This window comes from Flavobacterium sp. FlaQc-57 (assembly GCF_044007395.1).
Lineage (GTDB): Bacteria > Bacteroidota > Bacteroidia > Flavobacteriales > Flavobacteriaceae > Flavobacterium.
On sequence record NZ_JBIPDA010000008.1, the window covers coordinates 1 to 108,255 of the forward strand.

The following is a 108,255-nucleotide window of genomic DNA, read 5'->3' on the forward strand; positions in this document are numbered from 1 at the left end:
TTGTATTCCATGAATAAGTATAAGTTCCGGTTCCTCCAGTTGGTAGAGCAGTTGCAGTACCTGTTGTTGAAGCATTACATAGCACATCTACTTGCGAAGTTGTAGCTGTTAAAGCTGTTGGCTGATTGATGGTTACCGTTCTGGTTATTTGACAAAGATTCGCATCTTTAATCGTTACCGTGTAAGTTCCGGCTCCCAAACCAGTAGCAGTAGCTCCGGTCTGAACAGGAATTGTATTCCATGAATAAGTATAAGTTCCGGTTCCTCCAGTTGGTAGAGCAGTTGCAGTACCTGTTGTTGAAGCATTACATAGCACATCTACTTGCGAAGTTGTAGCTGTTAAAGCTGTTGGCTGATTAATGGTTACCGTTCTGGTTATTTGACAAAGATTCGCATCTTTAATCGTTACCGTATAAGTGCCCGCTCCCAAACCAGTAGCCGTAGCTCCGGTCTGAACCGGAATTGTATTCCATGAATAAGTATAAGTTCCGGTTCCACCAGTTGGTAGAGCAGTTGCAGTTCCTGTTGTTGAAGCGTTACAAAGCACATCTACTTGCGAAGTTGTAGCTGTTAAAGCAGCAGTTGGTTCTGTAATGGTTATTTGTTTTGTACCGGTACAACCTTTTCCATCAGTAACTGTTACAGTATATGTTCCCGCAGCTAAATTAGAAGCAGTAGCGGAGGTTTGTATCGGACTTGTATTCCAAGAGTAAGTATAAGGCGTAGTTCCGCCAGATGCAGTTACAGTTGCAGAACCTGTTGCGGTAGTTTTACATTTTACATCAACATGTGAGGCAACAGTTTCAGTTATGACAATATTCGTTTGACTAACAACAACCGGCTTGATATCATAGCAGCCGGACTGAGCGTTTAAGCCTTTTATATAGTATGTGCCAACAGGCGCAACTGTTGGTGTTGTATATGCAATTGTGGCTGCAGCATCTTGCCAGTAAGTATAGGTTAATCCTGCAGTACTTCCAGCTGTAATTGCTGGCAAAGTAATATTAGCAGTTCCATTTAGACAAACAGGAGCCGGATTCGTAATCACTAATGTATTTGTAGCAAAACTTTTAGCTTTTAAAAATACACCAGAATCCCATTGTTGATCAGATGCATCGGCAATCGCCATTTTTATTTTGTAGTTTTGTCCAGGTGTAACGGCATAAGTAGCAGTAAGAACAACTGTCGATCCATCATATTCCATTGTAGTAGAGCCAATGGGATTATTGGTGTAAAATGCATCATTTTTAGCAACAAAAGGAACGCCATCTACGGTTGCTCCTGCTGAATGTATGTTGTTTACTGTTACTGCATCGCCATTTGTTAATCGGGCTAAATTAGTAGCGCTGTTAGTATATGTACCGCTTATACCAGAGCCGCTTAAAAAGAATCCAAAAGCATCGTTGAATGAACTATTAACATATTCAAGATATTCTTCCGATGCAAAAACAAATTTAAATTCTACTAAATTTCCATCAGGCACAAAATTAAATTCCAAAATTGAAGCATCGTGCATAGTTCTGCCTGAAATGGCAGCTAAATCTGGATCACTTGCCTCATCAACCATTAGATCAGATTTGTTGGTGTAAGTATTAGGTCCCATTGCAGAACTAATCTTTCCGGTAGATAGAAGAAGACCTTCATCTATTGGGAATGTCGAACTTCCTTGACTGTAATAACCCAATTGGCGATCACCCGCTGTATTAGACCATGCGTGATCAACCCAAGTCCAAGAATTATTATTTCGTCTGTAATATCCAAAACGAACATTGCTAATGGTTAAACAACCGGAAGTTAATATGTTGCGAACCAGTTGGTCGGCAGTATAATTGTTATAACCTGCAGCAGGATTGGCTACATCTATAGATCCGGCGACAGCTGCTAGAGCACTAATTCCCGCGCTTTTTGCTGCAGACTTCGAGCTTACTTTACTCGTAGACAATGTGTTTCCAATTCTAACAGGTACTTCTTGTGCAAGTGCAGTCGAAGAATAGAATACAAATCCTAAAATTAAAATTAAAAGAGATTTTAAACTAATTTTAGAAAAGGCTTCTTGTTGAATGTTTTTTTGATATGGGAAAATATACTTACAACATTCTATGAATTTCCCCACTTTTTTTAGAGTAGATTTAGTTCTCATATTTTAGGATTTTATTTTTGAAGTATTTATCTAATTTTAACAGAATCAAAGTTATATAGTCTGTATTATTTTGATTTTTTTTGTCTATAACTAACCTAAAAACTCGTTGAAGTGTCTTTTTTTTGTTATATAAAGGTTAAAAAAAGTTTTTTTTTGCCATTTTTAACAAACAAGAAAAGGTCTTATTTTTGTTTTTTTGACTAAAAAAGCATTTTTTGAAATACCTTAAATGATTAATTATCAGGTATTTAGTTAATTTTTTTGGAATTTGCATAATGTCGACCAAATGCATGGTTTACTAGATGAACTGCACTTTTTGTTTGAAGAGATTTTTTTTGTTTTTTTTAATTTTTAAAGTTTTTGAGTTCATTTATTCTTGTTAAAAATTTTATTTAATGTTAACAGAAATAAAAAAAGAAGAGGGTTTGAGATTTCTTTTGTAAATTAGAACTTCAATTAAAATAGTAGCCTCTATGTAAGAGGTATGTAAATCTTTTACTTATGAAAAATTTAATTTTAATACGTCATGCAAAATCAAGTTGGGAAGCTCCTTTGAAAGATTTCGATCGGCCTTTAATGAAAAAAGGAATTTTAGATGCTCATGAGGTATCAGCAAATATTTCAAAGTTTCTTCCAAAAACATATATAATGTGGAGTAGTACAGCGGCTCGTGCCTTAGAAACAGCGCTTATTTTTGCTCAAAATATTTCATATCCTATTGAAAGTATCGTTTATAAAGACGATCTTTATACCTTTGATGATAAACAGCTCGAAAAGGTTATTAAATCATGTGATAATAGTTTCGAAAGCGTTATTCTTTTTGGACATAACGAGGCTATTACAAATTTTGTTAATAAATTTGGAGATGTATTTATTGAAAATGTTCCAACCTCAGGTTTTGTATCCTTGCAATTCGACGCAGACAGTTGGGACAGTATTAATAAAGGTAAAACTCATAAAACAATTTTCCCCAAAGATTTAAAATAAATAAAGTGTACGAACAGAAATATATCGATAGAGAAAAAAGTTGGTTAGCGTTTAATGCAAGAGTACTTCAGGAAGCTGCAGACAATACGGTTCCGCTTTTAGACAGACTGCGTTTTGTTGGAATTTTTTCAAACAATTTAGATGAATTTTTTAGAGTTCGATATGCTGCAATTCGAAGATTAAGCCTATCCGGAATTTCAGGGGAAAAATATTTAGGTGGAGTTTCAGCCCACCAATTAATTAAAGATATTACCGAAATCGTAATTCAGCAACAATCTGAAAGTTTACGTATTTTGGGTAATATCGAAGCCGAATTAGAAGCTGAGAATATCTTTATTATAAACGAAGATCAAATTACAAAAGATCAGGAAATTTATTTAAAAGACTTTTTTACCCAAAAATTAAGTCCTGAATTGGTTACAATTATCCTGAACGATTTAGCTGAATTTCCGGTACTAAAAGATACTTTAGGATATTTAGCAGTTCGTTTAGAAATGAACACAAACAACGAAGTTCGTTACGCAGTTATCGAAATTCCAAAAACAATGAACAGGTTTGTGGTTTTACCATCAAACGATGATAAACATTACGTTATTTTAATAGATGATGTGATTCGTTATAATCTGAAAAACATATTTAATATTTTCGATTATAAAAGTGTTTCAGCTCATATGATTAAAATTACGCGCGATGCACAATTAGATATCGATAGTGATTTGAGTAAAAGTATGCTCGAAAAAATTGCTACTTCAGTAAAAGATAGAAGAATAGGAGAACCGGTTCGTTTCATTTATGATAACTTAATTGAAGAAGATACATTACGTTTCTTTCTTGATAAAATGAAAATTGTTGAAACAGATAGTATAATTCCCGGCGGAAGATATCACAATCGTCGTGATTATATGAGTTTTCCGAATCTGGGGAGATTCGATTTACTTTATAAGCCAAATGAGCCATTGCCAATTCCGGGTTTGAGTTTAGGCGGAAGTATTTTGGAGAAAATCAGTAAAAAGGATTATTTATTACATGCTCCATATCAGTCATTTTCATACTTAACAAAGTTTTTGCGTGAAGCAGCTTTAGATCCAAAAGTGACCAGTATAAAAATCACGTTGTATCGATTGGCAAAAAATTCACAAATCATTAGTTCATTGATTAATGCTGCTAAAAATGGAAAAAAAGTAACAGTACAAATCGAACTTCAGGCGCGTTTTGATGAAGCAACAAATATTTCATATGCTGAACAAATGCAAACAGAAGGAATTGATCTGATTTTTGGAATTAAAGGTCTTAAAGTACATAGTAAAATCTGTGTGATAGAAAGATTTGAAGAAGGAAAAGCACGTCGTTACGGGTTTATTTCAACAGGAAATTTCAACGAATCAACAGCTAAAATCTATACAGATGTTACGCTGCTTACTTGTCATCAGGGAATTTTAAAAGACATTTCTAAAATATTTGAATTCTTTGATATCAATTACAGAGTACACAGATATAAACATCTAATTGTATCGCCACATTATACGCGAACCAAGTTTATTAAACTCATTGACCGTGAAATTTTGCATGCTTTAGCGGGTAGAAAAACACATATAAAGTTAAAAATGAATAGTTTGTCAGATTTTAAAATGATCGATAAATTATATGAAGCCAGTAATGCAGGAGTAAAAATTCAGCTTCAGGTAAGAGGAATTTGTTCGTTGATACCAGGTATTCCCGGAATGAGCGAAAATATTGAAGCCATAAGCATCGTCGATAATTATTTAGAGCATTCAAGAGTTTATATTTTTGGAAATGCAGGTTTAACCGAAGTGTATATTTCATCAGCTGATTTTATGACCAGAAACCTTGATGGAAGAGTTGAAGTTACCTGTCCAATTTATGATCTTGCAATAAAGAAAGAGCTGATCGATAATTTCAATATAGCATGGAAAGGAAATGTTAAGGTGAGATATCATTCCTATAAATTAGATAATAAATACAAGCCTCGAAATCATCATGCCCCTTTTAGAGCACAGTTTGAAACCTATAAATATTATCAAAATAAAGTAGAGGTAATAGAGGAAGTTGTGCAGCGTACAAATTAATAAAAACTATAAAAATTAAAATCATAAGTGAGCATGATTAATATAAGGAAACTTGCAGCAATAGATATTGGTTCAAATGCCATGAGGCTACTAATATCCAATGTTGTAGAACAAGATGGTAAAGAACCACAATTTAATAAAAGTTCGCTTGTTCGTGTGCCAATTCGTTTGGGACAAGATGCCTTTACAGTAGGAGAAATTTCAGAAGAAAATATAGATCGAATGGTTGATGCTATGAAAGCATTCAATCTTTTGATGAAAGTACATAAAGTAGAACGTTATATGGCGTTTGCAACTTCGGCAATGCGTGAGGCATATAATGCAAAAGAAGTTGTAGCTTTGATTAAAAAGAAAGCCGATATTAAAATCGAAATTATTGATGGTAAAAAAGAAGCTGCTATTATCGCTTCTACAGATTTGCATCATTTATTAAAAACTGACGAAACTTATCTTTTTGTTGACGTTGGCGGTGGAAGTACTGAATTCACTTTATTCTCTGATGGGAAATTAATAAATTCGAGATCATTTAAAGCCGGAACCGTTCGTTTGCTTAATAATATGGTTCACGATGTAGTTTGGGATGAAATTGAAAAATGGATAAAAACCAATACTGCCGATTATGAAGAAGTTACATTAATTGGTTCTGGAGGAAATATCAATAAATTATTTAAGATGTCTGGAAAACAGCAGGAAAAGCCGCTTTCATACATTTACATCAATTCACAATATGCCTTTTTAAATTCATTGACATACGAACAAAGAATTGCCGAATTAGGACTGAATTCAGATCGTGCCGATGTAATTATTCATGCAACAAGAATTTATCTTAATGCTATGAAATGGAGTGGAGCACGCCAGATTTACGTTCCTAAAATTGGACTTTCTGACGGAATAGTAAAAGCAATGTATTACGGAAAAATTTAAATTTTTACTACAGATTAAATGATTTTTAATGATTTTAATCTGTGGCAAAAAAAACGCAACAACAATTAAACTAGATGAATAAAACTAGACTCGAAGCCTTTAGTGATGGTGTTTTGGCAATCATTATAACCATTATGATTTTAGAAATTAAAGTACCTGAAGGACATGAGTTTGCCGATTTGGAAGCTCTAATTCCAAAGTTTTTGAGCTATATCTTAAGTTTTATTTATGTTGGAATTTACTGGAACAATCACCATTATTTAATTCATAGTCTAACCAAAGTCAATGGAAAAATCCTTTGGGCCAATCTGCATTTATTGTTTTGGCTGTCTTTAATTCCTGTTGCTACCGGTTGGATGGGTGAACACAATTTTGCAAAAGCTTCTATGGCTCTGTATGGTATTGTGTTACTATTGTGCTCTATTGCCTACTTTATATTGCAAAGAATTATAATTATTGCTGAAGGAAAAAACTCAATAATTGCCAAAGCAATAGGTAAAGACGTTAAAGGAAATGCATCGTCAATTTTGTATATAATTGGAATCGTTTTTTCATTTTACAATGAATGGATCTCAGGAATTGCCTATTTTACCGTTGCTATGTTATGGCTTATTCCTGATAAAAGAATTGAAAGAGTTTTTGCATCAAAAGAATAATTCTGCTTTAAAATGAAATCTGTTTTTCAATCCATTCAAAATTTATCTCAGGAAGAATTAGATCAATTAGATCGTTTAATTACTTTTCGAACACTTAAAAAAGGCGAATTATTATTGCAAGAAAATCAAGTTTGCAATGAAATCTTCTTTATCAAAAAAGGAATTTTAAGATCTTATTTTTTCAACCATCAAGCTGATGAGATAACGAATTGTTTTGCTTTCGAAAATGATTTTATGGCTTCATTTTCGAGTTTTATAACACAAAATGCTGCCGAAGAAAATATTCAGGCTTTGGCAGATACAGAACTGCAGGTTTTAAGTAGAGAAAACTTAGAAAAACTTTATAGTCAGGGAATTCATTGGCAGGAAATCGGACGTAAATTAACTGAGACGGAATATGTAACACTCCAAAAACGAATGATTTCTTTTCAAAAATTATCCGGAACGCAACGTTATGAAGAGCTTTATCAGAATCATCAAAAATACCTGCAATTAATTCCACTTCAGTATTTAGCTTCTTATTTAGGTGTTACACCAAGACATTTAAGCAGGATTCGAAAAGCAGTTTTCTAGGACATTTGTCCAGTAATAATTTTCATTGGAGTACTATTTTTGTTAAAAAAGGAAACACATGAAAAAGATACTGATTATAAACGGACATCCAAATCCATCAAGCTTCAATTTTGCTATTGCTGAATCGTACTTAAAGGGCGTAATTACTTCTGGTGCGGAAGTAGATACAATTACAATAGCCGATTTAAAATTCAATCCCAATTTACAGTTTGGTTACCAAAAGCGTACCGAGTTTGAAACTGATCTGGTAGAATCCTGGAAGAAAATCCAAAAAGCAGACCATTTAGTATGGATTCATCCTGTTTGGTGGGGTGGACTTCCTGCTATTACAAAAGGATTTATAGATCGTTTGTTTTTGCCTGGAATGGCGTTTCAGTACCGTGAAAACTCAGTTTGGTGGGATAAACTCCTAAAAGGTAAAACAGCTCATATTATCACGACTTTAGATCAGCCTGGCTGGTATTATAGATTGTTTTTTGGAAGACCAAGTGTCAATCAATTAAAGAAATCTACTTTGGGATTTTGTGGAGTAAAACCAGTAAAAGTCAGTTATATCGGAGTTGTAAAAACTGCTGAACCTTTTCAAAGAGAAAAATGGTTAAAGAAAGTCTTTGATTTCGGAGTGAAAAATAAATAAAAAAGGCTCGTACAATTAGTGCAATTTGTCACAAAAGAATTTTAAGCTTGTAAATCCAATCCAAATGTAGTACGTAAAAGATCAATATTTGGGTTGATTTCCATCAAGCGATTGTATCGATCCTGATCGTTAAGGCTGCGTTTAATCTCGATAGTTTCATTAACATTGACCTCAATTGTAATGTCATGATTGTGTAAATGACCTTTTAAATGTCCTAAAAGTCCATGAATCTGCCCTTCAAAATCTAGTTTAGAACCTTCGTTAGGTAACTCAAAAGTAATAGTAGTCCCGTTTAAAGTAGGATCGTTAATTAATAATAACGATTGCATGATTTTGTGTCCTTTATCCCCCAAACGTTGCGCATATTTATTCCATTGCACCAACATTTCAGTCTCTGTAAATTCTTCTGTTGGCATTACAGAAGTTGGTTTTACGTAAGATTGATTGGCTGCTTCTAATTCTTTTTTCTTGCGAATACTTGATAATGAAAATGCCGAAACTCTTGGCTCGTTACTAACTTCAGGTTTTGGAGCTGCAGGAGTTTCTATGTTTGTTGAAGTTGGAACTTCCGTTGCATGATTTGTAGTTGCTGCTTTTGAAACAGGATTTTGTGTTTCAGCTTGAGCTTCGACTTGCTGCTTTGGATTTTGAACTTCAACTATAGAATAACTGCCGTTTTTATAATAAGTAGGCGGAATTATGAATTGCTCAACTTTTTTTTTTCTCCATCAAAGTTGATAGAGGCCAATTGCATCAAACATAATTCGACCAAAAGGCGTTGGTTTTGACTTAATTTATATTTTAAATCGCAGTCATTTGCAATATCAATTCCTTTTAGTAAAAAGTCCTGAGAACATTTTTGAGCCTGAACACAGTACATTTGTTGTGCTTGTTCCCCCACTTCAAGTAAAGCGATGGTTGCAGGAGTTTTGCTTACCAATAAATCTCTAAAGTGAGAAGCCAGACCAGCAATAAAATGATGCCCGTCAAAACCTTTTGCAAGAATATCATTGTAAGCCAATAAAAGATCCGGAATCTTATTTTCTAAAAGTAAATCGGTAATACTGATATAAGTTTCGTAATCTAAAACGTTTAAATTTTCAGTTACAGCCTGACGCGTTAAATTTGTTCCACAATAGGAAACAACACGGTCAAAAATAGATAAAGCATCACGCATTGCGCCATCTGCCTTTTGAGCGATAATGTGCAAAGCATCGTCTTCAAAATTGATTCCCTGACTTGTTGCAACTTCAGCTAAATGTTCTTTAGCGTCTTTTACGGTAATTCTTTTGAAATCAAATATCTGACAACGAGATAAAATCGTTGGAATAATTTTGTGTTTCTCTGTTGTTGCTAAAATAAAAATAGCATGTTTTGGCGGTTCCTCTAATGTTTTCAAAAAAGCATTAAAAGCTGCCGAAGACAACATATGAACCTCGTCAATAATATAAACTTTGTATTGTCCGGTTTGTGGCGGGATTCGAACCTGATCAATCAAGCTACGAATATCATCAACCGAATTGTTTGAAGCAGCATCTAACTCAAAAACGTTAAAAGCAAAATCTTCATTTGGATCATCGTATCCGGGCTGGTTTATTTTACGAGCCAAAATACGTGCACAAGTTGTTTTACCAACTCCACGTGGTCCGGTGAATAAAAGGGCAGAAGCAAGGTGATTGCTATCAATAGCATTCAACAAAGTGTTGGTAATGGCTTTTTGCCCTACAACATCCTTAAAGGTTTGTGGGCGATACTTACGAGCCGATACTACAAATTGTTCCATATTCTTTTTATTCGATAGCAAATATAGGCCGAAAATTACCAATTCACAAATCTGAAATTGATAAATCTTTGGAGGATTTTTGAGTGTTTTGAATGTGAGGAAGTAACGCGTTTTTTTTATAAAGTTTCCTTTATAATTTATGAATCTTGAATTTAATTTTAAAAGATTAGAAATCAGAATCTAAATTTTTTGTAATAAAAAAGAATTATTTTTAACATCAGAACCACAAATTTACTTATAGAAGAAGGTAAAATGATTGCTTCTTTTATAATTGGAAAGGATTGGAAGAATTCTTAAAAGAAAACAGAATACAATGAAAAGAATAATACTGATTTGTTTGTTATTGCTTAATAGTGTGATTTTTAGTCAAAATAATAATATTGATAAAAAATATCTAATACCTTTTGATATTGAGTTTAAAGGTTGTGTAAAAAAAATTACTTTAAAAACCTTAAGAATCGACAGGATGAGTACGAAAATTGATTCTGTAAAAACTAATTCAGAAGTTTCTTTTTCAAACAACGGAAAGGTTCAATATCTAAAGCTCTATGACTATAGAACTATGGATTCATGGAGAGATATAGAATTTGACGCATTGGAAAGAATAAAGAATATATCAAAAAATAATGGGATTTTGAAGGTCACTTATCTAAATCAATATTTTAGCGGTAATTCTGAATTTCCAGATTCAACAAAAAGTAATATTGATGAAAAATACAGAGAAAAATATATTAATAGATTTACTAATAATCTAGTAACGAAGCAAGAACGTTATGTAAATGACACTTTGCAAGATTACAGGCTTTATAAGTACAATAAACAGAATCAGTTGATTGAAGATTTATATCATAATCCGGAAAATGATAGTGATGAAACATTAATTACAAGTGATTCAAAAGATGGATATAAATTATCATTTTATCCGGAAAGGCAAACACTATATGAATATAAAAAAGATAAGGATACTACAATCGTCATAAAAATAAGTCCAAAGTACTCTCGCAGAGAAGTTATAAAAAGAGCAAAAAATAAAAATTTTGAATTGAAAATTGTAGAGAATTATAGTAAGGACTTTTTAGAAAGAAAAGAAATTAATTGGACTTCAAAAGATTCTTTGTCTACTCGTGTCTACGTATACATGGGCAATAAAGAAGTAAGGGATTACTATTTTAGTTTTCAAACCCCTAAAAAGATTGTGTACAAATCAAAAAGTAATTCTTATAATTATGAACAAGAAGAAGAAAAGATTACTGTTTACAATATTGACACAGTGTATGATAAATTTAAAAATTGGATTAAAAAGACACGTTCAAAAGATGGGGAAATTGAAAGTATTACAGAAAGGAAAATTGACTATTATTGTCACTAAGCTAAAGCTAAATTCATCTGTTTCTGGAAGTAATTTCTTAAACCAAAATAAATCGCATGCAACAATTCAATTTTAAAAATAACATCCTAAACCTAAAAGTCAAAAAATCACCATTGGCAATCAGAATTGTAATGTTTTTTTGGCTTTTGCATCTTTTATTTTACCTGTTTTTGGTACTATTTGGGGTTTGTCATTGGGTGGCGGATTAGATATTGGTTATTTAATTGGAGTGGGACTATTTTCAGTTATAGGATTTTATCTTCTTAGAATTGCATTATGGAATACTTATGGCGAAGAAACTATTGAGATTTTAGAAAATAAGATCACTTATGAAGCAAATTATAACTGTTTTAAGGATGGAAAGAAAGAAATGGCAATTACAGTTCCAAGCTATTCTTTTAAATCGGTTGGATATGGAGAAGATAATGAAGGAGTTTTAGTTATTAGTTCTGAAAATGTCCAAATGGAATCGGTTGTAAAAATGCCAATGGAGCAGATAGAATCATTGTTGTTTATATTGAAACCTGTTGCTAATTCTTAATTTTACTATATGAAAAAATATGTACTGTTAATTGTAATCGCATTTTATTCTTTTCAACTTCAGGCTCAAACTGCCCAGGATACGCTAGATATCAGGCGTGTTGCTTTGGCTTATATTGAAGCACAGCATAATCCGAATCCAAAATTGATGGAAAGTGCTTTACATCCTCGATTGGTAAAAAGGTCCGTTTTTAGAAACAAGGCCGCCCAAAAAGATTATGTGTCTGAATACTTTGCAGAGAACATGGTAATTCTGGCGGAAACGTATAATGCAAAAGGGGATAAGTTTCCTAAAAATCCGCGAAAAGACTTGAAACTACTGGATGTTTCGCCAAGAACAGCATCGGTAAAATTATTAGCTGATACCTGGATAGATTATATGCATATTGTAAAAACGAATGGCGAGTGGAAAATTATAAATGTGCTGTGGCAATATAACGATGTGACGCAACATGAGTAGTATTGATATAATGATTCTTTTGCAAAAGGAGCCTTACAGCTAAAAAGGAATCTGTTTTATTTAATAAATCATAGAAGTTCTGAATTATAAAATTCAGAGCTTTTTTTATGTATTGATTTTAAGAAATTAATAAGAATTAAAAATGTAGGATTCTTTTTTAATTAACTGTTAATTAATTTATTAACTTAGGTGATTAATTAATTTTAAAAACTATCACTATGAAAATTAAATCGATTTTATTGGGATTAAGCCTTGCTTTTTCTTTAGTAGCTTGTGGTCCTAAAGATGCAGACATTCAAAAAGAGATTGCTGCAAAATTGAGTGCTTTACCAGGTGTTGAAGTTACCGTAAAAGATGGAGTTGCTACTATTTCCGGAATTTGTAAAGATGCCACTTTTAAACAAAATGCAGAAACCATTATTAAAGGAATTAAAGGAGTGAAATCAGTTGTGAATAATTGTGAAATTGCTGCTCCGGAGCCAGTTATTGAAACTGCACCGGTTGAAATTAATTCGGATAGTGTTTTAAATACTTCGGTAACCGAGGTTGTAAAAACGTACAGTGGTGTAAGTGCTACAGTTAAGGATGGTGTGGTAACTCTTAACGGAAATATCAAAAGAGAACAGTTACCAAACTTAATAAAAAGTGTACAGGAATTGAAGCCTAAAAAAGTAGAAAATAAGCTAACTATTAAATAAAATAAGTCATGAGTTTACTAGATAAATACAAAGAGTTAACAGATTTAGCTACTAACTTAGGTATAGCAAATTTACAAGTGAGAGAGCAGGATAATGTATTGTATGTTGATGGTACAGCAAAATCTGCAGAGGACAAAGAAAAGCTTTGGAGTGCTTACGGAAAACTTGACCCTGATTTTAGATCGGCTGATGTGGTGATGAATATTGCGGTTGCTGAGACAACTACTACAGATTATACTGTTGTAAGTGGTGATTCGTTATCTAAAATTGGTAAAGCACACGGCGTTTCTTGGCAAGCAATTTTTGAAGCCAATAGAGATATTATTAAAAACCCTGACCTGATTCAAGCAGGTTGGAAATTAAAAATACCAACAGCATAAGTTATTTATGAGCTGTTTTAAGAAGTCCGTCATTTTATGATGGGCTTTTTTTGTTTTTAACCGCAATCTCGATAGTTATCAAGATAAAGAATCACTCTCATTTTTGTTATTCCGAGGAACAAGGGATTTTTGTAAGTAATTCGACAAAGTGATTGTCAGGCTGAGCGGAGTCCAAGCCCACGTGTCAATTCGAGCGTCCTTCGACTCCGCTCAGGGTGACATAACATGAAGATAAGAAAAGCAGACAGCAGGACAGGAATAGCTCCTAAGAAATCACCTTCCTTTTATACTCAAATCGCTTAAAAACTTTTCGGTTTCCTGATCTGAGTCGGCAGAAAAACCTGATACATAAACACCTTTTTTACCTGTTGTTGATTTAATTCCGTATACAACTGCCTCATCGCCCGGGTCTGAATTACCCTCGTATCGATACACATGAACAATTTCAAATTTTTCAGGATTCTTTTTTATCATGTCTGAGTTTAAATTAAAATCAAACGTAAATCCTTTTTCATTCAATTGATCTAAAGCTTTTGAAACAGTTGCGTAGTGATACATTCTTGTCATGATAATTGAATTTTAAAATTATGGATTTTAAAGATAACCAATTTAAAATTAAATTGTTACGAAAATAGCTTGAAAATCTAAAATTTAAAATCATTATTCTTAGTTGATAAATCGTTACTTTTGCCCCGCAGACCGCCTTATCGTCGCTCAATTCGTTGAGGGGAGGAAAGTCCGGACACCACAGAGAAGCATAGCGGGTAACACCCGTCGGCGTTAGAAATAGCGCAAGGACAAGTGCAACAGAAAGTATGTACAGGTAATGCTGTAGTGAAACCAGGTAAACTCTATGCGGTGAAATACCAAGTATATCAGCATTTAAGGGCTTCTCGTCCGTTGTTGAAGGGTAGGTAGCTTGAGCTTATGAGTAATTGTAAGTCTAGATAAATGATAAGGCTCTGATTTATCAGAGACAGAATCCGGCTTATAGGTCTGCATTTTTTTATGTTTGTGAAAGGCACTAATCTATTTTCATGAATAAATTCTACAAAACAATAACCCGCAAATGAAACCGATTCGCTACTGCGAATGCATAGGCTTAAAGTAATTTTTTATTATTTTTATCCAAATCTTTGTCATCGCTCGGTTTGTGGCAAAAACTTTTTAATTGATTCAATATGAAAACAAGAATCGGAATTCTGGGACTCGGTGGAGTAGGTGGTTATTTTGGTGGACTTTTAGCAAAAACATATTACAAGTCTGATGATATCGAAATTATCTTTATTGCTCGTGGCGCGACGCAAAATGCAATTATCGAAAATGGATTGAAAATCATTACCGATGACGCAGAAATAATTGTGCGTCCAGAATTGGTTTCTAATAATCTAGATGAAATTGGAGTTTTAGATTATTTAATCTGTGCAACTAAAACCTACGATATTGAAGAAAGTCTGGTTGCGCTAAAAAAATGTATTGCACCAGAAACAATAATTCTTCCGCTATATAATGGTGTTGATGCGCCTGAACGCATTCAGAAAATATTTCCTGAGAATGATGTTTTGCAAGGTTGCGTTTATATTATTTCGATGATTACTCTGCCCGGAACCATTAGGAAAATAGGTTTTTACGAAAAGTTGTTTTTTGGATCGAAAACGGCTCCAGTTTCAAAATTAAATAAGTTGCAAAGTATTTTTAAAAAGGCCAAAATTGAGAGCTATTTGGTTGAAGATATCGAAGAAACGGTTTGGGAAAAATTCATATTTATTTCCGCTTTAGCTTCGACAACTTCTTACTTAAATCAGAATATTGGCGAAGTTTTAAATAATTCAGAATCAAAAGAACTTTATGTACAATTACTGCATGAAATTGATGCTGTGGCTAAAGCAAAAGGTTTGAAATTACCCGAAAATGTTGTGCAACAAACCATAATTAAGTTGGAGAAATCGCCTAAAGAAGCCACTTCATCGATGCACAGAGATTTACTGGCGGGCAAAAATACAGAAGCAATTTCGTTGACAAAATTTGTAGTAAATGAAGGAATTAAATACGGGGTACAAACTCCTTTTTATGATAAAATTTCAGCTGTATTATTGCCATAAAATTTACGATTCATCTTTTGTAGTACGTACTAAACTGATTCCGGACATAAAAAAAACGATTCCTAGTATACCATAAATAATTAATGACTTAATATCTCGTGTTTCACCAGATGTTCCTGCAAATATAACTGCAGTGTAGATTAGTCCCACAATTCCAAGAATAGTAAGTAATCCTCCGAAAAATCTTTTTAAGTTCATGATTTTAGTTTTAAAGGTTCATTACAAATGTATTGTGTTCTGTTTTTTAAACTGTTATACAATTGATTTTAAAACTTATATCATTCACAGTACAAGATGAGAAGTAAGAATTTACTTTTGTTTAAGACACTTAAGATATTATTTTTAATGTAAGAAAATATTTTGATTTTTAGTTTGTTTGTATTGTTTTAATCTTATTTTTGATGCAACTAATTTAAAACCAAATATGAAAAAAAATTACCTGTTTTTGCTTTTATCAGTTCTTTTTGTTAATGCTATTCAAGCGCAAGATGAAGCTCCTAGAGCTGTTGCGAAAAATCAATTTAAGATTAATTTACTTTTGCCCGGCTTTGTTTACGAACATGGTTTTGATGCTAAAAACACGCTTTATTCAGAGGTAAGTTTAGGTTTTGGATTTTCGGCCAACTCAAATAGTTCGAATTTTGCTGTTTTTCCGAATATAAATGAGCAATTTCGTCATTATTACAATCTTGAAAAGAGAGCCGATAAAGGAAAGAGAACTGCCCGCAATTCAGGAAATTTTTTAGCCTTAAATGCTGTTTATAATTTTGAATCTATTTCTACAAATGTTGATTATCGAGAAGCTGTTCCTTCGTTTACTGTAGCTGCACTTTGGGGATTACAACGCACTTATAAAGGCAGATTCAATCTTGAGTTTAATGCAGGTCCGGGAGTTAATTTTGATGAATACGACACTGAATTTACACCGGTAGTCAACTTTACTTTAGGTTGGGTTATCGGAAAATAATGTAAAGAAAATATATAGACAAGCCTTGATAAATCAAGGCTTGTCTATTTTAAATTCTAAACCAATATTTCGAACACTTTCAATACTGATTTTTGGATCAGAATTGAAATATTTTCTTAATCTACTGATAAAAACATCCATACTTCGTCCTGAAAAATAATCATCTTTTTTCCAGACAGACATTAAAATTTGTTCTCTCTTTAATAATTGATTATGGTTGAGATATAAATACTCAACAAGAGAAGCTTCTTTTTCTGTGAGCTGCTGGACATGATTTTTATTATTGAGAGTTAAACGTTCGTTATCAAAAATATACGAACCAATTTCAATTGTATTAATTCCGTCTAGGCTTCTCTTTTGTTCGATTCTCTTCAGTATATTCTGCAAACGCAGAACAAGTTCGTCGACTTCAAACGGTTTTGCAATATAGTCGTCAGCACCTAGTTTCAGCCCAATGATTTTGTCTTCTTTTAACTTTCTTGCAGTTAGAAAAATAAATGGAATTTCGGGATTGATTGTAATTATTTTTTCAGCCAAAGAAAACCCGTCCAATTTGGGCATCATAACATCAAAAACACAAATATCAAAAGTTTGATTTTTAAAATAGTCTAAGGCTATTTCGCCATTTTCTGCCCATATTACTTCGAATTGATGCAGTTCTAAATATTGTTTTAAAATTGCAGCAAAATCAAAATCGTCTTCAGCTAAAAGTAATTTTTTCAAAATAAGGTAATATTAAACTTTTAATAAAATAGTAAACTGTGTTCCTTTTCCTAAATCACTAATAACGTTAACAGAGCCCTGATGCGCTTTTATAATTTGGTCAACATAATAAAGGCCTAAACCTAATCCTTTTGTATTGTGAAGATTGCCTTGCTCTACCCGATAAAATTTCTCGAAAAGCAATGATTGTTTGTTTTTTGATATTCCAATTCCGTCATCTTCAATGCTTATTGAGAACTGATTCTCAACAAGTTTGGTTTTTAGAATAATAGTGTTAGAACCATATTTTACAGCATTTTCCAGGACATTTAAAAGTGCAGTTGTCAAATGAAATTTATCTAATACAAGTTTTGTTTTCTTCGTCTGAAAATCAGTTATAATGCTGATTTTTGAGTAGGTAAGTTTAAAATCATTTACTATAGAATGAAGAAAATCTTCAGTTTCGATTTGTTCTTTCTGCAATTCGATTTGGTTTTCGGTCAAAGAATTTGCCATAACCTGATCAATCAAACTTTGTAAACGATTGTTCTGACGTGAAATTGTATTGACAATTGCATTAAAACTTTCGTCGTTATCACGAATGTTTTTTTTCTCCAAAATTTTAGTTGAGATGCTTAAAGTAGCCAAAGGTGTTTTAAGTTCATGCGTAATATTATTGATGAAATCTGTTTTAACATCGCTCACTTTTTTCTGTTTGATTAAAGCTTTGATCGCAATCACAAACAAGGTTATAAGAGTCAAAATAGAAAGAAGAGAAAGAATTAAAATAAAGGTCATTCGTCTTAAAATAATCATTTCCCAGTCAATTACAGAGATATACATAGAATCTTCGGTGAGTAACTTGTAATTCTGATTAGCGTAAGTTCCGTTTGTCGTTCCCACATAACTTCGAACCAGAAAAGCATGATTTAAAGAAGCCAGATTTCCATACAGTTTATTTTGGATAAATGGTTTTTCAGAGAAAATAGTATCGGCTTTTTTTCTGTTTTGATAATAAATAAACTTATTCAGAACAATTGCGAAATCAATTTTAAGATTAGGCAATTCTCGCTCAAATTTGCGCTGAATTTTTTGAGTCAGAATATCTTTAAACTCATTTTCTAAAATGCCTGTTTTAATATCAATTTTGGTCTTTTTTCCTTGAATATAATTCTCTGTTAATTGTTTGTAAAGAGCCTCTTTTTTAGAGACAATTACAGAGTCAATGTCACTGTAATTGTTTGATATATTGGCGATTTCATTTTTTATTTCAGTATGAAATTGGGCAACTTTATAATCATAAGTAGTTTTTACCAAATAGCATTGAACCGTCGATAAAACGATTAAAGCGACAACTGAAAACGCGATTAATAAATTGATTCTTTGCTTCATAAATTTAGAAATGATACTTCAAAAATAATGTTTTTATAATTGCGCAAAGACATTAACTCCGCATTAACCTTCAATTAACCTTCAGAACTCTTTTTTAGAAGCACTTTTGCAACGTTTCAATCTAAAATCAATCAAAAAATGAACATTTATCTGCCAGTAAAACTTTTTATAATTCTGTTATTATTTTTCTTTTCTTTAATTATGAATGCGCAAAATGAAAAGCCAAAAGACAGTATTTCAAACAAATTGAGCGAAGTGGTAATCATGCAAAACAAAAAAACATTTACCAATACAAATGGTAATATAAAAGTTGATGTTGCGAATTCTATTTATAGCGCTATTCCAAATCCTGTTGATTTACTGGCAAAATTGCCAACGGTACAAATTAGTTCTGACAGAGAAAGTATTACCGTTATCGGTAAAGGAGCCCCGTTGATTTATATTGACAATCAAAAAGTAGGAATGAATGATTTGAATGCTTTAGATGTTGCAGATATTAAAACAATCGAAATTATTCAAAATCCATCTTCAAAATATGAGGCTGAGGGGCGGTCCGTAATTTTAATAACAAGGAAATTTAATAAAAAAGATAGCTTTAAAACCGAAATTTCTGAGGTTGCTTCTTTCAAGAAAAATTACAATAATTACTTGGGATTTAATTCGAATTATAAAAAGAATAAACTGGAATTGAAAGCTAATTTTAATTACAATCGCCTAAATCCTTGGGAAAGTCATAGTATAGATTATCAAATTCCAACTGCTGAAATTGCTTCTAAATATGATGTGTCAGCAAGTACAAAAAGAAAGCAATATATTTTTGGCGGTGGTTTGTTTTATAAAATAAACGATGACGATTATTTTTCGATAAATATAAACGGCAAATTACAGTCAGATACTTTTCAGATCAATACAGTAACGGATAATAAAAATAAAGATCTAGTAAATAATGTTGTGACTTTCAGTGATAATAGGGGTAAAAAGGATTTTGTAAATTCATTTTTAAATTATCAGAAAAAAATAAAATCAATAGACACACAGGTTTTTACAGGGCTTCAGTTTTCTAATTTTGACCAGACCTCTTTGAGTGATATTCAGGATAAATTTAATGATGCTGAATTTGATTTAACGCAAAATCGAGATCAAAAAAATAAAGTAAATGTCTTTTCAGGAAGAATTGATTTGGAGAAAAAGTTTAAAAATGAAATGAAGTTAGAAGTTGGAGGATTATATTCGTCTGCGAATTCAAAATCCGATATTGATATTTTTTACTACAAAGAAAACGAAGATGAAATAAGTCATTACAATTTTAGAGAACAGAATTTGGCAGGATACAGTCAGCTTTCTGGAAAGATTAAAAAGGTCGATTTCTCCGTTGGATTTAGAGTTGAAAATACAAATGTTAATGGTAAATTTAAAACCGATTTACTGCCTCTAATTGATAAAAATTACACCAAATTTTTCCCTAAAGCACAATTTACATACCCAATTGATAGTGTAAAAAGTATTAGTATAGATTATGCAAAAAGTATTTCAAGACCAAATTATTCGTCTTTAAGTCAGGGTGCGACTTATATAAATCCGTATTTTTTATATGCCCGAAATATCTTTTTAGATCCAACAATAATCGATGAAATTGCAATGACTTTTCAATATCATGATAAGTCAGTTAAATTTAGTTTTTATAAATCTAAAGATCCTGTTTACAATAGTTTTTCTTTTGATGATCAAAACAATATAATGACTTTTAAGGATATAAACTTTGATAAAAGTGCTGGATATATGGTTGATTTTACATTGCCATTTACATACAAATTTTGGACAACAACTAATTCTTTGATTTTTATTTTAGAAAAAATTGAAGATCATACTGCTCAATTTATGGCATCAAAACCCTATTTTTATTATAGTTCAAATAACGAGTTTAAACTTCCAAAAGAATATTCTTTAGTTTTGAATTTTTGGGGTTTAACAAAACAATATACAGGTGTTTTTGAAACCAGTCCGAGATTTATAGTTGACTTGGCGGCCTCAAAAACGTTCTTCAAAAAATGGAAGTGTACATTAAGCTGCAACAATATTTTTAAAAACACCGATCAGTCAGAACAATTTACGATTAATAATATTAATTCTAAATCACGATATGTTGTAGATAATCATGAAATTTCGATTGCAATACGTTACTCTTTTGGAAAAATTAAAGACACAGAATTTAAAGGGAAAAGCATTGATGAGAATGAGGGTAGAGTTCGATAATTTTCTTGCGTGTATTCTTTACTTATTAAAAAAAATGACGTTTCTTTAGATGGTAATTAAAGAAATCCTGAGTTCTATAAAAACAAAAACTCCCTTGAAATTTTCAAGGGAGTTTTTTTATGATTTAAAACGAACAACTATCCTTCGTCTTCTTCTGTAACTTTTTTTGATGAATCATCTGGAAGTTCTTCATCGTCATCGGTTGAATTTAATTCGAAGAAACTAAAGAAAGATCCACCATAATTTTTCTGGAAAGAGAAATTACTAAGGTGTTCCATTTTAGTATACTTTGAATGCTCGATAATCATCATTCCGTCTTCGTGAAGTAAATCTCGTTCAAAAACGGTCAAAACGATTTTTTCAAATGCATTTTGATCTAATCCGTATGGAGGATCAGCAAAAATAATATCGTAAGATGTTTTGCAGCTATCTAAAAATTTGTAAACATCACTCTTAGTTGCAGCAATATTAAAATCATATTCTGATGCCACTTGTTTAACAAATTTCACACACCCAAAATCACCATCGACTGATGTTATTGGTTCACTTCCGCGTGAAGCGAATTCATAACTGATATTACCAGTTCCTGAAAACAGGTCTAAAACCTTTAAGCCTTCAAAACTAAAATGATTATTCAAAACATTAAATAATGCTTCTTTACTCATATCAGTTGTTGGTCTTACAGGAAGGTTTTTTGGTGGAAAAATGCGACGTCCTTTAAATTTTCCTGAAATGATTCTCATGATTGAAATAAGATATAATGTTTTTGATTTTGTGCAGTTGAAAAACTATTTTTTTGTTGTAAAGTACTTACATCAAAAAAAGAAATATGTCGGATATATTTATATGCAATGGCATAAAATGGATCGTTTTGGTCTATTGTACCCAACAATTCAAGTTGAAAACTTTCAGGGTTTAGACTCAATTGTTCGGCTGTAAAAAGTAGGTAATAAATAAAATCTTCAGGGGTTTGATACTCAAAAGAATTGAAAAGTAATAATTTTTGATTTTGAACTACAATCACTTCAAAATGACCGTAGTTAAAATTGACAACCATTTTCTTTTCGTCATTATTTCTTGAAGCATCCAGAATTTTTTCGACCAAAATACTATTAGCATGTTTGTAGTCAAAAGCGCCAAACTGGTCTATAAAAAAATTATTGATATTGACATACGGAATATAAACCGCATTCATTTGATAATTAGAAACCTGGTCGAAAGCAAAGAAATCTGTTTCAAAAACCTTTGTATTGTACTGTAAATAGCTTCCAAGATAATTTTCATCAAACAATGCTGTCGGAACAAAAGTCGAAAGATTATTATTATGAATGACTAAAACTTCGTCGTAATTCTCTTTTAATTCCGGATTGTTTTTGAAAGCATCTCCAAATAGCTCTTCAATTTTGGTAGCTTTATGAAAAGTTTCAAAATGAATTTCTTTTAAAGAAGTAATCGTATTATTTAAAGTATCAAAACAACAAAACGACAATCCGGTCAGGGAAACCTGAATAGAAAGCTTTTTGTAATTTTTTGAAGTGATGTTAGTATTTTGTAATGACATATTGATTTACAATTCGTTACCTGTTTTACAAGAAAGAATTTAAGGCGACCACAAACTTACAAATTAAAAAGGAACAATTATAATTGCAATTTCAAAAAACAATTTCGAAAACACTTTAAGACAGCGTTAAATTTTTTTTACCATAATAAGCAGTATAAGGTATTATTGCCTTTTTGAAAGGAAAACTTAAGCCCGGATTATCTTAAATCACTTAAATGATAGGAAATATTAAATTGACAATGCCATTAAAAAAGACGAACTTTGTATCTCAATTTTCTCCCTATGAATTCAGCACTGTTTTACGGCGTTTTACAAAAAAGATTTCCCTTTGCACCAACTTACAAACAAGATATATTTTTTCAAAAGATTGCTATTTTTTTAACTGAACCTGATAATGACACTATTTTTGTGCTGAAAGGATATGCCGGAACAGGAAAGACAACTGTTATTTCGACAATTGTAAATAATCTGGGAGATATTAATAAGAAGTTTGTTTTGCTGGCGCCAACAGGTCGTGCCGCAAAAGTAATTGCCAATTATTCGAATACGCCGGCTTTTACGATTCATAAAAAAATATATTTCCCAAAGAAATCTGCTGGGGGAGGCGTGGCTTTTACGAAGCAATTAAATAAGCATAAAAATACCATTTTTATAGTCGATGAAGCTTCGATGATTTCAGACAGCAATTCAGATTCGAAATTGTATGATAACGGATCACTTTTAGACGATTTGATTTCATATGTGTATTCAGGAACCAATTGCAAAATGATTCTTTTGGGAGATACAGCTCAGTTACCACCGGTAAATTTAGATATTAGCCCAGCTTTAGACACGCATACTTTAGGAATTCATTATGGTAAAGAAGTAGAACATATCGAACTTGATGAAGTAATGCGTCAGGAAGAGAGTTCAGGAATTTTATTCAACGCAACTGAACTGCGTGAGTTACTAAAAGAAAGTTTTATAACAGAGTTTCGATTCAATGTAAAAAAGTTCAAAGATATTGTTCGATTGACCGATGGTTATGATATTCAGGATGCTATAAATTCGGCATATAGTAATTATAGTATTGAAGATACGGCTTTTATTGTGCGTTCGAATAAAAGAGCAAATCAATACAATGAGCAAATCAGAACCCGAATTTTGTTTAAAGAAAGCGAACTTTCGGTTGGCGATTTTTTAATGGTTGTTAAGAATAATTATTTCTGGTTGAAAGAAACTGATGAGGCCGGATTTATTGCCAATGGAGATATTATTGAAGTTTTGGAAATGTTTGGAATCCAGGAATTGTACGGATTTAATTTTGCGAAAGTAAAAATAAGAATGGTCGATTATCCAGATCAGAAACCGTTTGAAACTGTTTTACTTTTAGATACCATTAAAAGTGAATCTCCATCATTAACGTACGAAGAATCAAATCGTTTGTATGAAGAAGTAATGAAGGATTATGAAAATGAAACCACAAAATACAAGAAGTTCCAGAAAGTAAAAGAGAACGAGTATTTTAATGGTTTACAAGTGAAATTCTCCTATGCTATAACATGTCACAAATCGCAAGGTGGACAATGGGATACAGTTTTTATAGAACAACCGTATTTACCAAACGGAATTGATCGTGATTACATTCGATGGCTCTACACGGCTATGACACGTGCAAAAAATAAATTATATTTGATAGGATTTAAAGACGAGAGTTTTGTGGAATGATTAGTTGCCACAGATTAAAATGATTCTCACAGATTTTAAATATTTATAAGTTCTTTTAAAGGAAAATCTTTTTAATCCTTTTATCTGTGGCTAAAAATAAAATATTTTTACAATGACAACACTAAACGACTTACATTCGATTTCGTCTACGTTTTCGAATACAGATAAAATGCCGGTTTTGTTTTTAGGACATGGCAGTCCGATGAATGCAATTGAAGAAAATCAGTTTGTCGCTGGTTTTCGTAATCTGGCAAAAACATTACCACAACCGAATGCTATTTTGTGTATTTCGGCACACTGGTTTACCAATGGAACCAAAGTGACAGCGATGCAGATGCCAAGAACGATTCATGATTTTGGAGGATTTCCGCAAGCACTTTTCGATGTACAATATCCTGCCAAAGGAAGTCCGGAATTAGCTGTAGAAACCAAGAAAATATTAGAACCCGTTCATGTAGATTTAGATGAACACTGGGGTTTAGATCACGGTGCCTGGAGCGTAATCAAACATTTATACCCGGAAGCAAATGTTCCGGTAATTCAGTTGAGTATTGATTATACAAAGTCGGGACAATATCATTTTGAGTTGGCTCAGAAGTTACAATCTTTGCGACATAAAGGGGTTTTAATTATCGGAAGCGGGAATATCGTTCACAATCTTCGTTTAGTCGATTTCAGAAATTTTGATAAAGACAATTACGGTTATGATTGGGCAATTGAAGCGCGCGAAACCATTAATAATTATTTATTAGACGGAAATTTTCAGCCTTTAATTGATTTCGAAAAAATGAATAAAGCGGCACAATTAGCGATTCCAACTCCGGATCATTATTTGCCTTTACTTTATGCTTTAGGTTTAAAAGAAGGATCGGAAGAACTGAGCTTGTTTAATGATAAATTATTGGCGGGTTCTCTGAGTATGACTTCGGTTAAAATCATGTAGAAATTTTATCGTAAAGTTTGCAAAGCTGGCTCAATATCAAGCTTTGCAATCCTCTGCGAATCTCTGTGAAAAGCTTCGTGTCTCTCTGTGGTAAAATTATAACACAAAGCTGTACAAAGATTTTCACAGAGATGCAAGAAGATTTCTATTTCTCTAAATTATAAGCATATAAATAACCATCAGCACTACCAAAATAGATAGTGTTATTATTGATAAATGGAGATGAAAGAATTGCGCCTAATTTATAAAACTGATCCATCACTTTTTTGTTGTTATCGTAAACTGAGAGATCAGCGTTTTGTGCAATATATCCAAAATCAAGTAAGTCATTTTTTAAAGTTGAAGAAGCAAATTGTTTGCGATTTTCTGTACTGATAAAATTTGATTTTTTTCCATTTGAAAGTAAATCCAAGCTGAAAAAATTCCCCGTAAAATCTCCAAAATAAATCGTGTTTCCTGCTATTGCCGGTGATGAGTAAACCCATCCGTTTGTTTTAAATCTGTATTTTTCAGCACCTGTTTTAGCGTCTAAAGCCAATAAAGCAAAAGTATCTGAAGTTCCAACATAAACGATATTGTCTTTGATAACAGCAGAACTTAGTATCCATGAATTTTCGGCATTGTATTTCCATATTAACTTGCCTGTTTCGCTATCTAAAGCAAAAAAGAAAGGTTCTCTTGCTCCAAAATAAACTTTTCCATCAGAAACTGCTACAGACGATTGGATTCCTTTAAAACCAATTTGTGTTCCCGTTTGAAATTGCCAAATAGGTTTACCATTTTCCGCATTTAAAGCGTACAAAGTGGCATCCCAGCCACCAACGTAAATTTTGTTTTTGTCAACTGCAGGAGTTCCGTGAACAGGCCCGTTTGTTTTGAATTTCCATTTTAGATCTCCTGTTTGTGCATCTACGGAATAAATGTTGCCATCACTACTTCCAAATACAACTGAAGCCAATTTTCCGTTTTCATAAACTACAGGAGATGATAAATAAAAATCCCATAAATCTTCCATATATTGCGTTTCCGGTTTCATTCCCCACAGACCAATTTCTCCCAGCCAATGTTCTCCACCAGTTTTAAATTTCCATAATAATTTTCCGGTTAGCGTATTTACGGCGTAATAATTTCCATCAAAACTGCCAAAATAAACAATGTTTTCATAAATGCTAGGAGAACTGTGAATCGCTCCGTTCGTTTTAAATTTCCATTTTAAATTTCCTGATTTTTCTTCGATAGCAGATAGAAAGCCATCTTCGCTGCCTATATAAACAACGCCGTTTTTTGTAATTGGAGAAGAGAAAATTTTTCCATCTGTTTTGTATTTCCATTTTAAACTCCCGAGAGGTTGGTATCCTTTTCCGATAAAAACCCGATCTGAAAAAGCATTGATTATTTTAGAATTGTCTTTTTGGCTGAAAGCCGAATTATTAAAAAATAAATTCACTGAAAGGAGTATCAGAATCAAAGATTTCTTCATGGTGTTTTTTCTGATAAATATAATATATTTTTTAAACTGTTGTTAATCAGTTTTATAACGATCTAATGAAATTATGTTTTTAATCTAAGTTTTGAATAGTTACATTTGTTTGACTTAAAAAATAAATTTATAATGAAAATAATAGCTGTAATTCCGGCGCGATATGCATCAACACGTTTTCCTGCAAAATTAATGCAGGATCTAGGTGGAAAAACTGTGATTTTAAGAACTTATGAAGCTACTGTCGCAACAAAATTGTTCGATGATGTATTTGTTGTAACCGATTCAGATTTGATCTTTGATGAAATTGTGAACCATGGCGGAAAAGCCATTATGAGTATCAAAGAACACGAATCCGGAAGTGATCGAATTGCTGAAGCTATTGCAAATTTGGATGTTGACATTGTCGTAAATGTCCAAGGGGATGAACCGTTTACAGAGGCTGGACCTTTAGAGCAGGTTTTATCTGTTTTTAAGAATGATGAGGATCGTAAAATTGATTTGGCTTCGCTAATGCGCGAAATCACAGATGAAGACGAAATCAATAACCCTAATAATGTGAAAGTAGTGGTAGATCAATCGCAATTTGCTTTGTATTTTTCGCGTTCGGTAATTCCATATCCTAGAGATAAAAATGTTGGAGTGCGTTATTTTCAGCATATCGGAATTTATGCATTTAGAAAACAAGCTTTATTAGATTTTTACAACCTTCCGATGAAGTCTTTAGAAGCTTCTGAGAAGTTAGAACAGCTTCGTTATTTGGAGTTTGGAAAACGCATAAAAATGGTAGAAACAACGCATGTTGGGATCGGAATTGATACAGCTGAAGATTTAGAAAAGGCGAGGGCTATTTTGGCTGCTAAATAAATTGTGAGACAGCACGCGGATGACACAGCTGTGTATCGCGAAAACACGGATTTACGCAGATTTTTAATAATATGTTTTATATGCTAACATATGTCAGGCAGAGCGGAGTCGAAGCCAGCGTTTCAATTGGGGCGCCTTCGACTCCGCTCAGGATGACAGACTTTAATTAAAAAAAGCTCCAAATCATTATAATTTGGAGCTTTTTTTATATTTAAAACCGAGCTAAATTCTTAGTATAAACTAGGGTATTTAGAAGGATTAACTTCATGCATCATGCTGTAAACTTTCTCGAAAATATCTTCGGTAGAAGGTTTTGAGAAATAGTCACCATCAGTTCCATAAGCCGGTCTGTGCTCTTTTGCAGCAAGAGTTTGCGGTTTACTATCTAAATGGTTGTAAGCGTCTTGTTCTTCTAAAATTTGCTGTAAAATAAATGCTGAAGCTCCACCTGGAACATCTTCGTCGATTACCAGCAAGCGATTTGTTTTGGCGATACTTTTTACAATGTCTTTATTAACGTCGAACGGAAGTAAAGACTGAATATCGATTACTTCACAATCTATTCCTAAATCAAGTAATTCAACAGCAGCTTGTTCAACCAATCTTAATGTCGATCCGTAAGAAACTAAAGTAATATCTGAACCTTCTTTTAGCGTTTCAACAACTCCAATTGGCGTTTTGAATTCACCAAAATTCAGTGGCGTTTTTTCTTTTAAACGGTAACCATTCAAACATTCAATAACTAAAGCAGGTTCATCAGTCTCTAAAAGTGCATTGTAGAAACCTGCAGCTTGTGTCATATTTCTAGGAACCAAAACATGAATTCCGCGAATAGCGTTAATAATCATTCCCATTGGAGAACCAGAATGCCAGATACCTTCTAAACGGTGCCCGCGTGTTCTGATAATTAATGGTGCTTTTTGTTTTCCAACTGTTCTATATTGCAACGTTGCCAAATCGTCACTCATGATTTGAATTGCATATAGTAAATAATCTAAATATTGAATTTCAGCAATTGGTCGTAAACCTCTTAAAGCCATTCCAATTCCTTGTCCAAGAATAGTTGCTTCACGAATACCGACATCTGCAACGCGAAGTTCACCGTATTTTTCCTGCATTCCTTCTAAACCTTGGTTTACATCGCCAATGTTTCCAACATCTTCTCCAAAAATTAAAGTTTCAGGATATTTGGTAAACAAAGCGTCAAAGTTATCACGAAGAATCATTCGTCCGTCTAAATCGGGTTTAGCATTATCTGCATATTCAGGAAGCACTTTTTGAACTGAAGAGACTTTTAAATCTGAATCAGAATATAAGTTACTGCTGAATCTTGGCTGCGTAATTTCAATATAATCAGTTATCCAGTTTGATAATAGAACTTTGCTGTTTGGAACTTCTATAAAGCGAAGAATCTTTCTGGCAATTACCAGCATTTCTTTCTTTAAAGGAGATTTTATGACACTTAATTCAGAAATATATTTTCTAATTTTTTCCTTGTGGTTGATACTTGCTTCAGCAATTTGCTCCAATAAAGTCAAAAGATTTTTTTGATCTTCAATAATAGGATTGATGAACGAGCTCCAAGCTTCCTTTTTAGCTTCGAGAACCTCTTTTTTCAATTGGAATTCAATTTCAGATAGTTCTTCAGGAGATGCAATATTGATGGCAATCATCCATAAACGCATTTGGCGAATACAATCGAAATCTCTTTCCCAAGCCAATCTTTCTGCGTTTTTATAACGTTCATGAGAGCCTGAAGTAGAATGTCCTTGTGGTTGCGTTAATTCGTTTACATGAATTAAAACAGGAACGTGTTGCTCGCGCGCAATGGCAGCAGCTTTTTCATACGTCGAAACTAGCTCGGCATAATCCCAACCTTTAACTCTAAAAATTTCATACCCTTTTGAGTCTTCATCGCGTTGGTATCCTTTTAGAATTTCAGAAATATTTTCTTTAGTTGTTTGATGTTTTGCATGAACAGAAATTCCGTATTCGTCATCCCAAACACTCATTACCATCGGAACTTGTAAAACTCCGGCAGCATTTATAGTTTCAAAAAACAGACCTTCAGAGGTACTTGCGTTTCCAATCGTTCCCCAAGCTACTTCATTTCCATTTACAGAGAAATTATCTTTGATAGTAATTCCGTCAACATTTCTGTAAATTTTTGAAGCCTGAGCTAATCCTAATAATCTAGGCATTTGCCCCGCTGTAGGAGATATATCTGCTGATGAGTTTTTTTGTTTTGTTAAATCTTTCCAAGATCCGTCTTCATTCAAACTGTGCGTTACAAAGTGTCCGCCCATTTGTCTTCCTGCAGACATTGGATCAAAATCTAAATCAGTATGACCATATAAACCAGCAAAAAACTGCTTAGGAGTCAATTCGCCAATAGCCATCATAAAAGTTTGATCGCGATAGTATCCGGAACGAAAATCTCCGTTTTTAAAGGCTTTTGCCATAGCAAGCTGTGGCACCTCTTTACCGTCGCCAAATATTCCAAACTTGGCCTTCCCGGTTAATACTTCTTTACGACCTAAAAGACTACATTCGCGGCTGGTTACTGCAATTCTGTAGTCGTTCAATACCTCAGTTTTGAAATCTTCAAATGTTAAAGTAGTATTGCTTTTTTCTTTTATCATAATCTTGTAGGGTCATGTTTAGACTGCGAAATTACTTAAAAACAATCAATAATCATAATTCTTTAAAATAAATATAATTTAATTATTTGTATTTAAAATCAAAAAACTACGTATTTTTTTTATGTTATTTCTATCTAAAAACAGGGTTTAATAATAATAATATATCTTTTTGTTTAAAATTTATTCAATTAGAACCATTTTCTAGTAAAAAGATTAACTAATGTTTTTGGTGACAAAGTGATCACAAATCGTATTTTTTCATTGTATTTATTTTGAGAAATTTCCCATCCATTATTAGAGTAAACAGGGAAATAAAGTTCAAAATAATCTGGAACAAGATTTAACCGAATACCACTATCATACACAAAATCTTCCTTTTGATGTTTGTTTTTCAAAAAACCAACATCGCCATATAATTCAATCCAATTCCAAATAGAGTAACTGGCATTTAATGTAGTCATGCATTGATTGGCATATGAAGGGGCAAGTTTTGATTTAAAGCCTCCTTCTGCCATAACAAATTGCTGGCTAAAAAAACCAGTGCTTTCAGATCTTCCATAAAAATTATAATCGAACATATAATCAGTTGGACGGTCTAAACCAAAACTAAAATAATCGGAGTTTGTTGTGTTGTATAAAAAACTTCCGGCGTAAAACCGTAAGTTTAATTTGTGATTGTTTTCGAATAATCTTCTGTATTCAACTTCACCGGCCAACTTCCCAAAATCGCCTGCAAATTGAATGTCGGTCATAAAACTAAAATGATTAATCAATTCCGTCTTTGTATTCATATATCGGGCATTGAAGATCGAATAATTAGGTTTCGAATTATCAGTGATATACGCGCTGGCTTCCCGATTTACAATAACTTGTCGAAACATAATTAATTGCTTTCTATTGTCTCTAAAATTCTCTTCACGGATTCGAAACTGAACCATCGGATTTAATCTCAAATAGGTCGCATCTGGCGCATAATGAAAGTAATTTTGACTAATAGAATACCTTACATTATAAAGTGTACTATTTCGATAATATTCACTCCATGAAAAAGCAGATGATCCGGAAATTGTTCCAGCTTTGATAGAGTAGGCAGGAGTGATGTCAAACGTAAAAGGTTTGTCTAGAATAGTTTTGTTATGAAAACGAATTCCAGGTGTTAAACCATCGTATAAATTATAAGTAAGCGTCGGGATGTATAGAATCTGATTGTAATAGGGATCTTCAAGATCTTTTGCGAAATTAAATTTTATAGGACGATTGGTTATTGCTAGACTTTTTAATGATTTCCAGTTGTTTCTTTGGTTATATTCAGGAACTTCATTGTCATAATTCAAGACTATTTTGTCAGCATTGGCTCTTTCAAATTCATAAATTGAATCTGCTTTTTTGGGTTCGATCCATTTTTTGAATACTACTTCATTTTTCTTAATTCCATAAACCGGAATCGGAACATAAAGTCCTGTTTTGTTTTTTATCTGAAATTGTACACTGTCTTTTGTTCTGGATACATTCGTAAATTTATAATCGATAATATCGCGGGAATCAATTATAGTTTTAAAAAACCAATTGATATCTTTAGCACTGTTTTTACTCAGTATTTTTTCGAAATCATATCGATTTGCCTGCTCATTTTTATTTAGATTATAAAACTCTTGTACGCTTTCCGGAACAATATTATGGTTAAGATAATCATCGAGATAGCTTAAACTTAAGCCCGCGCGATATTTGCTGGCAATCTGCTCATTAAATTTTATAAGTGTATTTTTGGGGTCGCCAAGTGGCTGATCCAGATTTTTTCGAGCCATTAGCATATAATAATAGCTGTATTGCTCATTAAAAGTCAGATTGGTAATGTTGTAACTTTTAAAGAGTTTCATGTCTGAAAGTTTACCAAGCATTTTTTGATCCAAATGATTTTCTTCCATGTATTTCATCATGACATAAATCTGAATTCCGTCATAAACCCAGTTGTCTTTTCGAGGGTCCAAACGCAAACTCTGCTTTAAGTAATTGTTCAGATAGGTTTTTAAGAAAGTAATTTCGAAGATAAAATCATCTGAAAACGGACTGATAAACGATGGCAATTGATTAAGCCCATAAAACGGATTTCGGTCATAATCAACTTGAGAAACCGTAATTTTTTTATGCGGATACTTTCCAATAAATGTATTGGCATAAGTCACCACTCTATCAATAATAATAGCTCTTTGTATCTCGTTCAGCTTTTTAGTTCTAAGATTCGAAAGAATCTCTAATGAACCAATTTCATAGCTTTTAAAACTGTTTTGTTTTTCGATGAACAAGTTAAAATCAGTTCTGTTTTTTCCCGAAAAAGAGTAAGTCTTAAAAGAAGTATTTGTTAAATCTTCAGAATCCGAATTCAAATCTGAAGTAATCGAATATTGGTTGGGGATTTTAATTTCAATTTCATAGTCAGTGCTTGCATTTGCAATATCATCTAAATTGAAATTGTTGTATTTCATAAAACGATGATTTTCAAAGCGAGCAGGACTCAAAAACCAGTTTTTAAGATTCATTCCGCCGTTTTGATCAAAACCGTAACGCGTAAATTTATCACTAGGAATTTTCGAAATATAAGTTAAATGCAGATCAATTTTTTCACCCGGACGTAATTTTCGATTTAGTTTTACAACAATATAATCTGGGTTTTTAGCAGTTCTTTCCCATTCGAGCGCTGCATTATCAGAGTCTGTTAAATTCAAAATCGTCGTATTTCCTCTTTCAGCGGCTTTAGCCAAGTGAAAACCTCTGTAAAACTCATCCGAAAAACGTCTGGCCAATGGAGTGTTTTTATCAGAGAAAGCATTATTCCAGTCATTGAGGACAATCGAAATCAAGGAATCATTCGATGTGTTATAAAATGTAATATCCTGTTTTACATTCAAAGTTTTAAGTTCAAGATTAACCGCCACTTCCATCTTAGATTGATGTTGCGCGTATTGTTTTATTGAACTAAATAAAACTAAAGTGAAGAATATAATTTTATATAATGGTTTCAAAGATGGCTTAAAAAATTAAGGGGTATATACTTAAATTACGAGCATAGAGTTGTTTTGGTTTTTTGTAAAAATAGCATAAAAAAAGCTGTTATAAAAACAGCTTTAATTTTTTGTAAGATTTAATGTAATTTAATCCTATAAGTAATAAAAATTCATAGTATTTTGGGCGTTACAAAAACTATAATTTATATTTCTTATATCACTTATATGATGAAACTAAATATTAGAAATTTGGACTCAAATCGTACTTTTTATAGAATTTATCCAGAACGTCAACTACTTCATCTTCAGTGTCTACGATCTTGAATAAGTTTAAGTCATCCGGGCTTACAGTCTGCATTTTTTCAACCAAAACAGTTTTTACCCATTCGATCAATCCAGACCAAAATTCAACACCAACCAGAATAATAGGGAATTTTCCAATTTTCTTTGTTTGAATCAAGGTGATCGCCTCAAACATTTCGTCAAGAGTTCCAAAACCACCTGGCATCACCACAAAACCTTGCGAATATTTTACGAACATAACTTTTCTCACAAAGAAATAATCGAAATTCAGGTTTTTATCGTGGTCAATATAAGGGTTAAAGTGTTGTTCAAAAGGCAATTCGATGTTTAAACCAACCGAAGTTCCGCCTCCTAAATGCGCACCTTTGTTACCAGCTTCCATGATTCCGGGACCACCTCCTGTGATAACACCGTAACCAGCTTTACTGATTTTGTAAGCAATTTTCTCAGCCAATAAATAATATTTATCGTCTGGTTTTGTTCTAGCCGATCCAAAAATAGATACACACGGACCAATTCGTCCCATGCTTTCGTATCCGTTTACAAACTCAGCCATGATTTTAAAAATCGCCCAGCTGTCATTTGTTCTAATTTCATTCCACGTTTTTTGTTTCAAACGGTCTTGAATTACTTTGTCCTCATCATTATCAAAATCTTCTAATCTCATTTTAGGTATTTTAATTATTTATATTTTTATTTAAGTTGTGTCTTTTTAAGTTGGCATCCTGGGCGTCCCGAGACTTTGGGAGAAGGAGCTAGTTCCTGCTGTTCACTATATCTTTTGTGGCGAACGCCTCCACAAAAGGATGCCGTTGCCATCAGGGCTAGGGCATTGATTTTTAGTTGAAATTTTAGATTTTTTAAGAGTATCCTAATTAGTATTTTTGCTCTTCAATTGATCTGGTAATGTCGCTTTTGACTTTTCCGGTGTGTTCAGTAGTTTTGGGTTCGATGAGCATTAATAAACATTCTTCTACCGCTGAAACCCTATGATTGATGCCTTTTTTTACTACAAATAAATCTCCTTTTTTCATTATGAAGGATTGTATGTTTTCAATTTCCATCAAAAGTTCTCCTTCAACAATGTAAAAAAGCTCGTCTTCATTTTCGTGATTGTGCCACGGTAAATCCTGACCTTTTATTTTTGCCACTTTGATATATTGATCGTTTACTTCGTCAATTATTTTCGGTGAAAAATATTGGTTTACGTTACTGAAACTTTCTTTTAGATTCATAGACTTTATCTTAGTTTTTGTCAAAATGAAAAGCTTTGGCAAAAAGGGCGTACTAAATTAAGTCTTTTTTCGAGAATTGTTACAAAAATGTGGATTTATTAATTGAAATGTAACGTTTTTAAAAGATTGTTTTTTGTTTGGTATTCATTATCAGTGGGTTGAATTAATAATGATGTTGTTGTTTTGCAAAGTTCAATGAATCGATTTTAATCTATTTTTGGCAATTGATATCCGCAATATTGTCATCCCTCGTTTTTCGGGATGACAATAATTGTGATCACTTTGTGTGAAATTTTTTTAATCTTTCTCCGAGAATTATTTCAAGAGCTTTTTATTCTAATTCCTTCTTCAAGAATTTAGCCGTATAGCTTTTTTTACTTTTCGCTACTTCTTCTGGTGTTCCTTTTGCGATTAATTGTCCGCCGCCTTTTCCACCTTCAGGACCAATATCGATAATATAATCCGCAAGTTTAATTACGTCCATATTATGTTCAATTACCAAAATTGTATTTCCTTTATCGACTAATTTATTGATGACATCCATTAATACACGAATGTCTTCAAAGTGTAAACCGGTTGTAGGTTCGTCCAGAATATAAAACGTATTTCCGGTATCTTTTTTAGACAATTCTCCTGCAAGTTTAATACGTTGCGCTTCACCACCAGAAAGTGTTGTACTTTGCTGACCAAGCGTAATGTATCCTAAACCAACATCCTGAATTGTTTTTACTTTTCTGTAAATCTTCGGAATCATTTCAAAGAACGGAACGGCTTCATCAACTGTCATATTCAATACATCCGAAATTGATTTTCCTTTATAGCGAATCTCTAGGGTTTCTCTATTAAAGCGTTTTCCTTGACAAGTTTCGCATTCTACATAAACATCTGGTAAAAAGTTCATTTCGATAGTTCTAACTCCTGAACCTTCACAGGTTTCACAGCGTCCGCCTTTTACATTAAAGCTAAAACGTCCGGCTTTGTATCCACGAATCATACTTTCAGAAGTCATTGTAAACAGGTTTCTGATTTCGGTAAAAACCTCCGTATATGTTGCTGGATTCGAACGTGGCGTTCTTCCAATCGGGCTTTGGTCTATGTCAATTACTTTGTCTATATGTTCTAAACCCTCAATCTTTTTATAAGGTTGCGGTTTTTTCACACCATTGAAATAATAAGCATTCAAAATAGGGTAAAGCGTTTCGTTTATCAAAGTCGATTTTCCGCTTCCTGAAACTCCTGTAACACATATTAATTGTCCCAAAGGCAATTCTATCGAAACATTTTTCAGGTTATTTCCAGTTGCGCCGCTTAGTTTTAAAAATTTACCATTTCCTTTACGACGTTCTTTCGGAATCTCTAATTTCATTTTACCATTCAAATATTGAGCGGTAATCGTATTGGATTTCAGCGTTTCTGCCGGAGTTCCAATACTAATGATTTCTCCTCCGTATTTCCCGGCTTTTGGGCCAATATCAATTACATAATCGGCACGTTCAATCATGTCTTTGTCGTGTTCTACGACAATAACCGAGTTTCCAATATCGCGTAATTGTTCTAACGAATGAATCAATTTTTCGTTGTCTCTTTGGTGTAAACCAATACTTGGCTCATCCAGAATGTATAAAACACCAACCAATTGCGAACCAATTTGTGTTGCTAAACGAATACGCTGTGCTTCACCACCAGAAAGTGATTTTGAGCTTCGGCTTAAAGCCAAATAGTTCAAACCAACATTCATCAGAAAGTTCAAACGATCTTTGATTTCTTTAACTACTTCAGAAGCAATTAAAAGTTGTTTGTCTGATAAATTACTGTTCAAATCCTGAAACCAGGCTGTTAGATCGGAAATATCCATATCACATAATTCCGTGATATTTTTCCCGTTTACTCTAAAAAACTGCGCTTCTTTTTTCAAGCGAGAGCCTTCGCAAACCGGACAATTCACTTCGTCCATGAAATCTTTTGCCCAACGCTTTATAGTCGTTGAAGCGCTTTCGTCGTATTGATTTTTGATAAAGTGTGAGATTCCTTCAAAATCAATTTTATAATCACGAGTAACGCCTAAATCTTTTGAGTTTATAGTGAATTTGTCTTTTCCGCCATGCAAAATCATATTCATGGCTTCTTCCGGAATTTTCTCAATTGGATCAGTAATTTTGAACCCAAATTTTTCTCCGATAACTTCTAACTGCTTAAAAATCCAAGATGATTTATATTCGCCAAGAGGAGCAAAACCTCCTGCTTTAATTGACAATTTCGGATTCGGAATAATCTTTTTGATATTTATTTCATGAACTGTTCCTAAGCCATTACAATGCGGACAAGCTCCTTTTGGAGAGTTGAACGAAAATAAATTAGGTTCAGGATTTTGATATGATATTCCAGTTGTCGGACACATTAAATTTCTACTGAAATAACGTACTTCATTTGTATCCTGATCTAAAATCATTAATACATTTTCGCCGTGATGCATGGCTGTATTGATACTTTCTGATAATCTTTTTTGATTGTCTTCGGTATCTTCAATCAACATTCTGTCGACTACAATTTCGATATCGTGTGTTTTATAACGATCTAATTTCATTCCCGAAACCAAATCCTGAACTTCACCGTTTACACGAACTTTCAAAAATCCTTGTTTGGTAATTTGTTGGAATAGTTCGGCGTAATGCCCTTTTCTTGCTCTAATAATCGGTGCAAGAATATTGATTCGTTTTCCGGTAAAATCCTGAATAATCAAATCTTTAATTTGATCGTCAGAATAGGAAACCATTTTTTCGCCTGTATTATAACTGTAGGCATCTGCGCCACGTGCATACAAAAGACGAAGAAAATCATATATTTCAGTAATTGTTCCAACAGTCGATCGAGGACTTTTACTGGTCGTTTTTTGTTCGATTGCAATTACTGGCGAAAGTCCGTCAATTTTATCAACATCTGGACGCTCTAAGCCACCAAGAAATTGTCTGGCGTAAGCCGAAAAAGTTTCAACATAACGACGTTGCCCTTCAGCATAAATGGTATCAAATGCCAAAGATGATTTTCCCGAACCTGATAAACCGGTAATTACAACCAGTTTTTCACGCGGAATAGAAATATCGATATTTTTTAGATTATGAACTCTTGCACCAAGAACTTCAATAGTATTGTCTTTTTCTAACATAATTTTGAGCAAAACGCAAAGTTACCACTTTGATTTGTTCTTTTAGTGCTCGATAGCAAAAGTTTATGTTACAATTAGTAACAAAAAACACTAACTTTTGGTTAGCGTTTTTGTAGATAAAAGACTGTAATTATATGTTTAAATTAAATATTGGTTTTTAAATTTGAAAGGAATGTTACTTTAAAATTACTTTTCTAACAGCGATGCTGCCTTCAATTTGTAGATAGATATAATATAGTCCTTCTGATAGTCCTGATAAATCTATAGTATTTATATTTGAATCTACCTCAAATAAATCAGTTTTAATAAGTTGGCCAATAGAGTTGTAAAGAGATGCCTTCTTTAAATTAATATTTTCTATGTGTAATTCTCCTTTGGTTGGATTTGGATAAATATTAACATTATTGAATGAAGATCCTTCTATTCCTAATGAACAAGTTGTAGAAAAAGATGCTGTTGTGTCTTTTTTTTCATTCCAATTAGTTTTTGAGTAGATTTCATTATCAACTTGAATACAAGTTAAATTTGGGTTTTTTGTAAAATCCAAATAACTATCATTAAGATTTGTGTTTTTCCCATTTTTTAAATTTAAACTAATTAAGTTATTAGAATTGCATCTAAAGTCAGTTAATTCAATGTTTTTCGACACATCTATTTTTTTTATTTGATTTCCATAGCAATGTAAACCAGATAATAATAAATTATTAAAAATATTTAAATCGGTTATTTGATTTTCTTCCAACGATAATGTTTTTAGTTTTATATTTTTACTTACATCAATATTACTTATCTTATTGCCAGATAAGCTTAAATCGGAAAGTGCAATATTTGTTGATACATCAAGCGCACTTAATTGATTAAAACCACAATAAAGAGATTTTAGATTTATATTATTAGAGATATTGAGACTTGTTAATTGATTAAAGTTGCACCATAAATAATTTAAATTAGTGTTTTTATCTACATCCAGATTTATTAATTGGTTTTTATGACAATATAAATATTGAAGATTAGTGTTTTTCGAAAAATTTAAGTTTACGAGTTTATTATCATAACAATCTAATTCTTTTAGATTAATATTTTGTGAAACATTTAAATTGGTTAATTTGTTTGTAGCACAGTCTAATTTTAGTAGTTTAGTATTATTTGATAAATCAAGTGTCTCTAATAGATTTCCAGAACAGCCCAACGACTCTAATGAAGTGAAATCTTCAATGCCTGTTAAATTTTTAATTTTATTACTTGAATTATTATTTTCAATACTTAAAGTTTTGGTCTGTTTAGCATCAAAAGTAAAAATTTTACCATTGAGGCCATCTTTGTCGATTTTTAATGAAATTAATTTTGCCTCGAAATTTAAATCTGGAATTAGTGTATATTCCATACAGTTCCCTTCAAAATAGCTTGCTGAACTTTCTTTTAATCGAAACCAATTAGAAGAGGAGTAAATAGCATCATCAACTTGAATACAGGATAAGTTTGGATTTTCTTTAAAATCTGAATCCATCGATAGGATTCCAGTTTTTCGATTTTTTAAATTCAATCCATAAAGAATGTTTTTATTGCATTTTATGGTGTGTATGTATATATTACTACTTAGGTCTAATATTGTTAATTTGTTTTGAGAACAATTTAAGGATCTTAATTCAATATTTTTGGAAACATCTAAGGTATTAATAGTGTTGTTGTTACAGGACATCGAGTTTAATGCACTATTACTTGCTGTATTTATATTAGATATCTGGTTAAAAGAGAAATCAATAACTTGTAGATTTATATTCTGTGTTATATCTAAACTGTTAATTTTGTTATTGGAGCAGTTTAAATTAGTTATAAAACTATTTTTAGAAATATTGAGATTGGCTAGTTTGTTAGAATTACAATATAAATGTCTTAATAATGTAAAATCTTCGATTCCTGTTAAATTATCTATCAATTTATATGAAATGTCTAAATATGTTATTTTATTAATTTTAGACGTAAGGATCTTGCCATCTGGAGTTTTATCATCGTATCCAAGGCTAATTAAAGCTTTTTCAAAATTAATATCCGGAATTACGGTATATTGTCCATAGGAATAAGTACTAATGAATAATAATATAAAGAGTATTTTTTTTGTCATTATTTTTCGATTATATTTTCGGTAACTTTAATAAATGTGCCTGCTTGTGGAGCAATTGTTTTTATTGCGTTATTAACCAGTCGATTAATAGCTTCCTCATTAAGTCTAAATTCATTAAATTCATATTTTTCAACAAAAGAGTAAACGGGATCAAAAACAGGAATTCCTTTCACAAATAATTGACGTTGAAAACCGACATTTACATATTTGTTTTTTTTACCAAAGATCACATAATCTCTTTCTCCTTCGTAAGTCTCTTTGTATGGAATAACACTTACATAGTAGTCTTTTTGGAATTCTGTGGAGGCATCTTTTTTTCCTTTATCATACGATTCTCGCTCAATAATGACAGATTCTCTTTTTAGTTCCAGAATTTGTTGATTTAAAGTGCTAGTTTTATCTTCTAATTTTTTATTTACTTGATAGTCTATATCTGATTTGACGATATTTAATTCCATTTTTAATTTATCATTTTCATGAGATAATTTACTTTGAATATTTTTAAAAAATATGATCCAAACAAGTGTTGTTAGTACCAATGTGCTAATTATAGCTAGAATGATAATTTCCATTTTTTTTAGTGTTTTGTTTGATTTATTTAACTACAACGTCGGTACATGTTTTCCTTTTCGACTTCCATTTGGATGTCTTGAACATGAATTTCCAGTTAAGTTTGAAATGGAAGATGATGAAGTACCACAGTACTTGCAGCTGTATTTTGTTTTTTCTGATCCTTCGTAAAGTTTGTGTTTCCCTTTTCCTGGTCCAAGTGGATGGCGGGAGCAAGAATTTGCTGTTAAGCTAGAGATGCTTGAACTTTTTGTTCCACAGCATTCACAATAGAAATTGGGCATATTTTAAAATTTTGAGGGTTAGAATTCAAAAATATATGATCACGCCTTATCTAATTATTTTACTTTTTAAAAGCATCTTTATTTAACACGAAAGTATCTTTCTAGACTATAAATGAAAAAAGCACTTGTTAGATCTTAACAAGTGCTTTTGAATTTGGAATGAAGAATTTATACCAAAAGTAAAATAGTTACAGTTGTACCGCTATTTTCGGTAAACGCAATTTCGATTGGGTTTTTTAAGTCTTGTAAAAGCGATAAACGCTCTTTTGTAAGTTGAATTCCTTTTGATGGATGTAGTTTGTTCTTTTTGGTGGTTTTCAGACTCATTCCGTTATCTGTAATTTTACACTCTAAAATAGTTTCGGAAATCATTTTAAAGGAAATTATCAATTTTGGAGATATACTTGACTCATTGAAAGCATGAACAAAAACATTCTCAACAAAAGGCTGTAAAAGCATTGTAGGAATCTTGGTGAAACAGGCATCAACTTCTGGTGAAATTTGAATTTCAAAATCGATCCGATTATCAAAACGCATATTTTCGATCGAAATATAAGCCTCAAGATATTCTATTTCTTCATCAATGGTAATCTTTTGTTTTGATGAGTTTTCTAATGTTTTTCGAATTAATTTTGAAAATTCGCCAATGTAGAGTAACGAGTTGTCAATATCGTTGCTAATAATATAATCCTGAATGGCGTTCATTGCATTAAAAGTAAAATGCGGATTCATTTGGCTCAAAAGTGCTTCTAGTTTGGTCTCGGCAATACGTCGCTGAATAATAGTTCTTTCGTTTGATTTTCTTTTAATTCGTATAAATATGAATACGATCATTACTGATAAAGTAATTATAGCTAATAATACAAACCACCAACTTAACCAAAAAGGAGGTTGGATATGAAGCTGTAAAATCGTGAAAAATTTTGATTTTCCGGCATTCATGTCAAAGACTTCGATTTCTATATTATAGTTTCCGTAGGGTAGGTAGGGTAAGAATAAATTTGTTTTTTCACTATAAGGACTCCAGCGATTATTACTGTTTAAACGATATCTAAATTTTAATTTGTGAGGGAAAGGATGTCCTTTTGGAACAAAATCAATTGAAAATGAATTGTGCTTATAGTCTGAAATTAGTTGTTTTGAATTGTATCGAAACCATTTATAAGCTGACGGTTTAAGAGGGATATTATTAATTGCAATTTTGCTGATTCCAATTTCCGAAACGGTCAATTGAGTTGCAATCAAATGGTTTAGGTCTATTATATAAAATCCTTTTTGAGTTCCCAACCATAATGCATTTTCAAAAATTTGAGAAGTACTTATTCTGCAATCTTTTAAACCTTGCTCTTTATCAATAAGTCTTATAATGCCATCTTTATAAATGTTGATACCTTTTTCTGTACCTATTAAAATATAGTTTTTATATGACTCAAGAAATAAAATTGTGCTCCCAATAATCTGTTTTTTGGAAATTGTTTTAAGGATTTTAAAAGATTTTGAGTCATCAATTATAAAAACATCACCAAATTCAGCCGCTAAAATAAGTTGTCCTTTGTTATTTTTTGTAATGTGTTTGAACTTTTTTTCTTTCCAGATTGCATCAGCCAAATACGATTGAAACTGACCCTTTTCATATACATATAAACCATTAAAGACTGATAAAAGATAAGTCTTGTTGTTGTTGGTTAAAATTTTGACGATGTATTGTGGTGTGTTTTTCTTGAACTTTGAATAATGTGTATTTTTTAAGGTTTTTAAATTATCATAAATACGAACTCCTGCGTAAGTAATAGTTTCGATTAGTTTATTGTCATAACCAAAACCAATTTTTAAACTATGTTTAGGTAAGTAATTAACTATTTTATAATTTTTATCAATTTCAAAAATTCCAATGTTACTATTAATCCATAAAGAATTTTGATTTTTCACGATTTCGTAAAACTCAATTTGATTTGTTGGGATATTAAAATTTAATTCAAAATCGCGTGATTCAGGTGATTGTTTATTTATGATATTTTCCGCTTTTTTACAAAAGCTCATTTCAGTTTTCTTAAATTCATCAAGCGAAATTGAATTTATTATTTCCTGTTTTGAGTTTAGAACTTTTACTCCTGTAGTTTCTAGAATTAATTTATGATTATTAAAATTTTCAAAATCTATAATCGCTTTAGCATTAAACGGATTGTAATCTATTATTTTATCTAATCTTACCTGATAGATTCCATTGTCGTTGGAGCCAACATAAAGTATGTCATTAAATTTATCATAAACGACATTCAGCAGAATTTTAGAGTCAATTCCATATATATTAGAAACATCTCTCATTTTATTTTCTGCAATAGTATAAAGACCTCCATCAGGAGTATAAACGCCCCAGGTTGCTGCAAAAATGGTATTTCGCTTGTCTTTTGCATATTGCCAAACAAAAGATTTTCCAAAATTCTGAGATGATTTATCTCCTTTTAAAATTTTATCAAAATCATATTTATTAATATATGTTTCGTTTCCACTGTAAAGTGTAGAGCCAAAAAGGCCTAATGAATAAGAATTTTTATGTAAGACAACCGGAATGATGCGTGGAGTCGAAGAAGATTCATCAATTTTAAATAAACCCTCAAAAGTTGAAGTAAAATATACAACGTCCTTATATTCAACAAAGGCTAAAGAAATAAAATCTTCTTTGTGCTCAGGAACTTTGGGTGTAATCAGCTTGTTTGTTTTGATATCAATAATAGAAACACCTTGTTCTGTACCAACATAAATTTTGTCTTTGAACGAAAAGACTTTTCTTGTTTTATTGGCTAAAAGTCCGTTTTTGGTTGTAAAAACTGTAAAATTTTTACCGTCAAATTTACTTACACCACCACCGTAACTGGCAAACCACATATTTTCATCTGCATCTTCCGCAATATCCCAACAGCTATTATGTCCCAAACCATTGCTTTCATCAATAGTTGTAAACATTCCGTTCTCCATTTTGGAAACACCATTTTCAGTGCCTATCCATAAAATATTTTTAGAATCTAAAAATAAAGAACGAACGGCATTATTAGGCAAACCATCTGAAGTGGTGAAATTTTTGGAAGGAAAATATTGACCAAAGGCAAAAGATGTGATAAAGAGGAAAAAGAGTTGTAAAATGGTCTTACTTGGTAATCGCATCAATAAGTTCTTTTTTATTGAATGATTTGTCTGAAACTGGAATTTTATCTCCTGAAGTCATTTCGAGAAGAAATTCATCCGATTTGAAATTTTCAACATATTCTCTATTGATCAAAAAACTTCGATGCACTTTTAGAAAGTTGGCAGCAGGTAGCAGTAATTCGCAAGTTTCTTTAAATGATCTTGAGGTATGATGTATTTTATCTGTTGTATGAATGTAAGTATATGAACCCTCTGACTCACAAAATATGATTTTGTTAACCTTAATTACTTCAAACCCTTTTTTTGTAGGAAAAGCAATTTGCTGTTTTCCGGTAAATTGATTGGCAATGTTTTCAGAAAGTAATTGATAGCGATTTATACTATTCTTTTTTTCTAAAACCAAATTAAGTCTGTCAATTGCTGCTTTAAAATCTTGTACGTTAATAGATTTGATTAAATAATCTATTGCACTGTTACGAATGGCTTCAATAGCAAACTCTTTGTGCGCTGTGGTAAAGATTATTTCAAAAGGGATAGTGTCAAAATGAGAAAGTAATTCAAAACCGTTCTGATCAGGCATCTGAATGTCTAAAAAGACAAGATTTGGTGAATGTTTTTTTATTGAAATTAGAGCTGCTGAAACTGAATTGCATTCCTCAATAATTTCGATTTTATCTTCATAATATCGGTTGCATAGATTTCGTAATAAACTACGCGCATGCGATTCATCATCTACAATAATGGCTTTAATTTTCATAATAGACTTTTGTGGTATTTGGTTTATTGTTTTTGGAAAGAAAAGAAATTATTAGGTTGGTTTTCCTAAATTTATTTTACTCAATCGTCATAGATCGCAATTTGGTTCTATAAGCTTCAAGCGCAATAGATTTTGATATGAAACCGTAGTATTTGTCATTTCGCACAACAGGTAGAAATGCTGTTTTAGATTTTTCAAATTTGCTCATTACTATTTCCATGCTGTCAGAAGAGGAAATGGTAGTGGGTGGTGTTTTCATAACATCTTTAATCAGCGTGTATTTTACACGATATGAGTTGAAAATGATTTCGCGAATATCATTAAAATGTACAATTCCAACAAGTTCTTTTTCATTGTTTACAACAGCAAAAACAACCTGATTAGAGTGTGAAATTAAATCGACTAATTTGCTTAGGTTTTCTTCTGGATGTACCGTCAAATAATCACATTGAATAATGGTATCGATATCTAATGTAGATAAAATATTAGAGTCTTTATTGCTTGTGAAAGCGTGTCCTTTTTTCGCTAAACCTTTAACGTCAAGCGAGTATTTTTCAAAACGTTTAGAAATTGCAAAACTAATAGATGACACGATCATAAGCGGGATCATAAGGCTGTAACCACCTGTGATTTCTGCAATCAAGAAAATAGCAGTTAATGGCGCGTGAAATAGTCCGCTCAAAATACCGGCCATTCCAACCATCGTAAAATTACTGATTGGTAATTTTGCTAAACCAATAAGACTGATGAATTTTGAAAAGAAATAACCAACATAAGACCCTAAAAATAATGACGGAGCAAAATTACCTCCATTTCCTCCACTGCCAATAGTTAGTCCTGAGGCGAATACTTTTACCATCATCGTGCATCCAACAAAAAGAAGTAAAATCCATTGGTTGTTTCTAAAATCTCCAAACAATGTATTGTCTAATATTTTTCCCGGATCAGCTTCAGATAAGGTTTTAATACTTTCGTAACCCTCACCAAAAAGTGTTGGAAAAATAAAAATAAGCAATGCTAATAATGAAGAACCAATTAAAGCCTTTTTATAAGGTCCAATTTCTAATTTAGCAAAGTAATGTTCTACTCGTTGAAAATTTCGGGCATAGTAAACAGCCATAAACCCAGTTAAAATTCCTAAAAGAACATAAAATGGAATATTATGATAATTAAATGCTTCTTGTTTTTTGAAGGATAATAAGATAGTTTCGTCTAAAACAATTGCAGAAACTAATGCTCCGGTTGCTGCCGAGATCATAATAGGAGTAAAGGCAGAAATACTAACGTCGACCAATAAAACTTCAATTGCAAAAAGCACTCCTGCAATAGGAGCGTTAAATGCTGCTGCAATTCCGGCCGCAACACCGCAGCCAATTAGTAGAGTTCGATCTTTATAGGCTAGTTTATAATTTTGGGCATAGTTAGATCCAAATGCGGCTCCTGTAACGACAATAGGACTTTCTAAACCAGCAGATCCTCCTAATCCGACCGTTAACGAACTGGTCACAATTTGAGCATACATTTGTTTTCTCGGAATGATACTTGCTTTTTTTGCAACGGCATATAATATTTGCGAAGTCCCTTTTTCGATCGTTCCGTTAAGTACTTTTTTTACAACAAAAACAGTAAGCAAAATTCCGATAATTGGCAGAATACTGTTGATAAAACTTAATTTTAAAATTCCGTTGATATAAGTAGCAAAAGAAAATACACTATGTGCAAAAGTCTTTAGGATAATTACAGCCAAAGAACAGGAAATACCAATTAAAACACTTGATAAAAAAATAAATTGCTTTGGGGTCATTAACGATTGAGCCAAAGCGATAATGCTTTCTAGTTTTCTAAAATATTTTTTTAGCATTCGGGTTTTTAAAATTAGGGATATTGCAAATTTAACCTTTTAATCCATAAAAGTTAAATAATAAAATCAGTTGTTTTAAAAACAATTATTGAACTAAAGAGGCAGCATGTTTTGCTACAATTCCAAAATTGTATCCTTGAGCTTCGTCAAATCCTGCATAATTAACAGCAATCAATTGCCCGCATTCATTAAAAACCGGTGATCCACTTGCTCCGTGTGTAGAGGTTACGTTGTATTGTATGCTAACTCCGTCAGATTCTTTATTAATTTGACCTTCGTAAACTTGTACTTTTATTCCTCTTCTTGTATTGGCAAGAGTCATTCCCATTGGGTAGCCAATTAAAATAGCATTTGTCCCCGGTTTTAAAGTTGAATCATCAATAACGGCAGTATCTAAATCAACAATATTTTTAACAGATCCGGGTAATGTTTCACTATCCAATTGTAAAACGGCAACGTCAACTTCGTTTCCATCAGCGATTTTATAGACTTTGCATTTTAACCAATCTTCTTTAGAACCATGTAGCGCAACACTAATTTCAACTGTTACAGGAGTAATTTTAATATCATCTACACTTACATATTTCACTTCTTTTACTTGACTTGGTTCAACGGTAGTTTCAGGAGTGCTAGTCGCAACTGTTGCCGTATTTGTTGCTGTAGAATCTACAGTAGAAGCAACAGCAGCAGGGGTTTCTTCTTCAGAGTCTTCACCTTCTTCCCCTTCTTCAGAATAATAGTCGTTCCAATTTTTTTCAATTACAGACTTGTAACTTCCTTCACTTATAGAATCGGGAAGAACTGCCGCAATATGCTCTTTTATATAATCGTAAGAAGTGGTATTATCGGTTGGGTATTGCCAAGGTTCTGCTACGTGGTGATTGGTTACAATTTTCCCATCTTCTGAAACAAAAAAACCTGTTCCGGATATTGTCTTTGGCTCTAAATTAGTTTCTCCTACTTCAAGTTGAAAAGGTTTAGAACCTTTTATTGATATTTCGACCGTATAAGTGTGTTTTACTAAAACAACAGCATCTTTAAATTTTTCGTAAATTTCTGTCTGACCATTTAGACATACTACTTCTTTTTTATTGTATTTCGCCCAAATTTTAGGAATGAAAATGATTCCAAGTACTGCAATAACAGCTACTGCAGCTCCAATTTTAATATTTCTTGATTTTTTGCTTGGTTGTTTTTCTTCTGAAAACGATTCTTCCGACATATTGGTTTTGTTTAGTTTGGCGCAAATTTAGTAAAAAAAATACTCCATTTTTTTAAAAAACAATATGTCGATAAATTTTTTCTTAGCTCGTTGTTATTTGGTTTTATAATTTAGAAACCAACCGCCGTATCATCTCCACGAAAATCAGCTCCACCTTCAAGAGATTTGTTAGGTAAAACTAAAATGCAATCTAATTTACCAATTACCGGAGTTGTTTTTTCGTTAATTAAATAGCCTTTTGCTTTTAGTTTATCTATTGTCGTATTACTAAATGCATTTGGTTCGAATGTAATTAAATCCGGCAGCCATTGATGATGAAAACGTGGTGCATTTACAGCTTCCTGCATACTTAAATTATATTCGTACACATTTAAAATCGCTTGTAAAACTGAAGTAATAATAGTGGATCCACCCGGAGAACCTACTACCATAAATAATTTTCCATTTTTTTCAACAATTGTTGGTGTCATCGAGCTTAACATTCTTTTTTGTGGCGCAATACTGTTGGCTTCATTTCCAACTAAACCAAACATATTTGGAGATCCTGGTTTAGCACTAAAATCATCCATTTCGTTGTTTAAAAAGAAACCCAATTCATCACAATAATATTTAGAACCAAAACCATCGTTTATTGTTGTAGTTGCCGCAACAGCATTTCCTTGTGCATCTACAATAGAATAATGCGTGGTTTCAGTACTTTCATTGTACGTTACTTTTCCCTCTTTTATTTCAGATGATAAACTGGCTTTTTCAATATTAAAATTTGACATTCTATCTTTTAAGTACGAATCGGCCAGTAAAGCGTTAATCGGAATTTTGACAAAATCAGGATCACCTAAAAACTGACTTCTGTCTGCGTAAGCTCTCCTTTCGGCTTCTACAATTACCTGAATAGATTCATCTGTATTATGTCCCATTTTGGATAAATCGTAAGGAGCAATCATTTTCATAATTTGCGCCAAACAAATTCCACCACTGCTTGGAGGCGACATTGATGTGATTTTTAATTCTTTATAATTAAATTGTAGAGGTTTTCTCCATTTGGCTTCATAGCTTGCCAAATCTTTCATTGTAATAATTCCGCCTTTCTTCTGTAGATAATCTACTAGGATTTTGGCTGTTTTGCCTTTGTAGAATTCGTCTTTTCCGTTTTTTAAAATTCTCTTTAAGGTTTCAGCTAATGCAGAATATTTAATAGTATCGTTTTCTTTAAATTTTCCTGCCATTAATGTATTCGGACCATTTACTTTTACAATTGCATCGTGATAAGCTTCAAGTTGCTTTTGCTGTTTTTGAGTTACAATAACACCTTTTTCAGCAAGAGCAATTACAGGTTTTAAAATTTCGGACATTGGTAATGATCCCAGTTTTTTATGCACAGCAAATACTCCGGCTACAGTTCCGGGAACACCTATTGCCAAAGCTGTTTCTGTACTTTTGCCCTTAATTACATTCCCGTCTTTATCTAAAAACATGTCTTTTGTTGCAGCCAGAGGCGCTTTTTCGCGATAATCTAGCGATCCCACTTCGCCATTGGCTTTTCTATAAACCATAAATCCGCCACCGCCAATGTTTCCTGCATAAGGATAAGCGACCGCCAATGCCAATTCAGTACCAACCATTGCATCAAAAGCATTTCCGCCTTTTTTCATAATTTCGACACCAACTTTAGAAGCCTCTGCGCGAGCCGAAACCACCATGGCTTTTGTAGCAACTAGTCCGGTTGGTTTTATAGGAGTTTGTTGCGCAGTACAATTAATATAAATTAAGAGCAATAAAAGTGTTGCTTTTTTCATGTTCAGTGAAATTTTGAGGTAAGATATTGTGAAACTATATTATTGACAAAGACAATATTTATAGGGAAAGTAATTTTTGATTAGAATGTTTTTTTATGTCTTCAAAAAAGAGTGTAAATTCCTGTTCGAATTCAGGATAGAATTCTTTTAACTCTTCACTTGCAAATTGCATTTTGGATTGATTTTTTGATCTTCTGTCCATTTGAGTCAATATTTGATGAATTCCTTCGACAGTCTGATAACTTAAAAGCCAATTTTGCTTAATCATGTAAGGCATTAAGTCTTGAGTTTTTTCAGTCAAATCAGGATAGTTTTCATGTAAGGATCTATAAAATCTATTAACAAAATGATCTAGTTTTTCATCGGAATACTTTTCCCAGTTTTTGGCCAAAAAATGATCATAAATAATATCTACAATTACACCGGCATAGTGATGGTATTTTTCGTGCAAGCGTTTGGTGCTTTGTCTAAAAACATCGTGCGAATCTGTGTAAGTGTCAATGGAACGATGCAAAATAATCCCTTTTTGGATGTCTATCGGAAAATGTTCAAACTGTTTCCCACGAATTCCATCGGCCATAAAATTGCCAATTTTGATTAAATCATTTTCGCCGGAAAGATATATGTGGGCTAGGAAATTCATCTTTTTGTGAGGTGCTAAGGTTCTAAGATGCTAAGGCACTTAGTTATTTTAGTATAAAAGTATAAAAACTTTTTGACTTCGTTATTAATGAATCCCGAAGCTTTTGAACTTAACAGTCCGTAAAAAATAGTAGTAATTCAGTATCTCAGCTACTTAGCCACTTTTTTTTAAAATCTTAGCACCTTAGCACCTTAGTAACTCAGCAACTTTTCTATATTTGTAATAAAAATAACCATAACTCATTAAAATGACTTTAATAAAATCGATTTCAGGAATAAGAGGTACAATTGGTGGAAAAGTAGGAGATAACCTGACTCCTGTTGATGCTGTAAAATTTGCATCGGCGTATGGTACTTTTCTTAAAAACAATACTTCTAAAGAAAAATTAACTGTTGTAATTGGTCGTGATGCCAGAATTTCAGGACCAATGATTCACAACTTGGTCGTAAATACTTTGATAGGTTTAGGGATTAATGTGATTGATCTTGGACTTTCTACAACTCCAACTGTTGAAGTTGCTGTTCCTTTGGAAAAAGCAGATGGTGGAATTATTTTGACGGCTTCTCATAATCCAAAACAATGGAATGCTTTAAAATTATTGAATGCTAAAGGAGAATTTTTAAGTGGAGAAGAAGGAGCATTAATTTTAGAAATTGCAGAAGCAGAAGCTTTCGATTTCTCAGATGTTGATAGTTTGGGTGAGATTACTGTAAATGATGCCTATATGGATATTCATATCGACGAGGTTTTAAACTTACCTTTAGTAGATATCGAAGCTGTAAAAGCGGCTAAATTTAAAGTTGTGGTTGATGGAGTTAATTCTTCAGGAGGAATTATTATTCCAAGATTATTAGAATTAATGGGTGTTGAAGTGGTAAAATTATACTGCGAACCAAATGGACATTTTCCACATAATCCAGAACCTTTAAAAGAACATTTAACGGATATTTCTGAATTGGTAGTAAAAGAAAAAGCTCATTTAGGAGTTGTTGTGGATCCCGATGTTGATCGTTTGGCATTTATTTGCGAAGATGGAGAAATGTTTGGAGAAGAATATACTTTGGTAGCTTGCGCTGATTATGTTTTGAGTAAAACTCCTGGAAATACAGTTTCTAATATGTCATCTTCTCGTGCTTTACGTGACGTAACTGTTGCGCACGGTGGTAAATATGAAGCTAGTGCGGTTGGAGAAGTAAACGTAGTAGCTTTGATGAAAAAAAATAACGCTATTATTGGTGGTGAAGGTAACGGTGGAATTATCTATCCTGAATCTCATTACGGAAGAGATAGCTTGGTTGGAGTTGCCTTATTCCTGACACATTTGGCTAACAAGAAAATGTCAGTTTCGGCATTGCGTGCTTCATATCCTGAATATTATATGAGTAAAAATAAAATCGAATTGACTCCACAAATTGATGTTGATGCGATTTTAGTTGCGATGACTGAAAAGTATAAAAACGAAGATATTACAACAATTGATGGAGTAAAAATTGATTTTGCTACAGAATGGGTTCATTTAAGAAAATCAAACACAGAGCCAATTATTCGTATCTATACTGAAGCACCTTCGCAAGAAGCGGCAGATGTTTTAGCACTTCGAATTATAGATGAAATAAAAGCGATTGCAGGGATATAATTTCTTTCAATTACTTATTATACAAAAAAAACACCTTTTTCAATTTAATGAAAAAGGTGTTTTTTGTTTTATTGTGCTTTGATATTATTCAACTCGATGTTTCCATCTTTTATGTGTCCACAAATAATATTCAGGAGCTTCATAAATTTGTTTTTCAACTTCTCTTAAGTATTTCTCAGTAATGTCAAAGTTTTCATAATCGTGCGGGTTATCTGCAATAGGTACAAATGTAGCTTCATAATAACCTCTTGCTACTTTATTTACTTTTACAAAAACGACACTAAGGTCATATTTTTTGGCCAGCATTTCAGCGCCGGTGTGTACAGGAACTTCAACTCCCATAAATTTCATCGAATGAAAAATTCGATCGAGTTTTGGCGATTGATCACTTGCCAGACCGTACATACTTAAAATTCCGTCACGTTGATTTTGAGCCATTGTTGGAATCGCTTTTCTTGTTTCAACTAATTCAGTGTCGTATTTCGAGCGAATTTTTCGAACCAATTTATCAAAGTAAGGATTAGCAACTTTTTTATAAACGGCAATTCCACGAAAAGCAATTTTAGGATTAATAGTCAAAAGCCATTCATAGCTTGCGTAGTGTGAAGCAACGAGAATAACGCTTTTACCTTTTTTTGCATATTCGTTTACAAGTTCAAGATTAGTAACTTTAAATCTTTTTTCCATTTCTTCAGACGAAATGCTCATTGTTTTGATCATTTCCAGAAACATATCGCACATATGCTGATAGAATTTCTTTTCGATATCTTTTCGCTCCGTATCACTTAAGTGAGGTAATGCCAGTGCTAAGTTTGCACTAACCACTTTTTTGCGGTACCCAACAATTTTATAGATAATAAAATATACAAAATCTGAAAACCAGTAAAATAATCGAAAAGGAAGTATAGAGATAAGCCAAAGTAAAGGATAGGCCAGTATATAAACGAGAAATTGCATGTATTTTTTTTGTACAAATATAAAGTAAAAATGAATAACCATCGATATTTTGCTTTCGTACCAAGTTATGTTCGAGAATGACTATATTTACATTTCACAATAAATATTTTTTATGAATACCGTAAATACCATTCTAGTTGGGATTATAGTTGCCAATGTTTTAATAAGTTATAAAGGTTTTAATGACATTTCTTTTTTTAGAAAATACGAATTCCATGTAGGGAGTATTCGTTCCGGAGAACAAATCAGAATGCTTTCGTCTGGTTTTTTGCATGTTGATATGATGCATTTGATCTTTAATATGTTGACACTTTGGTTTTTTGCGCCAGTGGTTTTAAATTGGTTAGGAAATTTCTCTTTTGTTTTAATTTATTTCGGAAGCTTAATTTTTGGAAGTTTACTGACCATGTTTTTTCATAAGAATGATTATAGTTATCGTGCGGTTGGTGCATCTGGCGCGGTGACCGGTGTTTTGTATTCGGCCATATTGTTGCAGCCTGATATGATGTTGGGAATCTTTTTTGTTATTCCGATACCAGCCTATTTATTCGGAATTTTATATTTATTGTATTCTATTTACGGCATGCGTGCCAAAAATGATAATATTGGACACACAGCACATTTTGGTGGAGCTATGGGTGGTTATTTGATTACTTTGATAAAAGAGCCTTCATTAATTGTAGATCATAGTTTGATGGTAATTTTGTTGGCAATTCCTATTTTGGTACTTTTTGTAATGGCAAAATTGGGTAAGTTGTAACAATGGCACAACTTTTGAAATGCCTTTATCAAATAACTTAAATATAACAAAAATGAAGAAAGTACTATTTTTTTTAACAATCATGTTTATGACTATGTCTTACGCTCAAGAAGTAAAACAAATTCCTCAGATTAATGTAAGTGGTGAAGGAAAGATAAAAGTAGCACCAGATCAAGTTTGTATTTCAGCTACGGTTGAAACAAAGGGAAATAATGCTAAAGATATCAAAAAGCAAAACGACGAGAAAATCGATGCAGTTTTGAAATTTATCAAAAAAATGAATATCCCGGTTGCAGATTACAAAACCAAACAAGTTTCATTGAATCCGCAATACGACTATGAGAAAAAGAAAACAAGTTATAATGCAACTCAAACTGTTGAAATCGTTTTAAAAGATTTATCGAAATACGATGAATTAATGGAAGGATTGGTTGCGCAGGGAATTAACCGTTTAGATAATGTTTCTTTTGAATCGTCTAAATTAGCTCAATACCAAACAGAAGCTCGTAAATTAGCGATTAAAGATGCTAAAGCAAAAGCGGAAGATTATGTTTCTGTTTTAGGACAAAAAGTTGGTAAAGCAATAACAATTTCAGACAATTCTCAGGTGTATCACCCAAGACCAATGTACTCAGCTATGAAGTCAATGGCAATGGATAGTAATGCCGGTGCTGAAAACGAAACTTTAGCAATTGGAGAGATCGAAATTACAGCAAACGTAAGTGTGAGTTTTATTTTAGACTAATAGCTCTCATTTCATATAATAAAAAATCCCATTCGTGTTAAAACGAATGGGATTTTTTTATTTTGTAACTCATTTAGTATTAAGCTATTTTTTGTTTTATAAAATTTAAACTTCCAATGGCCAATTCCTCGGCATTGTGAGGAGATGTTTGCCATAAAGAAACCGCTTGCTGCATTCCGTCGATAGACGAAGAAAAATTCTCAAGAACCAGATTTCCTTCAAAATCTATTATTTTTAATGCTTTAAAAAGTTCGTCCCAATTTACGGTTCCTTCTCCTGGCATACCACGATTACTTTCTGTAATATGCAGGTGTTTCAGTTTTTTATTTGATGCTATAATTGGATCATAAAAATTGTTTTCTTCTATATTCATGTGAAAAGTATCCAGATGAACGGCAAGATTAGCAGCATTTGTGTTTTGAATTATTTCTAAAACATTTGCAGCAGTGTTACAAACATAACTTTCGTAACGATTTATTGGTTCAATACCTATTGTGATACCTAGTTTATCAGCATAAATGGCCGCTTCTCCCAATACATTTGTTATGATTTCTTTCTCTTTTATTGTAACGGAATTGCCTGTAAATACGCCTATTCCGCTATGTAAAACACCTCCTAAAAAAACACTTTCAACCGCAGCAGTTTTGTCCAAAGCTTTGCAGATAAGTGTTAACGCTTCTTTAGGGTAAAACGGAATATGTGCTTCTTTTGGCAAATTGAGCGAGCAGACCACATCAAGCGCATTTTCTTTAAGTTGCTTTTTTACCGTTTTCGCATCAAAATCCATGTGGTTTGGCAGAAGTATTTCGATGAGGTCAAAACCATTTTGAGCAGTTTTTTGTATGGCATAATAACCGGATTCTGGTGTCCAGTTTGGCGTTATCCAAGATAGTAACGAAGCTCCAAATTTAATTTTCATTGAACTGTTTTTTTGATGATTTAATTTAGATCAGATTTTTGTCATTATTATAAACTAGATTGTTTTTTACTGCATTTTGAGATAAACCAATCGTTTTTGGTTTGTAATATTTGACCGCAAACAAAAGAATTACTAAATAACAAACAATAGGTAAAAGATACGCATATGCAATATTTGTATTGGCTACAAAGCCCATTATAGGAGGGAATACTGCACCGCCAAACATTGCCATTACTAAGAAAGAAGATGCTTGTTCTGTTTTGTTTCCGAGTTTTTTTAATCCGAGACTGAAAATAGTCGGATACATTACACTCAAAAAGAAGTTTAACATAATCAAGGCGATAAAAGATATCCATCCAAAGCTTTGCGAAATGATTAGGCATAAAACAATATTTGCAATGCAATATATGGCCAGCAGTTTATTGGGAGCAATATAACGCATTAAAAAGGTTCCAATAAAACGTCCGATCATCATCATTGCCATGCTAAGAGAAAAATAATAAGCTACCTGATTGTCAGCAAGCCCCGTTTTTTCTACTCCATAATTAATGAAATATGCCCAGGTTCCGCCTTGTGCGCCAATATTAAAAAATTGTGCTGCGACGGCCCACATAAAATGACGTTGACGATATAGTGGAGCATTTGAAACGACATCTTGTGTTCCTGTGTCTAGCGTATTTTGCTCTTGCTCGCCGTGAGGATTTTTTAAAGTAGGAACTTTTACGAACCAGAAAGCTATGCCTATGATAAGAATTATAACTCCGATGACTGTATATAAATTTTTGACTGATTCCAGACCATCAGCTCCTTTGGTATTCAATATAAAGAAACCTCCTAGCAAAGGTCCAATTATAGCTCCCAAACCATTAAAGGATTGTGCAAAATTTATTCTTTGGTCACTTGTTCGTTCATCGCCGAGCGAAGCAACAAAAGGGTGCGCAACAGTTTCAAGCGTTGCAAGCCCTGATGCAAGTATGAACAATGCTATTCTGAAATAAGTAAAAGATTCATTTTGAGCTGCAGGAACAAACAGGAAAGCGCCAAGTGCATAAAGTAGTAAGCCTAGCAAAACGCCTTTTTTATAACCGTATTTTTTCATGAATAATCCGGCAGGAATACCCATTACTGCATAAGCGCCAAAAATTGACAATTGTAACAAACCAGATTCAGATTTGCTGATATGCAATACGTTCTGAAAGTGTTTATTAAGTACATCGCCCATAGTAATTGCAATAGCCCAAAATAAAAAAAGCGAGATTACAAATAATAAGGTAATGGTATATTTTTTTTCGGTGAATTTAGCCTGAGATTCCATATTAGATCATTATTAATGGTTTAGTAGTCTCCCATGTTGGATCATTTTTAATACAGAAAGACTCAAAATCACTGTAAGTATAATTTGGGCAAGCACTTTCATTTGAAGTAATAAAAGCTCCAAGTGCTGTTGCCTGGCTCATGATTTCATACGGATCAGCATTTAGTATTCTTTTAGAAAGAAAACCTGCTAAGAATGCATCTCCGCTTCCAACAGTATCCTGAATGGTTACCGGAACAGCAGGAACTTCGTAGTGTGCATCAGCATTGTAATATATTGCTCCCTTGCTTCCTTTACTCACCAATATTTCTTTAATATCGAAGGTATCTTGTATAAAGTGTATTGAGTCTTCTTCACCTTTGTAATCTTTGTTTAAAAAATCTAGTATAAGTCGAAGCTCTGCTTTGTTCATTTTTACAAGATCGGCTTTAAAAAGGAGTTCTTTAATTACTGGAATAGAATAGAAGGGAGGACGTATATTTACATCAAAAACCTTGAATTTTGCAATTTCTAAAAGTTCAAAGAGAGTATTTCTGGAGGTTTCATTTCGTGTAATAAGACTTCCAAAAACAAATGCAGATGCATTGCTTATCTTCTCTTTGTAGTCATTTCTAAATTCGATGTAATCCCAAGCGACTGGTTGTATAATATCATAATGCGCTTCGTTATGTTCATCTATATGTGCAATTACGGTTCCTGTAGGATAGTGAGTATCGATTTGGCTATCTTGGGTTGCGATTTTCCAGTCTGCTAATTGAGACATTAGATCCATACCCAATTTATCGTTTCCTACGCGACTGATCATATGTGCGTCAATGCCCATTCTCATTAGGTTATAGGCTACATTAAAAGGTGCTCCACCGGCACGTGCTCCTTCAGGAAAGATGTCCCAAAGTACTTCTCCATAACAAAATATAGAGGGATTATTAGTTTGTTGTTTCATGATTGTTTTAGGTTAAACGTTTAAGCAAATTGATAAATAAAAAAAGTTAGTTAAGTTTAGGTTCTGAAGACTGACCGATATGCAGTTCAGCTTTCAAAATGATATTTTGTATTGGTAAGGTGTGGTTACTAATTTTAGCATAAAGTACTTCTACAGCTTTGGTTCCTATGGTAGTAAGAGGTTGTCTGACAAAAGTTATAGGCGTGGCAAAAAGTTCGTACGCTTCGGTTTCATCAAAAGCAACTACAGCAAGATCCTTAGGAATGTTTATTCCTAATTTCATCAGTTTTTTTATACCGGAAACGGCAAGTTTATTACTGGTAAAAAAAACAGCATCTGGTTTATTAAGATTATTTTTTTGAAATAGATGATTGAAACCAGAGGAAATTTCCTGATCTATATTGTCTTTATCAATATCAAGTACTGCGTTTTTATTTTGTAAAAGTTGATGTTTTTCTAATGCATCTGTAAACCCCTTTGTTCTTTGCAATAGATGTTGCAACATGGTTTGATAGGCTACAAGATGTATGTTTTTATAACCATTATTTATAAGGTATTGCGTTACATCATAGCTTATCTCGTAGTTATTTATTTGTATGTTATCTGCTTCAATTTTTGGTAAATGCCTATCGATTAATACAAAAGGCATTTTTTGTTTTTGTAATTTATGCAGGTATTTTTCGGTGTTTTCTACAGGAGCGATAATCAATCCATCGGCCTGGCGATCGCAAAACATATTAATAAGACCTTCAAATTTTTCCGGATTTTCATCGGAGCTTCCTATCAATAAAGTATATCCAATTTTATTGGCTTCATCTTCAATGATTCGGGCAATTTGAGAAAAGTAAGGATTGGCAATATCGGCCACGATAAGTCCGATAATGTTTGTACGTTGTGTCTTAAGGCTTTTTGCGATGTTGTTGGGGCGATAGTTAAGCTCTTCTGCAGCTCGCTTAACTTTTTCGATGGTATCTTTTCCAATGCGGCTATCAATCTTATTGTTAAGTACATAAGATACTGAGGCAATAGATACGCCTGCTTTTACTGCCACATCTTTTATGGAAATTCTCTTCACTACATCGATTTCTGAAAAGCAAATATAATCAAGTTAAACGTTTAAGCAAATTTTTTAACACAAAAAAGAGGAGCACATTATTTTGTTTAATTTAAAGTTACGTCTTCTTTATAAAATCTTCATAGAATCGGAAAAATAGAGAACAGGTAAAGTAACTATAGGTTTCAGTCGTTTACAGGAGATTGCGCATTGTATCAATAAGATGAAACCTGCATTAGCAGAAATGGGACTGTATTCTGATGAAGAAAATAAAAAAAATATTTTTTTTTCTTTTTGAGTTTTTATAAGGAAAATCATTTGTAACTATTGCTTTGGCTGTAGTTGCAAACGATTTTAATTTATGAGATGTATCACATTGGTTACTAGTTTTAATGGTCAATTGAAGTTCTGAAAAATAGTCAGTACAACCTTTTTGAGATATTTCTTTCAAGTTAAATTTGTATTTAATAAAGCGCTAAATAAAACTATTTAGTTTAAGTCTAAATAAGTTTAAATGTTTTATCTTTGCACAAAATTTTTAAATGCCCTTTAAATTGAAATATTTCGTTCTACTATTCCTTTTCATTGCAACTACTATTTCGGCACAGCAACACATAGTAAAAGGTCATGTTGTTGAAAGTATCACTCAAAAGCCACTGCAAAGTGTTACTGTTTTAGAGTTAAAATCGAACAAATGGACGATTACTGACGAAAACGGATATTTTGAGATCAAATTAAACGACATCAAAGAATTTAGTTTGAATTTTCGTTTATTAGGAAAGCAGGAAAAAAGTATCGTTTATACCAAAGAGCAAGTTGCAAAATCTATAATTGTAGAATTAGAGAATGACGATTTGAGATTAAAAGAAATCATCGTTTCTGCTCGAAAAGGAAAAAACTTCTCAGAAATCATCATGGGAAGAGAGGCGATTAACCAGGTTCAGGCCTTTTCTCTTAGCGATGTTTTAGAGCAATTACCCGGTCAGGCTACCACTAATTTTGATATGAATGAATTTAAGACTATTGCTTTTAGAACTGTAAAACCTAGTCTTATTGGTAATACAGCATATGGTAATAAATCTTTTGGAACCGCTATTGTCGTCGATGGAATTCCGATTTCGAACAATGAAAATATGCAATCCTATGGAGGAAATTATGGTGAACCATTTTCACCAAATACCCTTGGTTTTGGAGATTCTTCAGCCAATGATTTTAATGGTTATTTTTCTAATGCTAATTATGGAGCAGATTTAAGACAAATCTCAACAGGAAATATCGAGAAGATTGAAGTGGTTCAAGGAATTCCATCTGCTAAATATGGAGATTTAACTTCGGGATTAATTAAAATTGAGCAAAAAGCAGGACAATCACCCTTTAGAGTTTATGCTTCCTTAAGAGACGGAACCAGCGAATATGGTTTCTCTAAGGGATTTAAAATCAGTGATAAGTTTGGGTTTTTAAATGCTGCTGTAAATTATACTAAATCCAACTCAGAGCCACGTGTTTCCTATACAAAATACGATCGTGTTAACACAAATTTGATGTGGAGCTGGGCCAATAAAAATATTCGCAATTCATTTTCTGTAGACTACGGTTTTAATAATGACAATGTGAATTATGAAGCTGAAGGAACAGATGATAAAATTGTAAAAAATAAAAAGACAGACCTTTCGATTTCGAACCGTTTTAAATTGAATTTTTCAGAAAGTTTTTTTGATAATCTAGATGTGAATTTTAATTTTTCACACGGAAAACAAAACACTTTTGAGTCTAAAGTAGTAAACGTTGGGGGAACTATAGTAGGTACAAGTACAACAGAAGGCGTATATACAGGAACATATACATTACCAAGTTATACTACAGTAAAAGCAGTAGAAGGTATTCCTATTTCTTCTTTTTTATCGGCAGATTTATATAAGTCATACGCTACAGGTAGCTGGATGCATAATATGTCTTACGGAACTGCCATAAGAATGAGTGACAATAAAGGACGTGGCCGTTTAGGAAGTCCGGAGACAATGAACAGTGCTTTTACAAACACTAACGGTGGATCAGGGCAGGCTTTTAGACCTTATAATTATGCTGATAATATTTTAGCTGAATACCAATTTTCATTGTATGCTGAAGATAATATAGTAAAAAACTGGGATCGAAGTGCTTTAAACATTGATGCTGGTTTACGTTATGATAATCAATATGGATATTCATTTTTAGCGCCCCGTATTAATGCGTCTTATGCACAGGATAATTTTAAAATTCGCGGAGGTTTTGGTTTAACTTCAAAAGCACCTTCTTTAAATCAGGTATACACAGGTCCTCGTTATTATGATGCTGTTTTGGGAGATTACAGACTTCCGGGTTATTATAATTTAGGCATTGTTCAGACTTTTATAGATTATTCTAATAATGAAAACTTAAAACCTTCAAAAAGTTTGCGTTCAGAAATTGGTTTCGACTACAAACTGCCTTTTGCAACCGTAAATATTACCGGGTTTTATAATAATTTGTATGACGGAATTACAAGTCAATCACTTCCTACAACACGTCAGGTTGCCGATCTGAAAATTAACTACAACGGAAATCAGACTCCGACCTATGATATTACGGGATATTCTCCTTTTTATTATTTGCAAACACAATTGGTAAATAAATATTTATCGAAAGACAGAGGTATTGAGTTCTTCATGAATTTTGATAAAACATTTATAAAAAATATCTCTTTTGATCTTAATGGAAGTTATATCGAAACAACTAATCGTAATGATATTGACCGTTATTACCGCTCTACAAATGTGAATACGGTAGAAAAATATGGTCTTTACAAACCTTATGATGAATATTACAAAAGTTTTAGTTTAGCAGGAAACCTTAGTTACCATTTGCCTAAAATTGGTATGGTGATCGCCATTAGAAGTGAACATTTTATTGTAAACAATAATAATTATAGTAACGATAATCAGTTGTATGCCTATTTAGATCAAAATTTAAACAAGATTTTAATTCCTGCAGAAGATCAAAACAACAAGGTACTTTACGGACATATTTTGAAAACACCATCGGTTTATGACAAAGAGCTTCAAAAAGTGTATCATAACTTCAACCTGCGAGTTTCAAAAGATTTCCTTAACGGATTTAGATTTTCCTTCTATGCCAATAATTTCTTAGATCTAAAACAAACAGAAATCGCACTTGTAAATGGTACGTATGTACAACGAATAAAGCCTGACATGGTGCAATTATCATTTGGAACCAAGATCGAATATCAATTTTAAATTCTAATACAATTTCAATTTTATGAAAAATATAATCCTCTTATTTGCTATTGCGGTTACTCTTTTTTCGTGCACTATCAATGATGATTTTGGAGGCGGTACTAACTTACAGCCTGTTTCTTTTACAGTAAATTTAAAATACGATAAAGATCAATATAATGGTTTAGCGGTTAATACCGGTAATGTAGTTTTAACAAATACAAATACTGGAGATACTTATACAGCAACCTCAACTGCTGCCGGAATAGTGAGTTTTACGAATATTCTTCCGGGAACTTATAATGTTACGGCAACGAAAGCAGTAACAAGCGAAGAGTTTTTTAACTTATTTCAATTTACACCAACTACTGCAACGGTAACATTTAATGGATCACAAGAAAAAGTAATTGTCAATGCTAACATCGCGACAACAAATGTTGAATTGAAGGCAGCAAGAATTGGTGATTTAGTAATTAAACAAATTTATTACGCAGGTTCACATGCTACACAAGGTGCGGTTTTTAGAGATCAGTTTATTGAAATCTATAACAATTCTAACGAACTTATTTATGCCGATGGTTTGTATATAGGACAGTTATACGGAAAAATAAATATTACGCAAAGTGCTATTACATTGGCCAACGGACAGTATGATTGGAGCAAATCAATTGGTATGATAGCTGGAGCTGATGCCAATACCAAAAATGTATATGCAGATTATGTTATGAGAATCCCTGGTACAGGAATGCAATACCCAATTAAACCTGGAGAAAGTATTGTTATTGCACAAACAGCGATTAATCATAAATCTCCTTTGGTTGATAATACAGGTATTCCGTTAAGTGTGAAAAATCCTGATTTAACTGTTGATTTAAGTGCTGCCGATTTTGAAGTCTATTTAGGAGATTATCTTTTATCAAAAGGCAAAGATGTCTACCGTTATGATATTCAGAATCCTGCTGTTAAAGATATGGAAATTGCCTATTGGGGACGCGCCGGATATGAGAGTGGTAACCAGGATTTTTTAATGGATAATCCGGGAAGAGATAGTTTTGTTATTTTCCGTGCTGATAATTTTGATAAATTTTTAGATTATTCAGATCCTTCAATAACGGTAATAGACAGCAAGGCTAAATTTTTTATTCAAATCCCTACAAAGGATATTATTGACGGAGTTGATTTACAGAATTTTAGTCCAAGTTCTCAAAGACCAAAAATGTTACCTTCAGAAATAGATGCTTCTTTCACGAATTGTGATGCTTCGTTTAATTCACAATCTGTTATCAGAAAAACTAAAAGCATTGTCAACGGGCGCAGAATTTTAGAAGACACTAATAATTCGGCTAGTGATTTTGTAAAATTGGCTATGGCAAATCCAAAAGGTTTTGCAAACTAAAATATCAAGAAAGAAATAGAATGACAGTACGTTATTTTATTTCTTTAACAAGTTAGAATCTTAAAAATGATTTCAAAAAAAACAATATTATTTTTTTTACTACTGTTAAGTTGTGCTGTACAAGCGCAACTTACAGATAGTCTACTGGTAAAACAAAATTCATTCTATAACGATATTGAAGTTCGGTTATTTGAAACTCCGTTATTTTTCACCTCTCAGAATTTAAGTGATTTTACACAAACCCAACTTGATTTTGAGCAAAAGATAACACCTTTTAAACGCGTACAAACTGCAGAAAAATCTACAAAATATGCGTTTACGACACAAGGAATTTTTAATCTAAAACCTCGATTACGACTTTTTGGAAATTTTGTTTACAACCAAATGTTTGAAGATGGTTTAGGATACAACCTTTCGACAGAGCGTACTGAAAATCAAAATGTACTTTCACCAAACTATTTTTTCGCTCCAAAGAAAGGAAATTGGGAGATTCAAAATTATAGTCTAAATGGAGGTTTATCCTATCAATTAGAAAATAATATCTTACTTGGAGCAACGGTTTTTTACAACAATAGCAAAAATTATAGAAAAATTGATCCTCGTCCACAAATTGCTTTGAGTAATTATGGAGGAGAGCTTCACGGAGGATATGTTTATAGAAATCATCGAATATTTGGTTCTGTTGGAATGTCAAAAAAGGCAGAAACTGGTGATATCGATTATGTTGATGCTACTCAAAATGCACCTGCCTATCCGGAAACATTCACCACTTTTTCGTCAGGATATGGTAGAGTTGTTTTTAATTCATCTTATAACAAATATATTTTTAGCACGATCGACAAGAATTTTGGTTTAGGATATCAATATCAAAATGATAGAAATAGTTTGGGATTGACTTATAAATTCAACAAATCGATGCAGGATTTTTACGGAAAAGATGCCAATGGTAATGTTTACATCGAAAATGATTTAAGACAGTACCGTTATCGTTTTTATTCGAATACTGCAAAATTGAATTATTATCACGACGGAGAAGTTAAAGATTATAAATTGCAATTAGAATACAGTGCTGGCCAAGGAGATAATTTCTCGGTTGCCGAAAACGGACAGAATTATAGAATGAATTTAGACCGCTTGCAGCTTAGCAGTGGAATCATTAAAAAAGAAAATGATCGTGTACTTTATAATTTTGAATTAATTGGTGCTTATGCAAAACACAAATACATTGATTTACTTGGAAGCACAAATAAAAAGTTAAACACTTTAGAAATTCAGGCAGTATTCAATAGAGATATTTTTACTAATGAAAAAAATAAATTGAATCTGGAATTTGGTATAAATTATTATGTTCCCTTAAATGAGGAATTGTTATATGTGCCAACTTCATCAAATACGGCGTTTGCAGATAATGTGATCATTCCGGATCATGCTTACGATAGTACTTCAAAATTGCAATCGAATATTGTGGCCAATTATTATATCAAATTGCCTAAGAAGAAAACGCTTCAATTTTTTATAAACTATAAGACATTAACAGCATTAGATAATAAATATTTAGAGTATTACGCCAATTTAAATACAAAAGCGAGTACTTATTTTAATGGTGGAATTTCGATAAATTATTAAGTTTTATAGCAATCAAAAAATAATAATTTATAGTTTTGTAATCCCCTTGATTTGAAAGTCAATATTACCACAAATGAAAAAAAAATCAGCTCTAATAATCCTTTTATTACTTAGTATTACATTAGTTTCAGTACGAAATTATAATCCTGATAATGGCACCTATTATTCTATTGCCGAATTAAAAAAAATGTACAGTAGCGGCGATCATAGTAAATGGCCTAAAGCTACTATTGATAGTTCAGTTGTTGATTTTGAAGATATAGGAGTACTTCCGGATGTTGTATTTCCGGCAGATAATCCGTATTCGCTTGCTAAAAGAGAATTGGGTAAAGTATTGTTTTTTGATCCAAGGTTATCTGGTTCTCAACAAATTTCTTGTGCTTCATGCCACGATCCTGAATTAGGTTGGGGAGATGGAAAACGTGTTTCTAATGGACATGACAGAACTGCGGGGACACGAAATTCGAAACCGATTATCAATGTTGCTTTTTCTAAAGTATTTTTCTGGGACGGGCGCGCTGCGACTTTAGAAGAGCAGGCAAAATTCCCTATTGCTGATGTTAAAGAAATGAACAATCATATGGATATTGCTGTAAAGAATATTCAAAAAATTGAAGGCTATAAGAAGTTCTTTTATAGCGCATATGGAGAAGAGAAAGTAACTGAAGAAAAAATTTTAAAAGCAATTGCAACTTTTGAACGTACGGTTGTGAGCCGAAAAAGTCGTTTTGATAAATTTATTGAGGGTGATAGTACACAACTTTCAGATAAAGAAGTTAGCGGATTGCATTTGTTTAGAACAAAAGCAAGATGTATAAACTGCCATAATTCTCCTTATTTCTCAGATAATCAATTTCATAATGCTGGTTTGACTTACTACAAACGAAAGTATGAAGATTTAGGAAGATACAATATTACGCACGATCCTGAAGATGTTGGGAAATTTAAAACACCTTCATTAAGAGAAATCGTACATACAGGACCTTATATGCACAATGGACTATTTCCTCAACTAAGAGGAGTTTTAAATTTGTATAATGCCGGAATGCCTAATTTAAAACCTAAAGGAGATCAGATTACTGATAAATTATTTCCTGTGACTTCGCCTTTATTGAAAAAATTGAATTTGACCGAACAAGAATTACAAGATCTTGAAGCATTCTTAAAAAGTATATCTTCTGGAATTTATCGCGAACCTGCGCCTGAAGAATTTCCTAAAAAGAAAGTGACTAAAGTAAAAAATGGTTCTACAGCTGCTAAAGCTGTCACTGTCGCATCTTAAGTTTTACTTTTTAAATACGATAGAAGCATTTTTTGGGATCAATTTCGGGGAATATTCAGATTTTAGATAACCGTATTTATCAAACAAAGAATCATTTCTTATTAGGCATATCTAAAATGTATTCCATTTTATTAGGTAAAACATAGAATATCAGATTTCTGGAAGTTGCTGATAAATCTTCAAAAGCTACAGCGCCCAAATAATGATTGGCAAGATTAAAACTATTTACCTGCCAGTTTTTGCTGTTTTTTATCAGATCAAAATCAATATCGTGTTGTCCATCTAAACTCGGAATGTGTTTAAAATCTTCGTCGATACCTTTTCCCAGTGCTTTTACAAAGGCTTCCTTACGTGTCCAGGAAGTATAAAAAGCGTGTTTTTTATCGGCCGCATTTTGAATTTGTAAAATTTGGTTATCATCAAAAACATCGGGAAGAAGACTTGTAAAGTTGAAATCTTCTGACATATATTCGATATCTAATCCTACGTTTTTACGCGAAACTGCTATTGCAGCAAAGTCCTCTGAATGTGAAACATTAAAAAAGAGCCATGGATGTGATGCCAAATATGGTTTTTTATTAAAATGATAATCAAGATAAATATTTTTTACGCTCAAATTAGTATGAGCTGCAAGGATAAATTTTAAAATCGACCTATATATAATAAATCGGTCCCTGTCTATTTCTTTAAAAAAGCGTTGTGCTTTCTTAAGTTCTTTAGAAGTTAAAAAATTAGATAAATCAGATTTTAGTTCAATAAAATCAGGCAGATAAATGGTGTAAATGACTATTTCGTCAGTATCTAAAGAATCTAGTTTACAAGGGATCAGTTTTACATCCTTTACAGTTGAATATTCAATAAAAGATTTAGATGTTTTCATGTTTCTGATCTAAAATGTCCTGGAGCAATCTTGCTAAAACTTTGTCATTTGGCGGCGCTACAATATCTAAGTGATTTCCTGAGATATTATGAATTTTAACTCCTCCTAATGCGGCTTTTTTCCATCCCAAATTTGTTGGATCTATTTTATAATCATCATCATCTATTGATCGAAATAAATCTACTTCAATGTTTTGCGGTTTAAGATGATAGCGGTCAACAATTTTCTTAACCATCCCATCAGCTTCTATAAATTGCTGAAGTGCTAATTCTTCTTGTTCTGTCATTAAAACTTTCTTACCAAAATGTCTTTGTAGTATGTATTCTTTTTTTCCATTAATACGCATTTTAAAAGCCTTCCAGCTCAATAACATTTCTTTTAAAAAGTCTAATCTTCGATGTGTAATATCTAAGTATCTAACAAGTTGTTTTCGTCTGTAATTTCCATAATAATAAGACGAATCGACATAAGAATCGAGTAGTGCCGTAAGACTTACTGTTTTTCCCTGCGCTTTTAATTGACGTGTCATTTCAAAAGCTACAATACCGCCAAAAGAAAAACCTGCTAAAGCATATGGCCCTTTTGGATTTACTTTTATAATAGCATCTATATAATGAGCAGCCATGGCTTCAATTGATTCATACCATCCTTCAAAACCCTTTGGTTTAGTGCCCTGAATACCATAAATAGGCTGGTCGTCATCAAAGTGCTTACTTAAATTAACGAAGTTTAAAACGTTAAGTCCCGCTCCGTGAACAATAAAAAGCGGTGCTTTATTTCCTTTAGCTTTTATGGGAACTAAACAATCAGAATAAATTTCAGTTCCTGTATTTAATAGTTTGGCAAACTTCTCAACCGTTGAATATTTAAACAATGCTGATAAAGGAATTCGTTTGCCAATATGTTTTTCTATTTCAATCATGACCTTGACTCCCTTTATTGAATGTCCGCCCATTTCGAAAAAATCACTAAAAATATCGATATCCTCAATACCTAAACTTTCTTTCCAAATAGTAGCAACTATGTTCTCCTCTTCTGTTCGCGGTGCGGTATAGTTGATCTTTTTGTTTGTTTTGTATTGTGATAATGCTTTACGGTCTATTTTACCGTTAAGCGTTGTGGGTATTTTTTCCAATAAATTAAAATCATGCGGAATTAATTGTACTGGAAGTTGCGAGGCTAAAGCTTCGCGCCATAAAGAAATTTGATTTTCGGCGTTTTCTAAGCTGGAATCAGGTACAATATGGGCTACAAGAAAATTTTCGTTAGCTAACACAACAGCAGATTTAATTCCGTCAAGAGAGAGAAGAGCTTGTTCTACCTCGCCAGGCTCGATGCGATGTCCTCTAATTTTAACTTGCTGATCCAGACGGCCCAAACATTCTATTTCGTTGTTCGGAAGTAGTTTTCCCAGATCACCGGTACGATAAATTATATCGTTTTTAATACCGGAAAATTTGTTTTCAATAAATTTTTCCGCCGTGAGTTCAGGTCTGTTCCAATAGCCTTTTGCTACACCATCACCACCAATTAAAATTTCGCCAATGTTTCCCGGTGCTACAAGTTGACCTTGCTCATCAATAATATAAATTTGTGTATTGCCAATTGGTTTACCAATAGTTATTAATTTGTCATCAGCTTTAATTTGCTTAGCAGATGACCATACTGTAGTTTCTGTTGGGCCATATACATTCCAAAGAGTATCACATTTTGATAAAAGCTCTTTGGCAAGATCTGCAGGCATTGCTTCACCACCGCATAAGGCTTTAACTGGTAATGCATCAGTCCATCCTGAGTCTAAAAGCATTGACCAGGTAGTAGGAGTAGCTTGTAAAAAATTAATGTTTTCACTTTTAACTAATTCAAGTAAAAGTCTTCCGTCTCTGGCAGTTTCATGGTCTGCTATTATTAATGTCGCTCCTTTAATAAGTGGTAAAAACAATTCTAAACCAGCAATATCAAATGAAATTGTAGTTATAGAAAGTAGTCTGTCATTTTCATTGATTCCAGGTTCTATGGCCATACTGCAAAGAAAATTCACCAGATTTTTATGCGTGATAGGAACACCTTTTGGGTTACCGGTTGATCCAGATGTATAAAGAATATACGCCATATTTTCCGGACTAACGGTATTGGCTAATGGCTGTGTTGAGTATTGGTCTAATGAATCAATGGCATCTTCTATAAAAAGTGTTTGGGGCCATGAAGGTAAAGACGCAAACAATGTTTTGCTCGTTAATAAAACTTTTGCCCCCGAATCATTCAGCATAAACTCTAAACGATCTTTAGGATATTCAGGATCTAACGGCAAATAAGCTGCTCCGCATTGCAAAATTGCTAACAAAGTGTAAAGCAGTTCCGGACTTCTTGAAAAAGAAACTGCAATAAAATCACCAGATTCAACACCTTGCGCTTTTAAATAATGTGCCAGTTGATTTACTTTTTTATGTAATTCTTGATACGTTGTTTTAGAATCATGAAATTCTAATGCTATATTATCTGGAGTAATTTCTGCTTGTTTTCTAAGTAATTCGATTAAGGATACATTTGGATAGGACATTTCGGTACTATTTAAAGTACTGTACTCTGTTAAATAATTTCCTCCTACAAGGTCTGATAATGGATTGTTTGCGTTAGATATTATTTTTTTCATAATCTCTTCAAATGAATACATCATTTTTTTTATAGTTTCTTCTTTGAATAATGTAGTATTGTAAGACCATTGAAATGAAGGCCCGTTTTTGGTTCTAAACAGATGAAGTTGAATTTCAAAAGTTGCAAATTCTCTTGGGTTTAGTGTAAATTCATGTGATAGACCTTTAAATGAAAACTCATTTTCTATAGTTCGATTCAAATCAACTGTAAGTATAACTGGAACTAAAGGAATTCTGGAAGGATCTCTCGCAATAGCAAAACTTTTTAAGAGATGACCAAAACTAACTTGTTGATGTTCATAGGCATCAAATAGTTCTGAATTTCTTTGTTTTAAGTATTCTGAGAAAGTAATTTCGGGATTAATTTTACTCCGCAACGGAAGCAGGTTAACACAATGACCAATTAATTGCCTCATATCGTATAATGTATTTCCTGAAGAAGGAAATCCTACAACTAAATCATTTTGCCCCGTAATTTTACATAAAAAGACTTCAAAAGCAGCCAGTAAAGTGGTAACTAAACTACAGCCTGCATTTATTCCTATATTTTTTAACCCGTTTATAATGTTATCATCTGAATAAAAATCAAGACGGCTGCTATTGTATGCACGTAACGTAGGTCGTACGTGATCTAGCGGCAATTCGACTACAGGAACAGATTCTTTATAAATATCAATCCAAAATTTTTCTAAAGGCTTGTATTCGCTGCTTTCCATAAAAGAATTTATTTTTTCAGCAAATTCACTAAAACGTATCGCCGTTGGTAGTTTTGGTTCTTTATTTTCAATATATGCAGAATAAATTGTACCTAATTCTTCCAGCACTATATCAACACTTAGTCCGTCTCCAACAATATGGTGAATTGTTATGGTTGCAAGATGTTCAAACTCGTCGACTTTAAGTAAGCTAACTCTAAATAAGGGACCGTTTACAAGATCAAAAAGAACATTAACTTCTTCTTTAACTAAAGCCTTAATTGAGCGTTCTTTTTCGATCGTTGGTAAGTCAGAAAAATCATTATGAGAAATTTCGAAATTAACATTACTAAAAATGCACATAAATCTTGCGTCTGGACTAAATGTAGCTCTCAAACCTTCATGGCGTTTTACCAAAGTATCTACTGCTCGCTCAAATGTATCTACTACTAAATTACCTTTAAGTTTAAGAGATACGGATAGATTGTAAGCTTTGTTTGCATCACTGCCTCCAAAAATACAATCCGACCATATTTCCTGTTGCGAATTTGTAGTTTGAATTACACGTTCGATTTCAGGTGAAAATGGATTAAATTGAATTTCTGTTTCAGTTTCCATTTCTGTTTGTATTTGAGGTTGATTTTTCATTATGATACTATTTTAAAAGTAATTGATATTTTAAACTGATTATTTTAAATCAATTACTAGTTGTCTTTAGCTGATTTTTATAGTTTGATCTTTACGAAATTTCCGTTTTGAGTAGGATCTTCGATAAACCATGCCGGATTTCCATTTTCATCCCGTCCCAGTTTACTGCCTTGAACAGGAGGTTCATTCGCCATTATGGTATACTTTTTTTCATGAATAGTACTTTCAATTGGTTGTTGATCATTTGTCTCGGTTATATCAAAAGACTTTTCTTTTTTGTGAATTCCGTTAGTTCCATTTGTTTCGACTTGATTTGTACTATTAAATTTAGTTACATCGAAATGTTCGGCTTTTAGACTGACAAATGAAGTATTTCCGTTTGATGAAGAACTCTGATAATTTTGTATTAAATCTACTTTTTGACTTAAAATCTGGATTTGCTGAACAATATGCTCTAATGAAATTTGATTTAAAGATGATTGTATTCCGTTTGATGATGTATTAGATTCAATAGTTTGATTAACAACTATTTTATTTTCTTTACTGAAATTGATTGGGTGACTTTCCGGTAAATTAAGGTCGATGTAATCAGCTAAGAGTAATGGTGTTGAAAAGCTCTCATTAAGTTGTCTAAAAGTGATTGGTAAATCAAACTCTTTTTTCAATTTTCCTGATAATTGCGTTAGTGATAATGAATCTAGACCTAATTCTAAGAAAGTATAAGAAGCTGAATCAGAATCATAAGTTATTCCTGAGGCATTTTTTATAATTTCTGAAATATTATAAAGGATTGAATCTTTTTTTGACTCATTTGCTGTGACAGTACTTTTTTCAGTTTCTGTTGAAATTACTGCCGTATCAAAAGAAACCAAAGGTTTTTGAATTATTGTTGTTTGAATAGTGTTCAGAGGTTCGATCCAGCAAAGTTTACGATCAAAAACATAACTCGGCAGTTCGATTTTTTGTCTTTGTTGTTGATTGTAAAAAGATTTCCAATCAGGATTTATACCTCTCATCCACAAATCGCCCAAGGCATTTAATATTGTGAAGTATTCATTTTCCTGTTCATCTTTTGGAAAAGTTAAACTAGGAAAAGCAGCTATAATTTTGCCGGCAGCCTGTTGGCGGGCTAAAGTAGTTAATGTTTGACCCGGACCAACTTCTAATAATATAAAATCATCCAATTCAAACGCAGTATCCATCGCATCTGCAAATCTCACAGTATTTTTTAAATGGTTGACCCAATACATTGGGTTTGTCGCTTCTGTATCAGTAAGCCAAGTTCCCGACACTGTCGAAATAATTGGCAATCTTGGGATATTTAATTTTATTTTTTCTAACTCATTTTTGAATGTATCTAAAATAGGATCCATCATGAATGAGTGAAAGGCATGACTTGTATTGAGTAATTTATTTGGAATGTCTTGAGCATCGAGCTCCTGATTAAATTGTGCAATGTCTTCTTTTGTACCTGAAACAACACAAAACTGATTTGCATTTATAGCGGCAACTGAGAGTGTATCAGGAATTAATTCATTGAGCTTATCTATTGGTACACGAACAATTAACATAGAGCCGCCCGGAAGTTCGCTGATCAATTTTCCTCTAATCGCAACGATATGTAAGGCGTCTTTTAAACTTAGAATTCCGGCCAAATGTGCTGCAGTAAATTCGCCAATACTATGACCGCAAAGAAAAGTTGGTTTTATTCCCCAGCTCATCCATAATTGTGACAATGCATACTCAGTAACAAATAAAGCAGGCTGTGTTAAGCGAGTATCTTTTAACAGCTCTTCGCCTTCAGTAGAATTAATTTCAGGATAGATTATGTCTCTAATATCCAGTTTTAAATCGTCCGTCAAAAGTTCTGCACACTTGTCTATAGCTTCACGATATACTTTTTCGTTGTCGTAAAGTGTTTTTCCCATTTGTAAATACTGAGCTCCTTGTCCAGGAAAAAGAAATCCTAATTCGCTTGGAGCATTTTTTAATATTGAGGATTTGGTATTTTTAGTTTTTAGAGAAATCAATTTTTCGGCAGCATCATTTGTAGAATTGGCTATTAAAAAGCTTCGATGATTAAAGTCATCTCTCGTCATATTTAAAGAATAAGCAATATCTGCTAAAGGAGTGTTTTTTGATTTGTCAATAAAATGACCCAATGTATTTTCATACCCCAATAAACTGTTTTGATTTTTTGCTGACCACATAAGTATTTCAAGAGGTCGCCCGGCTGAAGACGGGATAGGTTTCATTTCATATTCTTCGACAATCGCATGAACATTTGTACTACCTATTCCAAAAGAACTTATACCAGCTCTTCTTTTGCCGTCTGCTTTCCAATCAATTAATTTGTTGTTGATGAAAAAAGGGCTATTATCAAAATCTATATTGGGGTTTGGTTTATTAAAATTAACCATCGGTGGTATTTGCTTATGCTGCATCGACAACAATACTTTAATTAATCCCGCAACTCCGGCAGCAGCTGTAGTATGCCCCATATTACTTTTGATAGAACCTAATGCGCAAAAATTGTTTTTTTCCTGTTTGCCATATGCAATTCTAAGTCCTTCTATTTCTATTGGATCTCCGATTGGAGTTGCGGTACCATGCGCTTCCATATAACTAATTGTAGAAGGTGATATTTGTGCATCGTTAAACGCATTAATTATAGCTCCGGCTTGACCTTTTGGACTTGGTGCCATAAAACTGCCTTTGTCTCCACCATCATTATTTACGCCAACTCCTTTAATTACTCCATAAATAATATCGCCATCTTTTTCAGCTTCTTCTAATCTTTTAAGTAAAACTACTCCGGCTCCGTCACTAAAAACGGTTCCTTTTCCTGAAGCTTCAAAAGACCTTGTAGAGCCATCAGGGCTTTTTATAAAACCATCGTCGTAAAGATGGCCGCTATTAATTGGGCAGGTAACGCTGGATCCTCCTGCAAGAGCAACATCACACATACCGGTTCTTATTGCTTTCACCGCTTCGGCAACTGCCAATAATGAAGTTGAACAGGCTGAATGTACACTAACAGATGGACCTTTTAGGTTTAAATGATAAGAAGTGCGAGGAGCAATAAAGTCTTTTCCATTTACGGTATAAATCTGTAATTCTCCAATTGAACTTTTTAGTTCATTGTTATTAAATATATTATTTTCATAATAAGTATTGATTTCACTGCCAGAATATACTGCAATACTTCCTTTATAATGTTTAGGCAAATGTCCTGCTTTCTCTAATGCTTCGAATGAAATTTCTAAAAACACTCGTATTTGAGGATCCATTGCGGCAGCAAGCTGTGGGTTTAACCCGAAGAAATGAGCATCAAAAGTTTTAGCAGAAGGCAAAATTCCTCTTGCACCTATATAAAGCGGATCGTTACGAAGGCTTTCGGGTAAACTGCTGTCCAGTTCTTCTTTTGTAAATAAGGAGATAGTTTCTTTTCCATCTCTTAGATTTTCCCATAATTCATCTATTGTATCGGCACCTGGAAACCTTCCGGCCATACCAATTATGGCAATGTCTTCAGAAGTTGTTTTATTATTTTCTTTAAATGCAAACAAATTTTCGTTGGCAGTATCACTATTGTTTTCTTCTAAAATAGCAGCAAGTTCTCTAATTGTAGGATGAATATAGATTTTTGAAACAGGTACATCTTTAGACAGATTTTGCCTCATTAATGATGTTACTTTTTGCGCAAGAACAGAACTGCCTCCCATGTCAAAAAAATCATCATCGATACCAATACTTGACATTTTTAATTCTTCGCTCCAGATTTTTGCAATATCTTTTTCTAATTGTGTATTGGGTTTCTTAAAGAGAGGAGCAGAATCAGGTCTGTTATATTCGGGTACTGGTAAATTCTTTTTGTCAATTTTTCCATTAGGTGTTATTGGGAAATCTTCTACCCATATGTATAGAGACGGTAGTAGTATCTCAGGTAAAATTTTAGAAAGCGAGTCGTGAATCTGTTTTTCATCTTGCAATAAATCACCGGATTTTAAATAAGCCACCAGTTTATCTTCATTTCCAAAATGATTACTAACAATTACTGCAGATTGTTTTATACCTGTTAAACTATTTAAAGTAGCTTCTATTTCACCCAATTCAATACGATGTCCTCTAATTTTTACTTGGTGATCTATACGTCCTAAACATTGAAGCTCTCTATTTGGTAATAATTTGCCTAAATCTCCTGTTCGATAAAGAACAGAATTTGATGCTGTAGAAAACGGATCTTCAATAAATTTTTCAGCTGTAAGTTCTGGTCGTTTCCAATAACCTTCTGCGACTCCATCACCACCAATAACTATCTCACCAATTGTTCCCGGCACAACAATTTGATTGTGCTCATCTAACAAGTAGATTTGTGTGTTTGCAATTGGTAATCCAATTGATATTAATTCATCGTCAGCATGAATTTGTTTCACAGCAGACCAAATTGTGGTTTCGGTAGGGCCATACATATTCCAAAGAGAGTCGCATCGCGAAATAAGTTGACGTGCAAGATTCAAAGGCATAGCTTCGCCACCGCAAAGTGCTTTTAAAGCAAGCGGCGTTTCCCAACCGGAATCAAGTAATAACTGCCAGGTCGTTGGTGTGGCTTGTAGTATTGTAATTTCTTTTTTTTGTAGAACATCCCGTAAAAGTTGACCGTCACGAATCGTTTCATAGTCGGCAAAAACTACTGTGGCACCTTTAATTAATGGCAAAAACAACTCTAATCCCGCAATATCAAAGGAAATTGTAGTAATTGATAACAATTTGTCTTCGGCATTTATACCGGGCTCGAGCGCCATACTATAAAGAAAGTTTACTAAATTTTTATGAGTTACAGTCACTCCTTTAGGTTTTCCTGTAGATCCTGAAGTATACATTATATAGGCAACAGTTTTGTTCGAAACCGTGGCAGGAAGCGGTGTTGCAGGATATTGTTCGAGAGAAGAGATTATATCTTCAATTAATATCTTTTTTGAAGAATTTGGTAAAGAATCTGAGAGTGCTTTTGTAGTTAATAAAAAACTGGCTTCAGAGTCTTCCAGCATAAATTCCAGACGTTCAGTTGGAAATTTAGGATCTAAGGGTAAGTATGCAGCTCCACATTGTAAAATTGCAAAAAGAGAAGCGATTAAATCAGGGCTTCGATCCATAGAAACAGCAACAATTTGTCCTGAAGATAAACCTTGCGCCAAAAAATAATTGGCCATTTGATTTATCATTTTTGCTAATGCTCTATAAGTAATCTTACGATTTTCAAATTCAAGTGCTATGGAATCAGGAGACGCTTCGGCTTGTTTTGCAAAAAGTTCATGTAGCGGATTTTCGGGATACTCCATTTTGATCCAATTCATCTCTTTGTCTAAATTATTGTTGTTAGATCTTTTCATTTTAATCATCTTAAAATTAAAGTTGAACAAAATAATATGATAATATTAGCGTTGAACTAAAAGAGACGGGTTTAAATTACTGGCTAATAATGTGTTAGTTGGTAATGAATACATTTTTTTATTACAATTTTTACTTAGTTAATAAATAGATGTAAGAATTTTGATTGGCTTTAGTCTTTATTTTGTCTCCATATTAAAATAGTATTTGCAGCTCATTATTCAATAAGTTGATCAAAAAAAGGAAAAATTTTTCACTAATACTTGTATATTCTATATAAAGCTATTATTCTCGATGAACAGCATATTTTAAATTGAATAGGACAAATTTTATTAAAAAACGATAAGGTTTTGTTTCTTCTTTTAGATGCTTTTTTTATTCATTTTAAAATACTGTTTAAATTATCATTTTGTGTTAGTAAATTATATTTTTAAAAAAAATGGTATTGAATTGATACATTTTAAAAAATAAATAAGTAACTTTATTTTTTATTTAAGTGCTTTAAAATCAAATAGATAAAAGTTAATTAAATAGATATTTTTAAGTTTTTGCCCTATATAATTATGAAATAGAAGCGATATAGGAGGCTATATTGAAGATTAGATAAAAAGCTCCTGTTAATGTAATTTATTGAAGTGAATTAGCGTTGTCTTATAAATAACAACTTGTTTAAATTGGAAGTCAAAAAGATTTCGTCATAATATAACTAATATCATATTAATTCATTTTTTTTTTAATGATCTGTCAAAGAATAAAATCAAGTATTCGATTTTTTTGATGTAAGTAAAAAATCATTAAAATACTACATTTAGTGTGGTTTATCGGAAATAATTTAAATTATATCGATTAGATTTTGAAATTAAATATTTTTGCAGTATAAACAAGTATTAAGAATATTGAGCTGTGAACTATCTAAGATTGAAATATTTAAAACTAATCATAATTGCAATATTATTTCCTTTTATAGGGAATAGTCAAAGTGCGCAAACTACCAATATTATGGGAGCCATAGTGGCAACTGGTAGTAATGCGACAGGAAGTTCAGGATCAGTTTCTTACTCAATTGGTCAGGTATTTTATACTTATAATGGAGTAGGATCAGTTTATAATGTGGCTCAAGGTATACAACAGCTTAGAAAAGATGAAATGTTAGATGTACCTGAAGTTGACAAACCTACTACAGCACAAATATTTGTTTTCCCAAATCCTACAACCGATTTTGTTAATATTAGCATGAATGGATTAGAGTTAGAAAGCGGACAGCGATCTTATAAGCTTTATGACATACAAGCCAGGCTTTTAAAACAAAATAAAATTGATCAAATTGAAACTCAGGTTAGTCTAAATAATCTTAGTTCATCAATTTATGTACTTGTAGTATATGTGGATAATAAAATTTTGAAATCATTTAAAGTAGTAAAAAACTAAAAAGAAAATATAATGAGACTTGCACATACCCTTTTATTATTATTTGTGACTGTAACACTTAAGGTATTTGCACAAGCACCGGAAAAAATGAGTTATCAGGCAATTATGCGTGCACAAGACAATAGCTTGGTTGTTAATTCGAGAGTTGGCCTTAGGATTATAATACATCAAAGCACTTCGACTGGTACTGTTGCTTATCAGGAAACTCAGACTCCTACTACAAATGCAATTGGTCTTGTTTCTCTTGAAATTGGTACAGGAACGGTGGTTACCGGAGATTTTAGTAAAATCGCCTGGGATAAAGGACCCTATTTTATAGAAACACAAGTAGATGTAAAAGGCGGCGTTAATTATGATATTACCGGAGTTACCCAGCTTTTAAGTGTGCCTTATGCGCTATATGCAAAAACAGCTGGTACAAGTGGTGCTCCAGTTAAAGCAGTAATCATTTCATTTACTTCTTCCAGAAATGTTGCTGTCGCAGATATCAATAATACAATAGAATGTACAACATCGGCGACCTTAACATTAACTGCTGATTTTGGAAGTATGTTAGTAGGTGAAACTATTAATTTAGAAGCTCATAATGGTGCTGTGTTAACAATACAAGCAGCATCAGGTGTATCAATTAATTATAATGCAAGCGGAAGTGCAAAGTTTACTAGTGTTTCAGGAAACGTAAGGTTTGGATTTCTTAGAAAAACTAGCGCAAATTCCTATATTATATCGGGACAATGAAACATCTAATTTACTTTTTACTCTTTTCAACTGCAGTTTTCTCGCAAAACTATCATTATGCAATTGATGAGGCTCCGGCTAAAACTCCGGGCGTAGAAAACCAACTGGAAGAAATCGCATATTTTGGTGCTTATTTATTACCACTTACTCAAAAAGCGACTCTTCAGGTTGCTTTAGATAAATATGGCTCAGTGCGACTGGAAAAAGGAGATTATTCAGGAGTGAATATTGTCATGAAAAGTAATCAAAAATTATACGGACATCCCTCTTTAAATAAAATATCTGCTATTACGATAGCTGCTGGAAGTACCGGCGTTGTTTTAGAATCTTTGCTGCCTGCAGATCAAAATATAACCATGCAAGCGGGAGGAGTGATTTCTTATTGTACTTTTAAATCTATCAAATTTGGAACTTTAGTAGGAACAAATGTAATGATGGAGAACAATACTTTTATAAATTTTAGTGGACCAATACGAATTGATTGCAGTCAGTCTGGTTACATAAGAAACAATAAAATAATAAAACACCAATCGCAGGGAGGAGCAAATATGCTTGTCCTGAAAGGAAATAGTACCACGCCTAGTTATGGTAATGTTAGTCTGCATACTAATTTTTTAACGCCCCATGGTGATACTACTGATCTTGACGGCTTACGTTCTCTAACTTTTGTAGGTCTGGACGCTGAAGGGTGGAATCTTTCAGGAGAAGGAACAAAAGCAATGATTTCAGCAAATAATATTGGTGATGTGAAAATTACAAATTTTAATGGTGCAAATAGTTATTCAGCTGTTAAAACGCCATCTTTTGATATTGATGCTGCAAATGTTTTCTTTTTAGAGAAACCTATGAATTTTCCAACAGATGTATTGTCTTTAAGAGCCAATATGTTTTTGGTAAATGGAACTGGAACATATATTAGAAAACCGGGGACAGTAACAGGATTTGATCTTCTTGCAAATTTAAATAGTAGTAATATGATTAGATATAATGGAGTTGATCAAACTACTACTATGACAAATACCGCAGTCATTAATAATATATCAAACACTATTTTAGGAACTAAATACACACCGTGGAGCAGACCTTCATGGGAAACATTGCCGAATCCGTTAGGAGCAAACTGGAAAACTGACAGGGTAGGCAAGCCAGATCAGACAAGTTATATACAAGGATTAATTGATAGCAAAGGTGTTGCTGATTTACCTGAGGGTATTTTTTACATTGGTTCTACTTTAAAGCTTCCTGTTGATTCTAATCATGGTATTGTTGGCCAGGGAACCGGAAAAACAGTTATTGTAGGTTTAACCGATAATTTTCCGCTAATATCTCTTACCGGTGGTCAGGATGCTAATTTTATATTAGGTTATCTAACGCTTCAGGGCGGGAGCGTAGGGGTGTATTCTTCACAAGATTATGGATCACAGCATATTACTTATCAAAACATAAAGTTTGTAGTGTTTAGAAATCAAAATTATGGTATGCAGCTTAGACGAATGAAAGGATTTGATAACAACTTTCTTGATAATTTAGGTTTTGTTGATTGTAATATTGGTTTTTTTCAAGATCCTCTTACTCCTTATGCAAATGATATTGACACTTCTAGTTTTGTCGATAAAACTATGTTTTATAAAAATCAATTTATAAACAGCAGCACAGGAGTTTCTATGATGGCTACCAGAGCCGATAATTTAGATGCCTGGGTAGATTGTAAATTTGATGGAGGAAGAGTCGCTATTGCTTTAAATGCACAAAATACTCCATTAGCAGCAAATTGTGACTTTACCAATTATAGCGGAGTTAATATTATAACTAGTAATGTATTCTCTTTATACAATTCTAACATATACAATAACAAGACTACAGGGCCAACAATAAATGCAATTAGTACTAATATTGAAGGATGTCAATTTTCAGATAATGTTCCGTTGTTTTCACCGGTAATGTTTAATCCGTTAACTAATCATATTGTAAATTCAACAATTACAGGAAACGTAGTAACGCAAATTCCGGCAAATCAAGGTTATGGTTTAGAGTCTGCTATTTATGTAAATAGTACGTTTTTGGCAAACCCAACATTAAGTAAGTTATTGGTTAATGTAAAAGCGGGAGTTCCAACAGTGATAATTAATTCAACACCAAATTCATATCCACAGCTTTTGGTAACACAATAAAATAAATACAGTTGCAGAATTTATGATTGTATAAAGATCTTCAATTATTGTATGATATAAAAGTAAGGTTCAGATTAGTCAAGCTAATTTGAACCTTATTTTTTTTGATTATAGGGATCTGTTTTTAATTATGATAAAACGTGACACGATGAAATAGTTTTGCTTTTATATAGCTTTAAAACGATATGATATTGTTGAGAGACTATTGAACAAAATGAAAAATAAACTAATAAAAAAAAATGAGGACGTTTTTTTAGTTTATAGATTCTAATTTGAAATTTTTAGCATTTTTGATTTTTAAAAAAAATGTCTTTTTCTTCATTTTTGCCTTTTTTCATGTAAATGGGATGCAATCATACCAAGGAATACGTACAATTACGTGGCTGTTGTCCTATAAAATAAGGTTTTTTTGATATTAGTTGAGGGTTCTGAGAGCCGTAAAATGCAACAAGTTGTATTTTATCGGATTTTAAAATACGTTGAACAGATTTATTATTAAATAGTCGAAACATTATATATTTTTGATCGAAATTTAAAATGAATGATAAAGATAAAACGTCATTTAGCTTTAAACCTTGTTGATAATTGAATAGTTGCTGTAAAAAGATGATTTTTTTACAAATAAGATAAAGGAATAAAGATCTTATTATAGGAAATCATTAAAGGATGTGACAGTAGCTTCAAAATAAAAATTATTTATATTTTTTATTTTTTACTTTTTATGAAATATAGTGTATACGAAAATATTAGAAAGATAAGAGAATTAAAAAATTTTACTAGAGAGTATGTAGCCGCTGAATTAAAAATGAGCACCAGTGGTTATGGTAAAATTGAAAGAGGCGATGTCGATTTAACTGTTTCTAAATTAATTGAAATATCAAAAGTGTTAGAGGTTTCAATTGAATTCATATTTAAATTCGATGTTTCAATATTTTTTAGCGAAACCAGATAGAATACCCATATAATACCCATCAAAAACAAATCAAAATATTTTTATTAATAAAACTGAAATTAATCAAAATCAGTAATAAAAAATAAAGCCATGGAAAATTACTATTTAAAAATTAGAGAGTTTCGATTGCAAAACAATCACACCCCTGAGTACATTGCAATCCAAATGGAAATTAGTGTAAAAACATACGAAAAAATTGAGCAAGGTATGGTTGATCTTAAGCTGTCAAAACTAGATCAATTAGTAAAAATTTTAGGAATCAAGAAAAGTCAGATTTTCCAATTGGATAATTAATTTTTTTGAGAAAAATCATTTTACTTGATTCAATAAAACAGAAGAATTTCAAGTTGTTTTTTTTAACTTTTGAAAGCTCTTTTTTAATTCTCTATTTATGTTTTACTTTTAAAACATATCCCAACGATTCTAAGATTAAGACATAATGAGTTTTTGTAATGTCTTTTATCACTGCATTTTGATCACAAAAAGGACCGGAATTTAAATGTATTTTATCTCCAATTTGATACTGCATTACTGATATTTCTGAGGCAGTATCGCCACCTTCAAGCCATTCTTTGATTGTTTCAATTTCTCTGTCTTTTACAATCGCATGTCTTCCCAGCCAAAATAAAAATCGTACTACTCCGGGAGAATGAAATACTAAGTTTCGATCTTTTTCTGCTAATTGCACAAATATGTAATGATTAAACAATGGCATTTCTACCTTTACTTTCCTGTCTGATCTTTGCTGAACTTTTTTAATAACAGGACAATAACAATTGATGTTAAACTTAGTTAACTGTTCTGCAGCTCTTTTTTCCCATTTCGGTTTTGTGTATACTACATACCATTTCATAATCCTTAATTTATTTATCGTATTTGTAAATAAGTTTTTTTTAAAATAGAGTAAGCTGTTTATATCGGTATCCTTCTTGAAAAATAGAAACCTTATAATAGATAGTATTGACAATTTAATTTCGATTGAAATTGGTGTTTTTTACTATCTAAATTGTTGAGTAGTTCTTAGAAAATCATCCTAATAAGATATTAGATGGTTTCGTATATAAACTGAGATGTAAATTTAATTCTGAACATTTAAAAATACCAGTGCTTTTGATGTTAAAATATCCTTATTAAGGACAATTAGTCACAAAAATGCGATTTCTCATCAGGTACATTATTATAATTTTATTTTAAATTATTGTTAGATATAAAGCCTGTAATTGATTAAAATTTCTTGTTTTTTATTTCAGATTTTTTAGTCTTTTAATCGCAGTTAGCAAACATAATTTGTCAATTTTTAGACCATTTATTTTTTCTTTTTTGAGTAGTTAAATTGTAACTATTCACGGGGAACCCTTTTTCTAAATTTTAAAAAAAGCCTCGGAACCCCAATAAAATGGTTGTATTATTTTCGAAGACAATTCTACATTAATAAGCATATTTTTTTTAATTTAAAAACATTAAGCAGATGAGAACTGGAATAACATTTAGTGCTTTTGATTTGTTACATGCAGGGCACGTTAAAATGCTTGAAGAAGCAAAACAACATTGTGATTATTTAATTGTTGGTTTACAAACTGATCCAACATTAGACCGACCAACAAAAAACAAACCAACCCAAACTGTAGTAGAGCGCTACATACAGTTACAAGCCTGCAAGTTTGTTGATGAAATTGTTCCTTATGCAACAGAACAAGATCTGGAGGATATTTTGAAATCTTTCACAATTGATGTTCGCATTTTAGGTGATGAATATAAGGACAGAGATTTTACCGGCAGAACTTATTGCGAAGAAAAAGGAATCGAATTGTACTTTAATACAAGAGATCATCGCTTCTCCAGTACTAATTTGCGCAATGAAGTTTATCAGAAAGAAATTTTAATGCACTCAAATGGCAATTAATACTGTTACTCATGTAGTTTTAACCGGAGGCATTGGCAGTAGATTGTGGCCGCTTTCCAGAAAAACATTACCCAAACAATATCTTGAGCTTTTTGATGGGGAATCACTCTTTGAGAAAACGGTGGCCCGCAATCAAGATGTTTCTGATAAAATGATAGTGGTTGGAAATATTGAAAATTACAAAATGAGTAATTCCATAATGTCGAAATTCAATATTCCTTTTACTCATATTATTGAAGCAGTTCCTCGTAATACAGCCGCAGCAATTGCATTTGCCGCATTTGCATCAAAACCTGAAGATGTTTTATTGATTACGCCTTCTGATCATATAATAGAAGGAAATGATGCGTATGCCAGTGCTTTACAACAAGCCATTACATTAGCCAATCAGGATTTCCTGGTGACTTTTGGAATCAAACCCACTAAACCGGAAACAGGTTACGGCTACATCGAGTTTGAAAACGAAAATGTAATTGCATTTCACGAAAAACCAAATTTAGAAACAGCAAAGACTTATCTAAAAAGAGGAAATTATTTTTGGAATAGCGGACTATTTTGTTTCAAAGCAGGAAAGTTTTTAGAAGAACTGGAAAAACAGGAACCTGAAGTTTATAAAACTTCAAGAGCAGCCTGGAGCGCCAATAATGATGGCTTTTTAGATTATGATTTGTCATTAAGCATTCCTTCCATAAGTATTGATTATGCAGTTATGGAAAGAAGTAAAGACATTAAAGTAGTTCCTGCTCATTTCGAATGGTCGGATTTGGGTTCTTTCGAATCTGTTTACGATTATTTAGTTCAAAAAGGTCATCCTATCGATTCAAATAGGAATATAGTAATAGGAACCTCAATGCATACTACTTTTATAGGGGTAAAAAATTGTATATTAATTTATACCGCCGATGCTCTAATGGTTTTGCAAAAAGAAAATTCTCAAGAGGTAAAACAAGTTTACCAACAATTAGAATCTATTGCTTCACCATTATTATAAAATGAACTCTTGAAAGGATATAAATCACAAGTCTTTAAAAATTAAAAGTGCCTAAAATGATTGATAAAAATGCTATAATATATATTGCTGGACACAAGGGAATGGTTGGAAGTGCCATTTGGAGAACCTTGAAAGCAAAAGGTTATAATAATCTTATTGGAGCTTCAAGCAAAGAATTGGATTTAAGAGAACAAGAAGACGTTCGAAATTTTTTTCAAAAAGTAAAACCAGACGTCATTATAGATGCCGCTGCAAAAGTGGGAGGTATTTTGGCTAATAATGATTTTCCGTATCAGTTTTTAATGGAAAACATGCAAATTCAAAATAACCTGATTAGTGAAGCTCACAATTTTGGTGTAAATAAATTTATCTTTTTAGGAAGTTCCTGTATTTATCCAAAATTAGCCATACAACCATTAAAAGAAGAGTATTTGCTAACAGGTTCTTTAGAAAGTACAAACGAGTGGTATGCTATAGCAAAAATTACTGGCGTAAAATTATGTCAGGCGATACGCAAGCAATATAAAAAAGATTTTGTGAGTTTAATGCCAACAAATTTATATGGCATTCATGATAATTTTGATTTGAACAGTTCTCATGTTTTACCAGCGATGATTCGCAAATTTCATGAAGCCAAAGAAAACAATAATGCTTCAGTAATACTTTGGGGAACCGGTAAGCCTATGCGAGAATTTCTATTTGTAGATGATATGGCAGAAGCAGTCGTTTTTGCTTTAGAAAACCAACTTCCGGGATATTTGTATAATGTAGGAACAGGAGAAGATTTAACTATTAAGGAGCTAGCTTCTGCAATACAAAAAATTGTTGGTCATACCGGTGGGATTATTTGGGATGAAAGCAAACCTGACGGTACACCAAGAAAATTAATGGACGTTTCTAAAATGCATAACATTGGGTGGAAACACCAAGTGAATTTAGAAGAAGGAATACAAAAAACGTACAATTGGTTTCTGGAAAATGTTGAAAATTTAAAAGAAAAGGTTTATTAGTAATCAGTAAATCTCAAAAAAACTTAATAATTAATACTTGCAGCTTTGCTAAAATTGCTTTTGAAACTAATAACTAAATTATGAATCCATTAAAAAAAACGGCCTTTATTACTGGAATTACTGGACAGGACGGGGCTTATTTAAGCGAGTTTTTATTAGAAAAAGGTTATATAGTACACGGATTAAAAAGACGTACTTCTTTATTTAATACAGACCGAATTGACCATTTATATCAGGATCCTTATACAGAAAACAGGAATTTTATTTTGCATTATGGGGATATGACCGATAGTACAAATTTGACACGTTTAATTCAGCAAATTCAACCGGATGAGATTTATAATTTGGCAGCAATGAGTCATGTAGCTGTTTCATTTGAAACTCCTGAATATACAGGTAATGCAGATGGATTGGGAACTTTAAGACTTTTGGATTCAGTACGTTTATTAGGATTAGAAAATAAGACAAGAATTTATCAGGCATCTACTTCAGAATTGTATGGTAAAGTACAAGAAGTACCACAATCAGAAACAACTCCTTTTTATCCAAGATCGCCTTATGCAGTAGCTAAAATGTATGCTTTTTGGATAACTGTAAATTATAGAGAAGCTTATGGGATGTACGCCTGCAACGGTATCTTGTTTAATCATGAATCACCTATTCGTGGGGAAACTTTTGTAACACGTAAAATTACCAGAGCAGCTTCAAGAATAGCGTTAGGATTGCAGGATAAATTATACTTAGGAAATCTGGACGCACAGCGCGATTGGGGACATGCGAAAGATTATGTCCGAATGATGTGGATGATTTTACAAGCTGATGAACCAGAAGACTGGGTAATTGCTACAGGAAAAACTACCGCAGTTCGTGAATTTGTAAGAATGAGTTTTGCTGAGGTGGGTATTGAATTAGAATTTATAGGAAAAGGCGTAGAAGAGAAAGGGTTTGTTACATCTTGTAACAATCCAGATTACCAACTTTTAATAGGTAAAGAAGTATTAGCTGTAGATCCACATTATTTTAGGCCTACAGAAGTAGATTTATTAATTGGTGATGCTACAAAAGCTAAAACTAAGTTAGGTTGGGAGTGTAAATATGACCTATCGGAATTGGTAAAAGAAATGATGGAGTCTGATTTAAAGCTTATGAGAAAAGAACAGCACTTAAAGGATGGTGGTTATACGATCTTGAATTATTTTGAGTAACGAATTAAAGAAATAAAAAAAACTTTTTTCTCAAGAAAAGATACATAAATGAAAATCAAAAATATTTGTTGTCTGGGGGCTGGTTATGTTGGTGGTCCAACAATGTCTGTTATCGCGTTGAAATGTCCGGAAATTAAAGTTAATGTTGTAGACTTAAATGAAAGCCGAATTTTAGCCTGGAATGACGAAAATTTGGATAATCTACCAGTTTATGAACCAGGACTTGCAGAAGTAGTTCGTGAGGCAAGAGGCCGTAATTTATTCTTTTCAACAGATGTAGAAAGTGCAATTGAAGCCGCCGATATGATTTTTATAGCAGTTAATACTCCTACAAAGAATTATGGAGAAGGCAAAGGAATGGCAGCAGATTTAAAATTTGTAGAGCTATGTGCCAGACAAATAGCAAGAATAGCCAAGAACGATAAAATAATAGTTGAAAAATCAACTCTTCCAGTTCGAACAGCCGAAACTTTACAGACTATTTTAGATCACGCTGGAAACGGTGTCAAATTTGAAGTACTTTCTAATCCGGAGTTTTTGGCAGAGGGAACAGCTATTAACGATTTACTTCACGCAGACCGTGTTTTAATTGGAGGAAAACAAACAGAAAATGGTCAAAAAGCAATTCAGGCATTAGTTGATATTTATGCGCATTGGTTGTCACCAAAACAAATTTTAACCACAAATGTGTGGTCATCAGAATTATCAAAATTAACAGCAAATGCATTTTTGGCACAAAGAATATCATCAATAAACGCATTGTCTGCATTATGTGAAGTTACTGAAGCAGATGTTGATGAGGTTGCCACTGCAATTGGAACTGACAGCAGAATTGGCTCTAAGTTTCTAAAAGCTTCTGTAGGTTTTGGAGGATCTTGTTTTCAAAAAGATATTTTGAACCTGGTTTATTTATGTCGCTATTTTAATTTAAATGAAGTCGCTAATTATTGGGAGCAGATTATTATTCTAAACGATTATCAAAAATATCGTTTTGCGAAGAAAATTATCACGTCACTTTTTAATACCGTTAGCGGAAAAAAAATAGCTTTTTTGGGTTGGGCATTCAAAAAAGACACTAATGATACTCGTGAGTCTGCCGCTATTTATGTTGCTGAACATCTAATTGAAGATGGAGCAGAAATTCACGTGTATGATCCCAAAGTTTCTGAAGAAAAAATTAAAGCCGATATGCGTGATTTATGGGAGTTAAAAGGGCTTACAGAACAGAAAATTGAATTAAAATTGAAGCAAATTTTCGTATATAAATTGCCTGTCGAAGCGCTCGATCAAGCGCATGCAGTTGCAGTTTTGACTGAATGGGATGAATTTAGAACTTACAATTGGAATTCGATTTATGCCAATATGTACAAACCAGCTTTTGTATTTGATGGACGTAACATCTTGGATGCTGAAAAATTAGCCGAAATTGGTTTTCAGATTAAAGGAATTGGAAAAGGTTAAACTTATCAATTTTAAAAAGGACATATTTTTTAATCGTTTTATTTCTATTTCTTGAAAAATATTTTAATAAAAGTCAAAGAGCATCCCAAGTACGACACGATAATAAACTGGGGGAAATTAATTTCGATAACCGGAAGTGCTCAAATTATTATACAAGCGCTAGGATTTGCTTCGGGAATTTTAATAATTCGTTTATTACCCGTTCAGGAATACGCCTTTTATACTTTGGCAAATACTATGTTAGGTACGATGACAGTACTTGCAGACGGTGGTATAACTACAGGAATTATGGCTCAAGGCGGAAAAGTGTGGGAAGATAAAGCAAGAATGGGAGTTGTTTTAGCGACAGGTTTAGATTTAAGAAAAAAGTTTGCACTGGCAAGCTTGTTAGTATCTGTACCAATTTTATTTTATCTTTTATTTCATAATGGCGCTAGTTGGGTTACATCTTTACTTATTGCGGCAGCAATGATTCCGGCCTTTTATGCCGCATTGTCTGATTCGTTGTTAGAAATTATTCCAAAACTAAATCAAACTATTTTACCTCTGCAAAGAAATCAAATTGAAGTTGGAATAGGAAGATTACTTTTATCAGGCTTAACAATGTTTATTTTTCCATGGGCTTTTGTAGCGGTTTTGGCTGCAGGAATACCAAGAATTTGGGGAAATATTGGTTTGAGAAAAATAGTTTACACTATGGCTGATAAAAAACAACAGCCAGATGTTGAAGTTAAAAAAGAAATACTAAATTTAGTTAAACGTATTTTACCTACGTCTATTTATTATTGCCTTTCAGGACAAATTACAATTTGGTTAATTTCTATATTTGGTAATGCAACTTCATTGGCACAATTGGGCGCTTTGAGCAGATTGAGTGTAATGCTATCTATTTTTAGTGCAATAATTACAACATTAGTTATTCCGCGTTTTGCAAAATTAACGTCGAATAAATATTTGTTACTGAAACGTTTCTTTCAAATAATGGGACTTCTAATAATTTTATTAAGTATAATTATTCTCATTGTTTATTTGTTTCCAACACCAATTCTATGGTTGCTTGGAGATGCATATAAAGGATTGCCATTTGAGTTATTGTTAAGTATTCTTAGTAGCTGCATTGGATTGTTAGGAGGAATTGTTTTTAATTTATACAGTTCGAGAGGTTGGGCAATGTCGCCAATCGCGCTAATTTTAATTAATTTATTAGCAATAATTGTGTCTGCCAGTCTATTAGATTTAACTAGCTTAAGAGGTGTTTTGTTTTTTAATATTGTTTTAGGATTAGTTGCCTTAATGCAAACCATTGTATTTTGTACATATAACATTCTTCTTGTAAAAAATGAATAGTATGAAGCATCCCAACAAATTAGCATTGATTTATAATAAAGTTGTTAGTATTGGTCATTCGCTATCATTTTTCGGTCTTAAAATTAGAGGATTACAAGGGGGCACCGACTCGAAAATTGAAAGTATCACGTGTAATTGGCCCAATAAATTAATTTTAGGTCGTGAATGTGAGATACAAAATGGAGTTGATTTTAGAATATGGCATCCTTTTAATGATAGCTCATATATAAAATTAGGCAATAAGGTCTTTATTGGACATGCTTGCGAATTTGTTTGCAATGAAAAAATTATAATTGGAAACAATTGTCTTATTGCAAGTAAAACAACCATAAATAATACAGGACACGAGTATAAAATTAATGCCAATATAAATCAGCAGCCAATTACAAGTGAAGCGATAATTTTAGAAGATGATGTCTGGATTGGAACTTCGTGCATAATACTACAAGGAGTTACAATTGGTACAGGCTCAATTGTTGCAGCTGGTTCAGTAGTGAATAAATCAATACCTGCAAATGAGGTTTGGGCAGGAGTACCCGCACGTTTCATAAAAAAAAGAATATAAGATATGATTTCAGCTGTTTGTACCTTATTTGAGGGGCATTACCATTATGGAGTTGCTACACTTTCTAATTCACTATATACGCAAGGATTTCGCGGAACTATTTACGTTGGTTATCGAGGATCATTACCAAATTGGATATTAAAAGGTAAAAAAGAATCGGTTGGTAAATGGAAAGAAGCTATCTCGGTCAGTCCTGTTGAAGGTATTCAACTTGTTTTTTTGCAATTAGCGACCACATACAGTCTCACAAATTATAAGCCAGACTTTATGCTGGAATTGTGGGAAGGCGCTGCGAAAGATGCAGATGCATTATTTTATTTTGATCCGGATATTGTAGTTATTGACTCCTGGAAATGTTTTGAACAATGGGTTGATTGTGGAGTAGCAGTTTGCGAAGATATTAATTCACCATTACAAGAATTTCACCCCCGCAGACACGGCTGGAGAAATTATTTTAAAAATTATGATATTGATTTACAATACAAAAATCAGATTTATGTAAATGGGGGTTTTGTCGGTTTAAGTAAAAAAAACATTTCTTTTTTAAAGTTATGGATCAAATTGCAAGAGAGCATGGGTGATGCAATAGGCGGACTTGATAAATCGATCTTTTTTAATCAGACTCATAATTCAACCATATTAAAAATGGAAGGATTTCAGTTTTTTGACAAATCAGATCAAGACGCATTAAATGCAACTATCGAAGCTTATGATGGAGCAATTAGCTATATAGGTAAAGACGGAATGGGGTTTATTCCCGGTGAAGCAACGATGATTCATGCTTTAGGAAGTTTAAAACCTTGGCGAATAAATCACTTTATAAGATTTTTTAAAGGAAGGATACCAAGAAGAGAAGATGTTGTTTATTGGGAAAATAGTAAAAGTCCAATCTTAGCACATTCCAGAGGAGAAATTAGAAAAAAACAAATGGCTATTAAAATTAGCAAGTTCTTAGGAAGGTTTTACAGAGTTTAAATCAAGACATGATTTACTTATAAATACAGTAAATAAAATCAAAAAATGAATATCCTTTTCATTTGTGGCTCTGCCGAAATAGGTAATGATGGAGTAGGTGATTACACTCGACGCTTATGTGGTGTTCTTATAAGATCCGGTCATAAAGCGCAGATTTTATCTTTATGTGATCATCAGGTTACTTTTTTTAAGAGTGAAAATCAAATCGTAGAAGAAACTGCTGTAATGGTACATAGAATACCAGTTTCAACAAATCATAATCAACGTTTAGTTTGGCTGCAAAGTGTTATAAACGATTTACAACCCAATTGGATTTCTTTACAATATGTGCCATACAGTTTTAACCCAAAGGGATTACCATTTTGGTTGCCGTCTTTTCTAAAGAAAATAAAAGGAAATCACAAATGGCATATTATGTTTCATGAATTGTGGCTTGGAATAGATGTTGAGTCTTCATTTAAACACAAATGTATTGGTGTAGTACAGCAGTTAATTGTAAAAAAAATAATTCGCAATACGAAGCCGCAGTTTGTTAATACGCAGAATAAATTATACCAGTTTTTTCTTCAGTCACATAATATTAATGCAGAACTCTTGCCAATTTGCGGTAACATACCGTTAACGGCAATTAGAACCAAAACGAATGAGTTTACTCAAGTTGTATTGTTTGGTACCATTCATCCGGGAGCGCTTTTTAAAGAATTTATTGATGATTTAGTAAGCTTTAAAAGCAAATTTGACAAACCGATAAAATTTGTTTTTGTAGGAAAAAATGGTGCAGAACTTTCTAATTATACAAATGTATTAGACCGTAAAGAGATACCTTATGAAGTAATGGGAATTCAATCTGAAACCGTAATTTCTCAAGTGCTGATTGATAGTGATTTTGGAATATCTACAACCCCTTATTTTCAGACAGAAAAAAGCGGTGTTTTTGCAGCATACAAAGAACATCAAATAAATACAATTTGCGTTTCACGCGAATGGACGCCGACAAAAGGACAGTATATTATACCGAATATTATAAAATACGAAAAAAATAATTTGAAATTAAACACCATAGCTGTTCAGGTTTTTGATTTGAATGGTTTGGCAAATCAGTTTATAAAATCAATATCCATCTCATGAAAATTCTTATTTCTCATCCTTCCGGAAATAGTAATGTACGCGCCATTGCAAATGGATTTTTAACTCAGGGATTATTATATCAATTTCATACTTCAATTGCCGTTTTTCCTAATAATTTTTGGCATAAAATTTCGAAATTAAAAGGTTTAGGAGACATAAGCAGGAGATCATTTGATTCTGGATTACAAGCTTATACAGAAGCTTATCCAGTAAAAGAATTAGGAAGAATGATTGCTTCCAAACTAAGTCTTAATTCTTTAACGAAATCAGAAACAGGTATTTTTTGTGTAGATAGAGTGTATCAAAATTTAGACAAAAAAATTTCAAAGAAACTTAAAAGTGCTAAAAAAAATGGGTTAACTGCCGTTTACGCTTATGAAGACGGTGCATTGGAAACATTTATGGCTGCAAAGAAATTAGGTTTAGAATGTATTTATGACTTGCCGATTGCGTATCACACACTTTTGCAAGAGTTGTTACATGAAGAAGCTCTTAGAAAATCAAGTTGGGCATTTACCTTAGGCGGTGGTATTAACGATAGTGATCAAAAATTAGAACGAAAAAAAAAGGAATTAGAATTGGCTGATACAATTGTGGTTGCAAGTGATTTTGTACGTCAATCTTTGCCTAAATGGGCAAATGAAAAAAAGATTATCCAATCGCCTTTTGGAACACCTTTTTCATCAAATCAATTTGAGTTGGAGGAAAAGAATAATAATAAAAAATTAAGAATTTTGTTTGTAGGTTCAATGACTCAGCGCAAAGGTTTAGCTGATTTATTTGACGCAATGCAATTAGTAGACCCTTCAAAAGTTGAATTAGTAGTTTTAGGTTCATTGGCTGCACCGCTTTCCTTTTATTCTGATCAAATAAAGTTTACTTATGAACCTACGCGTTCACATGACAAAGTTTTGGAATTGATGAGATCTTGTGATGTTTTTTGCCTTCCTTCTATTGTCGAAGGCAGAGCTTTAGTTATTCAGGAAGCAATGAGCCAGGGTTTGCCAATAATTATTACAGCAAATACAGGTGCAGAAGATTTAATAGTAGATGAAGAAACAGGTTTTTTGGTTCCAATTAGAAATCCTGAAGCTATTGCAGAAAAAATAAATTGGTTTTTAACCAATAGAAGTAAAATTTTTCAAATGGGTAAAAAGGCCAAACAACTAGCTGATACATACAGTTGGGATAGTTATGCAAATAAAATTTGCAGTGTTTTAAGTTCTAAAGATAATTAAAGTTTAAAAGAGTAATAAGTTATAAATGAAAGATAATGCTGCAAAAATTGAAAATTATAAGTCTATAAAAACAGCTATTTGGTTGTATTTTTTCTTGTGGATTTTTGAAGGAGCTTTACGTAAATGGGTTTTGCCAAGTTTGGCTACTCCATTGTTAATCGTGCGTGATCCTGTAGCGATATATATAATCATAAGAGCAATTTATTTGAACGTAAAATTTTTAAATGGATATGTCGTTTGTGGTTCTATCATTACACTTTTAGCATTAATTGTAACACTTACTTTTGGTCACGGTAACTTATTTGTGGGCTTATATGGTGCGCGTATAATGCTGATTCATTTTCCTTTAATTTTTATCATTGGCGCCGTTTTAAATAAATCAGATGTTTTAAAAATAGGTTATGCGTTATTAGCGGCAAATATATTGATGACTTTAATTGTTTATTTACAATTTATTAGTCCGCAGTCAGCATTTATAAATGTAGGCTTAGGAGGTGAAGGAAGTGCTGGTTTTTCTGGCGCAATGGGATATTTTAGACCTCCTGGTACTTTTTCATTTATTATCGGATTGGCATCTTTTTACATCTTAGTTTCTGTGTTTATCTTTTATTTTTGGATCTCAAAAGAGCCGGTTTCTAAGGTTTTACTTTATGCTAGTACATTAGCTTTAATATTCAGTTTGCCATTAACAGTAAGTAGAACTGCTGTTGGAGGGGTTGCATTAGTAGGAGTCTTTGCTTTTATTGGTTCGGCTTCTAGTTTTAAAAAGTTATTCAAGATCGCTTTGACCATTTTCGTATTGTTTTTTCTATTTACGATTTTACAAAAGACAACATCAGTTTTTAATTTAGGAACCGAAGTTTTTATGAGTAGGGTAGACACCGCAAGTGGTCAAAGTGGTAGTTTCGAACAATCTTTCTTCTCACGACTTTTTGAAGACTTTAGAAGACCAATAGCAAATTTATTTAAGTCACCTTTATTTGTTGGTAAATTAGGAATGGGGACCAACGCAGGAGCACAAATGTTGTCTGGCAGTAGTTCTTTTTTAATTGCGGAAGATGAATTGGGAAGGGTTGGAGGAGAACAAGGACTTATTTTAGGCGGCGGACTTATTCTTTTAAGATTATTTCTGGCAATAAATTTATTTTTCAAATCAATAAAATTACCAAAAGAAGACAAATTGTTACCCATCACATTTTGTGGTACCGCTTTGTATTTAATTATTCTTGGGCAGTGGGCTCAGCCTAGTATGTTAGGCTGTTCTGTTATTACAGTTGGTCTTTTAGTGGCAAGTATAAATATGAATGTGAAAAAAGAGCAATGAAAATAGTATTGTTTACTCATCCTCCTTTTTTAGCTCATAAAAGCATGCCTCGTTTTGCCCAGATGATTATGGCAGGAATGGAACAAAAAGGACATGAGGTAGTCGTATGGAGTCCAAAAGCTGTTTTCTTTAAATTCTCTCTGAATCAAACGATTCTCGAAAAATGGTTGGGTTATCTGGATCAGTTTTTTGTTTTTCCAATTGAAGTGAAGTTTCGATTGTTTAATTGTAGTAAAGAAACGTTGTTTGTTTTCTCTGATAATGCTTTAGGTCCGTGGGTGCCATTGGTCAGTAAAAGATATCATGTGGTACATTGTCACGATTTTTTGGCACAACAATCAGCTCTTGGTTTATTGCAGGAGAATAAAACTGGAATTACCGGAAAATATTATCAAAAGTTTATTGTTTGGGGGTATCGAAAAGCAAGAAATTTTATACCAATTTCTAAAAAAACGCAAGCCGATTTACATTTTCTGTTAAACAAAACGCCAAAATTATCCAGAGTAGTTTATAACGGCCTAAATCAAAATTTTGAGCCTGCAAACGATTGTAAAGCGATTAGAGAAATAGTATCTAATAAATATAATATTGATTTATCTAAAGGATATATTCTACATGTTGGAGGTAATGCTTTTTATAAAAACAAATTAGGAGTACTTGAAATTTATGATCAATGGGCCAAAGATTCTGAAATAAAAGTACCGTTGATTTTGGCCGGAGAGCCACCTGCAGAAGAAATGATCACTTTTAAGGAAAAATCAATAGCATCAGATTCAATACATTTTATAAATGATATTGACGATTTACAGTTACAGCAATTTTATCAAGGTGCTTCTGTTATGCTTTTCCCATCCTTGTATGAAGGCTTTGGCTGGCCAATAGTCGAAGCAATGGCTTCAGGAAGTTTGGTTATTACAACAGATGAAGATCCGATGAAAGAAGTAGCCGGCGATGCAGGTTTCTATATTCCTAAAAAACCTAATGATTTAGAAAAACTCTTAGAATGGAAAATAACTGCGGCCAAAGAATTAGAAAGAGTCATGCATTTTACTCCTGAAGAACGTAGAAATGCGGTATCAAAATCAATTTCGCGTTCAAAAGAATTTTCAGCCCAGGGTTTTGTTGATTCAATAGAAGCCATTTACCAAGAAATTTTACAAGACAAATGAAAGTTGTTCATTATATAGCAAGTATTGATAAAAGTAGTGGTGGAACCACAGAATATATGCGGTTGCTGAGTAATGCATTAAATAAAGATACTTCTTTAATAATCGCAACAGGAATTTCTAGGCAGCCAATAAGTATAGATGGAGTTTCGATAAACTTTTTTGATTGCAGCATGTTGCGATGGTTTTCTTTACTTAAGGAATTTCGTGTTTTCCTCGAAAATGAAAAACCAGATATTGTACACATTAATGGAATTTGGACTCCTCAAAATTGGGGTTTTCAAAAAGTAGCTCAGGAATTAAAAATAAAAGTTGTTTTATCTCCGCACGGTATGTTAGAATCATGGATAATACAACACAACCCTTTGAAGAAAAAAATTGCACTTTTCTTATTCCAGAATAATGCAATTAGAAAAGTAGATCATATTCATGCGACTGCTCAAATGGAGAAAGACAGCATTAGAAAATTAAATTTCAGTAATAGCATTACAATTATACCAAATGGTATCGATATGAACGATGTAAAAGGAATTAAGGAACATTACGGAACAAAAAAAATGGTCTTTTTGTCCCGTATTCATCCCAAGAAAGGGATTGAAATATTGTTAGAAGCCTGGCGCAATTGTGACACCAAAGGCTGGACTTTGGAAATTGCAGGCAATGGCGATGAAAATTATATAGCAAACCTCAATCAAAGTGCCCAAGACTTAAATAATGTTCATTTTGTGGGGGCTAAGTACGGTAAAGAAAAGTGGGATTTTTTGCGATCTGCAGATGTAATGGTATTGCCTACGCATAGCGAAAATTTTGGAATTGTAGTCGCAGAAGCTTTGGCTTTAGGTGTTCCGGTAATAACAACTCATGGCACACCGTGGGAAGATTTAGAAACATATGAATGTGGCTGGTGGTTTGATCTGACTGTTTCAAATCTTGAAAAAGTAATTTACAAAGCATTGAATACCTCTGCTGAAGAATTGGAAAATATGGGAAACAAGGGAAGAAAACTTGTTTCAGAAAAATACGAAATTAATACTGTAGCAAATAAGATAATCGAATTGTATAAAACACTTAACTAATTATCATTTTGGATTTATCTACTTACAGTCATTCTTTTAGTTTGAAAAATAAAATTTCAAGATTGATTTGGAATTTTGCTCGATTAATTTTATTTCGCCCATTTGCCTCTCGGTTATTTAAAAAATGGAGGGTTTTTATACTAAAATGTTTTGGAGCAAAAATAGAATGGTCTTCTCATGTGTATGCTTCGGTAAAAATATGGGCGCCTTGGAATTTAGAAATAGGCAAAAATTCCAGCTTAGGACCTAAGGTTGATTGTTATAATCAAGGAAAAATAACCATCGCTGATAATACTATAATTTCACAAAAAGCCTATTTATGCGCATCTACTCATGATTATACACAAAAAGATTTTCCCCTAATCTTAAAACCAATCACGATTGGAAGTGGAGTATGGATCGCGGCTGAAGCTTTTATAGCACCCGGAATATCTATAGAAAATCATGCAGTTATAGCAGCACGTGCTGTTGTCATTAAAAATGTCGAGAAAAATACCATAGTGGGAGGTAATCCTGCCAAATTTATAAAAACTAGAAGCTTTGAATAAAATTCCAATTACTGTAATCGTTTCTGTCAAAAACGAAGCTTTGAATTTGCCATCTTGTTTGGATAAATTAAAGCGATTTGACCAAATAATAGTAGTAGATTCTGGAAGTACAGATGATACTACAATTATTGCAGCTGCTATGGGCGCCGAAGTTTTGCAATTTCAATGGAATGGTAAATTTCCTAAAAAAAGAAATTGGGCACTTCAAAATGCAAACCTTCGTCACGAATGGATTTTGTTTTTAGATGCAGATGAATTTGTAACTGAAGAATTTGTGAATGAAGTGGCAACCAAAACTCTAGATCCTAATTATAACGGTTTCACAATACAGTTTGAAAACTACTTTATGGGCAGAAAGCTCAAATATGGTTATGGATTTCAAAAGTCGGCTCTTTTTAAGAAATCAAAAGGAGCATATGAAAAAATCGACGAAGATTTGTGGAGTCATTTAGATATGGAAGTTCATGAACATCCTATTATCGAAGGTAAAGTTGGAGTTATTAAAGCGAAAGTTGTTCATAAAGATTTTAAAAATTTAGAACATTATATCGACAAACACAATGCTTACTCTACTTGGGAAGCTAAAAGGTTTTTGCAACTTAAAGAATCTAAAAATGCGCATTTGTCATTAAATCAAAAGATTAAATATGGCCTTCTTAATACCGGTTTACTTCCTATGGTTTATTTTGTAGGTGCCTATTTTTTTAAATTGGGATTTTTAGATGGTAAACAAGGATTTTATTTGGCCCGTTTTAAAGCACATTATTTTTTTCAAATACAGACTAAGGTTGGTTCATTAAAGGCCAGATAGTAAAAGGCATAAAACTTCATAGAGTAGTTTAAACTATTGCAATTAGAAGTGAAAACAATTTAGACGATAATTAAATTAAGAAAAAGTATGAATATAGCTTTTAACATCAATAGATTAGCAATGGTAGGTCTTGGAGTAACCTTAAATTCTTTATTAAAAAATTGTTCTGACCCACAAAAATTAAATATTTATATTTTATGTGCAGACCTAAATCATGATGACAAAGAAAATATTTATAAATTACTTAAGCGTTATGGTTTAATCAAAATAGAGTTAATTGACTTTAATGCTAAAGAGCATTTTGGAACATTTAGTTCTTTACAAGGAGATTTGACGAACTATGGAAGATTGCTGTTACAAGATTATATTCTGGATGAAAAAGTGCTGTATTTAGATGCAGATCTTGTTGTTGAATTAGATGTATTGTCTTTAGAAAATTTTGATTTTCAAGGAAAAGCGATCGCAGCAGTAAATGCAGGAGAACTGCGCTTTGCACTTGATTATTCTTTTTTAAACAATGATATCGGATTAGATCTTGATTTACCAGTATTCAATTCAGGTATAGTCTTATTCAACTTGAAAATGTGGCGTGAAAAAGATATTAAGAGTCAGTGTCTGACTTTTGGACAAAAATATTCTACTAAATTAATATCACACGATCAGACAATATTGAATGCATTATTCGCAGGAAATTTTGCTTATTTACCAGATGAGTTTAATCTTCCTTGGTATGCACATATTAATAAACCGGTTAGTAAAAAAGCAATTTTACATTTTGTCGGTTCTCCTAAACCTTGGGATTTATTTGGAAGATATTTTCATAAAGGATTTTCAGTCTGGAAAAGTTACCTGGATACCTTTTGGAAAAAAGCATATTACAACTACAATTACAATGATTTTTTAAGAGCATGGCACATACGAAGATCATACGCGAGAACATTGATGGTAAAGATTAAATCAAATAACTAGAAATCGCCGCACTATAAACCATAATTTTTTACTGTTTAGATTGGGATTTATTATAAAAGTTGCATTTAGTCGAAGTAAACGATTGTTTCTTTTATCTCAAAATGAATAGGATAAAAACTTTATACAAAAGAAAATGAAAAGAATATTGATAACTGGCGGAGCTGGATTTGTTGGATCACATTTATGCAAGCGATTATTGAATGAAGGCAACGAAGTTATTTGTCTGGACAATTATTTTACAGGTGCCAAATCTAATATTATTGATTTATTGGATAATCCTTATTTTGAAATGGTCCGACACGACATTACAGAATCGTATTATGCTGAGGTCGATGAGATTTACAATTTAGCTTGTCCCGCATCGCCCGTGCATTACCAATACAATCCGATAAAAACGATTAAAACCTCAGTAATGGGAGCAATCAATGTACTTGGGTTGGCAAAACGTGTAAATGCTAAAGTATTACAGGCGAGTACGAGTGAGGTATATGGTGACCCACTTGTACATCCTCAACCCGAAACTTATTGGGGACACGTAAATCCAATAGGAATTCGATCGTGTTATGATGAAGGTAAACGTTGTGCCGAGACTTTATTTATGGATTACCACAATCAAAATAAGGTTGCCATAAAAATCATCCGAATTTTTAATACCTATGGTCCAAATATGAATCCTGCTGACGGGAGAGTAGTATCTAATTTTATTGTACAAGCTTTAAAGGGAAAAGATATTACAATTTTTGGAGACGGTTTGCAAACCCGTTCTTTTCAATATGTTGATGATTTAGTCGAAGGTATGATTAGAATGATGGGTTCGGGACCTGATTTTTTAGGACCTGTGAATTTGGGTAATCCCAATGAATTTACAATGCTCGAATTGGCTCAGACAATTATAGAATTGACGGAATCTAAATCAAAAATTATTCATATGGATCTGCCTCAAGATGATCCAAAACAAAGACAGCCAGATATTTCTTTGGCAAAAAGTAAACTTAGTGGCTGGGAACCTAAAATACAACTACGTGAAGGTTTGGTTACTACAATTAATTATTTTGACAAACTATTGTTAAATCAATAGCAGACTTCTTTTTTACAAAACACACTATTTAGTCCAACTGTTTTTTCTCTCTCAATTTCCTAATTAAGGAAACAGATTTTTGCGCACCATACTTTCAAGCCTCTTTTTTTGTGCTTTTAACGAGTATTGTGGTGCTTCATCGAGAACATTTTTTAGTCAAAAACCTTTGTTTTATTTTTAACTTATAAATGTGAAAAACAGTACACTATGAAGAATATTTATAATTTAAAAAATAACTATTATGAGAGTTACTATTATCACAGTATGCTACAATCGAAAAAATACAATTGAAAAAGCCATCAAAAGTGTATTAGAACAAAATCATGATAATATTGAATATATTATTGTTGATGGAAATTCTACAGATGGAACAAAAGAAATTATTGAGTCATACAAAGACAAGATAAGCCAATACATTTCAGAACCTGATAAAGGGATGTACGATGCTATAAACAAAGGATTAAAATTAGCCACCGGAGATGTTATTGGTTTAATGCATTCTGACGATGAGTTTTATGATAAAAATGCCGTTTCTAGAATTGCATCACGTTTTAATTTTGACCCCAATTTAGACGGAGTTTACGGTGATGGAGTTTATGTTTCAAATGACAAATATGAACGCTTGATTCGAAATAGAATTGGAGGTGTTTTTAGTCTAAAAAGAATTAAAGAAGGTTGGCTGCCATTGCATCCTACAGTATACCTGAAAAAAAGCATTATTGATAAAAATGGCCTATATAATCTTGATTTTAAAATTGCATCAGATACTGAATTTTTGCTTCGCTATTTGTACAAGTATAAAATTAAAATGGGTTATATCAATGAATATATAGTCAAAATGAGAATGGGAGGAATGAGTACCAGTTTTACACGTGCTTTTGAGGTTTTAAAAGAAGACTATAGAATTTACAAATTTCACGGTTTAGCGGCAATTGTAATTGTCTTTCTTAAAAAAACTATTGCTTTAAGACAGTATATAGTTCATTAATGTGAGAAATATAATTATTAATTTATTTGCTTTTAGAGCTTTAAAATAATTGCAAAATTGCTGGTAAATTCGAGATTAAGACATCTTATTCAAGACAAAAATTAAAGGAAAAAATATTGCAAATAGAAAGATTGAATGCCATTTTAGTGAAGATAGAGGAGATTATTGAGTGCTAAATAGGTTTCATTTTATTTCAAAAGAATTTAAAGTAATTACAATACTAATATATACCATAATAAACATGAAGAAAATATTCCTTTCAATAATTTTGTTGTCTTTATTGATGCTAGAATCTTGTACTACCAAGAAACAAATGTTGTATTTGCAAGATTTAGACAGGTATACAAATACGACCGTAAATTATACTTCTCCTATGATACAGCCTAACGATATCTTAAAAATTGATGTTGGGGATCTTAATCCGATAGTAGCGGCACCTTTTAATAATAATAGCGGATCGACTACGGCACAAAACTCGGTAGAAATGATGAAATTATCCGGTTATTTAGTTAATCCTCAAGGAACCATAATGATGCCGATTTTGAATGAAGTTAAAGTAGGAGGACTAACTCCGGCAAATGCAGAAACCAAAATAAAAGAGCGTCTGATAAATGAAAATTATTTAGTAAATCCTACCGTACAGGTTCGAGTCCTCAATAATAAATTTACCATTTTAGGAGAAGTAAACTCTCCTGGTGTAATTTCCTTTACTGAAGAGTCTATCAGCTTGTTAGATGCAATAGGACTGGCAAGAGATTTAACCTATTCAGCAGTTCGAAAAGATGTCGTGCTGATTAGAGAAGTAGACGGAAAACGCTTAGTTTATCATGTTGACTTAACTACGGCCGCATGGATGTCTAATCCAATTTATCGAATAAGACAAAATGATGTTATTGTTGTAACGCCTAATAAACTAAAAGTAAATAGTGGAGGTTTAATCAAAGATCCAATACAAGTATTGGGTATAACAGCTTCTCTTGCAGCAGTAATTTTACTGATTTTAAAATAGTAAACAGTAAAGAGAGTATATAATAGTTTAACAATAGATTTAAAATACACTTATTGCTATTAATGCGACTGTATCAAATTAATTAAATAGTTATGGATTTAAAAAAAGAATTTTTAAAGTATTTTCAATACTGGCCTTGGTTTTTACTTAGCTTAATTTTGTTTATGAGTGCTGCTTTTGTTTTTATCAAAGTAGTTCCTTCAACATACGAAACTTCAGCTTCGATCTTTATTGACAAAAAACAAGAAGATAAAACAAAAATCATTACAATCAGTACAGATAAAAAAAGCAGTGAAGATAATTTAGAAGATGAAATCAGATTAATGACCTCTAACGAATTTTTGTTAGGCGTTGTAAAGAATTTGAATTTAAATTTCAGCTATTTTGAGAAACTATATACAGTACAAAATAATTACGTGAACGAAGTTCCTTTTGTTTTAATACCTACAGTTTCTAAAGATTCGTTACCGCAAGTTTCTTATGAAATTAGAATCGATCAGAACGGATTTACTATAACCGATCCGGATACAGAAAAGATTTTTAATGTAAAAGGATATGACGGAAAAGAAGAAGTATATGGCTTACCTTTTAAAATTAGATTATCTGCAAAAGCAAAGAAAAAACCATCCTACTATTTTGAGAATGAGTATAAAGTAAGTCTTGCACCAACAAGCGAAGCCTTAAAAAACCTGAAAGCTTCACTTATTGTTTTATCAGATGAAAATGCAAAAGGAGTAATAGAATTGAAACACATTAGTTCGAGTCCTGATCGTTCAAGAAAAATATTAAACGAAATCATCGTATTACTTGATAAAAACATTGTTGTCAATAAGCAAAAAGTCTATAGCAATACCGTTTCTTATTTAAATCAAAGAATAAAAAATTTCAGCAAAGAAAAAGACTCGATCGAAAGTGTAAAAGAAAAGTATTTGCAAAATAATGACATAGCAGTATTAGACAACTATATTGTCGAAAAAACAGCCGATAGAAGTCAAAAAAAGGAAAGCTCTTTACTCAATGAAAAACAATTATCGCTTGCAAGTTTTGCGATTAACGATATAAAACAATCTGGTCCAACCCAAACTTTAGGCACAGATTATAATCTGGAATCTCCAACTGTCAATCAAATGCTTGTAAATTATAATGCAAGACTTATGGATAGTCAATTGATTTTACAAAGAGCGCAGAGTAATAATCCTGCATACATTACTTTAATGACGCAATTAAAAGTTCAAAAGCAAGAAATATTAAATACTCTGGAAGGATATTTAAACTTCTTGAATCAGAATAGTTTATCAAATAGATCTGAGCAAAGTATTGCCGATGCAAAAGTTAAAAGCATACCGACAAAAGATAAAGTTTTGGGTAATATCAACAGTAATCTTACTACAAAAGAAGAAACTTATGTAGCATTATTACAAAAGAAAGAAGAAGCTGTTTTGAATGGAGCGATTTTAGAATCAAATTTAAAGACTCTAAATGCACCTGAGACCAATTATTCGGCAATTTTCCCACAGCCAAAAGCATTTATGTTAGGAGCGTTTATGTTTGGTTTATTGCTTCCTTTTGGAGTTACATATGTTCGTTTGTATTTGGATACCAAAATTCATAACGAAGAAGATATTCAGGATGTAATTAAGGATATTCCTATTTTAGGACATATTCCTAAAATAAACAGCAACGAAAAATTAGACAACACCGCTACTTCACATTCTTTGATAGCAGAGGCATCACGGGCGTTAGTCTCAAATATATCCTACTTATTGCCCAGAAACAAAGAAAATAAAGGAAGCGTTGTATTGTTTACTTCGTCTATCCAGGGGGAAGGAAAATCATTTTGTGCTTTTCACAATGCCATAACAATTAGTAATCAAAATAAAAAAGTACTGTTAATTGGTGTCGATTTAAGAAAACCTCAATTACATGGTTATTTCAATGTAAATAGAAATGAGTTAGGCCTTTCTAATTTCTTAGCAAATAAAAGTGATGACTGGAAAGAATTTGTACATAAAGACAATAATTTTTCTAAAAATCTGGATGTTTTATTCGCTGGAGATCCACCTCCAAATCCGTCTCAATTAATAACCAATTCTAATTTTGAAGCATTAATTGAAGAGGCAAAAACTATTTATGATTATATAATATTAGATAGTGCTCCGGTTCAAATCGTATCAGATACACTCAATTTTAGTTACTTGGCAGATGTGACAGTATTTATTGTAAAATACGATTATACAGACAAGAGTAATTTAACTCAGGTAAGTAATTTTATTAAAAAAGAACAATTAAAAAATGTTGGTATTCTTATAAACGGAGTAAACATGAAAACAGCTTATGGATACGGTTATGGCGTAAGTTACGGGTATCAGTATCAAGAGGTGAAAGCAAAAAGGCCTTGGTATAAAAGAACGCTAAGTGTCAAAGAAGCCTAAGTGGTATAAAGCACATTTAATAAAATAAAAGAATATAAAATGTTTCACAAAATCGTTCTATTGCTATTGCTTTTCATTATAGGTGTCGTTTTTTATTTTTCGTGGCTGTCAGATCCTAGTTTTTCTAGTGAAACTTATTTGCCAAGTTGGCTTTTAAAATGGAGTAATCATTATTACAATTTGCGTACAGCTGTTCCTTTTTTAGGTTTAGGTTTTCTACTGGAAATTTACACAGAACGCAATGATTCAAATGAAACAAGTACTAACAAAAAATTGAATTTGATACAAAATATAGTTTTTGCAGCAATAATTGTTTGCGTAGCAGAAGGAGGACAATTTGTAATTCAAAAAAGAAGCCCGGATTTTATGGATATTTTTTATGGAATTGTTGGAAGTATAATAGGAGCATTAAGTTACAATCTATTGAAAAAATTAAAGAATGCGAAACAGACATAAATTTACGTTCATAATGTGCTGTGCTATTGTAGATATGATTGCGATGGTCTTTGGTACAATGCTATTTTTGAATTTTGCAATTGAAGAAAATATTGGTTGGAATGCTTTGTTTCTAAATAAAATGATTCCGATTACAATTTTAATCTGGTTATTTTCAGTTACTTATTTTCAATTGTATCGGGTAGATGTTCTTTTTAGTTTAGATGAATTTTTTAGAAATAGCTGGCGAGCTTTTTTTACACAAAGAATATTATGGCATAGTTATATTTTTATTTTTCAGGATGACGTCTTGTATTTCTTTGGGAGTAAGGCTAATTTGATTCAATTGAGTTTTTTGCTGTCCTATTTTTTGCTATCCAGAATTTTGTTTACTGTAGTAATAGGAAAAATAAAAGGGTGGGTTTTCAAGCAATATACAGTTGCAATTTGGGGATTTAATAAAACGAGTATCGAACTGGCATCTCATCTAGAAAACAATTCTTTTTTTATAAATTTTGTAGGTATTCTTAATGAAAATTCGTCTGAGGAATATACATGTAATGAAGACTTTAGTTTAGCACTTTGTGAGGCAATTCATAGTGCCTCTGAAGATGATATAAACGAATTATATATAGTTTCTAAACCTGATTTTATTTCAGATTTGAATTATTTCTTTGAGCTTGGCGATAAACGTTGTATGCGTTTAAAATTTGTACCGGATTTTTCGTCGATTTCAAAAAAACATTTTAACTCAAGTCATTTAAATAATTTTCATGTTATTAAGCCCCGTTTTGAGCCGCTACAGAATGCTTATAATCGATTAATTAAGAGAATATTCGATCTTGTTTTTAGCATTCTGGTTATTGTTTTCATTTTGTCCTGGTTATATCCTTTATTAGCTTTTCTGATTAAAAAACAAAGCAAAGGACCAGTTTTATTCAAACAAATGAGAACTGGAAAGAAGAATCAGCAGTTTTGGTGTTATAAATTTCGAAGCATGTATGTAAATGTAGGCGATGAAAGCCAGCAAGCGCAAAAAGGAGATAGCCGAATCACACCAATTGGACAATTTATTCGTCGCACCAGTTTAGACGAAATGCCACAATTTTTTAATGTTTTGATAGGAAATATGAGTGTAGTAGGACCACGCCCTCACATGATTAAACATACATCAGACTACAATGGACATATTAATAATTTTATGGTTCGTCATTTTGTTAAACCCGGTATTACAGGTCTGGCTCAGGTTTCGGGTCTGCGTGGAGAAACCAAAAAAGTATCTGACATGAAGCGCCGTGTTACAACCGACATCGAATATGTTCAGCGCTGGAGTTTAATTAAGGATATTAAAATTTGCTTCTTAACAGTCATTGTTACCTTAAAAGGAGATAAAAATGCTTTTTAAATAATAATCAAATAAAATCAACAATAAATCAACAGAAAATCAATAAAACCAACAACAAACCCAACAATAAACTAATACAATCATGGACATTACAAATTACCTTATTGGTTTGCTCACAGGCGTTTCTGTGACAACCTTTTTTATTGGAAAAGAATGGTATAAATATTATACTAAATACACTATCCAACAGAAACAGCTTGATCGAGTTCTAAAATTGAACGATAAAATTAAAAAAATTAAACACTACAGTCCGACAGAAAACCAAAACATGAATGTTGGAGTTTAGGATTGTTTTATTAACTGTTTTTAATTTCTACTAAGGCACTTTCATCTGGTCTAAATTGACCATGGTCAAAAATGAGACGATTTTACAATTAAAATTAGATAATAATGAGCTCGATACAGTATCGAGCTCATTCCTTATTAATAATAAATTAATGACTGTTGTGCATTTTTCATTGTATTTACAGTCTTAATTTTTTTTTCCTGCGGCTATTTTGTACAATTCTAATTTCTGGATTTGTATAAAAATTTTTACCCAAAAAAAGAATTGCAGCAGCGTTGGATGATTAATAACAATTTTCTTTTTTGTTAGAATAATTCCTTTATGTATTAAGTATTTATCTGTTTGACTATCTTTTTTAAAAGTACAAATAGATACATCTAACCTTCTTTATACAACTTATTAAAGCTTCCAAATCTTAGTTGCAGCTTAACCCTTTACAGGTTTGAGCTTTTTGTTTATAAGCCCTTTTGCTTCTTTTTCATTTGTCATTTTTCAAATAAATTGACTAAAATGAATAGGAAGTAATTATTGTATTATTTCAATTAAGCTCCCAATATCAATATATATGGGACTCTATTTTGTTATAAAGAATGTTTTTATGTTATTAAAGTGTAGACTATTATTAAAGGATAAATACGATTTTAAGAGATGGATAGAAAAGAAAAAGTTTTAGTTCGCGATAATAGGGGGACTTTTTTGAAAATGTTTAAACGAAAGTTCAAAGATGAATTTGAATTTTCGGAGGATTATTTTTTGCTGAAAAATGACTATAAAGCTAGTGGTTTTGACCATTCTGTATTTGTAGTTTATGAATATTCAGAATTGATAGATTTTTTTGAATTAGACGCTATAAATACAAATTTTATGGTTTGCTTGTTTAATAAGCATCTCTATAATAGTTTGTCCAGAATAGAAGAAATCAAAGATTTAATTTTAATAGATGCTTCAAAAAGTAAGACAGAAATTTTTGAGGATTTGAAATTATGTTTCAAAAAATCATCAAGTATAATTCCAAAATTAGCAAAGAAGAAATTCATAAAATCAAAAACACCTATAAAGCAACTTGAAATACTTCAAAGAGCCTTATATTTTATGATGTAGCAATATATATGATACAATTGTAAGCGCATTTATTACACGACTATATCAAATAAAAGTATTATGCTTCATATGTCGGTGACGAATGTGAAAGTAGTGAGAGATTTGAGGTCTAGTAATTATACGCAATTGCGATGTGGTCGGAGGTTATGGTTTATGAGCCAATTGGAGGGGAAATGACTATTTGGCTATTGAAGGAGCTCCTGAAACTTAGAATTTAAATATCATATTCCGCTTGCGATGGACATGAGGCAGAGTTTAATGTTAAAATCTGCTCATCCTGTAAATTATGACGAGCTTATGAATTATTGGGAAGAAAAAGCCAAGACGCAAAGTAAAAAATAATTACTCCTTATATATAAGGGTAAATTCATTTAGTAACCCGACAGGTTTTTAAAACTTGTCGGGTTTATT

86 protein-coding genes and 1 other RNA gene are annotated in these 108,255 nt (G+C 32.5%); 54 read left to right on the forward strand and 33 right to left on the reverse strand.

Going from position 1 to position 108,255, the window contains the following annotated elements; all coding sequences use genetic code 11:
* On the reverse strand, positions 1-2,140 hold a 2,140-nt coding region (locus ACHRVZ_RS20460), incomplete at its 3' end, for a choice-of-anchor L domain-containing protein (RefSeq protein WP_395424870.1).
* Positions 2,141-2,641: 501 nt separating this feature from the next.
* Between ACHRVZ_RS20460 and ACHRVZ_RS20465 the strand changes: the two genes are divergently transcribed.
* The 6 genes from ACHRVZ_RS20465 to ACHRVZ_RS20490 all read left to right on the forward strand — a co-directional run bounded on the left by ACHRVZ_RS20465 (position 2,642) and on the right by ACHRVZ_RS20490 (position 8,004).
* On the forward strand, positions 2,642-3,127 hold the full coding sequence (locus ACHRVZ_RS20465) for a SixA phosphatase family protein (protein WP_395424872.1): 486 nt from the start codon (positions 2,642-2,644) through the stop codon (positions 3,125-3,127).
* A 5-nt stretch (positions 3,128-3,132) separates the two neighbouring features.
* The gene (gene ppk1 / locus ACHRVZ_RS20470) at positions 3,133-5,214 is read left to right on the forward strand and encodes a polyphosphate kinase 1 (RefSeq protein WP_395424874.1); all 2,082 of its coding nucleotides are present in this window, start codon (positions 3,133-3,135) and stop codon (positions 5,212-5,214) included.
* Positions 5,215-5,247: 33 nt separating this feature from the next.
* The gene (locus ACHRVZ_RS20475; RefSeq protein WP_395424876.1) at positions 5,248-6,138 is read left to right on the forward strand and encodes a Ppx/GppA phosphatase family protein; all 891 of its coding nucleotides are present in this window, start codon (positions 5,248-5,250) and stop codon (positions 6,136-6,138) included.
* Between the two features lie 74 nt (positions 6,139-6,212).
* Positions 6,213-6,794: a TMEM175 family protein gene (locus tag ACHRVZ_RS20480; RefSeq protein WP_395424878.1), complete on the forward strand. Its 582-nt coding sequence runs from the start codon at positions 6,213-6,215 to the stop codon at positions 6,792-6,794.
* A 12-nt stretch (positions 6,795-6,806) separates the two neighbouring features.
* Complete coding sequence (locus ACHRVZ_RS20485; protein ID WP_395424880.1) at positions 6,807-7,367, forward strand: Crp/Fnr family transcriptional regulator; 561 nt, start codon at positions 6,807-6,809, stop codon at positions 7,365-7,367.
* Between the two features lie 58 nt (positions 7,368-7,425).
* Positions 7,426-8,004 (forward strand): NAD(P)H-dependent oxidoreductase, encoded by a 579-nt coding sequence (locus tag ACHRVZ_RS20490; protein ID WP_395424882.1) that lies wholly within the window; start codon positions 7,426-7,428, stop codon positions 8,002-8,004.
* A 41-nt stretch (positions 8,005-8,045) separates the two neighbouring features.
* Here the strand turns inward: ACHRVZ_RS20490 and ACHRVZ_RS20495 are convergent, their stop codons facing one another.
* Positions 8,046-8,420 (reverse strand): DNA polymerase III, encoded by a 375-nt coding sequence (locus ACHRVZ_RS20495; RefSeq protein ID WP_395424884.1) that lies wholly within the window; start codon positions 8,418-8,420, stop codon positions 8,046-8,048.
* A gap of 281 nt (positions 8,421-8,701) precedes the next feature.
* Positions 8,702-9,787: a DNA polymerase III subunit gamma/tau gene (dnaX, locus tag ACHRVZ_RS20500; protein WP_395424886.1), complete on the reverse strand. Its 1,086-nt coding sequence runs from the start codon at positions 9,785-9,787 to the stop codon at positions 8,702-8,704.
* 313 nt (positions 9,788-10,100) lie between these two features.
* On the opposite strand from dnaX, the gene ACHRVZ_RS20505 reads away from it, so the two are divergent.
* The 5 genes from ACHRVZ_RS20505 to ACHRVZ_RS20525 all read left to right on the forward strand — a co-directional run bounded on the left by ACHRVZ_RS20505 (position 10,101) and on the right by ACHRVZ_RS20525 (position 13,234).
* Positions 10,101-11,156 (forward strand): hypothetical protein, encoded by a 1,056-nt coding sequence (locus tag ACHRVZ_RS20505; protein WP_395424888.1) that lies wholly within the window; start codon positions 10,101-10,103, stop codon positions 11,154-11,156.
* A 139-nt stretch (positions 11,157-11,295) separates the two neighbouring features.
* Positions 11,296-11,697, forward strand: a complete 402-nt coding sequence (locus tag ACHRVZ_RS20510) for a hypothetical protein (RefSeq protein ID WP_395424890.1) — start codon at positions 11,296-11,298, stop codon at positions 11,695-11,697.
* A gap of 9 nt (positions 11,698-11,706) precedes the next feature.
* Positions 11,707-12,156 (forward strand): nuclear transport factor 2 family protein, encoded by a 450-nt coding sequence (locus ACHRVZ_RS20515; RefSeq protein ID WP_395424892.1) that lies wholly within the window; start codon positions 11,707-11,709, stop codon positions 12,154-12,156.
* Positions 12,157-12,374: 218 nt separating this feature from the next.
* Complete coding sequence (locus ACHRVZ_RS20520; RefSeq protein ID WP_395424894.1) at positions 12,375-12,854, forward strand: BON domain-containing protein; 480 nt, start codon at positions 12,375-12,377, stop codon at positions 12,852-12,854.
* Positions 12,855-12,862: 8 nt separating this feature from the next.
* A complete protein-coding gene (locus ACHRVZ_RS20525; RefSeq protein WP_395424895.1) occupies positions 12,863-13,234 on the forward strand; it encodes a LysM peptidoglycan-binding domain-containing protein in 372 nt (123 codons plus the stop codon).
* Positions 13,235-13,507: 273 nt separating this feature from the next.
* On the opposite strand, the gene ACHRVZ_RS20530 is transcribed toward ACHRVZ_RS20525, so the two are convergent.
* Positions 13,508-13,801 carry a hypothetical protein gene (locus tag ACHRVZ_RS20530; RefSeq protein WP_395424896.1) on the reverse strand — a complete coding sequence of 98 codons (294 nt, stop codon included), beginning with the start codon at positions 13,799-13,801 and terminating at the stop codon, positions 13,508-13,510.
* Between the two features lie 124 nt (positions 13,802-13,925).
* Here ACHRVZ_RS20530 and rnpB point away from each other — a divergent pair.
* An RNA gene (gene rnpB / locus ACHRVZ_RS20535) (RNase P RNA component class A) lies at positions 13,926-14,241 on the forward strand.
* A gap of 174 nt (positions 14,242-14,415) precedes the next feature.
* Positions 14,416-15,336 (forward strand): ketopantoate reductase family protein, encoded by a 921-nt coding sequence (locus ACHRVZ_RS20540; RefSeq protein ID WP_395424897.1) that lies wholly within the window; start codon positions 14,416-14,418, stop codon positions 15,334-15,336.
* Between the two features lie 3 nt (positions 15,337-15,339).
* Here ACHRVZ_RS20540 and ACHRVZ_RS20545 read toward each other — a convergent pair whose 3' ends face one another.
* A complete protein-coding gene (locus tag ACHRVZ_RS20545; protein WP_008467912.1) occupies positions 15,340-15,534 on the reverse strand; it encodes a hypothetical protein in 195 nt (64 codons plus the stop codon).
* 226 nt (positions 15,535-15,760) lie between these two features.
* Here ACHRVZ_RS20545 and ACHRVZ_RS20550 point away from each other — a divergent pair, with 226 nt between their 5' ends.
* Complete coding sequence (locus tag ACHRVZ_RS20550; RefSeq protein ID WP_395424898.1) at positions 15,761-16,303, forward strand: hypothetical protein; 543 nt, start codon at positions 15,761-15,763, stop codon at positions 16,301-16,303.
* A gap of 33 nt (positions 16,304-16,336) precedes the next feature.
* On the opposite strand, the gene ACHRVZ_RS20555 is transcribed toward ACHRVZ_RS20550, so the two are convergent.
* Together ACHRVZ_RS20555 and ACHRVZ_RS20560 are read right to left on the reverse strand one after the other, a co-directional pair.
* Complete coding sequence (locus ACHRVZ_RS20555) at positions 16,337-17,026, reverse strand: response regulator transcription factor (RefSeq protein WP_395424899.1); 690 nt, start codon at positions 17,024-17,026, stop codon at positions 16,337-16,339.
* A 12-nt stretch (positions 17,027-17,038) separates the two neighbouring features.
* A complete protein-coding gene (locus ACHRVZ_RS20560; RefSeq protein ID WP_395424900.1) occupies positions 17,039-18,397 on the reverse strand; it encodes a sensor histidine kinase in 1,359 nt (452 codons plus the stop codon).
* A 138-nt stretch (positions 18,398-18,535) separates the two neighbouring features.
* Between ACHRVZ_RS20560 and ACHRVZ_RS20565 the strand changes: the two genes are divergently transcribed.
* Positions 18,536-20,650 (forward strand): TonB-dependent receptor domain-containing protein, encoded by a 2,115-nt coding sequence (locus ACHRVZ_RS20565; protein ID WP_395424901.1) that lies wholly within the window; start codon positions 18,536-18,538, stop codon positions 20,648-20,650.
* Positions 20,651-20,787: 137 nt separating this feature from the next.
* Here the strand turns inward: ACHRVZ_RS20565 and ACHRVZ_RS20570 are convergent, their stop codons facing one another.
* Both ACHRVZ_RS20570 and ACHRVZ_RS20575 read right to left on the reverse strand, forming a co-directional pair.
* A complete protein-coding gene (locus ACHRVZ_RS20570; protein ID WP_395424902.1) occupies positions 20,788-21,393 on the reverse strand; it encodes an RsmD family RNA methyltransferase in 606 nt (201 codons plus the stop codon).
* Positions 21,390-22,211, reverse strand: a complete 822-nt coding sequence (locus ACHRVZ_RS20575) for a DUF3822 family protein (protein ID WP_395424903.1) — start codon at positions 22,209-22,211, stop codon at positions 21,390-21,392. The genes ACHRVZ_RS20570 and ACHRVZ_RS20575 overlap by 4 nt, the downstream gene beginning before the upstream one ends.
* A 282-nt stretch (positions 22,212-22,493) precedes the next feature.
* On the opposite strand from ACHRVZ_RS20575, the gene ACHRVZ_RS20580 reads away from it, so the two are divergent.
* Both ACHRVZ_RS20580 and ygiD read left to right on the forward strand, forming a co-directional pair.
* Positions 22,494-23,918: an ATP-dependent RecD-like DNA helicase gene (locus ACHRVZ_RS20580; RefSeq protein ID WP_395424904.1), complete on the forward strand. Its 1,425-nt coding sequence runs from the start codon at positions 22,494-22,496 to the stop codon at positions 23,916-23,918.
* A gap of 112 nt (positions 23,919-24,030) precedes the next feature.
* Positions 24,031-24,861 (forward strand): 4,5-DOPA dioxygenase extradiol, encoded by an 831-nt coding sequence (gene ygiD / locus ACHRVZ_RS20585; RefSeq protein ID WP_395424905.1) that lies wholly within the window; start codon positions 24,031-24,033, stop codon positions 24,859-24,861.
* A gap of 145 nt (positions 24,862-25,006) precedes the next feature.
* Here ygiD and ACHRVZ_RS20590 read toward each other — a convergent pair whose 3' ends face one another.
* Positions 25,007-26,341 carry a PQQ-binding-like beta-propeller repeat protein gene (locus tag ACHRVZ_RS20590; RefSeq protein WP_395424906.1) on the reverse strand — a complete coding sequence of 445 codons (1,335 nt, stop codon included), beginning with the start codon at positions 26,339-26,341 and terminating at the stop codon, positions 25,007-25,009.
* A gap of 132 nt (positions 26,342-26,473) precedes the next feature.
* Here ACHRVZ_RS20590 and kdsB point away from each other — a divergent pair, with 132 nt between their 5' ends.
* The gene (gene kdsB, locus ACHRVZ_RS20595) at positions 26,474-27,208 is read left to right on the forward strand and encodes a 3-deoxy-manno-octulosonate cytidylyltransferase (protein WP_395424907.1); all 735 of its coding nucleotides are present in this window, start codon (positions 26,474-26,476) and stop codon (positions 27,206-27,208) included.
* 230 nt (positions 27,209-27,438) lie between these two features.
* On the opposite strand, the gene ACHRVZ_RS20600 is transcribed toward kdsB, so the two are convergent.
* The 14 genes from ACHRVZ_RS20600 to ACHRVZ_RS20665 all read right to left on the reverse strand — a co-directional run bounded on the left by ACHRVZ_RS20600 (position 27,439) and on the right by ACHRVZ_RS20665 (position 49,952).
* A complete protein-coding gene (locus ACHRVZ_RS20600; RefSeq protein ID WP_395424908.1) occupies positions 27,439-29,850 on the reverse strand; it encodes a thiamine pyrophosphate-dependent enzyme in 2,412 nt (803 codons plus the stop codon).
* A gap of 188 nt (positions 29,851-30,038) precedes the next feature.
* Entirely contained in the window at positions 30,039-32,789 is a 2,751-nt protein-coding gene (locus ACHRVZ_RS20605; RefSeq protein WP_395424964.1) for an aminopeptidase, read from the reverse strand.
* 304 nt (positions 32,790-33,093) lie between these two features.
* Entirely contained in the window at positions 33,094-33,822 is a 729-nt protein-coding gene (locus ACHRVZ_RS20610; RefSeq protein ID WP_041519577.1) for a TIGR00730 family Rossman fold protein, read from the reverse strand.
* 208 nt (positions 33,823-34,030) lie between these two features.
* Positions 34,031-34,390 carry a cupin domain-containing protein gene (locus ACHRVZ_RS20615; RefSeq protein ID WP_395424909.1) on the reverse strand — a complete coding sequence of 120 codons (360 nt, stop codon included), beginning with the start codon at positions 34,388-34,390 and terminating at the stop codon, positions 34,031-34,033.
* A gap of 331 nt (positions 34,391-34,721) precedes the next feature.
* Positions 34,722-37,553 (reverse strand): excinuclease ABC subunit UvrA, encoded by a 2,832-nt coding sequence (uvrA, locus tag ACHRVZ_RS20620; protein WP_395424910.1) that lies wholly within the window; start codon positions 37,551-37,553, stop codon positions 34,722-34,724.
* Positions 37,554-37,728: 175 nt separating this feature from the next.
* Positions 37,729-39,675 (reverse strand): leucine-rich repeat domain-containing protein, encoded by a 1,947-nt coding sequence (locus ACHRVZ_RS20625; RefSeq protein ID WP_395424911.1) that lies wholly within the window; start codon positions 39,673-39,675, stop codon positions 37,729-37,731.
* Positions 39,675-40,247, reverse strand: a complete 573-nt coding sequence (locus ACHRVZ_RS20630; protein ID WP_395424912.1) for a hypothetical protein — start codon at positions 40,245-40,247, stop codon at positions 39,675-39,677. Before ACHRVZ_RS20630 ends, ACHRVZ_RS20625 begins: the two co-directional genes overlap by 1 nt.
* A 30-nt stretch (positions 40,248-40,277) precedes the next feature.
* Entirely contained in the window at positions 40,278-40,529 is a 252-nt protein-coding gene (locus ACHRVZ_RS20635) for a hypothetical protein (RefSeq protein WP_395424913.1), read from the reverse strand.
* Positions 40,530-40,697: 168 nt separating this feature from the next.
* The gene (locus tag ACHRVZ_RS20640; RefSeq protein WP_395424914.1) at positions 40,698-43,691 is read right to left on the reverse strand and encodes a histidine kinase; all 2,994 of its coding nucleotides are present in this window, start codon (positions 43,689-43,691) and stop codon (positions 40,698-40,700) included.
* On the reverse strand, positions 43,675-44,430 hold the full coding sequence (locus ACHRVZ_RS20645; RefSeq protein WP_395424915.1) for a LytR/AlgR family response regulator transcription factor: 756 nt from the start codon (positions 44,428-44,430) through the stop codon (positions 43,675-43,677). The genes ACHRVZ_RS20640 and ACHRVZ_RS20645 overlap by 17 nt, the downstream gene beginning before the upstream one ends.
* Positions 44,431-44,506: 76 nt before the next feature.
* Positions 44,507-46,291, reverse strand: coding sequence for a chloride channel protein (locus tag ACHRVZ_RS20650; protein ID WP_395424916.1), 1,785 nt, complete (start codon positions 46,289-46,291; stop codon positions 44,507-44,509).
* A gap of 85 nt (positions 46,292-46,376) precedes the next feature.
* Positions 46,377-47,513 carry a serine protease gene (locus tag ACHRVZ_RS20655; RefSeq protein WP_395424917.1) on the reverse strand — a complete coding sequence of 379 codons (1,137 nt, stop codon included), beginning with the start codon at positions 47,511-47,513 and terminating at the stop codon, positions 46,377-46,379.
* 110 nt (positions 47,514-47,623) lie between these two features.
* Positions 47,624-49,309, reverse strand: coding sequence for a gamma-glutamyltransferase (gene ggt / locus ACHRVZ_RS20660; RefSeq protein ID WP_395424918.1), 1,686 nt, complete (start codon positions 49,307-49,309; stop codon positions 47,624-47,626).
* A 58-nt stretch (positions 49,310-49,367) separates the two neighbouring features.
* Positions 49,368-49,952 (reverse strand): ACP phosphodiesterase, encoded by a 585-nt coding sequence (locus ACHRVZ_RS20665; RefSeq protein WP_395424919.1) that lies wholly within the window; start codon positions 49,950-49,952, stop codon positions 49,368-49,370.
* A gap of 247 nt (positions 49,953-50,199) precedes the next feature.
* On the opposite strand from ACHRVZ_RS20665, the gene glmM reads away from it, so the two are divergent.
* On the forward strand, positions 50,200-51,588 hold the full coding sequence (gene glmM, locus ACHRVZ_RS20670) for a phosphoglucosamine mutase (RefSeq protein WP_395424920.1): 1,389 nt from the start codon (positions 50,200-50,202) through the stop codon (positions 51,586-51,588).
* A gap of 84 nt (positions 51,589-51,672) precedes the next feature.
* On the opposite strand, the gene ACHRVZ_RS20675 is transcribed toward glmM, so the two are convergent.
* Positions 51,673-52,545, reverse strand: a complete 873-nt coding sequence (locus tag ACHRVZ_RS20675) for a lysophospholipid acyltransferase family protein (protein WP_395424921.1) — start codon at positions 52,543-52,545, stop codon at positions 51,673-51,675.
* A gap of 112 nt (positions 52,546-52,657) precedes the next feature.
* Here ACHRVZ_RS20675 and ACHRVZ_RS20680 point away from each other — a divergent pair, with 112 nt between their 5' ends.
* On the forward strand, positions 52,658-53,305 hold the full coding sequence (locus ACHRVZ_RS20680) for a rhomboid family intramembrane serine protease (protein WP_395424922.1): 648 nt from the start codon (positions 52,658-52,660) through the stop codon (positions 53,303-53,305).
* Between the two features lie 52 nt (positions 53,306-53,357).
* Positions 53,358-54,050, forward strand: coding sequence for an SIMPL domain-containing protein (locus ACHRVZ_RS20685; RefSeq protein ID WP_395424923.1), 693 nt, complete (start codon positions 53,358-53,360; stop codon positions 54,048-54,050).
* Positions 54,051-54,129: 79 nt separating this feature from the next.
* Here the strand turns inward: ACHRVZ_RS20685 and ACHRVZ_RS20690 are convergent, their stop codons facing one another.
* Genes ACHRVZ_RS20690 through ACHRVZ_RS20705 form a run of 4 tightly spaced genes read right to left on the reverse strand, consistent with a single transcriptional unit; the run spans position 54,130 to position 58,302 of the window.
* A complete protein-coding gene (locus ACHRVZ_RS20690; RefSeq protein WP_395424924.1) occupies positions 54,130-54,969 on the reverse strand; it encodes a sugar phosphate isomerase/epimerase family protein in 840 nt (279 codons plus the stop codon).
* A gap of 25 nt (positions 54,970-54,994) precedes the next feature.
* Positions 54,995-56,284, reverse strand: a complete 1,290-nt coding sequence (locus ACHRVZ_RS20695; RefSeq protein ID WP_395424925.1) for a sugar MFS transporter — start codon at positions 56,282-56,284, stop codon at positions 54,995-54,997.
* A gap of 1 nt (position 56,285) precedes the next feature.
* Entirely contained in the window at positions 56,286-57,227 is a 942-nt protein-coding gene (locus ACHRVZ_RS20700) for a carbohydrate kinase (RefSeq protein ID WP_395424926.1), read from the reverse strand.
* A 46-nt stretch (positions 57,228-57,273) separates the two neighbouring features.
* The gene (locus ACHRVZ_RS20705; RefSeq protein WP_395424927.1) at positions 57,274-58,302 is read right to left on the reverse strand and encodes a LacI family DNA-binding transcriptional regulator; all 1,029 of its coding nucleotides are present in this window, start codon (positions 58,300-58,302) and stop codon (positions 57,274-57,276) included.
* A gap of 533 nt (positions 58,303-58,835) precedes the next feature.
* On the opposite strand from ACHRVZ_RS20705, the gene ACHRVZ_RS20710 reads away from it, so the two are divergent.
* The 4 genes from ACHRVZ_RS20710 (at position 58,836) to ACHRVZ_RS20725 (ending at position 65,836) form a co-directional block, all read left to right on the forward strand.
* Positions 58,836-61,553, forward strand: coding sequence for a TonB-dependent receptor domain-containing protein (locus ACHRVZ_RS20710; RefSeq protein WP_395424928.1), 2,718 nt, complete (start codon positions 58,836-58,838; stop codon positions 61,551-61,553).
* 22 nt (positions 61,554-61,575) lie between these two features.
* The gene (locus tag ACHRVZ_RS20715) at positions 61,576-62,928 is read left to right on the forward strand and encodes a DUF4876 domain-containing protein (RefSeq protein WP_395424929.1); all 1,353 of its coding nucleotides are present in this window, start codon (positions 61,576-61,578) and stop codon (positions 62,926-62,928) included.
* Positions 62,929-62,994: 66 nt separating this feature from the next.
* Positions 62,995-64,554, forward strand: a complete 1,560-nt coding sequence (locus tag ACHRVZ_RS20720) for a DUF6850 family outer membrane beta-barrel protein (RefSeq protein WP_395424930.1) — start codon at positions 62,995-62,997, stop codon at positions 64,552-64,554.
* A 73-nt stretch (positions 64,555-64,627) separates the two neighbouring features.
* Positions 64,628-65,836, forward strand: coding sequence for a cytochrome-c peroxidase (locus tag ACHRVZ_RS20725; RefSeq protein ID WP_395424931.1), 1,209 nt, complete (start codon positions 64,628-64,630; stop codon positions 65,834-65,836).
* A 91-nt stretch (positions 65,837-65,927) separates the two neighbouring features.
* Here ACHRVZ_RS20725 and ACHRVZ_RS20730 read toward each other — a convergent pair whose 3' ends face one another.
* From ACHRVZ_RS20730 to ACHRVZ_RS20740, 3 genes are all read right to left on the reverse strand, one after another.
* Positions 65,928-66,716, reverse strand: coding sequence for a 4'-phosphopantetheinyl transferase family protein (locus ACHRVZ_RS20730; protein WP_395424932.1), 789 nt, complete (start codon positions 66,714-66,716; stop codon positions 65,928-65,930).
* Complete coding sequence (locus ACHRVZ_RS20735; protein WP_395424933.1) at positions 66,703-70,713, reverse strand: amino acid adenylation domain-containing protein; 4,011 nt, start codon at positions 70,711-70,713, stop codon at positions 66,703-66,705. Before ACHRVZ_RS20735 ends, ACHRVZ_RS20730 begins: the two co-directional genes overlap by 14 nt.
* A gap of 77 nt (positions 70,714-70,790) precedes the next feature.
* Positions 70,791-76,106 carry an amino acid adenylation domain-containing protein gene (locus tag ACHRVZ_RS20740; RefSeq protein WP_395424934.1) on the reverse strand — a complete coding sequence of 1,772 codons (5,316 nt, stop codon included), beginning with the start codon at positions 76,104-76,106 and terminating at the stop codon, positions 70,791-70,793.
* 901 nt (positions 76,107-77,007) lie between these two features.
* Between ACHRVZ_RS20740 and ACHRVZ_RS20745 the strand changes: the two genes are divergently transcribed.
* From ACHRVZ_RS20745 to ACHRVZ_RS20765, 5 genes are all read left to right on the forward strand, one after another.
* On the forward strand, positions 77,008-77,532 hold the full coding sequence (locus ACHRVZ_RS20745; RefSeq protein ID WP_395424935.1) for a T9SS type A sorting domain-containing protein: 525 nt from the start codon (positions 77,008-77,010) through the stop codon (positions 77,530-77,532).
* A gap of 12 nt (positions 77,533-77,544) precedes the next feature.
* Entirely contained in the window at positions 77,545-78,270 is a 726-nt protein-coding gene (locus tag ACHRVZ_RS20750) for a hypothetical protein (protein ID WP_395424936.1), read from the forward strand.
* Positions 78,267-80,441 carry a hypothetical protein gene (locus tag ACHRVZ_RS20755; RefSeq protein WP_395424937.1) on the forward strand — a complete coding sequence of 725 codons (2,175 nt, stop codon included), beginning with the start codon at positions 78,267-78,269 and terminating at the stop codon, positions 80,439-80,441. Before ACHRVZ_RS20750 ends, ACHRVZ_RS20755 begins: the two co-directional genes overlap by 4 nt.
* A 721-nt stretch (positions 80,442-81,162) precedes the next feature.
* Positions 81,163-81,393, forward strand: coding sequence for a helix-turn-helix transcriptional regulator (locus ACHRVZ_RS20760; RefSeq protein WP_144219045.1), 231 nt, complete (start codon positions 81,163-81,165; stop codon positions 81,391-81,393).
* Between the two features lie 90 nt (positions 81,394-81,483).
* Positions 81,484-81,687: a helix-turn-helix domain-containing protein gene (locus ACHRVZ_RS20765; protein WP_395424938.1), complete on the forward strand. Its 204-nt coding sequence runs from the start codon at positions 81,484-81,486 to the stop codon at positions 81,685-81,687.
* Positions 81,688-81,778: 91 nt separating this feature from the next.
* On the opposite strand, the gene ACHRVZ_RS20770 is transcribed toward ACHRVZ_RS20765, so the two are convergent.
* The gene (locus ACHRVZ_RS20770; RefSeq protein ID WP_395424939.1) at positions 81,779-82,246 is read right to left on the reverse strand and encodes a UpxY family transcription antiterminator; all 468 of its coding nucleotides are present in this window, start codon (positions 82,244-82,246) and stop codon (positions 81,779-81,781) included.
* A 615-nt stretch (positions 82,247-82,861) separates the two neighbouring features.
* On the opposite strand from ACHRVZ_RS20770, the gene ACHRVZ_RS20775 reads away from it, so the two are divergent.
* From ACHRVZ_RS20775 to ACHRVZ_RS20890, 24 genes are all read left to right on the forward strand, one after another.
* Positions 82,862-83,296, forward strand: a complete 435-nt coding sequence (locus ACHRVZ_RS20775) for an adenylyltransferase/cytidyltransferase family protein (RefSeq protein ID WP_395424940.1) — start codon at positions 82,862-82,864, stop codon at positions 83,294-83,296.
* On the forward strand, positions 83,286-84,287 hold the full coding sequence (locus tag ACHRVZ_RS20780) for a mannose-1-phosphate guanylyltransferase (protein ID WP_395424941.1): 1,002 nt from the start codon (positions 83,286-83,288) through the stop codon (positions 84,285-84,287). Before ACHRVZ_RS20775 ends, ACHRVZ_RS20780 begins: the two co-directional genes overlap by 11 nt.
* A 56-nt stretch (positions 84,288-84,343) precedes the next feature.
* Complete coding sequence (locus ACHRVZ_RS20785; protein ID WP_395424942.1) at positions 84,344-85,297, forward strand: GDP-L-fucose synthase family protein; 954 nt, start codon at positions 84,344-84,346, stop codon at positions 85,295-85,297.
* Positions 85,298-85,377: 80 nt separating this feature from the next.
* Positions 85,378-86,502: a GDP-mannose 4,6-dehydratase gene (gene gmd / locus ACHRVZ_RS20790; protein ID WP_395424943.1), complete on the forward strand. Its 1,125-nt coding sequence runs from the start codon at positions 85,378-85,380 to the stop codon at positions 86,500-86,502.
* A gap of 48 nt (positions 86,503-86,550) precedes the next feature.
* Positions 86,551-87,963, forward strand: a complete 1,413-nt coding sequence (locus tag ACHRVZ_RS20795; protein WP_395424944.1) for a UDP-glucose 6-dehydrogenase — start codon at positions 86,551-86,553, stop codon at positions 87,961-87,963.
* Positions 87,964-88,014: 51 nt separating this feature from the next.
* Complete coding sequence (locus ACHRVZ_RS20800) at positions 88,015-89,310, forward strand: polysaccharide biosynthesis protein (protein WP_395424945.1); 1,296 nt, start codon at positions 88,015-88,017, stop codon at positions 89,308-89,310.
* Position 89,311: 1 nt separating this feature from the next.
* Positions 89,312-89,875 carry an acyltransferase gene (locus ACHRVZ_RS20805; RefSeq protein WP_395424946.1) on the forward strand — a complete coding sequence of 188 codons (564 nt, stop codon included), beginning with the start codon at positions 89,312-89,314 and terminating at the stop codon, positions 89,873-89,875.
* Between the two features lie 3 nt (positions 89,876-89,878).
* On the forward strand, positions 89,879-90,850 hold the full coding sequence (locus tag ACHRVZ_RS20810; RefSeq protein WP_395424947.1) for a hypothetical protein: 972 nt from the start codon (positions 89,879-89,881) through the stop codon (positions 90,848-90,850).
* 45 nt (positions 90,851-90,895) lie between these two features.
* Positions 90,896-91,978, forward strand: coding sequence for a hypothetical protein (locus ACHRVZ_RS20815; protein WP_395424948.1), 1,083 nt, complete (start codon positions 90,896-90,898; stop codon positions 91,976-91,978).
* The gene (locus ACHRVZ_RS20820; protein ID WP_395424949.1) at positions 91,975-93,216 is read left to right on the forward strand and encodes a glycosyltransferase family 4 protein; all 1,242 of its coding nucleotides are present in this window, start codon (positions 91,975-91,977) and stop codon (positions 93,214-93,216) included. Before ACHRVZ_RS20815 ends, ACHRVZ_RS20820 begins: the two co-directional genes overlap by 4 nt.
* A 25-nt stretch (positions 93,217-93,241) precedes the next feature.
* Positions 93,242-94,540: a hypothetical protein gene (locus ACHRVZ_RS20825; RefSeq protein ID WP_395424950.1), complete on the forward strand. Its 1,299-nt coding sequence runs from the start codon at positions 93,242-93,244 to the stop codon at positions 94,538-94,540.
* Entirely contained in the window at positions 94,537-95,709 is a 1,173-nt protein-coding gene (locus ACHRVZ_RS20830; RefSeq protein ID WP_395424951.1) for a glycosyltransferase, read from the forward strand. Before ACHRVZ_RS20825 ends, ACHRVZ_RS20830 begins: the two co-directional genes overlap by 4 nt.
* Positions 95,706-96,782, forward strand: coding sequence for a glycosyltransferase (locus tag ACHRVZ_RS20835; protein ID WP_395424952.1), 1,077 nt, complete (start codon positions 95,706-95,708; stop codon positions 96,780-96,782). The genes ACHRVZ_RS20830 and ACHRVZ_RS20835 overlap by 4 nt, the downstream gene beginning before the upstream one ends.
* Positions 96,783-96,790: 8 nt before the next feature.
* Positions 96,791-97,330 (forward strand): putative colanic acid biosynthesis acetyltransferase, encoded by a 540-nt coding sequence (locus ACHRVZ_RS20840; RefSeq protein ID WP_395424953.1) that lies wholly within the window; start codon positions 96,791-96,793, stop codon positions 97,328-97,330.
* On the forward strand, positions 97,323-98,141 hold the full coding sequence (locus ACHRVZ_RS20845) for a glycosyltransferase family 2 protein (protein ID WP_395424954.1): 819 nt from the start codon (positions 97,323-97,325) through the stop codon (positions 98,139-98,141). Before ACHRVZ_RS20840 ends, ACHRVZ_RS20845 begins: the two co-directional genes overlap by 8 nt.
* 87 nt (positions 98,142-98,228) lie before the next feature.
* The gene (locus tag ACHRVZ_RS20850) at positions 98,229-99,110 is read left to right on the forward strand and encodes a glycosyltransferase family 8 protein (protein ID WP_395424955.1); all 882 of its coding nucleotides are present in this window, start codon (positions 98,229-98,231) and stop codon (positions 99,108-99,110) included.
* A 133-nt stretch (positions 99,111-99,243) separates the two neighbouring features.
* Positions 99,244-100,188: a UDP-glucuronic acid decarboxylase family protein gene (locus ACHRVZ_RS20855; protein WP_395424956.1), complete on the forward strand. Its 945-nt coding sequence runs from the start codon at positions 99,244-99,246 to the stop codon at positions 100,186-100,188.
* Positions 100,189-100,429: 241 nt separating this feature from the next.
* Positions 100,430-101,176 (forward strand): glycosyltransferase family 2 protein, encoded by a 747-nt coding sequence (locus ACHRVZ_RS20860; RefSeq protein ID WP_395424957.1) that lies wholly within the window; start codon positions 100,430-100,432, stop codon positions 101,174-101,176.
* A gap of 241 nt (positions 101,177-101,417) precedes the next feature.
* A complete protein-coding gene (locus tag ACHRVZ_RS20865) occupies positions 101,418-102,185 on the forward strand; it encodes a polysaccharide biosynthesis/export family protein (RefSeq protein WP_395424958.1) in 768 nt (255 codons plus the stop codon).
* A gap of 92 nt (positions 102,186-102,277) precedes the next feature.
* On the forward strand, positions 102,278-104,617 hold the full coding sequence (locus ACHRVZ_RS20870) for a GumC family protein (protein WP_395424959.1): 2,340 nt from the start codon (positions 102,278-102,280) through the stop codon (positions 104,615-104,617).
* 39 nt (positions 104,618-104,656) lie between these two features.
* Positions 104,657-105,073 carry a VanZ family protein gene (locus ACHRVZ_RS20875; protein ID WP_395424960.1) on the forward strand — a complete coding sequence of 139 codons (417 nt, stop codon included), beginning with the start codon at positions 104,657-104,659 and terminating at the stop codon, positions 105,071-105,073.
* The gene (locus ACHRVZ_RS20880; protein WP_395424961.1) at positions 105,057-106,457 is read left to right on the forward strand and encodes an exopolysaccharide biosynthesis polyprenyl glycosylphosphotransferase; all 1,401 of its coding nucleotides are present in this window, start codon (positions 105,057-105,059) and stop codon (positions 106,455-106,457) included. The genes ACHRVZ_RS20875 and ACHRVZ_RS20880 overlap by 17 nt, the downstream gene beginning before the upstream one ends.
* Before the next feature lie 82 nt (positions 106,458-106,539).
* Entirely contained in the window at positions 106,540-106,743 is a 204-nt protein-coding gene (locus ACHRVZ_RS20885; protein WP_395424962.1) for a hypothetical protein, read from the forward strand.
* Positions 106,744-107,391: 648 nt separating this feature from the next.
* Positions 107,392-107,844 carry a hypothetical protein gene (locus ACHRVZ_RS20890; protein WP_395424963.1) on the forward strand — a complete coding sequence of 151 codons (453 nt, stop codon included), beginning with the start codon at positions 107,392-107,394 and terminating at the stop codon, positions 107,842-107,844.
* The last annotated feature ends 411 nt before the right edge of the window (positions 107,845-108,255 follow it).

Bases quoted from the DNA above. Each gene is read 5' to 3' on its own strand.
- ACHRVZ_RS20775 (WP_395424940.1), top strand. From the start codon at position 82,862: ATGAGAACTGGAATAACATTTAGTGCTTTTGATTTGTTACATGCAGGG.
- ACHRVZ_RS20890 (WP_395424963.1), top strand. From the start codon at position 107,392: ATGGATAGAAAAGAAAAAGTTTTAGTTCGCGATAATAGGGGGACTTTT.
- ACHRVZ_RS20540 (WP_395424897.1), top strand. From the start codon at position 14,416: ATGAAAACAAGAATCGGAATTCTGGGACTCGGTGGAGTAGGTGGTTAT.
- ACHRVZ_RS20715 (WP_395424929.1), top strand. From the start codon at position 61,576: ATGAAAAATATAATCCTCTTATTTGCTATTGCGGTTACTCTTTTTTCG.
- ACHRVZ_RS20865 (WP_395424958.1), top strand. From the start codon at position 101,418: ATGAAGAAAATATTCCTTTCAATAATTTTGTTGTCTTTATTGATGCTA.
- ACHRVZ_RS20855 (WP_395424956.1), top strand. From the start codon at position 99,244: ATGAAAAGAATATTGATAACTGGCGGAGCTGGATTTGTTGGATCACAT.
- ACHRVZ_RS20770 (WP_395424939.1), bottom strand. From the start codon at position 82,246: ATGAAATGGTATGTAGTATACACAAAACCGAAATGGGAAAAAAGAGCT.
- ACHRVZ_RS20730 (WP_395424932.1), bottom strand. From the start codon at position 66,716: ATGAAAACATCTAAATCTTTTATTGAATATTCAACTGTAAAGGATGTA.
- ACHRVZ_RS20490 (WP_395424882.1), top strand. From the start codon at position 7,426: ATGAAAAAGATACTGATTATAAACGGACATCCAAATCCATCAAGCTTC.
- ACHRVZ_RS20615 (WP_395424909.1), bottom strand. From the start codon at position 34,390: ATGAATCTAAAAGAAAGTTTCAGTAACGTAAACCAATATTTTTCACCG.
- ACHRVZ_RS20630 (WP_395424912.1), bottom strand. From the start codon at position 40,247: ATGGAAATTATCATTCTAGCTATAATTAGCACATTGGTACTAACAACA.
- ACHRVZ_RS20645 (WP_395424915.1), bottom strand. From the start codon at position 44,430: ATGAAAATTAAAGCCATTATTGTAGATGATGAATCGCATGCGCGTAGT.
- ACHRVZ_RS20665 (WP_395424919.1), bottom strand. From the start codon at position 49,952: ATGAATTTCCTAGCCCACATATATCTTTCCGGCGAAAATGATTTAATC.
- ACHRVZ_RS20600 (WP_395424908.1), bottom strand. From the start codon at position 29,850: ATGATAAAAGAAAAAAGCAATACTACTTTAACATTTGAAGATTTCAAA.
- ACHRVZ_RS20640 (WP_395424914.1), bottom strand. From the start codon at position 43,691: ATGCGATTACCAAGTAAGACCATTTTACAACTCTTTTTCCTCTTTATC.
- ACHRVZ_RS20815 (WP_395424948.1), top strand. From the start codon at position 90,896: ATGAATATCCTTTTCATTTGTGGCTCTGCCGAAATAGGTAATGATGGA.
- ACHRVZ_RS20830 (WP_395424951.1), top strand. From the start codon at position 94,537: ATGAAAATAGTATTGTTTACTCATCCTCCTTTTTTAGCTCATAAAAGC.
- ACHRVZ_RS20795 (WP_395424944.1), top strand. From the start codon at position 86,551: ATGAAAATCAAAAATATTTGTTGTCTGGGGGCTGGTTATGTTGGTGGT.
- ACHRVZ_RS20635 (WP_395424913.1), bottom strand. From the start codon at position 40,529: ATGCCCAATTTCTATTGTGAATGCTGTGGAACAAAAAGTTCAAGCATC.
- ACHRVZ_RS20850 (WP_395424955.1), top strand. From the start codon at position 98,229: ATGAATATAGCTTTTAACATCAATAGATTAGCAATGGTAGGTCTTGGA.
- ACHRVZ_RS20805 (WP_395424946.1), top strand. From the start codon at position 89,312: ATGAAGCATCCCAACAAATTAGCATTGATTTATAATAAAGTTGTTAGT.
- ACHRVZ_RS20875 (WP_395424960.1), top strand. From the start codon at position 104,657: ATGTTTCACAAAATCGTTCTATTGCTATTGCTTTTCATTATAGGTGTC.
- ACHRVZ_RS20750 (WP_395424936.1), top strand. From the start codon at position 77,545: ATGAGACTTGCACATACCCTTTTATTATTATTTGTGACTGTAACACTT.
- ACHRVZ_RS20700 (WP_395424926.1), bottom strand. From the start codon at position 57,227: ATGAAACAACAAACTAATAATCCCTCTATATTTTGTTATGGAGAAGTA.
- ACHRVZ_RS20735 (WP_395424933.1), bottom strand. From the start codon at position 70,713: ATGAAAAATCAACCTCAAATACAAACAGAAATGGAAACTGAAACAGAA.
- kdsB (WP_395424907.1), top strand. From the start codon at position 26,474: ATGAAAATAATAGCTGTAATTCCGGCGCGATATGCATCAACACGTTTT.
- ACHRVZ_RS20880 (WP_395424961.1), top strand. From the start codon at position 105,057: ATGCGAAACAGACATAAATTTACGTTCATAATGTGCTGTGCTATTGTA.
- glmM (WP_395424920.1), top strand. From the start codon at position 50,200: ATGACTTTAATAAAATCGATTTCAGGAATAAGAGGTACAATTGGTGGA.
- dnaX (WP_395424886.1), bottom strand. From the start codon at position 9,787: ATGGAACAATTTGTAGTATCGGCTCGTAAGTATCGCCCACAAACCTTT.
- ACHRVZ_RS20720 (WP_395424930.1), top strand. From the start codon at position 62,995: ATGATTTCAAAAAAAACAATATTATTTTTTTTACTACTGTTAAGTTGT.
- ACHRVZ_RS20565 (WP_395424901.1), top strand. From the start codon at position 18,536: ATGAACATTTATCTGCCAGTAAAACTTTTTATAATTCTGTTATTATTT.
- ACHRVZ_RS20575 (WP_395424903.1), bottom strand. From the start codon at position 22,211: ATGTCATTACAAAATACTAACATCACTTCAAAAAATTACAAAAAGCTT.
- ACHRVZ_RS20495 (WP_395424884.1), bottom strand. From the start codon at position 8,420: ATGCCAACAGAAGAATTTACAGAGACTGAAATGTTGGTGCAATGGAAT.
- ACHRVZ_RS20685 (WP_395424923.1), top strand. From the start codon at position 53,358: ATGAAGAAAGTACTATTTTTTTTAACAATCATGTTTATGACTATGTCT.
- ACHRVZ_RS20605 (WP_395424964.1), bottom strand. From the start codon at position 32,789: ATGGAAGTGGCGGTTAATCTTGAACTTAAAACTTTGAATGTAAAACAG.
- ACHRVZ_RS20530 (WP_395424896.1), bottom strand. From the start codon at position 13,801: ATGACAAGAATGTATCACTACGCAACTGTTTCAAAAGCTTTAGATCAA.
- ACHRVZ_RS20810 (WP_395424947.1), top strand. From the start codon at position 89,879: ATGATTTCAGCTGTTTGTACCTTATTTGAGGGGCATTACCATTATGGA.
- ACHRVZ_RS20550 (WP_395424898.1), top strand. From the start codon at position 15,761: ATGAAAAAAAATTACCTGTTTTTGCTTTTATCAGTTCTTTTTGTTAAT.
- ACHRVZ_RS20675 (WP_395424921.1), bottom strand. From the start codon at position 52,545: ATGCAATTTCTCGTTTATATACTGGCCTATCCTTTACTTTGGCTTATC.
- ACHRVZ_RS20870 (WP_395424959.1), top strand. From the start codon at position 102,278: ATGGATTTAAAAAAAGAATTTTTAAAGTATTTTCAATACTGGCCTTGG.
- ACHRVZ_RS20885 (WP_395424962.1), top strand. From the start codon at position 106,540: ATGGACATTACAAATTACCTTATTGGTTTGCTCACAGGCGTTTCTGTG.
- ACHRVZ_RS20655 (WP_395424917.1), bottom strand. From the start codon at position 47,513: ATGTCGGAAGAATCGTTTTCAGAAGAAAAACAACCAAGCAAAAAATCA.
- ACHRVZ_RS20765 (WP_395424938.1), top strand. From the start codon at position 81,484: ATGGAAAATTACTATTTAAAAATTAGAGAGTTTCGATTGCAAAACAAT.
- ACHRVZ_RS20545 (WP_008467912.1), bottom strand. From the start codon at position 15,534: ATGAACTTAAAAAGATTTTTCGGAGGATTACTTACTATTCTTGGAATT.
- ACHRVZ_RS20650 (WP_395424916.1), bottom strand. From the start codon at position 46,291: ATGCTAAAAAAATATTTTAGAAAACTAGAAAGCATTATCGCTTTGGCT.
- ACHRVZ_RS20740 (WP_395424934.1), bottom strand. From the start codon at position 76,106: ATGAAAAGATCTAACAACAATAATTTAGACAAAGAGATGAATTGGATC.
- ACHRVZ_RS20580 (WP_395424904.1), top strand. From the start codon at position 22,494: ATGAATTCAGCACTGTTTTACGGCGTTTTACAAAAAAGATTTCCCTTT.
- ACHRVZ_RS20520 (WP_395424894.1), top strand. From the start codon at position 12,375: ATGAAAATTAAATCGATTTTATTGGGATTAAGCCTTGCTTTTTCTTTA.
- ACHRVZ_RS20755 (WP_395424937.1), top strand. From the start codon at position 78,267: ATGAAACATCTAATTTACTTTTTACTCTTTTCAACTGCAGTTTTCTCG.
- ACHRVZ_RS20860 (WP_395424957.1), top strand. From the start codon at position 100,430: ATGAGAGTTACTATTATCACAGTATGCTACAATCGAAAAAATACAATT.
- ACHRVZ_RS20505 (WP_395424888.1), top strand. From the start codon at position 10,101: ATGAAAAGAATAATACTGATTTGTTTGTTATTGCTTAATAGTGTGATT.
- ACHRVZ_RS20525 (WP_395424895.1), top strand. From the start codon at position 12,863: ATGAGTTTACTAGATAAATACAAAGAGTTAACAGATTTAGCTACTAAC.
- ACHRVZ_RS20690 (WP_395424924.1), bottom strand. From the start codon at position 54,969: ATGAAAATTAAATTTGGAGCTTCGTTACTATCTTGGATAACGCCAAAC.
- ACHRVZ_RS20610 (WP_041519577.1), bottom strand. From the start codon at position 33,822: ATGAGATTAGAAGATTTTGATAATGATGAGGACAAAGTAATTCAAGAC.
- ACHRVZ_RS20625 (WP_395424911.1), bottom strand. From the start codon at position 39,675: ATGACAAAAAAAATACTCTTTATATTATTATTCATTAGTACTTATTCC.
- ACHRVZ_RS20760 (WP_144219045.1), top strand. From the start codon at position 81,163: ATGAAATATAGTGTATACGAAAATATTAGAAAGATAAGAGAATTAAAA.
- ACHRVZ_RS20725 (WP_395424931.1), top strand. From the start codon at position 64,628: ATGAAAAAAAAATCAGCTCTAATAATCCTTTTATTACTTAGTATTACA.
- ygiD (WP_395424905.1), top strand. From the start codon at position 24,031: ATGACAACACTAAACGACTTACATTCGATTTCGTCTACGTTTTCGAAT.
- ACHRVZ_RS20480 (WP_395424878.1), top strand. From the start codon at position 6,213: ATGAATAAAACTAGACTCGAAGCCTTTAGTGATGGTGTTTTGGCAATC.
- ACHRVZ_RS20680 (WP_395424922.1), top strand. From the start codon at position 52,658: ATGAATACCGTAAATACCATTCTAGTTGGGATTATAGTTGCCAATGTT.
- ACHRVZ_RS20695 (WP_395424925.1), bottom strand. From the start codon at position 56,284: ATGGAATCTCAGGCTAAATTCACCGAAAAAAAATATACCATTACCTTA.
- ACHRVZ_RS20780 (WP_395424941.1), top strand. From the start codon at position 83,286: ATGGCAATTAATACTGTTACTCATGTAGTTTTAACCGGAGGCATTGGC.
- ACHRVZ_RS20820 (WP_395424949.1), top strand. From the start codon at position 91,975: ATGAAAATTCTTATTTCTCATCCTTCCGGAAATAGTAATGTACGCGCC.
- ACHRVZ_RS20835 (WP_395424952.1), top strand. From the start codon at position 95,706: ATGAAAGTTGTTCATTATATAGCAAGTATTGATAAAAGTAGTGGTGGA.
- uvrA (WP_395424910.1), bottom strand. From the start codon at position 37,553: ATGTTAGAAAAAGACAATACTATTGAAGTTCTTGGTGCAAGAGTTCAT.
- ggt (WP_395424918.1), bottom strand. From the start codon at position 49,309: ATGAAAAAAGCAACACTTTTATTGCTCTTAATTTATATTAATTGTACT.
- ACHRVZ_RS20475 (WP_395424876.1), top strand. From the start codon at position 5,248: ATGATTAATATAAGGAAACTTGCAGCAATAGATATTGGTTCAAATGCC.
- ACHRVZ_RS20570 (WP_395424902.1), bottom strand. From the start codon at position 21,393: ATGAGAATCATTTCAGGAAAATTTAAAGGACGTCGCATTTTTCCACCA.
- ACHRVZ_RS20485 (WP_395424880.1), top strand. From the start codon at position 6,807: ATGAAATCTGTTTTTCAATCCATTCAAAATTTATCTCAGGAAGAATTA.
- ACHRVZ_RS20560 (WP_395424900.1), bottom strand. From the start codon at position 18,397: ATGAAGCAAAGAATCAATTTATTAATCGCGTTTTCAGTTGTCGCTTTA.
- ACHRVZ_RS20825 (WP_395424950.1), top strand. From the start codon at position 93,242: ATGAAAGATAATGCTGCAAAAATTGAAAATTATAAGTCTATAAAAACA.
- ACHRVZ_RS20590 (WP_395424906.1), bottom strand. From the start codon at position 26,341: ATGAAGAAATCTTTGATTCTGATACTCCTTTCAGTGAATTTATTTTTT.
- ACHRVZ_RS20465 (WP_395424872.1), top strand. From the start codon at position 2,642: ATGAAAAATTTAATTTTAATACGTCATGCAAAATCAAGTTGGGAAGCT.
- gmd (WP_395424943.1), top strand. From the start codon at position 85,378: ATGAATCCATTAAAAAAAACGGCCTTTATTACTGGAATTACTGGACAG.
- ACHRVZ_RS20785 (WP_395424942.1), top strand. From the start codon at position 84,344: ATGATTGATAAAAATGCTATAATATATATTGCTGGACACAAGGGAATG.
- ACHRVZ_RS20515 (WP_395424892.1), top strand. From the start codon at position 11,707: ATGAAAAAATATGTACTGTTAATTGTAATCGCATTTTATTCTTTTCAA.